The following is a 96,985-nucleotide window of genomic DNA, read 5'->3' as shown; positions in this document are numbered from 1 at the left end:
GCGGTCGGCCCCGCCGGGCCGGGCTGCGCAGGCCGGTCGCCGCCGTCGCCGTGTCCCTGCCCGCCGAGGCCGCCCCGCGCCCGGCGGGAGCCCGGCCGTCCCCGGTGCCGCGCCCCTCACCGGTGCCCCGCGACGGGTCCGGCCCGCCCCCCGCGCCGGACCTGGTGCTGGTCAGCGTCGACCGGGGCCGGGTGCTGCGGCAGATCCTGCTCGCGCCACCACTGCTGCTGCTCGTCGGCCTGGCGGCGCTGGCGCTGGTGGTGAACGCCGGGCGCACCGGCCTCGACCTGTCCGGTGGGCGCCTGCTGCCGGTCGGCGACCTCGGCCAGACCTGGTCGGAGTACGTCAGCACCTGGCACGGCGTCGCGGGCGGCACCGCCGCCCCGGCCCCCGCCGCGCTGGCCGCGCTCGGGCTGCTCGGCGCGGTCCTGGCGCCGTTCGGCGGGGTGCAGGCGGCGGTCGCCCTGCTGCTGCTGGCCGACCTCCCGCTCGCGGGCCTGAGCGCCTACCTCGCCACCCGCCGCGCGCCCGTGCGCCGCTGGGTGCGCGCGCTCATCGCCGTGGCCTACGCGCTGCTGCCCCCGGCCGCGGGCGCGGTCGCCCAGGGCAGGCTCGACGTGGTCGTGGTGCACCTGCTGCTGCCCCTGGTGACCTCCGGCGTCACCGCGCTGCTGGTGCGGCGGCGCACCGGCGCGGGCCCGTCGGCGTGGCTGTCGACGACCGCGGGCACCGCCCTCGGGCTGGCGGTCATCGGCGCGTTCTCCCCGCTGACGCACCTGCTGCTGGTCGTTGTGGCGCTGTCGGGGTTCGTGCTCGTCCCCGGCGCGGGCACCCGGCGCGGGGCGGCGCTGTTCCTGCTCGTGCTGATGCCGCTGGCGCTGCTGCTGCCGTGGCCCGCCGTGGTCATCCAGCACCCCGGCGTGCTGCTGCACGGGGTCGGCGCCCGGGTCGATGCCCCGGCCGCTTCCTGGACCGACCTGCTGTCGCTGACCGCGGGCGGGCCGGGGGCGTGGCCGGTCGTCGGGCTGGTGGTGCTGCTGGCGGTGCTGGTCGGGGTGGCCGTGCGACCGCTGCGCGGGGTGCTGCCCGGGCTCGGGTTCGCCCTCGTCGGCCTGGCCGCCCTGGTCCTGGTGCGGCTGGTGCCCGCGACCCCGCTGGGCGGGAACACCCCCACCCACGGCTGGGCGGGCGCACCGCTGCTGGTCATCGGCTGGGGTCTGCTGTGGGCGCTGACCGGGGTGTGCCGCACCGGCCGCGCGGGCCTGCGGCTGCCGTCGACCCCGGTCGTCGCGCGCACCCTCGCCGGGCTCGGCGCCGCCGGGCTGGTCGCGCTGGCCCTGAGCCCGGTCCTGGCCACCCCCGGCCCCCTCCGCGACGGCGGCGGCCCGCGCCTGGCCTCCACCCTGACCTCGGAGCTGGCCGCCACCCGCCGCTCCGTCGTGGTCATGGCCGCGAACGGCGAACCCCTGCGCCAGACCGCCGCCCGCCCGCCCCGCTTCGGCGACGACGACCTCGCCCCCACCCCGGCCGCGGCCACCCACCTGGCCACCCTGGACAGCGACCTGCGCGGCGACGACGTCGACACCGTCCGCGCCGCCCTGGCCCGCGCCGCCGCCTCGGGGGCCCTGTTCGTCGTCGCCCCCGACACCCCCACCGCCGACCGCCTGCGCGACCGCGGCGGCCAACTCCTCGCCGACGCCCCACCCACCTCCGACGGCCGCCCGGTCTTCCGCCTGCTGCTGCCCTCGGGCTCGGCCTACCTGCTCTCCCCCGACCTCGCCCGGCAGGCCCTCACCGGAACCCCACCACCCACCCTGCTGGACAACCCCGGCGTGGTGGGTGTCGAAGCCGCCCCGCCGTCGGTGGCCGTCCGCGTCTCCGACGGCCCCGAGGGCCGCCTCCTGGTCATCGCGGCCGAGGAGGAACCCGGCTGGACGGCCACCCTGGACGGCAGGCAGACCGGCATCAGCCGAGCCTGGGGCGGCCAGGTCGCCGTCACCGTCCCCACCCGGGCGACCGAGGTGCGGGTGGAACAGCCGACGGCACTGCGCGGGGTGCTGCTGCTGGTGCAGGGCGCGGTGCTGCTCTTCACGCTCCTCACCTCGATCCCCGGCCGCCGCCCCGAGGACTAGGTCCTGCCCCACACGAGCCCGGTCTTTTCGTGGGTGTGCCCGGCTGGGTGGATGTGCTTGGCCGGGGCCCCTACGGCGATCATGCGGCCCAGCGTGACAGGGTGGGGCTGAAGGGATGCCCCACCGCCCAGGCAGGCTTGCACATGATCGCCACCCCCGACCAAACACATCCACCCACCCGGGCAGGGGCGTAGCCGGGCCGCCGGTTGCGAGGGTGGCCGGTTGGCTGCCGAGCACATCCGCCCACCCGGGCAGAGGCGTAACCGGGCTGGCGGTTGCGAGGGTGGTTGCCCGCCGGGCATATCCGCCCACCCGGGCACCTGCATAGCCGGGCCTGCGGTTTTCAGGGTGGCTGGGCGGCTTTGAGAACGGGCCTGGACCGCCCCGCCGCTGCTCATCGGTGCCAGAGCAGCCCCCGAATCAATCCAAGCACCACCCACCGACGAAAACCGCCGCCCCGCCCGGAGTTGTCCACAGGCCCAGGGGGACCCCCGAAATCAAGTCAACCAGGGGCCACCGACAGAAACGGCTCCCTGGGGCGAAGTTGTCCACAGGCCCGGGGAGGCCTCGGGATCACTCCGACCGGCGGCCACCGACGGCAGGGCTGTGCGCTCCGGGACGTCCACAGGCCGGGCCGCCGGTCGGGTGCGGGGTCAGCCCTCGCCGTCGATCACGCCGGGGTCGAGGCCGAGGTAGGCGGCGACCTGCTCCACCAGCACGTCGTGCACCAGGTCGGCCAGGTCGCCGCCGTCCTTGGCCCTGGCCTCCAGCGGGCGGCGGTAGAGCACGATCCGCGCCCGGGTCGGCTGGCCGCGGCGGTCCACCCCGGCCGCCACCAGGCGGGCGAGCGGCACGCCGCTGTCGGCGAGGACCCCGTCGGGGGTGGCGGCGCCGGTCTCGGGGACCTCCGGCACGTCGTCCACCGCGACGTCGAGCTTGGTCAGCTCCGTGCGCCACCTGGCCTCGATGGGCTCCAGGGCGTCGAGCACCAGCGCGTCGAACTTCTCCGCGCGGGTGCTGGCGGCGGGCAGGGTCGAGGGGAAGAGGGGGCCGCGCAGGCCACGTCCGTGGCGGTCGCGGCTACGTCGTTCGCGGCGCCGGGATCCGCGGGCTGTCACCACGGGGAACCAGCGTACGCGGGTCGGCAGTTGCTCCGGTTGGGCGCTCCGGGGGCGTGTCGCGGGTGCACATGCGGTACCGGGCCGGGGGGAGGCGCTATCGTCACCATTTGTGCGGAGCGTGCGTCGGTGTTCACGAACCGGGTGTCTGAACCCGGCCGTCGCCACGCTGACCTACGCCTACGCCGAGTCGACCGCCGTCGTCGGGCCGCTGGCCACCTACTCCGAGCCGCACAGCTACGACCTGTGCGAGGAGCACGCCCTGCGGCTGACCGTGCCGCGCGGGTGGGACGTGGTGCGCCACGACGGGTCGTTCGCGCTGCCGGAGCCCTCCGTCGACGACCTGACCGCGCTGGCCGAGGCCGTGCGCGAGGCGGGCCGGGTCGACCGCCCGGTGGAGCAGCCGGACCCGGGCACCGGGAGCAGGCGCGGTCACCTCCGGGTCCTCCCCGACCCGGTCAACGACTGACCCGCGCCGGTAGGCTGCCGGGCGAGGACCACCGAACCCTGGGAGAACCCGTGCGCGACCTGTCCGGCGTCTTCAAGGCCTACGACATCCGCGGCGTCGTCGGCGAGCAGATCGACGCCGACCTGGTGCGGGCGGTGGGCGCCGCCTTCGCCCGGCTGGTCGGCGGGCCGACCGTCGTGGTCGGCCACGACATGCGCGAGTCCTCCCCCGGCCTGGCCGCCGCGTTCGCCGAGGGGGCCAACGGCGAGGGCGTCGACGTCGTCAACATCGGGCTGGCCAGCACCGACATGCTGTACTTCGCCTCCGGCAGCCTCGACCTGCCCGGGGCGATGTTCACCGCCAGCCACAACCCGGCCAAGTACAACGGGATCAAGCTCTGCCGCGCGGGCGCCGCCCCGGTCGGGCAGGAGTCCGGGCTGCGGACCATCCAGGCCGAGGTGGAGGCCGACACCCCCGGTTCGGGCAAGACCGGCTCGGTGGAGACCCGCGACATGCTCACCGGGTACGCCGAGTACCTGCGCGGGCTGGTCGACCTCTCCGGCATCCGCCCGCTCAAGGTCGTGGTGGACGCGGGCAACGGCATGGGCGGGCACACCGTGCCCACCGTCTTCGACGGCCTGCCGCTGGACGTCACCCCGATGTACTACGAGCTCGACGGCAACTTCCCCAACCACGAGGCCAACCCGCTGGACCCGAAGAACATCGTCGACCTGCAGGCGAAGGTCCGCGAGGTCGGCGCCGACATCGGCCTGGCCTTCGACGGCGACGCCGACCGCTGCTTCGTCGTCGACGAGAACGGCGACCCGGTGTCGCCGAGCGCGATCACCGCGCTGGTGGCGGTGCGCGAGCTGGCGAAGGACCCCGGCGGCACGGTCATCCACAACCTGATCACCTCGCACGCGGTGCCCGAGATCGTCGCCGAGCACGGCGGCGTCCCGGTGCGCACCCGGGTCGGGCACTCGTTCATCAAGCAGGAGATGGCCGAGACCGGCGCCATCTTCGGCGGCGAGCACTCCGCGCACTACTACTTCCGCGACTTCTGGAAGGCCGACACCGGGATGCTGGCCTCCATGCACGTGCTGGCCGCCCTCGGCGAGCAGCCGGGCACCCTGTCCGACCTGACCCGCGAGTACAACCGCTACGCCGCCTCCGGTGAGATCAACTCCACCGTGGACGACCAGGCCGGGCGGCTGGCCGCGATCAAGGCCGAGTACGGCGCCAGGGACGGGGTGACCCTCGACGAGCTGGACGGGCTGACCGTGCAACTGCCCGACGGCGCCTGGTTCAACCTGCGCGCCTCGAACACCGAACCCCTGCTGCGGCTCAACGTCGAGGCCGCCGACGACGACGCCGTGGCCGCGGTGCGCGACGAGGTGCTGGCGATCGTGCGGGCCTGACCGCGCCCGCCCGCCCCGCCCGCGACCCCACGAACCGGAGGAGGACCACCATGGCAGTCACCCTGGACCCGCAGCTGTTGGACATCCTCGCGTGCCCGTCCGACGACCACGCCCCGCTGACCGCGGGCACCCCGGACGACCCGGCCGCCGACGCGCTCACCTGCACCGAGTGCGGGCGGGTGTTCCGGGTCGACGACGGCGTCCCGGTGCTGCTGCTCGACGAGGCCACCGAGCCCCAGCCCGACGCGGACCACTGAGTTGACCTCCCTCCCCGACGACACCCTCCTCGACGACGCGGCGCGCATCTCCGCCGCCGACCCCGAGGGGCTGCTGCGCGCCGCAGCCGGAGCGGGCGCCCAGGTCCGCGCGACCGCCGACGCCGCCCGCGAGGCCGGTCTCGACCGGCTGACCGGGTTGCGCCCGCGCGCCCTGGTGCTGGTGACCAGCCCCGGCCTGGGTCCGGCGGTGGCCGGGCTGCTGGCGGCGCTGCTGCCCGCCTGCCCGGTGCCGGTGCTGCTCGCCGACGAGGTGCCCGGCTGGATCGGCCCGCTGGACGTGGTCGTCGCGCACACCGACGACCCCGGCGACCACCTGCTGGCCCGCGGTGTCGACCGCGCGGGCCGCCGCGGCGCCGCCGTGGTGCTCACCGCCCCCGCCGAGGGCCCGGTGGCCGCGGCCGCCGCGGGCAACGCGGTCCTGGTGGCGCCCCGGATGCCGGTGCGCCCCGGGTTCGGCTTCGCCACCGCCTACACCGCGGGCCTGCTCGCGCTGTCCACCCTCGGCCTGCTGCGGGTCGACCTGGACGCGATGGCCGACGAGCTGGACCGCGAGGCCGAGCGGGCGCACCCGAACCACGAGTCGTTCGTCAACCCGGCCAAGGCGCTGGCGCTGCGGCTGGCCGAGCACACCCCGCTGCTGTGGGGGCTCGACCCGGTGGCCACCGCGGTGGCGGGCAACGCCGCGCAGGCGCTGGCCACCCACACCGACCTGGTCTGCGACGTCGCCGACTACCAGCAGGCGATGAGCCGCACCGCCCTGCACCGGGCCGCGGTCCGGGCCACCTCCGGCGGCGACATCTTCGCCGACCCGGACGACTTCGACGGCCCGGCCACCGCGCCACCGCGGGTGCTGCTGCTGGCCGTGCGCGCCGACCCGGGCGACCCGGCCCGCAGGTTGGCCGCGGAAACCCTGCCGGGGGCCGACCTGATCGACCCGGCGGAGGAGATCACCGCCGCCGACGAGCCCACCAGGGCCGCGGTGCTGGCCCTGCGCTTCGACCTCGCCGCCCTCTACCTCGGCCTGGCCGCGGGGACGGCGGGCGGTTCCGGACGGTACGCACCCGCGACGGCCTAGCCGCGGCGCAGCCGCGGCGGGTCGGTCGGGTGCAGTGAGGGAGTTGAAGGTCTGTGGAGCTGCTGCGCAACGCCGTGCGCCCGTACGCGTGGGGATCGCGCACCACCCTCGCCGAGCTGCTGGGCAACCCCTCGCCCGCCCCGCACCCGGAGGCGGAGCTGTGGATGGGCGCGCACCCCGGCGACCCGTCGCGGGTGGTGGACCCCTCCGGTGCCGAGCGGTCGCTGCTGGAGCGCATCGACGCCGACCCGGTGACCGAGCTGGGCGCCGACACCGCCGCCCGCTGGGGCAACCGGCTGCCGTTCCTGCTCAAGATCCTCGCCGCCGAGGAACCGCTGAGCATGCAGGCGCACCCGTCGGCCGCGCAGGCCGCCGAGGGCCACGCCCGCGAGGAGGCGGCGGGCATCGCCAGGGACGCGCCCAACCGCAACTACCCCGACCCCACCGCCAAGCCGGAACTGGTGTGCGCGCTCACCGAGTTCCACGCCCTGGCGGGCTTCCGCGACCCGGTCCGCACCCTGGCGCTGCTGGAGGCGGTGCGCACCCCGGGCCTGGCGCCGTACGCGGACCTGCTCGCCGGGCAGCCCGACTCCGGTGGCCTGCGCGCGCTGTTCACCATGTGGATCACCCTGCCGCAGACCGCCCTGGGCAACCTGCTGCCGGACCTGTTCGACGCCTGCGTCCGGCACGTCAAGGACCACGGCGAGTTCGCCCTGGAGTGCCGCACCGTCCTGGAACTGGGCGAGTCCTACCCCGGTGACGCAGGCGTGCTGGCGTCCCTGCTGCTCAACCGGCTGGTCCTGGGCCCCGGCGAGGCGATCTACCTGCCCGCGGGCAACCTGCACGCCTACCTGCGCGGCACGGCGGTGGAGATCCTGGCCAACTCCGACAACATCCTGCGCGGCGGCCTGACCCCCAAGCACGTCGACGTGCCGGAACTGCTGCGGGTGCTCGACTTCACCTGCAACGACATGCCGGTCACCACCGGGGAGGACCGGGGCAGGCTGCGCGTCTACCGCACCGAGGCCCCCGAGTTCGAGCTGTCCCGGGTCACCTGGGCCGGGTCCGACCGCGACGAGGTGGCGCTGCCCGGCGGCACCCCGCGCATCCTGCTCTGCTGCGCGGGCACGGTGGTCGTCCGCGACGGCGAGCGGGAGCTGACCCTGAGCCCCGGCCGCTCCGCCTGGGTCCCGGCCGCCGACCCCGACCTCCTCGCCCGGCCGTCCGGCGACGGCGAGGCGCACCTGTTCGTCGCCACCACCGGCACCGACGCGCCCTCGCACGGCGAGCGGTGACCCCGGTGGCCTAGGCTCTCCCCGAAATCGGACATCGACGAACACCAAGGGAGCCACCGTGTCAGCAGGGGGTAGCACCAAGGCCATCCTCGCCGCACTCGCCGCGAACGCGGGCATCGCGGTGGCGAAGTTCGCCGGCTTCCTGGTCACCGGGTCGTCGTCGATGCTGGCCGAGTCGGTGCACTCGGTGGCCGACACGTCCAACCAGGGCCTGCTGCTGCTGGGGCAGAAGACCTCCCAGCGCAAGGCGACCAAGGAGCACCCGTTCGGCTTCGGCCGCGACCGGTACTTCTACTCGTTCATCGTGGCCCTGATGCTGTTCACCCTGGGCTCGGCGTTCGCGCTGTACGAGGGCATCCACAAGGTCACCCACCCGGAGCCGCTGACCTCCCCGATCGTCGCGGTGCTCATCCTGGTGGTCGCCATCGGCCTGGAGAGCTACTCCTTCGCCACGGCCATCACCGAGTCGAAGAAGGTCAAGGGCGACGCGACCTGGTGGGGCTTCATCCGCCAGTCCCGCACCCCCGAACTCCCGGTCGTGCTGCTGGAGGACGCGGGCGCCCTGCTCGGCCTGGTGCTCGCCCTCGCGGGCGTCGGCCTCGCGGTCCTCACCGGCGACCCGGTCTGGGACGGCGTCGGCACCATCTCCATCGGTGTCCTGCTCGGCATCATCGCCGTCATCCTCATCGTGGAGATGAAGTCCCTGCTCATCGGCGAGGGCTCGACCGACGCGGAACTGGCCAGGATCGAGGACGAGCTGGCCACCGGCAAGGTCGAGCGCGTCATCCACATCCGCACCCAGTACATCGGCCCCGACGAACTCCTCGTCGCCGCCAAGATCGCCCTGCGGCCCGGCCTGCACATGGACGACGTCGCCCAGGCCATCGACGACGCCGAGGCCCGCATCCGCGCGGCCATCCCCACCGCCCGGCTGATCTACCTGGAGCCGGACCTCTACCGCACGCCCGCCACCCCCTGACCCGGCCAGCCGCGAAGCGCGAGCCCCGACCATCCCGCTGGGTCGGGGCTCGCGCCTTGTCCGCCCCCGGTCCGCGGTGCCGGTCTTCAAGCGGAGCGCCCGCGGCGGCGCTAGCCTCCCTGGACCGGACAACACCGAACCAGGAGGTGGGCCTTGGCGGGGAATGGTCTGTGGCGCACGAAATCGATCGAACGGTCCATCGCCGATACCGACGACCCGGACACCAAGCTCCGCCGCAACCTCTCCACCTGGGACCTGACGGTCTTCGGGGTCGCGGTGGTCATCGGCGCGGGCATCTTCACCCTCACCGCCAGGACGGCCGGTGACTTCTCCGGCCCGTCGGTCTCCGTCGCCTTCGTCATCGCCGCGGTGGCCTGCGCCCTGGCCGCCCTCTGCTACGCGGAGTTCGCCTCGACGGTCCCCGTGGCGGGCAGCGCCTACACCTTCTCCTACGCCACGTTCGGCGAGTTCGTCGCCTGGATCATCGGCTGGGACCTCATCCTCGAACTCGCCGTCGGCTCGGCCGCCGTGGCGAAGGGCTGGTCCACCTACCTCAACACGGTCATGGGCTACCTGTTCGGCTTCGACCCGGACCGCACCAACGCCACCGTCCTCGACCTCGGCCCGATCACCGTCGACTGGGGCGCGCTGCTGCTGGTGGGCGTGATCGTGGCCCTGCTCGCGGTGGGCACCAAGCTGTCCTCGCGGGTGAGCATGGTGATCACCGGGATCAAGGTCGCCATCGTGCTGTTCGTGATCGTGCTCGGCCTCTTCTACGTCAAGGCCGCCAACTACACCCCGTTCGTCCCGCCCGCGGAACCGGCCGCGGCGGGGCAGTCGGGGGTCGAGCAGTCGCTGCTGTCGTTCCTGTTCGGCAGCGGTGGCAGCTCCTTCGGCGCCTTCGGGTTGCTGGCTGGCGCGTCGCTGGTGTTCTTCGCGTTCATCGGCTTCGACATCGTCGCCACCACCGCCGAGGAGACGAAGAACCCGCAGCGGTCGGTGCCGCGCGGCATCCTCGGTTCGCTGTCGATCGTGACCGTCCTCTACGTCGCGGTGTCGCTGGTCGTGGTGGGCATGGTCAGCTACACCCAGCTCGCCACGGTGAACCCGGACGGCAGCGAGAGCAAGAAGACGCTGGCCACCGCGTTCTCGGCCAACGGCGTCGACTGGGCGGCGCAGGTCATCTCGATCGGCGCGCTCGCGGGCCTGACCACCGTGGTCATGGTGCTGATGCTGGGGCAGATCCGGATCGTCTTCGCCATGGCCCGCGACGGGCTGCTGCCGCGCGGGCTGGCGAGCACCGGCGGCAAGGGCATCCCGATCCGGGCGACCCTGGTCGTCGGCGGGCTCATCGCCGTCGCGGCGACCTTCTTCGAGGCGGACAAGCTGGAGGAGATGGTCAACGTCGGCACGCTGTTCGCGTTCATCCTGGTGTCGGCGGGCGTGGTCGTGCTGCGCCGCACCCGCCCCGACCTGCCGCGCGCGTTCAAGGCGCCCTGGGTCCCGGTCGTGCCGGTCCTGGCGATCCTCGCCTGCGCGTGGCTGATGCTGAACCTGACCGTGCTGACCTGGCTGCGGTTCGTGGTGTGGATGGCGCTCGGCGTGGTCATCTACTTCGTCTACAGCAGGCGCCACTCGGTGCTGGGCAAGGACCCCGAGGGCGCCGGGGCGGCGGGTTCGCCCGCGCAGCCGGGGGAGTCGGGGAAGTAGCATCGCCCGCGTGCCGCTGCTCTGCCTCGACGTCGGGTCCACCTGGACCAAGGGTGCCCTGGTGTCCGGGGCTGGGGAGCTGCTCGGCACCGCGCAGCACGCCACCACCGCACCGGAGGTGCTGCGCGGTGTCGACGCCGTGGCCGCGGCCCTCGAACCGGGAACCGCCGCGCGAACGGCGGACCCCGGAGCGGGCTCGTCGCGCACCACTGGGCAGGCGGGTGGGGTGCCGGTCCTGCTCTGCTCCTCCGCCGGGGGCGGTCTGCGGCTGGCGGTCGTCGGCCAGGAGCGGCTGGTCAGCGCCGAGGCCGGGCACCGGGTGGCGCTCTCGGCGGGCGCCAAGGTCGTGCACGTGTCCGACGGCGAACTCGACGGCGCGGGCCTGCGCGCCCTCCGCGCGGCCGCCCCGGACGTCGTCCTCCTCGTCGGCGGCACCGACGGCGGCGATCAGCGCACCCTGCTGCACAACGCGTCCAGGCTCGCCGCCAACCGCGTCCGCGTCCCGATCGTCCTCGCGGGCAACACCGCCGCCCGCGCCGAGGCCCTGACCCGGCTCGCCGGTCGCACGGTCGTGGTGACCGACAACGTCCTGCCCGACATCGGCGAACTCGCCCCCGCCCCGGCGCGCGCGGCGATCCGCGAGGTCTTCCTGCGCCACGTCATCGGCGGCAAGTCCCTCTCCCGCGGTCCCCGCTTCCGGCGGCTGGTCCGCGCGGTGACCCCCGACGCGGTCCTCTCCGGGGTCTCCCTGCTGGCCTCGGCCACCGACGACACCGGCGCCGTGCTGGTCGTGGACGTCGGCGGGGCCACCACCGACGTCTACTCCGCGGTGTCCACAGTGGATGCCCCGGCGGGCGCGGTCGGGCTGCCCACCGACCGCCGCACGGTCGAGGGCGACATCGGCATGCGCTGGTCGGCTCCCGGGGTGGTGGCCGCCGCCACCGCCGACCGCCTGATCGGGGAAGCCGACGGGCTGGCCGCGGCCGCCGCCACGCGCGCCGCCGCGGTCGACTGGGTCCCGTCCACGCCAGAAGAGTCCGCTGTGGACCTGCAACTCGCCGCCCTGGCCGCCCGGATCGCCCTCCGCAGGCACATCGACGCCACCGACGGCCGGTTCGGCCCCCGGGGCATCGGGCTGCTCGTCCTCTCCGGCGGGCCCTTCCGGCACGCGGAATCCGTGGCGGACGTGGAGGCCGCCCTCCGCTCGGACCCCGCCCTGCGCCCCCACCTGCGCACGGCGGCGGTCGCGGTGGACACCGACTACGTCCTCGCCCCCGCGGGCCTGCTCGCCGAGGCGGGCCACCGGTCCGCCGCCGAACACCTGCTCACCACCCGCCTGCTCACCGCCCACCCACACTGAGCCCACGGCGCAGGCCGGTCAGGCGGGCGGGGTGGGCTCCCGCTTCGGCGGCCAGGACAGGCCGCCCGACGCCGGGGCCTCCGGGTCCAGCGCCGCCGCCATCGCCACCGCGCGGTCCCACTCGGGGTCGGCCGGGTAGTCGGTGTGCGCGAGGGTGCCCGGCGCCCAGCGGCGGCCCGCCACGGGCCCGCGCATGGGGTCCGGCAGCCAGTGGTCGCCGCCGAGCACCAGCGCCCCGTGCGGGGACACCGACGCCGCCGGGAGCGGGCCCTCGGTGCCGTCGGTGCGGAAACCGGTGCCCAGCAGCCTGCCGTCGCACACCTGGCGGTTCCACGTGGTCACCGCGCCGCCGATCGGGTCCGTGCCCCGGCACAGCGCCCGCCACCGGCCGCCCAGGCCGCCCGACAGGTGCGCCAGGCCCCGGTGCGACACCACGGCCGGGAAGGCCCTCGGGTACGCCCACTGCAACTGCGACCCCGCCGTCACGATCCCCAGCCTGGCCGCGGCGGCGGGCTCCAGCGCGCCGAGCAGCCGGGCCGCGGCCACCGCGACCAGCAGGCTCCCCTGGCTGTGCCCGGTCAGCACCACCCTGGTCGACGGGTCCCTGAGGTGCTCCGCGGCGCGCGCCGCCAGTTCCGGGACCACCTTCAGCGCGTAGCAGGGCGGCACGGCCGGGTGCGACTCGCGCGGCCAGAACGACGCCAGGTCCGCGATCACGCCCAGCCTGCGACCCGCCTCCGGCTGCCGCGCGGCGTCGTACACCGCCTTGAGCAGCGCCCCGGCCAGCGCGCCCAGCGCCAGCACCCCGAACGCCGACAGCGGGTCGGTCCACGGCGGTGGTGTGAAACCCGACACGCGCAGCGCGATCACCGCGACCGCGCCCGCCACCAGCACCGCCGACACCGCGAGCACCACCCGGTGCAGGTTGCGCCGCTGCCAGCCCGCCACCCGCCACGCCTTCAGCGCCGCCGCGGCCTCCGGGCGGCCCGCGTGCAGCAGGCCCGCCTCCGCGTAACCGGACCCGCGCAGCAGCCGCACCACCGCCACCACCAGCATCGGGACCGCCACCACCACGCCCAGCGCCGCCGCCGCGCCCCACAGCAGCGCCACCGGCTCGTAGCCCGCGGGCAGCCGGGTGCCGACGCCGATCAGCCGACCCACGGCGATCGCCAGGCCCACGCCGAAACCACCGCCGAGCAGCACGCCGAACGCCAGCACCGGCGCGGCCATCCAGCCACCCGCCCAGGGCCGCAGCTCCCTCGGCTCACCGGCCCAGGTCCGCCGGGCGATCAGCGCCGCGGGCACCAGCAGCACGCCCACCAGCACCACCACCCCGAACAGCGCCACCGCCACCAGTTCCACCGTCGGCCCGGTCCCGGTCACCGCGGCGGGCATCGGCGACATGACCGCCCCGACCGCCACCACCAGCGCGCCCGCGACGACCAGCAGCACCCGCCGCGGCCACCGCCCCAGTGCCCCGCGCAGCGCCCGGCCCACCCGGCTGTCCCCGGCCCCGCGCGGGTCGTCGAGCAGCAGCACCGCCAGCAGGCACAGGCCCAGCAGGGCCAGCGCCAGCAGCCGCAGCACCCGCGCCACCGGCCCGTCCGGCTGGTGGAAGGGGCCGCCGACGGCCAGCAGCGCCACCGACGCCAGCGCCGTCACCAGGTGCAGCGCCCGCAGCGCCGGGGTGTCCGGGTCGGCGACGAGCCTGCCGCCGGGCAGGTCGCTCTCGGTGGGCCGCACCTGCGCGCCCGGCCGCCACGACACCGTCGAGATCCGGTACAGGACCAGGACGAACAGCAGCGCGGGCAGCAACCCCACGACCTGGCGGAAGGGGTAGGCCGAACGGACGCTGCCGGGCACCCAGGTCAGGCAGTCCGCGCCCGGCGCCAGGCACTGCGTCGCCAGCAGGTCGAGGGTGACCACGGTCGACTGGGTGATCAGCAGCGCGGTCAGCAGCAGCGCCGCGAGCCGCACCAGCGAGCGGTTGACCGCGGCGAGCACCCGCCCGCCCCGGTGCCCGGAGGGGACCGGGGGCAGCATCCAGTGCGCCATGTTGGCCAGCGAGAACGGGAACAGCAGCGCCCAGGCGGCCTTCGCCCAGCCGCCGGAGGTCATGGCGCTCCACACATACCCCTCGACCACCCGGGGCACGGACCTACCCTCCGCGCGCAGCACCGGACCCGGTGCGGGACGCTGGAGCCGATCCGCCGGGCGGACCAGCCGACCGACGCCGTCACCCGCGACGTCCACCGCGGCGACGGCGCCGACCAGCGACTCCGCTCCGGTGCCCAGGACGCCGTGCACGCGGAGCTCGACCACCCGCGTGTCCGATCCGGTGAGCAGCACGTTTCTCCCCAGGTCGCCGATCCGCCGGGCGCTTGCGCCCGCATTGCGTCCATGGTCCACGCTGGTCGGGCGCGGATCACCCGTTTCGGCCGATCCCTGCCCACGGACCGCGACGGTAGTGTTCGGCAGGAAACTGAGTCTGGAGGATTTACCCGATGACCGCAGAAGACACGCGGACCACGACCGGGGAGCGCTTCGCGCAGACCCTCAACGGCGTCGACTTCGCTGTGGCGGACCTCTCCCTGGCCGAGTTCGGCCGCAAGGAGATCCGCCTCGCCGAGCACGAGATGCCCGGCCTGATGGCTCTGCGCCGCGAGTACGCCGAGGTGTACCCGCTCAAGGGGGCGCGCATCTCGGGCTCGCTGCACATGACCGTCCAGACCGCGGTCCTGATCGAGACCCTGGTCGCGCTCGGCGCCGAGGTGCGCTGGTGCTCGTGCAACATCTTCTCCACCCAGGACCACGCGGCCGCGGCCGTCGTCGTCGGCCCGCACGGCACCCCGGAGGAGCCCAAGGGCGTCCCGGTGTACGCCTGGAAGGGCGAGACGCTGCCGGAGTACTGGTGGGCCACCGAGAAGATGATGACCTGGCCCTCCGGCGGCGGCCCGAACATGATCCTCGACGACGGCGGCGACGCCACGCTGCTGGTCCACAAGGGCAAGCAGTACGAGGCCGCGGGCGTCGTCCCGAACGCCGAGGACAACGACCCGGAGGAGTGGGGCATCATCCTGGAGACGCTGCGCGCGTCCCTGGCCGCCACCCCGGACAAGTGGACCAAGATCGCCGACGGCATCCGCGGCGTCACCGAGGAGACCACCACCGGCGTGCTGCGGCTCTACCAGCTCGCCGCCGCCGGTGAGCTGCTCTTCCCGGCGATCAACGTCAACGACTCCGTCACCAAGAGCAAGTTCGACAACCGCTACGGCATCCGCCACTCGCTGGTCGACGGCATCAACCGCGGCACCGACGTGCTCATCGGCGGCAAGCTCGCCGTGGTCTGCGGCTACGGCGACGTCGGCAAGGGCTCGGCGGAGTCGCTGCGCGCCCAGGGCGGTCGCGTCGTCGTCACCGAGATCGACCCGATCTGCGCGCTGCAGGCGCTGATGGACGGCTACGAGGTCCGCGCACTCGACGAGGTCATCGAGAAGGCCGACATCGTCATCACCACGACCGGCAACAAGGACGTGGTGACCGCCGACCACATGGCCAGGATGAAGCACCAGGCCATCCTCGGCAACGTCGGCCACTTCGACAACGAGCTGGACATGGCGGGCCTGGCCCGGCACCCCGGCGTCACCCGGATCAACATCAAGCCGCAGGTCGACGAGTGGGTGTTCAAGGACGGGCACTCGATCATCGTGCTGTCCGAGGGCCGCCTGATGAACCTGGGCAACGCCACCGGCCACCCGTCGTTCGTGATGTCGAACTCCTTCTCCAACCAGGTGATCGCGCAGGTCGAGCTGTTCACCAAGCGCGAGGAGTACGACAACGAGGTCTACCGCCTCCCGAAGAAGCTGGACGAGAAGGTCGCCCGCATCCACGTGGAAGCGCTCGGCGGCACCCTCACCAAGCTGACCAAGGAGCAGGCCGAGTACATCGACGTCGACGTCGAGGGCCCGTTCAAGTCGGAGCACTACCGCTACTGATCCCAGTGGCCCAGTCTGCCCCGGCACGCAACCCGCGTGCCGGGGCAGACGTCTGTAGGGGTGCCCCCACCTGCGGGGTGTAACACCCGGGACCGTCGGAACGATCTTGGATAGTTCTGGCGCGCGCAGGGGGCGCGTCAGTGCCGGTGAGCCGCCCCGGGGGGTGGGAACTGGGGGGCGCCGGGGGCGGTGCCACCGTCAGAAGAGAGGGGAGACTCTTTTGACGGCAGCACCGCCCCCGGTTCCACTGTTCCCCCCGGCCCCGCCGAGGTGCGGCACGGCTCAGCGCGAAACGACGCCATGGGTATGGTCGCCGCGTGGGCCGACTCATCGTGATCGAGGGCTTGGACGGCGCGGGCAAGCGCACCCTGGCCGACAAGCTGACCACCGCGTTCACCCACGCGGGCGCGACGGTCACGGGCATGGCCTTCCCCAGGTACGAAACCTCCACCGAGGCCGAAGTCATCCGCGACGCCCTCTACGGCCACATGGGCGGCCTGGGTGAGGAGGTCTACGGCATGGGCATCCTCTACGCCCTGGACCGCCACCACGCCCGCGAAGACCTGATCACCGCCCTCACCACCCACGACGTCCTGCTCCTGGACCGCTACGTCGCCTCCAACGCCGCCTACGGCGCCGCGCGCGAGCACGAGGGAGCCCACGGCCCGTTCGTGGAGTGGGTGCACGCCACCGAGATCGAGCGCTTCGGCCTCCCCGTGCCCCACGCCCAACTCCTGCTCCGCGTCCCCCCGCAACTCGCCGCCCAACGCTCAACGGCCCGCGAACGCACCGACCCGGCCCGCCCCCGCGACACCTGGGAAACCGACGACGACCTGCAAACCAGGGTCGGCGAGGTCTACGAAGAACTCGCCGAAGCCAACTGGCTCTCCCCCTGGCACGTCATCGACGGCACCACCCCCACCGACATCAACACCCTGGCCGCCACCCTCCTCACCCCCTGACCCCAAACCGCAGGCCCAGCAGCCAGCCACCCAAACCCCACCGGCGCAGCCGCCAACCACCCCGCCAGCCACCAGCCTGGCGGCCAGCCGCCCAACCCCACCGACGCAGCCACTGACCACCCCGCCACCGCCGCCCCAGCGACCGGCCACCCCGAACCCCACCGCGCGCAGCCGGCAACCACCCCTCAAACCGCCGGCCCGGTGATCAAAGGCCCGGGTGGGTGGATTTGCTTGGGTGGGGGAAGCGATCATGTGCAAGCCTGCCTGGGCAGTGGGGCACTCTTTTCGCCCCACTCGGTCACACCGGGCACATGATCGCTGTAGGGGCCCCGCCCAAGCAGATCCACCCACCCGGGCACCCCGGCGAAAATCCCGGGCTTGTAAACACAGCCACGGCCCGCGCAGACCCCGCCCGCGCAGACCCCGCCCGCGCAGACCCCGCCCGCGCAGACCCCGCCCGCGCAGACCCCGCCCGCCCGGGGGCTGACCGCCCTTTTCAGCGTATCGACCCCTGACCAGCCAAAACAACCCCAGCCACCAGCCTGTGGATCACCAACGGGGGATGTGGACAACCCCACCGAACCCCCTACAGCGCCCCCACCACGTCCGCCCCCCACCGCGAGATCTCCGCCTCGATGTCCAGCGCCCGAGGCGCCCCCGGCACCGCCATCTCCGCGGTGACCCGCTCCCGCGGCACGAACCACGACACCTCGAACTCCACCCCGTCCGGGTCCTTCGCGTACAGCGACTTCGACACCCCGTGGTCCGACGCCCCGACCAGCGACCCGGCGGCGGTCAGCACCCTGGCGAACTCGGCCAGTTCCGGCAGCGTCCGCACCGACCAGGCCAGGTGGTACAGCCCGACCTGCCCGGCCACCGGTCCGACGGCGTCCGCCCCGACCCGGAACAGCCCCAGGTCGTGGTCGTTGTCGGAGTCCGCCGCGCGCAGGAACGCCGCCTGCCCGGGGAACTCGGTCACGACCCGGAAGCCGAGCAGGTCGCGGTAGAAGGCCACCGACCGGTCGACGTCGCGGACGTACAGCACGGCGTGGTTGAGCCTGCGGATGCCCATCGGGTGCTCCCCTCGAAGTGGTTCAAAATTCAACAGTACCTGATCGGGGGGACGCGCACGCACAGAGCGTGCACAGTGCGACGATGTGACCATGAAGGCACGTGTGCTGGTAGTGGACGACGACCCGGCTCTGGCCGAGATGCTGACCATCGTGCTCCGCGGCGAGGGTTTCGACACCGCCGTGGTGGCCGACGGGTCGCGCGCTCTACCCGCGCTGCGGGAGCTGAAACCCGACCTGGTGCTGCTGGACCTGATGCTGCCCGGGATGAACGGGATCGACGTCTGCAAGGCCATCCGCGGCGAGTCCGGCGTACCGATCGTCATGCTCACGGCCAAGAGCGACACCGTCGACATCGTGCTGGGCCTGGAGTCCGGCGCCGACGACTACGTGGTCAAGCCGTTCAAGCCCAAGGAACTGGTCGCCAGGGTGCGGGCCCGGCTGCGCCGCACCGAGAACGAGCCCGCCGAGACCCTCGGCATCGGCGACCTCACCATCGACGTCCCCGGGCACGAGGTGACCCGCGACGGCCGGGCCATCCAGTTGACCCCGCTGGAGTTCGACCTCCTGGTCGCCCTGGCCCGCAAGCCGCGCCAGGTGTTCACCCGCGAGGTGCTGCTCGAACAGGTCTGGGGCTACCGGCACGCGGCCGACACCCGCCTGGTCAACGTGCACGTGCAGCGCCTGCGGTCCAAGGTCGAGCGCGACCCGGAGCACCCGGAGGTCGTGCTGACCGTCCGCGGCGTCGGGTACAAGGCGGGCCCGCCGTGACCGGGGCGGGCCGGGTGGCCGCACTCCTCACCCGGCTCGCCGCCGCCCTCGGCCGCCTCGTCGCCGCGGGGCGGCGGCGATCGGTCGTGTTCAGCGAACTCTGGCGCCGCTCGCTGCAGCTACGCGTCGTCGTCAGCACCCTCGCGCTCGGTTCCGCCGTGGTGTTCGTGCTGGGCATCGTGCTGCAGAACCAGATCACCGGCCAGCTCCTGGGCACCAAGGAAGAAGCCGCGATCCAGCAGACCAGGGCCGCGGTCGGGATCGCCGAGCGCGAGCTGCTCGGCACCAGCGAGGACTCCGAGGTCCTGCGCAACCGGCTGACCAGCGCCCGCAACCGGCTGACCAGCTCGTCGCCGGACAGCTCCGCGGGCGCCTTCGAACCGGTGCTGGTCAACGACGCCCCCGGCATGTCCCGCGACCAGGTCAGCTACGCGGGCGACTACGACGCGGTGCCGCAGTCGCTGCGCGAGTTCGTGCTCCGGCCGACCCGGCCCACCGCCACCCAGATCCACACCGTGGAGCGCCCCAGCGGGCCGATCACCTACCTGATCGTCGGCACCCCGATCAACACCGCGGGCAGCGGCCGGTTGCAGATGCAGCTCTACATGCTCTACCCGCTGACCGCCGAGCAGACGACGATCAGCGCCGAGCAGAACACCCTGCTCGTCGGCGGCCTGGTGCTGTTGCTGCTGCTGGCGGGCATCACCAACCTGGTCACCCGGCAGGTGGTGCTGCCGGTGCGCCGCGCCGCCCGGGCCGCCGAGCGGTTCGCCGACGGCGAGCTGGACGAGCGGATGGTGGTCGCGGGCGAGGACGACGTGGCCCGGCTGGCCCAGTCCTACAACGAGATGGCCGAGAGCATCCAGCGCCAGATCCGGCAGCTCGAGGAGTTCGGCCAGCTCCAGCGCCGGTTCACCTCCGACGTCTCGCACGAGCTGCGCACCCCGCTGACCACCGTCCGGATGGCCGCCGACGTGCTGCACGCCTCCCGCGCGCAGTTCCCGGCCGGGCTGTCGCGCTCCACCGAGCTGCTGGTCGACGAGCTGGACCGGTTCGAGACGCTGCTCGGCGACCTGCTGGAGATCTCCCGGCTGGACGCGGGCGTGGAGGAACTGGTCTCCGAGTACGCCGACCTGCGCGCCATCGCCCGCCGCGCGGTGGAGTCGGTGCGGGTCATCGCGCGCAACGCGGGCAGCGAGATCGTGCTCGACCTGCCCGAGGAGGAGGCCACCGCGGAGGTCGAGTCGCGCCGGGTGGAGCGGATCATCCGCAACCTGCTGGCCAACGCGATCGACCACGGCGAGGGCAGGCCGGTCGAGCTGCGGATGGCGCTGGGCCCCGACGCGGTGGCGGTCACCGTCCGCGACCACGGCGTCGGGCTGCGCACGGGGGAGGCGGAGCTGGTGTTCAACCGGTTCTGGCGGGCCGACCCGTCGCGCAACCGGCACACCGGCGGCACCGGCCTCGGCCTGGCGATCAGCCTGGAGGACGCCCGGCTGCACGGCGGCGGCCTGGACGCCTGGGGCGAGCCGGGCCAGGGCGCGTGCTTCCGGCTCACGCTGCCCCGACTCCAGGACGTCGAGTATGGGGAGAGCCCGCTGCCGCTCCCGCCGGAGGACGCCCACCCGGTCGAGGAAGCGCAGCCGGAGCAGGTCCCGGAGGAGGTCCACCCGTGAACAGGTCGCCCCGACTGCTGGTGGTGCTGCTCGTGCTCGCCTGCGCGGCGGGGTGCGCGAACATCCCGGAGAGCACGCCGCCCCGCTTCGTCACGGAGCTGCCGCAGGTGGCGTCGCGGGTGGTGGACAACCCGTCGCCGGGGCTGAACCCGTACGGGCTGGTCGGCGAGTTCGTGACCAAGACCGGGTCGTCCGAGGCCGCGCGCGCCTACCTCACCCCCGAGGCGAGCGCCACCTGGTCGGGTACCCGTGAGCGGATCATCATCGAGGACGAGCCCAAGACGCTGCCGCAGTCGGTGCCCGAGGGCGACCGGGTCAACGAGCAGGTCGTCATCCTCACCGGCAGGCAGATCGGCAGGCTGGACCCGCGCCAGGCGTTCTTCGCCTCGGTGCAGCCGGTCGAGTACCAGTTCACGGTGGCCCGCCAGGCCGACGGGCAGTGGCGGATCTCCAAGGCGCCGGACTTCGCGCTGATCACCGAGGCCGCGTTCGTCGCCTCCTACCGCCGGGTGAACCTGGTGTTCTTCGACCCGGGGGAGAAGGTGCTCGTCCCGGACCTGCGCTTCATGGCCGCCGAACCGCGCGACAGCCTGGAGAGCCGGGTGGTGGACCTGCTGCTCGAAGGACCGTCCGACGGTCTCAAGGGCGCCGTGGTGAGCCAGCTCGACGGCGTCGGCCTGCGCACGAACGTGGTGACCGACTCCGACGGCGCGATCAAGGTCAACTTCGCCTCCGTCGACAAGACGGCGGAGGAGCGGGGCAAGTTGGCCGCCCAGGTGGTCACCACGCTCAGCGAGGTCACCACGAACCCGATCCGCCTGCTCAGCGACGACCGGGCGCTGGTCGCCACCAAGCAGGACTGGCGGGCCAGCGACATCAGCCCGTACGAGAACCTGACCACCTCCAAGCCCGACCTGCTCGGCCTCGCCGTCACCGGCGGCAGGCTGGTCTCCCTGCGCGACGGCAAGCCGGTCGACGGCCCCGCGGGCTCGGGCGCGTACGACGTCGTCACCGCCGCGCAGTCCCTCGACGGCAGCGCGCTGGCGGTCGTGCAGCGCACCGGCTCGGGGGTGCGGCTGCGCGTCGGCAAGGTCGACGGCGACCTCCCCGAGGTCGGCCTGTCCCAGGCCGCCACCCTGACCAGGCCCACCTGGCTGCTCAGCCCCGGCGAGGGCATCGCCCCCAACGAGGTCTGGACGGTGCAGGACGGCACCATCGTCACCAGGGTCGTGCGCACCGTCGAGGGCACGTGGGTGGGTTTCCCGGTCGAGGCCACCGAGCTGACCCGCGACGGCACCATCACCCAGTTGCGCCTGTCCCGCGACGGTGTCCGGGTCGCCGCCGTGGTCAACGGGCAGGTCCGGGTGGCGTCGGTGGTCCGCACCAACGACGCGGTGGCCATCCGCTCGCCGCTGACCCTGCAGGCGGGCGTGGTCAAGCAGGTCGTCGGCCTCGACTGGCTCGACCGGCAGACCCTCATCGCCGCCACCGAGCAGGCGTCGCTCCCGGTGGCCAGCCTCCCGATCGACGGCTTCTCGCTGACGCAGTTCAACAGCGCCAACCTCACCCTGCCGGTCACCGCCGTCACCGCCGCGCCCAGCCGCTCCACCCTGGTGATGGACAGCCTGGGCCTGTGGTCGACGCAGGAGGCGAACAAGGTCTGGCTGACCCACCAGCACGGCCAGCCCCCCGGCTCGATCCCCTTCTACCCGGGCTGAGGTCATTCCCCCAGGTCAAGGGCCTGTGGATGGTTTTCCCCGCGAATCCGCGATCCGCGCCATCCTCTTCCCATGACCTTCGACATGACCTTTGGCGCTGTCCTGGACCTGCTCCTCCCGCGCCGCTGCGCGGGCTGCTCCCGCCCCGGCACCCCGTGGTGCCCCGACTGCGCGTCCTGCTTCGCCGCGCCGTTCCCCGTCCGCCGCCCGGGGCTGCCGCCGGGTCTCCCGGTCTTCGCCGTGGGCGCCTACCGGGGCGCGGCGCGCAGAGCCGTGCTGGCGGCCAAGGAGCGGGGGAGGCGGGACCTGCTGGCGGTCCTGGCCGTCGCGCTGGCCGCGGCGCTGCACCGGCTGTTCCCCGGTCCACTGTGGTTGGTCCCGGCCCCCTCCCGCGGCGCCGCGAGCAGGCGCCGCGGCGGTCCACACATGACCGCCATCGCCGAGCGGGTGGCCCGGCTGCACCCGGCCCGGGTGGCCCACCCGCTCCGCCTCACCCGCGGTGCCCGCGACTCGGTGGGGCTCGGCGCCGCGGACCGCGCCGAGAACCTCCGCGGGCACCTGACCGTCCTCCCGGGAGCGCTGCCGCCCCCGCGCGCCCCGGTCGTCCTCCTCGACGACGTGATCACCACCGGGGCCACCGCGGCGGCGTGCACCCGGGCGCTGCGGGGGGCGGGCACCCGGGTGCGCGCGGTGCTCGCCTGCACCGCGGTCGTGTGATCGGGTTCCCGCATGGCGGGATGGCGCCTACACCGATCAGGTGAACACCGCGGGAACCCCCGGGCGTTCCGGGCCGTTGGCCAGGTATGCGGCTCAGCACGGAGCACGTCGGTCGGAGCGGTGGCGGTCCGAGCGTCCGGTTCGGACGCTGGTACACCGTCGCACGGTCACATGTGCTGAGCCATCAGGGTGAAAGCTCGCCCGCCCGATCGAGGGTCCCGTGGCGTTCAAACCTGTTTTTCATGGTTTATCCGTCGCGCCCAGTGAAATCCCCTCCCCGACAGAGGACCCCTGTCCCAGGGGCTGTTGCGAAGCGCCGCGCGGGGCTAACGTGCTGCGCTATCACCGTTTCCGGACGGCGGGAGGAGGCGAGTAGCCCATGACCCTGGCGCCGGTGGCGCGCTGACCACGCGGAGATCGTCTTCGCAGGTCGCGCCCTGTTCTGGACTTGGAATCCAGACCATCCCGGCGCTGAGAAGTTTCAGCGGAGCCAACACTCGCAAGCCGCGAGGGAGGTCGTGTATGGACATCGTGGTTAAGGGCCGTAACGTCGAGGTGCCCGAGCACTACCGGGTACACGTGGAGGACAAGCTGTCCCGTCTGGAGCGCTACGACCGCAAGGTCATCCGCTTCGACGTCGAGCTGTTCCATGAACCGAACCGCAGGCAGTCCAAGAACTGCCAGCGCGTCGAGATCACCGGCAAGGGCAAGGGCCCGGCCGTGCGCGCCGAGGCCTGCGCTGGCGACTTCTACGCCGCGCTGGACCTGGCCGTCGCCAAGCTGGAGAACCGACTCCGCCGCCTGCACGACCGCAGGCGCGTGCACCACGGGCGCCGCAGCCCCGCCTCCGTCGCCGAGGCCACCTCCGGCACGGTCGAGGCCCTCACCGAGGAGATCAACGGCAGCGGCCAGGCCAACGGCAGGCGCACCGCCGTGCTCGACGCGCCCGAGTACTCCGATGGTGTCGACCTGCCCGAGCAGCCGAACTGGGACGACGTGCCCGACAACCTGCCCGGCAGCGTCGTGCGGGAGAAGGAGCACCCCGCCAAGCCGATGAGCGTCGACCAGGCCCTCTACGAGATGGAGCTGGTCGGCCACGACTTCTACCTGTTCTCCGACGTCGACTCCGGCCTGCCCAGCGTCGTCTACCGGCGGCGGGCCTTCGACTACGGCGTGATCAGGCTCGTCTGAGCGACCCTCTCCGACCAGCGCGCCAGACCGGTGCCCCGGGCCGACCGCCCGGGGCACCGGCGTGCCCAGGAACCGATCGGGACAGCCACGCGTTGACCCCCTGATGGTGGCGGCCCGGGTACCCTGCCCCGCACCGCCGACGTGCGTCGGTGCGCGCGGGGCGGCGGGTTGCCTACGATGGCCAACAAGAGCGCCCCGCACGGGTGCACGACTATCAGCTAGCGAGGTCGACTCCGATGGTGCTGTCCCGAATTCTGCGCGCGGGCGAGGGCAAAATGCTCAAGCGACTGCGCAATATCGCAGAGCACATCGAAACCCTGGAGGACGACCTCCTCGATCTCTCCGACGATGAGCTGCGCGCCAAGACCGACGAGTTCAAGCTGCGCTACCGGGGTGAGTACGTCGACGCCGACGGGCGCGAGCACGCCGCCGAGACCCTCGACGACCTGCTGCCGGAGGCATTCGCGGTGGTCCGCGAGGCGGCCAAGCGGGTGCTCAACCAGCGCCCGTTCAAGGTCCAGCTCATGGGCGGTGCCGCCCTGCACCTCGGCCAGGTCGCCGAGATGAAGACCGGTGAGGGCAAGACCCTGACCTGCGTGCTGCCCGCCTACCTCAACGCCCTCGCGGGCGAGGGCGTGCACGTCGTCACCACCAACGACTACCTCGCCCGCCGCGACGCCGAGTGGATGGGCCGGGTGCACCGCTTCCTCGGCCTCAAGGTCGGCGCGATCCTGTCGGAGATGACCCCGGCCGAGCGCCGCGAGGCCTACCTCTGCGACATCACCTACGGCACGAACAACGAGTTCGGCTTCGACTACCTGCGCGACAACATGGCCTGGAGCCTGGACGACATGGTCCAGCGCGGGCACTTCTTCGCCATCGTCGACGAGGTCGACTCCATCCTGATCGACGAGGCCCGCACCCCGCTGATCATCTCCGGCCCGGCCGACCAGTCCTCGCGCTGGTACCAGGAGTTCGCCCGGCTGATGCCCATGATGAAGGGCATCGACACCACGACCATTAGCACGCAGGACCGCACCGCCAAGGCCGCCGAGATCGAGTCGAAGTACCACTACGAGATCGACGTGCGCAAGCGCACCGTGGCGGTCACCGACCAGGGCGTCCGGTTCGTCGAGGACCAGCTCGGCATCGACAACCTCTACGAGGCCGCGAACACCCCGCTGGTCGGCTACCTGAACAACGCGCTCAAGGCCAAGGAGCTCTACACCAAGGACAAGGACTACATCGTCCGCGACGGCGAGGTCCTCATCGTCGACGAGTTCACCGGCCGCATCCTGGCCGGGCGCCGCTACAACGAGGGCATGCACCAGGCGATCGAGGCCAAGGAGAAGGTCGAGATCAAGGCCGAGAACCAGACGCTGGCCACGATCACCCTGCAGAACTACTTCCGCCTCTACGACCGGCTCTGCGGCATGACCGGTACCGCCGAGACCGAGGCGGCGGAGTTCCACACCACCTACAAGCTCGGCGTGACCCCCATCCCGACCAACCGGGACATGATCCGCATCGACCAGCCCGACCTGATCTACAAGACCGAGCAGGCCAAGTTCCTCGCCGTCGCCGAGGACATCGCCGAGCGGCACGAGAAGGGCCAGCCGGTGCTGGTCGGCACCACCAGCGTCGAGCGGTCGGAGTACCTGTCGAAGCTGCTGGTCAAGATGGGCATCCCGCACAACGTGCTGAACGCGAAGTTCCACGAGAAGGAATCCATGATCATCGCCCAGGCCGGCCACAAGGGCGCGGTCACGGTGTCGACGAACATGGCCGGTCGCGGTACCGACATCGCCCTGGGCGGCAACCCCGAGCACATCGCCGAGGAGCGGCTGCGGGCCAAGGGCCTGGACCCGCTGGAGACCCCGGAGGAGTGGCGCGCGGCCCTGCCGGACGCGCTGGCCCAGGCCAACGACGAGGTCGCCGCGGAGAAGGACGAGGTCCGCGCCGCGGGCGGGCTCTACGTGCTGGGCACCGAGCGGCACGAGTCGCGCCGCATCGACAACCAGTTGCGCGGCCGCTCCGGCCGCCAGGGCGACCCGGGCGAGTCCCGGTTCTACCTGTCGCTGGGCGACGAGCTGATGCGCCGGTTCAACGCGGGCATGGTCGAGCGGGTCATGGACACCCTCAAGGTGCCCGAGGACCAGCCGATCGAGGCCAAGATGGTCACCCGGGCGATCAAGAGCGCGCAGACCCAGGTCGAGCAGCAGAACTTCGAGATCCGCAAGAACGTCCTCAAGTACGACGAGGTCATGAACAAGCAGCGCAAGGTGATCTACGCCGAGCGCGAGCGGGTGCTGCGCGGCGAGGACCTGCGCGAGCAGATCGAGCACATGATCGTCGACGTGGTCACCGCCTACGTCAACGGCGCCACCGCCGAGGGCTACGCCGAGGACTGGGACCACCAGAAGCTGTGGTCGGCGCTCAAGGCCCTCTACCCGGTGTCGGTCAAGTGGGACACCCTGGTCGAGCGGGCCGAGGAGGAGGGTGCCGAACTCGACCACGAGTACCTCCTGGCCGCCCTGGTCAAGGACGCCACCGACGCCTACGCCGCCCGCGAGGCCGAGATCGACGGCCGCGTCGGCGAGGGCGCCATGCGCGAACTGGAGCGCCGGGTCATGCTCTCGGTCCTCGACCGCAAGTGGCGCGAGCACCTCTACGAGATGGACTACCTCAAGGAGGGCATCGGCCTGCGCGCGATGGCCCAGCGCGACCCGCTGATCGAGTACCAGCGCGAGGGCTTCGAGATGTTCCACGTCATGCTCGACGCCCTCAAGGAGGAGTCGGTCGGCTTCCTGTTCAACCTCCAGGTCGAGCAGGCCGAACCCGAGCCCCAGCAGGTCCAGCTAGCCGCCACCCCGTCCGCCGTGCCCACCGTCGACCCGGCCGCCAAGGCCCGCCAGGCCGAACTCCAGGCCCGCCAGGCCCGCGCCGCCGAGGCCCAGGAGCGCGCCCAGGCCGAACGGGCCGCCGCGGGCACGGCCACCGAGAAACTGCCCCCCGCCCTGCGCGGAAAGGGCCTCGACGGCCCGGCCACCCAGCAGCTCAACTACTCCGGCCCCACCGAAACCGGCGGCGTCGAATCCCGCAGGGAGAACACCGACGACGAGGCGGGCGGCAGCGGCTCCCGCCGCGAGCGCCGCCAGGCCGCCCGCGACCAGGCCAAGAAGGGCCGCCGCGGCCCCCGCCGCTGAGTGATCCCCGACCCGGGAGTGGCGCGTCCGGCTGAGCCGGACGCGCCACTCCTGCTTTCCGCGGGTCCCACGGCGCGCAACCGAGCACCCGGGCAGCCCGATCGGGCGCCCGGTGGGCCTGCGAGCCGGTCTTCTCGCCTGCGGTTGGTGGGGTGGTCGGCCGGTCGAGCGCATCCACCCACCCGGGTTCGCGTGGTCGGACCGGTGGCGGGCGGGCGGCTGGGCGGCCCAGCCGATCAGCGCCGCTGGGTGCCTCGGTCGTTCGGCGTGCGGCCGGGGTGCCCGCTGATCAACCCTTCGGCTCAGTGCCGAGGACGGCCGTGCTGGTCGGCGGTGACCTCGTGGACGGCGGGCCGGTCCAGGTCCACCCGCCAGTCGTGGCAGCGGATCCTGGTGCCCGGTGGGTACTCGAAATCGCACTCACCGCGTGAGGTGAAACCGGCCGACCGGCAGACGGCGTTGGAGGCGGCGTTGCCCACCACCGGGTAGGCGTGCAGGTACCGAGGACCACCGGTCTCCCGCAACAGGGCGATGACCGCCCGCGCGGCGGCGGTGGCCACCCCGCGCCCCTGGAACCCGGGCAGCACCATCCACCCGGTCTCCCAGACGATCTCACCCCGCCACTCGGTCAGCCAGTGCCCGACACTCCCCGCCGCCCGCCCGTCCTCCAGGTCGACCCGGTACATCGCGCCCTTGCCCGACCAGGGCAGTTCCAGGTAGTTCTGGTGCCGCCGTTCGAGCGCCCCTGGTTCGACCGGCCCACCCAGGAAGGCCATCATCTCCGCCGAGTTGCACCGGTGCAGCAGCGCCAGGTCATCCTCGGCCCACGGCACCAGCCGCACACCGCTCACCCGGAGCATCCTCCCAGCGAACCCACCCCACCACCAGCCTGACCACCCCGGACCAGCCCCGGCAAGCGCTTGCTCCGGTCACCGCGGACACCACCCCCACCACCGGCTGCGCTGAACCCCATCGGCGCAGCCGCCGACCGCCCCGCCCCACCGGCCCGGTGACCGGCCACGCCGAACCCCTCGGCGCAGCGACAACCGGCCACCCCGCCGGGCGCACCAGCGAAACCCGGCTGCAAGGACGGGGTCGAGCAGACCGCACGCCAACCGGGATCCCGGCGACTGGTCCCCGCAACTCACCGCGCGGGCAGCAGCACTCGCAGCGCCACGCACCGCCACTGCCCGTCAACCGCCTCCATCCGCCCGGCGACCGCCTGCACCCGCCACTGCTCCCGCCCCGGCACCACCACCCGCACCGACGCGCTCAGCTCGATCGCCCCCGGCGCGACCCGGCAGGTGTGCAGCGACACCAGCCGGTGCCGCTGCCGCCCGGCCGCCCGCCACCTGGTCAGCAGCGCCTCGTAGACCGGGCCGACCACCGCCCCGCGTAGCTGTTCGGGGTGCCGCTTCCCGTCGAAGACCTCCAGCAGCACGGTCAGCAGCCTGCGCAGGGTGTCCCGGTCGGGTCCGGGTTCGTCGCGGGCGGGTGGGCCGTGCGGGGGGCGGGCCAGGGCCGCCACCGCCCGTTCCGGCGCTGGTGTCGGTGTGGACCACGGCTCCTCCGGTTCGCCGTACTCCGGCAGGATGCTCAGGCGCACCATGGTGTTTCCTCCCCCTAATCCGGTGATGTCGCCGGACAGAGGGGGCGGGCCCGCGCGGGGGGACCGATGTCACCTGAAAGGGGTTGCCGTGGAGTACGGGGCGCTGCTCGTGGACTACGCCGGGACGTTCACCGACGCGGGGATGGCGCGGGTGGTGGCGGACGCCAGGGCCCGGGGGCTCAAGACCGCGCTCGTGTCCAATGCGGACCGCGCGCCCGCCGGTCTGCCGGACCTGTTCGACGCGGTGGTCACCTCCGGTGAGGTGGGCACCGGCAAGCCGCACCCGGAGGTCTACCTGGTCGCCGCGGCCCGGCTCGGGGTGGCGCCGCGGCGGTGCGTGTTCGTCGACGACGTCGCCGAGTACGTCCGGGGTGCCGCCGCGGTCGGCATGACCGGTGTGCACCACCGGTCGGTGGAGTCCACAGTGGAGGAATTGGCGGTGTTGCTGGGCTGAGCCGCAGGCGGGCGGAGCGGCTACCGGGTCGAGCGGCGCACGAGTTCGAAGCACAGCACGGCCGCCGCGCTCGCCACGTTCAGCGACTCCACCCCGCCGCTCATCGGGATCGACACCCACCGGTTGACGTGCGGGCGCACCCCCTCGCCCACCCCCGCCGTCTCGCTGCCCAGCACGAACGCCACCCGTTCGGGGATCTCCGCGTCGAACACCGACCTGCGCGCCCCGGCGTCCATGGCGAACAGCGGGTACCCGGCGGAGCGCAGCTCGGCCGCGGCCTCCTCGGCGGTGTGGCAGCGCAGCACCGGAGCGGTGAACGCCACCCCGGCCGAGGCCTTGACCACCAGCGGGTCGATCGAGGCCACCCCGCGCCGGGGCACCACGATGCCGCCGATCCCGGCCGCCGTGGCCGTGCGCAGGATCATCCCGACGTTCGCGGGCGTGGTCACCCCGTCGAGCAGCAGCACCGACCGGGGCGCCGACCTCGCCGCCAGCGCGTCGGCCAGCCTGCGCATCCGCGGGGCCACCACGTCGGCCAGCACACCCTGGTCCTGCTTGCCGTTGCCCGCCAACACCTTCACCCGCTGCGCGGTCGCCCGCTGCACCGGGACCCCGCGGTCGCGGGCCGCGTCCAGGATCTCCCGGGCGGCGGCGCCGCGGGCGTTGTCGGCCAGCACGACCTTGTCCACCGACAGCCGGGGGTCGGCCAGCGCCTCCAGCACCGGCTTGCGGCCGTAGACGGTGACGAAGCGGTCTTTGGGGGAGGGCTCCTGCGACACGCCGTGCAGTCTGGCATGACCCTGCCCACGCACCGGTCACGCGTCACGTGATCGGCGGTCCGGTGTGCCAGGATCGAGGGCATGCCCGACCGACTGTCCGCCCTCGACGCGTCGTTCCTCTACCTGGAGGACCCGGTGACGCCGATGCACGTGGGCGGCGTCGCGGTGTTCCGGCGCCCCCGGTCCGGGTTCAGCTACGCGCAACTGGTCACGCTGGTCGAGCAGCGGCTGGCGCTGGTGCCGCGCTACCGGCAGAAGGTCGTCGGGGTGCCCGGGCACCTGGCCAGGCCGGTGTGGGTGGACGACCCGGACTTCGACGTCGCCTACCACGTGCGCCGCTCCGCGCTGCCCCGCCCCGGCAGCGACGAGCAGCTGTTCGACCTGGTCGGGCGGCTGCTGGCGCGGCCGCTGGACCAGAACCGGCCGCTGTGGGAGATGTACCTGGTGGAGGGGTTGGCGGGCGGGCACGTCGCGCTGGTCACCAAGACCCACCAGGCCCTGGTCGACGGGGTCCGCACGATCGACTTCGGCCAGGTCATCCTGGACGCGGCGCCGCAGGCGCCGGAGGAGCACGCCGAGGAGCCGTGGCTGCCGCGCCGCGAGCCCGGCGGCCCCCGGCTGCTGCTCGACGCCGTGTTCGAGACCGTGCGCAGGCCGCGCGAGCTGGTGGAGAACGTGCGCTCGGCGGTGACCGACGCGGTGGCCACCACGCAGAAGGTGGCCGGGGCGGTGGAGACGCTGGTGTCGGCCATCGGCATCGCCGCCCGCCCGGCGCCGTCGGGCCCGCTCAACGCCACCGTCGGCAAGGCCAGGCTGTTCGCGGTGGCCCGGGCCCGGCTGGCCGACCTGCGCGGCGTCCGCGCCGTGCACGGCGGCACGGTCAACGACGTCATCCTCACCGTGGTCGCGGGCGCGCTGCGCTCGTGGCTGCTCTCCCGCGGCGAGCAGATCACCTCCTCCACGGTGGTCCGGGCGCTGGTTCCGCTGGCGGTGCGCGACGAGGTGGGCGACGGCACGGTGCCGGGGATGCTCGGCAACCAGGTGACCGCCCAACTGGTCGACCTGCCGGTCGGCGAGCCCAACCCGTTCGTCCGGTTGCACCACGTCAGCCACGCCCTGCGCGCGCACAACGACTCGGTCCGCTCGGTGGCCGCCTCGGCGCTGCTGCGGGTCGGCGGCTTCGCCCCGCCCACCCTGCACTCGCTGGGCGCGCGGGCGGCGGCGTCGTTCTCGCAGCGGATCTTCAACCTGGTGGTGACCAACGTGCCGGGGCCGCAGATCCCGCTGTACGCGGGCACCGCGCGGATGACCGAGATGTTCCCGGTCATGCCCCTGAACAAGCACCAGGCCCTGGCCATCGGGGTCACCTCCTACGACGGCGGGGTGTACTTCGGGCTCACCGGCGACCGCAGCGCCATGTCCGACGTGGACGTGCTCGCCCGGATGCTGGAAGAGTCCGTCGAGGAACTGCTGACGACAGCGCGAGCTTGAACTGAAAGCGTGATGATCTTGAGGGTCTACCTGCCCGCGACGGTGTCCATGCTGCGCGCGCTCAACGACGGGGGCGAACTGGCCGCCATCGGCGGCACCGCGTTCGCGCTCACCCCGGCCCTGCGCGAGTCCTACGCCACCGGCGGCGACGAGGAGCTGGAGTACGCCGCCATGCTCGACGCCGCTCGCGCCTCGCTGCGCCTGCTCCAGGCCGAACTGGACGCCGACCCCGACACCCTGATGCGCCGCGCCGTGGTCTCCGCCGACGTCGACGGCGCCGTGCTGCGCCCGGACCTGGACCACTCGGTGGTGAAGCTGGCGGGGCCGGTCCCGCTCAAGGCCGTCGCCGCCGTCCACTTCGACACCGAGGACGCCGAGCCCGCGGTCCGCGCCGCCGCCGCCGTCATCGACGCCGCCGACCTGGGCGACCCCGACGCCGAGTTCACCCTCGGCGACGCCGAGGACCACGACCTGGCCTGGTACGCCGCCCAGGAGCTGCCCTTCCTGCTCGAACTGCTCTGAGCCCCCTGTGGATGGTTCCGCGCCCACCCCGCCGGGGCGTGACACCATGTCGGCGAGCGGGTCACAAACCCGGCAGCCGAGCCAGAGCAGGAGGCGAGCCACACGATGGACGCCGTCACGTCCGTGCCCACCCCGATCAACGAGCCGATCGGCACCTACGCCCCCGGCAGCCCCGAGCGCGAGTCGCTGGCGGCCAGGGTCGCGGAGCTGGAGGGGGAGCGGGCCGAGCTGACCATGACCATCGGCGGGCGGCGGCGGATGGCCGCCGGTGACCGCCTGGACGTGGTCCAACCGCACGACCACCGGCACGTCCTCGGCGTCACCGCCCAGGCCACCCACGCCGACGTGGCCGACGCGGTCACCGCGGCCAAGCAGGCCGCCCCCGACTGGCGGGCGCTGCCCTTCGACGAGCGCGCCGCCGTCCTGCTGCGCGCCGCCGACCTGCTCGCCGGGCCGTGGCGCGACACGCTGAACGCCGCGACGATCCTGGGCCAGTCCAAGTCCGTGCAGCAGGCCGAGATCGACTCCGCCTGCGAGCTGATCGACTTCTGGCGCCACAACGTGGCCTTCGCCCGGCGGATCGTCGAGGAGCAGCCGGTGTCGGCCCCCGGCACCTGGAACCGCACCGACCACCGCCCGCTGGACGGGTTCGTCACCGCGATCACCCCGTTCAACTTCACCGCCATCGCGGGCAACCTCCCCACCGCCCCCGCCCTGATGGGCAACACGGTGGTCTGGAAGCCCTCGCCCACCCAGCAGCTTGCTGCCCACTTCACGATGCGCCTGCTGGAGGCCGCGGGCCTGCCCCCCGGCGTGATCAACATGGTCACCGGCGACGGCGCGGCCCTGAGCGAGGTCGCCCTGGCCGACCCGGACTTCGCGGGCCTGCACTTCACCGGCTCCACCCCCACCTTCAAGCACCTGTGGCGCCGCATCGGCGACAACCTCGACACCTACCGCTCCTACCCGCGCATCGTCGGCGAGACGGGCGGCAAGGACTTCGTCGTCGCCCACCCCTCCGCCGACCCGGCGGCCCTGGTCAACGGCCTCGTCCGCGGCGCCTTCGAGTACCAGGGCCAGAAGTGCTCGGCGGCCTCCCGCGCCTACCTGCCCCGCTCCCTCTGGGACGGCGGGGTCCGCGACCACCTCGCCGACGTCACCGCCTCCCTCTCCTACGGCGACGTCACCGACTTCTCCCACTTCGGCGGGGCGGTCATCGACGCTCGGGCGTTCGCCAAGCACAAGCGGGCCCTGGAGGCGGCTGCCGCCAACTCCTCTCTGGAGGTCCTCGCGGGCGGCACCGCAGACGACAGCACCGGCTACTTCGTCCAGCCCACGGTCCTGGTCGGCAGCGACCCGCTCCAGGACGTCTTCACCACCGAGTACTTCGGTCCCATCCTGGCCGTGCACGTCTACTCCGACGCCGACTTCGCCAAGGTCCTCGAACTGGTCGACACCTCGTCCCCCTACGCGCTGACCGGCGCGGTCTTCGCCACCGACCGCGCCGCCGTCGAGCAGGCCCACCGGGCCCTGCGCTTCTCGGCGGGCAACTTCTACGTCAACGACAAGCCCACCGGGGCGGTCGTGGGCCAGCAGCCCTTCGGCGGTGGCCGCGCCTCGGGCACCAACGACAAGGCGGGCTCCATCCACAACCTCCAGCGCTGGGTGAGCCCCCGCTCCATCAAGGAGACCTTCGTGCCCCCGACCGACCACCGCTACCCGCACATGGGCTGACCCGGCGGCGGTCGCCGGGTGGTCGGCCGGTGCCGGGTGCGCGACCCGGCACAGCCCCTCCACGCGAAAGGGCCTCGCGGGACCGGAGTCCCGCGAGGCCCTGGTGGAACCGGCGGTCAGCCGCCCAGCGTGCCGACCTGCGAGGGGTCCGGCGCCTGGATGGTGACGTCCTTGCCCCAGTCGGTGTAGTCCGCCTGCATCTTGACCTCGCCCGCGCCCTCGACCGGCACGGTGGTGATCACGCGGACCGGGAGGTCGTCGCCGTTGACCCAGATCTCCATCGGGAGTTCCTTGACGCCCGCGGCCTGCATCTGCTTGCGGGTCTGCTCGTCGTAGCCGGACTCGGCGGTGAGCTTCGCGACGTCGACGACGATGGAGTAGTGGGTGGTCTGCTCGCCGTTGAGCTCGACCTTCTCCGACTTCGAGATCTCGCCCGCGTCGACGATCTTGGCGAGGGCCTCGCGCGGGTCCGATGCGCTGATCGAGTCCAGGGAGTCGCCCAGCGCCTTGGACATGGGGTCGTCACCACCGGGGGTGATCTTGATCCAGGGCTTGCCCGGGGCCACCTCGGTGGGCAGCTTCATGTAGAAGGTCTTGTCGGCGAAGACCATGGTCATGTCACCCTGGGGGGTGGTCATGGTCATCTGCATGGCCGTGTCCGCGCCCGCGAAGCTGAAGTCGCCCTCGCCGTCGATCGCCTGGCCGCCCGCGCTGCCGGTCATGGTGATGTGGGCGCTCTTGGCGTTGGTGCTCTTGTCCTTCACCGCGGCGGCGAGGGACTTGAGGCTGTCGAAGCCGGTGCTGGTCGGCTTGGTGTCGGAGGACGGCGCGCCCGCGGGAGCGGCGGTGCCGGACTCCTTCGCGTTGCACGCCGTCAGGGTCAGCGTGGCCAGCAGTGCCCCTGCGACCATCAGCCTGGTCTTGCCCATGGAGAAACCCTTCAGCATGTGTTCATCCGCTTTGTCACGGAGTAGACGCACGGAAACGCCGATCGGTTCTGTCCGATCGCGCCCGTCTTCGAGGGGAGTCGCCGCACCGTGGTTGTCCGTTAACCACCAACCGGTGTGATCTCAGTCCAACGGCCGCAGGACGCGGTCCAGCCACCCGGCCACGGCCCGCGCCAGCTCGGGGGACTCGCGCTTGAGCGAGTGGTCGCCCGGCAGCGACACGACCTCCCGGTGCGGGGCGGGGGCGGGCTGCCCGAACGGGTCCGCCAGACCCTGCACCACCAGGGTCGGGACCGGCACCGCGTCCAGCTCCGGCTGCCGGGTCTTCTCCGGCTTGCCCGGCGGGTGCACCGGGAACGCCAGGCACAGCACCCCCACCGCCTCGCCCTCGGCCGAGGTCCGGCAGGCGACCCTGGCCCCGGACGACCGGCCGCCGAACAGCAGCGGCAGCCCGGCGAACCACTGCTCGCCCAGGGCCGCCGCGACCGCCAGCCAGGCCGCGTCGAGCTGGCGGGCCGGGGCGGGGGCGCGTCGCCCGGCGACCCGGTACGGCTGTTCGACCAGGGCCACGTGCACCCCGGCGCCGGTGGCGCCGTGGGTGGCGGCGACCAGGTCGGGGGCGCTGATGCCGCCGCCCGCGCCGTGCCCGAGCAGCAGCGCCGCCCGGCCCTCGGCGGCGCAGTGCAGCTCGGCCCTGGCCGGGCCGTGCGGGGTGTCGACCTGCAGGGTGGTCACGAGCCGAACAGCGCCGGTTCGCCCGCCCCGGCGCCGGGGTCGACGCGGCGCAGCAGGTCGGCGCCGTTGTTGCGGACGCTGTTGACCGCCGGTGACACCGGCCGGATCTCCAGGGTGCCGACCAGCTCGGGGGTCGGCGGCACGAGCAGTTCGGACACCTCCGCCCGGTCCGGGTCGAGCCAGCCGTCCCAGTGGTCGCGGGGCAGCAGCAGCGGCATCCGGTCGTGCAGGTCGGCGAGCGGGCCGACGGCGGCCGTGGTCAGCACCGCGAAGGTGATGAGGACCCCCGAGTCGGGGTCGGCCCGGTCCCGCCAGGTCGTCCACAGGCCCGCCATGGCCAGGCTGTCGTCGTCCGGGCCGGTCGTGTAGTACGGCTGCTTGGCCTTGCCGTCGCGGCGCCACTCGTACCAGCCGTCGGCGGGGACGATGCAGCGGCGCTGGGCCAGCGACTTCTTGAACGAGGGCTTCTCGGCCGCGGTCTCGGCCCTGGCATTGATCATCTTCGCGCCGCCGGAGGCGTCCTTGGCCCAGGAGGGCACCAGGCCCCACTTCATGACCCGCAGGGTGCGCTCGGTGGTGCTGTCGTCCACGGTGCCCTCGGCGTCGCGCGGGTGCCGCTGCACCACCGCGACCACGTCCTTGGTCGGCGCCACGTTGTAGTCCGGCCGCCGGTCCGGCTCCCCGGTGGCGTCGACGGCGTCGAACTCGGCCGCCAGCGCCGCAGGGTCCTTCGAGGCCGCGTACCTGCCGCACACAGTCGTCCTCCCTCCGATCGGGGCCAGTCGAATCGTGGCACGCCCGCCGGGGCGGGTCGAGCCGGTCACCCGGTGGTGGCCGGGGTGCGGGAGGATCAGCCCATGTCGCAGTCCTGGTCAGCGCCGCTCGCCCCGGCCCCCGTGCACGCCACCGTCACCGTCCCCGGCTCCAAGTCCATCACCAACCGGGCCCTGGTGCTGGCCGCGCTGAGCCGCCGCCCGACCACCGTCACCGGGGCGCTGCGCAGCCGCGACGCCGACCTGATGATCGCCGCGCTGGTCGCCCTCGGCGTCCCGGTGGACTCCGACGGCACCACCGTGCGCACCGGCGCCCACACCGCGCTGACCGGCCCGGCCCTGGTCGACTGCGGGCTCGCGGGCACGGTCATGCGGTTCGTGCCCCCGGTCGCCGCGCTGGCCGAGGGCCGGGTCGACTTCGACGGCGACCCGCGGGCCAGGGAGCGGCCGATGGGCACCGTGCTCGACGCGCTGCGCGCCCTGGGCGCCGACGTCGACGGCGACGGGCTGCCGTTCGCCATCCGCGGCCGCGGCCACCTGCCCGGCGGCGCGGTCACCATCGACGCCTCGGCGTCCTCCCAGTTCGTCTCCGGCCTGCTGCTCTCCGGCGCCGCCTACGACGACGGGCTGACCGTGCACCACGACGGCGAACCGGTGCCGTCGCTGCCGCACATCGACATGACCGTGGAGATGCTGCGCGCCGCGGGCGTGTCCGTCGACGACTCCGAGCCGAACACCTGGCGGGTCGAGCCCGGCCCGATCGCCCCGGTCGACTGGGTCGTCGAGCCCGACCTGTCCAACGCCACCCCCTTCCTGGCCGCCGCCGCGGTCACCGGCGGGGAGGTCACCGTCACCGGCTGGCCCGCGCGCACCACCCAGCCCGGCGACGAGATCCGGCAGATCCTCAAGCTGATGGGCGCCGAGGTCGACCTGGCCGACGGCCGCCTCACCGTGCGCGGCCCGGACCGGCTCGGCGGCGTCGACATCGACCTGCACGACGTCGGCGAGCTGACCCCCACCGTGGCCGCGCTCGCCGCGCTGGCCGACGGCCCGTCGCGGCTGCGCGGCATCGCGCACCTGCGCGGCCACGAGACCGACCGGCTGGCCGCCCTGGTCGCCGAGGTCAACGGCCTCGGCGGCGACGCGGAGGAGACCGAGGACGGCCTGCTCATCCGCCCGCGCCCGCTGCGGGCGGGCCGGTGGCACGCCTACGCCGACCACCGGATGGCCACCGCGGGCGCCATCGTCGGCCTGGTCGTCGACGGCGTCACCGTCGACGACATCACCACCACCGCCAAGACCATGCCCGACTTCCCCGCGATGTGGTCGGCCATGCTCGACGGCGGGAGGGGCTGAGGTGTCCCGGCGCGGCGACTGGAGCAGGCTCGACGAGACCGACGTCCGGGTCCGCCCCGGCCGGGGCACCCGACCGCGCAGCAAGCGCCGCCCCGAGCACGCCGACGCCCTGTCGGCCATGGTCGTCGGCAAGGACCGGGGCCGCTGGACCTGCGCGGTCGAGGGCGACAAGGACCGGCTGCTGGTCGCCATGCGGGCCCGCGAGCTGGGCCGCACCCCGGTGGTCATCGGCGACCGGGTCGACGTCGTCGGCGACACCTCCGGCGGCCCGGACGCGCTGGCCAGGATCGTGCGGGTGGCCGAGCGCACCAGCGTCCTGCGCCGCACCGCCGACGACACCGACCCGTTCGAGCGCGTCGTCGTCGCCAACGCCGCCCGGCTGCTGATCGTCTGCGCCCTGGCCGACCCGCCGCCGCGCACCGGCTTCATCGACCGCTGCCTGGTGGCGGCGTTCGCGGGCGGCCTGCAACCGACCCTGTGCCTGACCAAGTCCGACCTCGCCGACCCGGCGGAGCTGCTGGGCAAGTACGCCGAGCTGGACCTCCCGGTCGTCATCACCCGCCGCGACGAGGAACCCGCCGAACTGCGCGCCCTGATCGGCGACGAGGTCTCGGCCATGGTCGGCCACTCCGGCGTCGGCAAGTCCACCCTGGTCAACCGCCTGGTGCCGAGCGCGTTCCGGGCCGTCGGCGTCGTCAGCGGCGTCGGCAAGGGCCGACACACCTCCACCTCGGCGGTGGCCCTGCCGCTGCCCGGGGGCGGCTGGATCGTGGACACGCCCGGCATCCGCTCGTTCGGCCTGGCCCACATCGAACCGAACGACATCGTCTCCGCGTTCGAGGAGTTCGTCGAGGCCGCCGAGGAGTGCCCCTCGGGCTGCGGGCACCTCGGCCCGCCCGCCGACCCGGACTGCGCGCTCGACACGGTCGTCGCCGACGGCACCGCCACCCCCGGCCGCCTCGCCTCGCTGCGCCGCCTGCTCGGTTCCAAGGCGGGCGTGGACGACACCGCCCCGGCCGCCGACTAGCGGCGGGCGCGGAACTTCACCCGAACGAGTGGACGCGGGCTCAGCGCGCGGCGATGGCCGCCGTCACCGCCCTGGTCAGCGCGACCAGGTCGGCCGAGGCCAGCTCGATCTCCAGCCCGCGCCGCCCGCCCGAGCAGAACACGGTCGGGAACGCCAGCGCCGAGGTGTCGAGAACCGTCCGCAGATGCTTCTTCTGCCCCAGCGGTGAGATCCCGCCCGCCACGTACCCGGTCGAGCGCTCGGCGGCGGCCACCTCGGCCATCCGCGCCTTCTTCCCGCCGACCGCCGCCGCCAGCGCCTTGAGGTCGAGCTGGGCGTCCACCGGCACGATCCCGACCACCAGCGCCCCGTCGACGTCGGCCAGCAGCGTCTTGAACACCCGCGACGGCTCGACGCCCAGCGCCTCGGCCGCCTCCAGCCCGTAGGACTCCGCCCTCGGGTCGTGTTCGTAGCTGTGCACCTGGTGGGTGATCCCGCGCTTGGCCAGCAGCGCGGTCGCCGGGGTTCCTCGTCCTGCCACGGGCGGCACCCTAGCGCGGAATGCGCGCCGCCCCCGCGGCGTTGTGCCAGGTGTGCAGACCGAGCTGATCAGGCAGAGCAGGAGGCCGAGTTCACGCTCCGGGCCGGGCAGGCGCGACGACAGCCGAGTAAGCTCGGTGCAGCCGTATGCGCACCTGAGCACGGGAGCGCGAGCCGCCGAAGGGAGTGCGGTGCCCCGCACCGAGACCCAGCCCCACACCGAGACACCCGCCCAGCGGGCGGAGCGGTTCGAGCGCGACGCCATGCCGCTGCTCGACCAGCTCTACTCCGCCGCCCTGCGGATGACGCGCAACCCGGCCGACGCCGAGGACCTGGTGCAGGAGACCTACCTCAAGGCCTACGCGGCCTTCGAGTCGTTCTCCGCGGGCACCAACCTCAAGGCGTGGCTGTACCGCATCCTCACCAACACCTACATCAACGGCTACCGCAAGCGGCAGCGGCAACCGCTGCAGTCGCCGACCGACGAGATCACCGACTGGCAGCTCGCCAAGGCCGAGAACCACACCTCAAGCGGGCTGCGCTCCGCCGAGGTCGAGGCGATGGACCTGCTGCCGGACGACGACGTCAAGCAGGCGCTGCAGCAGTTGCCCGAGGAGTTCCGGCTGGCGGTCTACCTCGCCGACGTCGAGGGCTTCGCCTACAAGGAGATCGCCGACATCATGGGCACGCCCATCGGCACCGTCATGTCCCGCCTGCACCGAGGCCGCCGCCAGCTTCGCGACCTGCTCGCCGGGGTGGCCAGGGAACGCGGGTTCGTGCGCTCCGGGGAGGTGGCGGGGTCGTGAACTGCGGCGGAGAGCACGAGACGAACTGCTCCGAGGTGCTGGCCGACGTCTGGGTCTTCCTCGACCGCGAGTGCGGCAGCGACAAGCGCGACCTGCTGGCCAAGCACCTCGAGGAGTGCAGGCCCTGCCTGGAGCAGTACGGCGTCGAGGAGCACCTCAAGGTCCTGCTGGCCCGCAAGTGCGGCGGCGACCAGGCTCCGGACGAGTTCCGCGCCCGGCTGCGCGCCTCGATCCGGCAGTCGGTGATCGACCACGGCGGGTCGGTCACGGTCACCAGGACCACCACGGTCGAGACGACGACCACGGTCGAGACCACCACCGAGGACTGAACCCCCGGACGTGCGAAGGCCCCCGGCGCGGTTGCGCCGGGGGCCTTCGCACGTCTGAGGCGACCGCTCAGGCGTTGGGGCGCTTACCGTGGTTCGCGCCACCCTTCTTGCGGTCGCGACGCTTGCGGGCGCGCTTCGACATGGGTGCCTCCTTGACTCGGGATTGACGCGGGACGCCTGCGACAGCAGTTCCCACGCCGCTGGCCACGATTTTGCCATGCCGCTCATCCCCGCCCCGGCTGGGCCGGTCGTGCGACGATGCGCGCGACCACACCCGCCCCGCGGCGGGCCCGTCGCCGGGGTGATGACGGTCGTCGCACCCGGGGGACAGCGCGCGGTGGCGGGTGGCACCGTGGTCGTCCTGGAGCCAGTCCCCTCGAAACCCCCGCGGAGTCGCGTGTCCACGCTCTCTGACCTGCTCGCCGAGCACACCGGCCTCTCCGGTGGCGCCGTCGACCACCTGCAACTGGTCGTCGCCGAGTGGCAACTGCTGTCCGACCTGTCCTTCGCCGACTTCCTGCTCTGGGTCAAGGTGACCGAGGAGTCCGACGGTGCCGCCGCGGCCGACCCCGAGGCCGGGGACCGCTACATCTGCGTGGCCCAGGCGCGGCCCACCACCGCCCCGACCGCCCACCCGGAGGACGTGGTGGGCAGCCACACCGACGCCAGGGAGAACCCGCAGCTGCGCCGCGCCGCCGCCGAGCGCCGAATCTGCCGCGAGGAGGACCCGCGCTGGTACCTGGGGGTGCCGGTGCGCCGCGAGGCGGTGCCGGTCAGCTTCGGCGGCGAGGTCGTGGGCATCCTGTCCCGGGAGACCAACCTCGCCGTGCCCCGGGTGCCCAGCGGCCTGGAGATCGCCTACCTGGGCATCGCGGGCGACCTGTGCCACATGGTCGGCGACGGCACCTTCCCCACCGCCGAACCCTCCCCGGACGTGCACACCAGCCCCCGCGTCGGCGACGGCCTGATCCGGCTCGACACCAGCGGCGCGGTCGTGTTCGCCAGCCCCAACGCGCTGTCGGCCTACCACCGGATGGGCCACGCCGCCGACCTGGTCGGGGTGCGGCTGGCCCCGCTGACCCGGTCGCTGATCGCCGACCCGTTCGACGCCACCGAGGTCGCCCAGCGGATCCTGATGGCCCTCGACGGGCAGCCCAGCATGCGCACCGAGGCGGAGTCGCGGCGCGGGGCGGCGGTGCTGTTCCGGGCGCTGCCGCTGCGCCCCGGCGGCAAGCCCGCGGGCGCGCTGATCCTCTGCCGCGACGTCACCGAGGTGCGCAGGCGCGACCGGGCGCTGATGTCCAAGGACGCCACGATCCGCGAGATCCACCACCGGGTGAAGAACAACCTCCAGACCGTCGCCGCGCTGCTGCGGCTGCAGTCGCGGCGGACGAACTCGCCGGAGGCCAAGGAGGCGCTGGCCGAGTCGGTCCGCCGGGTCGCCGCGATCGCCATGGTGCACGAGACCCTGTCCACCTCGGTGGACGAGCGGGTGGACCTCGACGAGCTGATCGACAAGGTCATCCCGGTCATCGGGGACGTGGCCGCGGCCGAGAGCCAGGTGAAGGTCCGCAAGAGCGGCCAGTTCGGCGTGGTCGCGGCCGAGACCGCCACCCCGCTGGTCATGATCCTGACCGAGCTGATCCAGAACGCCGTCGAGCACGCCTACCCGGCCGGGCACTCCGGCGAGGTGGTCGTGACCGCCACCCGCTCGGCCCGCTGGCTGGACGTGGTGGTCGCCGACGACGGCAGGGGCCTGCCGCGCGGCTTCTCCCTGGAGCGGGCGAACGGGCTCGGCCTGCAGATCGTGCGCACGCTGATGGAATCGGAGCTGCGCGGCACGCTGTCGCTGAGCCGCCGGGACCGCGCGGGCACCGAGGCGGTGCTGCGCGTTCCCCTTTCCCACCGCCGCGGTTAGGGATCGCATTAGGGGATCGGGCCGGTTAGGGGCTTTCCCCGATTCGGGGAAAGAGTTGGTAAAAGGCAAGAAGGTCGATCACCGATTTCTCGGTGATCGACCTTCTACGCGTTTGTGTTGTGCGGAAGCTCAGGCGTTGCTGCGTGCCCGGGTACGAGCGTTGCGGCGCTTCAGCGCACGACGCTCGTCCTCACTCATTCCGCCCCAAACGCCAGCATCCTGGCCGCTCTCGAGTGCCCAGGACAGGCAGTTGGAGGCGACGGGGCAGCGGTGGCAAACGGCCTTCGCCTCGGAGACCTGCAGAACCGCTGGACCACTCGTCCCCACGGGGAAGAACAGTTCGGGGTCCTCGTCACGGCAGGCCGCGCGGTGGCGCCAGTCCATTTCTACTTGCTCCTCGCTCAAGGCGCGCAATGGCGTGCCTCTAGTCGTCATCCGGTCGTCGGGGTGCTTGTGAATGGTTTCACGAACTCAGCGGATGTCAAGGGTTGTTCTGACCCCGGTGAGTGAACTCACCCGAAAGATCCACGTCAGCGCCCTGTGGCGACCGAGAGCAACGATTTGATCACGGCCGTAACACGGCTGTGGACCCCCGGTCGGGGCGTCTGACAACAGCGAGCATCTGGAGTTGTGGATCTGTGTACGCCCAAAGACCTACCCGGGCCCCCAGAACCTCAAACAACGACTGTCAGCGCGTCCGGAACAGCGGTGAAAACCACTCGCTTCCGCTCCCCGAGCAGGTCTCCGTCGCACTGCAACCGCACCGGCTCCGCCGAGGTGACCACGACGCCGGGGATGTCGTCGCGGCGCACCAGGCGCTTGCCGTGCTGCTTGTCGGCAGTGCTCAGCGCCCGCCGGAACGCCCCCAGCACCGTCGGCACGCTCAGCGACCGCAGCGCGAACAGCCCCAGCCCGCCCTCGAAGGTGCAGCCGGGGTTGAGCCGGATCGGGCGGCTGTTGAGGTAGGTCCACGGGTCGGTGTTCGACACGAACGCCAACCGCAACCCCTCGATCGGCGCCTCACCGGGGATCTCCAGGGTGAGCGCGGGCCGACCCCGGCCGGGGCGCACGTACCTGGCCAGCGCCGAGCGCGCGTAGAGCGAGGTGGTGGCCTTCTTGCCGCGCTTGCGGGCGACCCGCTCGACCACGTCGGCGTCCCAGCCCATGCCCGCGTTGAAGGTGAACCACCGGTGCGCGCCGCCGTCACCGTCGGCCTCCACCCGGCCCAGCCCGACCCGCCGCGTCCGCTCCCGCGCCAGCGCGCGGAGCAGCACGTGCGTCGCCTCCACCGGGTTGCGCGGCAGCCCCAGGGCGCGCGCGAACACGTTGGCGGAACCGCCGGGCACCACGCCCAGCATGGGGGTGTCCGACCGGGGACCGGCGGCCAGCAGGCCGTTGACGACCTCGTTGACCGTCCCGTCACCGCCGTGCGCGACCACCAGGTGCGCGCCGTCGACGGCGGCCTGCGCGGCGGCGGCCTGCGCGTGGCCCCGGTAGTCGGTCTCCACCACGTCGAGCTTCACCGCGCTGGCCAGCGCGCTCGCCAGCACGTCCCGGCCCGCCGGGGTGGTGGCGGTGGCCTTCGGGTTCACCACGAGAACTGCTCGCATTACCGCAGGGTAAGCCGGCATCCGCACCGTCGCGGACGTCGCCCGCCACCACGGGGTGAATCCGCCACCGAACCGGGGTCAGCCACCCGGGTCGACCGTGACGCTCAGCAGGCACCACTTCGCTCATCCGTGACCGAGTCCGACGCTCCTTCCGCTGCGGCGCCTCCCGATCCGACGAGTGCACCCAGACGACCGTCTGCTCATCGCTCCGCGAGGTGTGACACCCCTGATCTTGCCCGCCCCGCTCGCCCGGCACGACCGGCCGTCCGAGTGGCATACGATCGGCGGTGCACACGCACCGTCACGTGCGCCCCCCGACCGACCCGCCCCCGACCCCTTCGAGGCCCCTGTGCGACTGACCTCCACGGCCCCCCGCACCGTGCTCGGCGCGGGCGCGCTGATCGGCCTGCAAGCCCTCGTCGCCCTGGGCTTCACGGCGTTCATGGTGTTCCAGGCCTTCGGCGGGGACACCTCGTTCGACACCGGGACCGTGCTCGGCGAGGCGGCCTACTTCGCCGTCCTCACCGCGGGCATCGCCGCCTGCTCGGCGGGGCTGCTGCTGGGGAAGACCTGGTCGCGCAGCCCGTCGATCGTGCTCCAGGTGCTCCTGGCCGGTGCCGCCTGGTACGCCCTGGGCCCGTCCGGGCGCCCCGACATCGGCATCCCGGTCGGCCTCGGCTGCCTGATCACCCTGGTCCTGCTGTTCCACCCCGCCACCACGGCCTGGGCCGAGGGCCTCGAAGACGAGTAGTGCCCCGAACGGGTGCGGCGCGGCCACAATGGCCGCGCCGCGATCACGTCGGGAAAATCTCCGACCACCGGGCGGTCAGCCCCGCGCCCCCGCGCCCAGGGCGGCCAAGGCGGCGTCAGTCAGCCGGTGCACGGTCCACCCGTTCATCGGCACCGCCCCGATCGACCGGTAGAACCCGAGGGCGGGCTCGTTCCAGTCCAGCACCCACCACTCCAGCCGCTGGTACCCGCGGGCCACGCACTCCTCGGCCAACGCGGTCAGCAGCGCCTTGCCCAGCCCGCCACCGCGCTCGGTCGGCCGCACGTAGAGGTCCTCGAGGTAGATCCCGTGCGTCCCGCGCCACGTGGAGAAGTTCAGGAACCACAGCGCGCACCCGACCACCTCCCCACCCACCTCGGCGACGTGTCCGAACAAGGCGGGCGCGTCGCCGAACAGGGCGGCCCGCAACTGCTCGGCGGTCAGGTGGCACTCGTGGGGCGCCCGCTCGTACTCGGCCAACTCGTGCACCAACCCCACCACGGCGTCCACATCGGACTCGGACACCCGGCGGACCCTGCTGTCGGTCATGGATTCCTCACTGGCGAAGGGATGTTCATGCGCTTGATCTGCGGAACGCCGCGCTCGTCACCGAGCACCACGATCCCCGCCGCGTCAAGTCCGAAGTGGACGCCGAAGGTCGACGGCTGCCCGATCCAGGCGGCCACCAGCACCCGGCTGAAGTGCCCGTGCCCCACCAGCACCACGTCGCGGTCCAATCGCCGGACCCGGTCCAGCAGCCGCGCCGCGCGCTCGGTCACCTGCTCGGCGCTCTCCCCGTTCGGGCAGGGGTGCGTCCACACCGTCCACCCGGGCACCGCCTCCCGGATCTCGGGCGTGGTCAGCCCCTCGTAGTCGCCGTAGTCCCACTCCGCCAGCTCTTCGGTGGTCTCGTCCACGGCCAACCCGGCCAACGCGGCCGTCCGAACCGCCCGCTGCCGGGGGCTGGTGATGACCACGGCCCCCCGCTCGCCGCGCAGCCCCGCCAACACCTCCCCGGCCCGCCGCGCCCGCGCCTCCCCCTCCCCGGTCAGCGGGATGTCGGTGCGCCCGGTGTGCTTACCGGTCTCGGACCACTCGGTCTGCCCGTGCCGGAGCAGATAGACGGTGTTGCTCATGCGCTGATCCTAAGCCCCTTGTCCGTTGTGCTACCGATGAGTAACTTGGTTTTCCGTGACCGCCACCACGACCTATCGCGCCTGGCAGGCCCTCGCGGGCAAACCCCTCGGCCCCCGCCTCTTCTCCGCCGCGGCCGTGCTCCGCGTCCCCTACTTCGGCACCATCCTCCCCACGGTGGTCGACATGCGCCCCGGCCGCGCCGAGGTCCGCGCGCCCAAGTGGTGGGGCGTGCACAACCACATCGGCACCTTCCACGCCATCGCCGTGTGCAACATGGCCGAGATCGCCATGGGCATGCTCGCCGAGGCCACCGTCCCCACCACCCACCGCTGGATCCCCAAGGGCATGGTGGTCGCCTACACGGCCAAGGCCACCACCAGCCTCACCGCCGTGGCCACCGCCGAGGTCCCGCAGTTCGGCCCGGACCCGTTCGACCTCCCCGTCCCGGTCTCCATCCGCGACCGCGCGGACCAGGAGGTCGCCACGGCCACCATCACCATCCGCATCTCCCCGGCCAAGTGACCCCGCCGTACCGGTCTCACCGAACGCGCGTCAGTTGAGGACGACCACCTCGAGGAGTCTGCGAACCAACTGGTTGCGCTGCCGGGGAACTCCCCGGCTGTGTGTGGTCGACATCCCGCAGCACCGATGACGAAGGTCCACGAGAATGCGCCCCCCGGTGTATTCGGATTTCCAGGAATCGGGCTTGATGAACTGCGTGGTCGTCTTCGGGGTCGATAGCGCGTGCGTCCAGCCTCCCCGGAGTTCGTCCTCATAGGAACGGCTTGGGCCGTGTGTGGGCCGTCTGAGGAACTGGACAACGGCAAACGGCGCTGACCGGCGGAACGAAAATCCGCTGGTCAGCGCCGCTTTGGACGCGTCTAGCTCACGCCTTCTTGGTCTCCCAGAAGACCTTGTCGATCTCGCCGATCAGGTCGAGGAGGGCCTGGCCGGTGGCCGGGTCCATCGAACCCTTGGTCCCGGTGGCGCCCGCGGCCTTGGTGGCGCGGTTGAACAGGTCGTGGAGGTCCGGGTACTTCTCGAAGTGCGGGGGCTTGAAGTAGTCGGTCCACAGGACCCACAGGTGGTGCTTGACCAGTTCGCTGCGCTGCTCCGCGATCAGGATGGCGCGGGTGCGGAACTCGGGGTCCTCGTTGTCCTGGTACTTCTGCTGGATGGCCTTGACGGACTCGGCCTCGATGCGGGCCTGCGCCGGGTCGTACACGCCGCACGGGAGGTCGCAGTGTGCGGTTGCCTCCAGGCGAGGGGTGAGAAAGCGCGACACCAGTCGCATGGTTCCTCCATGGCAAAACGGGGATGCTCCGACGAAATCGACCCTACTCCGGGGGGCGCGGGGTGGCAGGTGGAGGTGGTCGGAGATGATCGCCACGCGGGGGACGGGAGCGGCCGGGGGGAGGGGCGGCATGGACGTGGTGATGGGGTGGTACCCGCTGCGCCGGGTGCGGGTCCGCGGGCCCTCGATGGCCCCGACGCTGGGGGACGGGGACACCGTGGTGGCGGTGCGCAAGAACCCCCGGCCGGGTGACGTGGTGCTGGTGACCTGGGACGACCGGCCCGGGCAGTTGTCGGTGAAGCGGGCGGTGCGGCCCGACGGCGGCGGGTGGCACGTCGAGGGGGACAACCCGCGCGGGTCCACCGACTCCCGGGGGTTGGGGCCCGCCCGGGTGCACGCCGTGGTCCTCTGGCGGCTGGCGCCCGCGCCCCGGCGGCTCGGGCGGTCGCGGCCCTGACGGTGGACCGCGCCGGGCACGGGCGGCCCTGGCAGGGGGCCTGTGAACCGCGCCGGGCTCGGGCGAGCGGCCTGGACGGGGCTCGACGGGCGCAAACCACACCGGACCTGGCGCAGGCCACACCGGACCTGTGGGCCGCGCCGGGGCTCGGGCAGCGGCTTGGGCGGGGCTCGGCTGGCACGGGCTGTACCGGAACCGTGTGCCATGCCGGAGCTGGGGCGGTCGGCCTGGACGGGCTCGGCAGGCGCGGGCTGTACCGGAACCGTGTGCCACGCCGGGGCTCGGGCAGCGGACCGGGTGATCTCGGCGGGCACGGGCCACACCGGACCAGCGGGCACACGAGGCTCGGGCGGGTCCGCGGACCGCGCGAGGAGTCAGGCGGTGGCGGTCCTGAGCTTCTCGTAGTGGGCCACGCAGTCGGCGTACTGGGGGAGCAGGCCGGTGGCCAGGGCCTCGGCCAGCGACGGCGCCGCCTCGTCCTTTTCGGACAGGACCGCGGGCAGCCCCGGTTCCCACGGCAGCGCCAGGTTCGCGTCGAGGGGGTTGATGCCGTGTTCGGCGCCGGGGTTGTAGCCGGTGGAGCACAGGTAGGAGATCACCGTGTCGTCCTCGAGGGCGACGAAGCCGTGGCCGACGCCCTCGGGGACGTAGACCGCGCGGAAGTCGACCGGGTCGAGCCGGACCGCGTCCCACTGGCCGAAGGTGGGCGAGCCGACCCGCAGGTCCACCACGAAGTCGAGCAGCGCGCCCTGCGGGCAGTACACGTACTTGGCCTGGCCGGGCGGCACGTCGGCGAAGTGCAGGCCGCGGATGGCGCCCTTGCGGGACTGGCTGTGGTTGCTCTGCGCCACCGTCAGCGGGTGCCCGACCGCCTTGGTGAACGCCTCGCCCTGGAACGGGGACACGAACACGCCGCGGGCGTCCGGGAACGTCCGGGGGGTGAACTCGAAGGCGTCGGGAACGTTCAGCTCGCGTACCTGCATGGGGTGATTCTAGAGAGCCGTTCCGGCCCGCGGCGCGCAAGAGGGGCTTGACGGCGGGCAGAGACGTGCCTCACGCGCCTGTTGCGCCATTCGGCTGTCACACGGAGAAAACACCAGGTACACCTGTGCGCGATCAACAAAACCGGACGGACGTCTTGCGAAACCGGGTCTGACCTGCGGACAAAGGTCGCCTCGATGTGACCCCCACCGCAGACACCGCCGGAAGGGAGCTGCCAGACTGGCCGGACCGCAGCGTCCGCGGCCGTCGCCCCCGCACCCCCGGGGCGGTGACCGAACCCCCGCCGGGCAACGGTCGCGGCCCACCGCGACGGACCGTACGAACCGTCGCGGCCACGCCGTCGCCGTCCCGACGACCGCTCCGTGCTTCCGCGCGCGTCGAGCGCAGTGCGATCCAGGAGGGACGCCATGACCGCTTTGAACGAGATTGAGGCAAGTGTGAGCGACGACGTGACGGCGGTGCCGATCACCGACGAGGAGATCTTCACCGCGCACGAGGGCGGCAAGCTCGGCATCGAGGTGACCAAGCCGCTGGCCGACCCGCGCGCCCTCGCCATCGCCTACACCCCGGGGGTGGCCAAGGTCAGCCTGGCGATCGCCCAGGACAAGGCGCTGGCCAAGCGCTACACCTGGACCTCGCGGCTGGTGGCGGTCGTGTCCGACGGCACCGCGGTGCTCGGCCTCGGCGACATCGGCGCGGCGGCCTCGCTGCCGGTCATGGAGGGCAAGGCGGCGCTGTTCAAGACCTTCGGCGGCCTGGACTCGATCCCGCTGGTGCTCGACACCACGAACGTCGACGAGATCATCGAGACCCTGGTGCGGCTGCGGCCCTCCTTCGGCGCGGTCAACCTGGAGGACATCTCCGCCCCGCGCTGCTTCGAGCTGGAGGACCGGCTGATCGAGGCGCTGGACTGCCCGGTCATGCACGACGACCAGCACGGCACCGCGATCGTGCTGCTGGCGGCCCTGCGCGGCGCCAACAAGGTGCTGTCGAAGGACATCCGCGACCAGCGCGTGGTCATCGCGGGCGCGGGCGCCGCGGGCGTGGCCTGCGCGAAGATCCTCATCGCCGCCGGGGTCGGCGACGTGACCCTGCTGGACTCCCGGGGCATCGTCTTCCCCGGCCGCGACGGGCTCAACCCGATCAAGGAGCGGATGGCCGAGGTCACCAACAACGCCAACCTGCGCGGCGGCGCGGCCGAGGCCATGCGCGGCGCGGACGTGTTCGTCGGCCTGTCCGCGGGCACCGTGCCCGAGGAGGTCGTGGCCTCGATGGCGCCGGACTCCATCGTCTTCGCCCTGTCGAACCCGGACCCGGAGATCCACCCCGAGGTGGCGCGGCGGCACGCGGCGATCGTCGCCACCGGCCGCAGCGACTTCCCGAACCAGATCAACAACGTGCTGGCCTTCCCCGGCATCTTCCGCGGCGCACTGGACGCGGGCGCCCGGCGGATCACCGAGCGGATGAAGCTGGCCGCGGCCGACGCGATCGTCGCCGTCGCCGAGGACGACCTGGGACCGGACCGGATCGTCCCCAGCGCCCTGGACCCGCGGGTGGCCCCCGAGGTGGCCGCGGCGGTCGCTCGGGCGGCGAAGGAGGACGGGGTAGCCTGACCCACAGCGGGATGCTCGGCAGCGGTGCCCCACCCGCTCACACGAGGGGTGGAGGTTGCGCCGTGGCCGAGCATGTCGTGCGGGCCGACCCCCACGCCCGCACCCCTGCCACCCCCGACACCCCCGGCGCCGGACCCGTACCGGGTCCGGCGCGCGGTCGATCTCCCGCCCCCGGACTGGTAGAACCGGGCGTGGCCAACTTCGACGACGACCCGGCCGCCGAGCGCGCCGTGCTGCTGGAGGCCCAGCGGATCGCGCGCATGGGGAGCTGGACCGTCGAGGCCGCCACGGGCCGCACCTACCTCTCCGCCGGGCTGCGCGGCCTCTGCGGGCTCCCGGCCGACGGCACCGTCGAGGACCTGGTCGCCCTGGTGCACCAGGAGGACCTGGCGGTGCTCGGCGAGTTCCGCGACCGGCTGTGGGCGCAGCGCAGCCCGGAGACCCTCGACCTCGACGTCCGCGACCTGACCGGGGAGCGGTCCTACCTGGTGCGCGCCCGCGCCGAGTTCGACGCCTCCGGCGCGCTGGTGACCGTGCACGGCACCGTGCAGGACGTCACCAAGATCCGCGCCCTGGAGCGCCAGCTCAGCCAGGACGGGCGGCTGTTCCGCGAAACCCAGCGGGTGGCCAGGATGGGCACCTGGGAGTGGGACACCGCGACCGGCGACTGCGTGTGGTCCTCCATGCTCTACGACTTGGCGGGCATCGCCCCCGGCACCGCGATCACCTACTCGGACTACCTCAAGATCGTGCACCCGGACGACCGCGGCTGGGTCGACCAGCGCTGGCAGGAGCTGGCGAGCGCGCGCAGGCCGGTGGAGTGCGAGCACCGGGTGGTCCGCCCCGACGGCAAGCGGCGGGTGTTCCGGGTGCGCGGCGAGGCCGCCGACCCCGACCGCGGCGTCATGATCGGCACCTGCCAGGACGTCACCGAGCAGCGCTCCACCGAGACCAGGATGCAGCGCTCCAGCAAGCGGTTCACCGACCTGGTGGCCATCACCCCGGTCGGCATCGCGCTGTTCGACGACGCCGAGCGGCTGGTCGACGCCAACGACGCGCTGTGCTCGCTGCTGGGCATGGACCTGGAGCGGCTGCGCGGCACCACCGCCGAGCAGCTCACCCACCCCGACGACCGCGAGTCCCGGCGCGGCCGCGACACCCCGGCCTTCCACAGCGGGCAGCGGGTGCTCAGCACCGCCGCGGGCAAACCGGTCTACTGCGAGCTGAACGCCACCGTGTCGGTCACCGACGACGGCAGGCGCTTCTGGCTGGTGGTCTTCGCCGACGTCACCGACCGCCGCCGCACCGCCGAGCGCCTGCGCTACCAGGCCACCCACGACGAGCTGACCGGCCTGCCCGGCCGGGCCGCGGTCAAGGAACTGCTCGCCACCCTGCTCGGCGGTCGCGACTACCAGCGCATCGCCCTGCTGTTCTGCGACGTCGACAACTTCAAGCGGGTCAACGACTCCCTGGGCCACGACGTCGGCGACGAGCTGATCACCGCCCTGGCCCGCCGCCTGGAGCGCGGGCTGCCGCCGAGCTGCACGGTGGCCAGGATGTCCGGCGACGAGTACGTCGTCATCTGCTCCGACGTGGACGAGGCGGGCGGCGTGGAGGTGCTGGCCAACCAGGTGGCGAGCCTGCTGCGCACGGCGGTGCCGGTCCGCGGTCAGCTACTGCGGGTGTCGGCGTCGATCGGCGCTGCGGTGCCCACCGGCCCGGAGACCAGTGGCGCCGACCTGCTGCGCTACGCCGACGCGGCCATGTTCGCCGCGAAGGCCCGGGGCACCGGCCGCGTCTCGATGGCCTCGGACGCGCTGATCGCCTCGGCCAACAGCCAGATGCTGCTGGAGGGCCAGCTGCGCGAGGCCATCGCCAACGACCAGTTGATCCTGCACTACCAGCCGGTCGTCGGCCCGGACGGCACGGTCCTGTCCGCCGAGGCCCTGGTCCGCTGGCCGCACCCGGAGCGCGGCCTGCTCATGCCCGGCGAGTTCCTCCCGGTCGCCGAGCAGGGCGACCTCCAAGGCGAACTGGATCGCTGGGTGCTGCGCACCGCGTTCACCGAGGCGGCCGAGTGGCCCCAGCTCTGCGGCGGCGTGCTGACCGGTGGCGTGGGCATCGCGGTCAACCTGGCGGGCCTGGTCCCCGGCGACCCGGACTTCGTCGACATCGTCACCTCCTCCGTGGCCGCCACCGGCATCAGCTGGGACCGGGTCATCCTGGAACTGGTGGAGACCAGCCTCATCGACCTGCCCTCCCGCAGCCGCGAGGCCATGGCCGAACTGGTGGAGCGCGGCGTCCGCTTCGCCGTCGACGACTTCGGCACCGGCTACTCGTCCCTGGCCCGGCTCAAGGAACTCCCGGCGCAGATCATCAAGATCGACCGCCGGTTCGTCTCCGGGGTCGCCACCGACGCCTCCGACTTCGCCGTCGCCCGCGCCCTGGTCGACATGGCCAGGGCCATGGGCCGCAGTTGCGTCGCCGAGGGCGTGGAGAACGCCACCCAGTTCCACGTCCTGCGCGGTGTGGGCGTGGACGCCTACCAGGGCTGGCTGATGTCGAGACCCATCCCGGCCAGGGAATTCCGCGAACTCCTCAAGCTCGGCCCGGTCCACATCCCCAGCGGGGCCTAACCCGCCGCCGCCAGCACGGCCCGCAGCCGGTCCAGCGGCAGGTCGATCAGCCGGGCGTCCAGGTCCGCCTCGTCCGGGGCGAGGGCGGCGACCCGCTCCCTGGCCTCCCGCTTGGTCAGCCCCGGCGCGGCCCGGATCAGCGCCTCCCGCCACACGTTGCCCAGCTTGCCGTGCACCCGCTCCAGCAGCGCCCTCCCGACGCCGGGGGCGTCCACCGGGTCGGCGGTGACGACAGCGTGCTTCCCGTCGGGGGTGCTGCGGTGGAAGGTCAGCCGGAACTTGGCCGCCACCAGGTCCTTCACCGCGTTCTGCCCCCGGGCGTCGACGATGTCCGGGTGGTTGTTCGGCACCAGCGCGCCCACCCGCACCGACGGGGCGGCGACCAGCGTGCGCGCCAGCCACGGCCCCGGGTCGGCGGCGAGGTCGTAGGCGAGCGAACCCCCGGAGCGGACCGGTTCGGCCCACCCGGGGCCGAGCAGCGCGGGCTGCCCCACCGCGTCGGCCCGGGTCAGGCGGAGCAGGGCGGCGACGGCGTCCGGGTCGGTGCCGCCGGACTCCAGGGACTGGGGCCCGTGCGTGTAGATGCCGATGCCCGACTCGGCCAGGCGCGGGGAGCGCGCGGTCGGTTGCAGCACGTACAGGTCACTCGCGCTGCCCACGGCCTGCGCGCCCCGGTAGCGGTTGAAGCCCGGCAGCACCGCCTCGAACACCAACCCCAACCGCAGGACCTCCTGCTGCGTCTTGAGCCCCAGGGTCGGGTTGCGGGAGCTGTAGCCGTAGGCCACGACCACCCGGCCGTCCGGGTCGCGCAGGCCCTCGACGCCGCGCGCGAGGAACAGGCGCATCCCCTCCGGGGTGTACGGGGGGTCGGTGAAGACCAGGTCCGCCGAGCCGACGGCCAGCGGGGGCAGGCCGAAGCGGAAGTCGGCGTGCAGGCAGCGCACGTCCAGGCCCCGGTCGCGGGCCACGCCGTCCACGTAGGACAGCAGCCGGTCGTCCAGGTCGACCACCGTCGCCCGCAGGCCCGGGCGCAGCGTGCAGGCGGCGAGCGCGGTCAGGTCGTGGTCGCCGACGCAGAGCAGGTGCGCGCCGTCGAGCCAGTAGGTGTCGTCGAGCCAGCGGGCCCGGCGCAGCACCGTGTCCGCGTCGGCCTGCACGTGGTCGAGGGCGCGCAGCGGGGCGGGCACCCCCGCCAGGTACTCCTCGACCGCCGCCGCCACCGCGCCAGGGTCGGCCGGGGGGAGGGTCGCCAGGTCGCGGAACCGCCCGGCCGCCGACCCCACCGCCCGCCACGCCGCGCCGTCGCGCTCGACGAGGTCGCCGCAGGCGGCCAGCAGCTCCTCCACCGTGCGCCGGGGCTGCGCGGAGGCGCGCACCAGCTCCTCCAGCGGGGTCCAGCCCCCGGCGAGGGTGCCGAGGAGGGCGCGCAGCGGGCGGGTGTGCGCACCGCGGGTGTCCAGGAAGGTCGTCAGCGAGTCGGCCACAACCGCGAGAGCCTACGGAAGGTGGCGCACCCGGTTGACCCGGATGGGAGATTCCCGGCACAGACCCGCCGGTCACATCCTGGAACACCCTGCCCACCCGGCGCCGCCGGACTAGGGTTTTCGAATCCACGGCCGGCAAGGAGCCGTGTCGAACGAGGGGCCCGAGTGATCGAGTTCCAGTCCGTGACCAAGCGCTACCCCGACGGCACGGTGGCGGTGGACGCGCTGGACCTGACCATCGAGGACGGCGGGATCACCGTCCTCGTCGGTCCGTCCGGCTGCGGCAAGACCACCTCGCTGCGCATGATCAACCGAATGGTCGACCCGACGGAGGGCACCGTCCTCATCGACGGGCGCGACGTCCGCGCGCAGTCGCCGTCCGCGCTGCGCCGCGGCATCGGCTACGTGATCCAGAACGCGGGCCTGTTCCCGCACCGCACCGTGCTCGACAACGTGGCCACCGTCCCGGTGCTCACCGGCACCGGCAGGGCCGCCGCGCGCAAGCGGGCCGCGGAGCTGCTGGAGACCGTGGGCCTGCCCGCCGCCCTCGCCAAGCGCTACCCGGCGCAGCTCTCCGGCGGCCAGCAGCAGCGCGTCGGCGTGGCCCGCGCGCTCGCCGCCGACCCGCCGGTGCTGCTGATGGACGAACCGTTCAGCGCCGTCGACCCGATCGTCCGCGACGACCTGCAGGAAGAGCTGCTGCGCCTGCAATCCGAGCTGGGCAAGACCATCGTCTTCGTCACCCACGACATCGACGAGGCGATCAAGCTCGGCGACAAGGTGGCGGTGCTGCGCGTCGGCGGGCGGCTGGCCCAGTTCGACACCCCCTCGGCGCTGCTGGCCGGCCCGGTGGACGACTTCGTCGCCTCCTTCGTCGGCCGCGACCGCGGCTACCGCGCCCTGGGCTTCCTGTCCGGCCACGGCGTCCCGGTCGGTCCCGTGTCCAGCGTCCCGGTCGGCACGGCGGTCGACACCGCCCGCGGTCAGCTCACCGACGGCTGGGCGGTCGTCGTCGACGACGCCAAGCGCCCGCTGGGCTGGGTCTCCGCCGACCTGCTGTCGTCCTCGGGCGAGGCGGTGAGCGCGGAGAACCTGGTGTCCGGCGGCTCCCTCTACTCCGTCGACGCCGAGTCCGGCGGCACCTCTGGTTCGCTGCGCAACGCCCTCGACGCCGCGCTCAGCTCCCCGTCCGGCGTCGGCATCGCCGTCGACAGCGGCGGCGCCGTGGTCGGCGGGGTCACCGCCGACACCGTCATCGCCGCGCTGGCCGAGGCCCGGCGGTCGGGCGAGGTCCCCACGTGACCTGGCTCCTGAACAACCTCGACGGGCTGGGCCCGATCATCCTCACCCACCTGTGGCTGGCGCTCGTACCGGTCGTGGCGGGCACCCTGGTCTCCATGCCCCTGGGCTGGGCGGCGAGCCGGTGGCCGGTGGCCAAGGCGATCCTGGTCCCGCTGTCCAGCCTGCTCTACACGATCCCGTCGCTCGCCCTGTTCGTGATCATGCCGCTGGTCCTCGGCACGCAGAGCCTCGAACCGATCAACGTGCAGGTGGCGCTGACGCTCTACACCGTGGCCCTGCTCGTGCGGTCGATCACCGACGCGCTCTCCGCCGTCCCCGAGTCGGTCACCACCGCCGCCACCGCCATGGGCTACCGCCCGATCGGCCGGTTCTTCGCCGTCGAACTGCCGCTGGCCGTGCCGGTGCTGATCGCGGGCATCCGGGTCGCGGCGGTGTCCAACATGGGCCTGGTCGCCATCGGGCAGCTCATCGGCGTCACCAGCCTCGGCCTCCTCCTGCTCCAGGGCTCGCAGACCTCGCCGCCGAACTTCGACCAGATCATCGCCGGGATCGTGATCATCGTGCTGCTCGCGCTGGTCATCGACGGCCTGCTCGCCCTGCTGGGCAGGCGCCTCACCCCGTGGGCGCGGGTCGGCCCCAAGGCGGGGGCGGCCACGTGAGCATCTTCCAGCAGATCGTCGACTGGCTCACCGACCCCGCCCACTGGCGGACCACCTACGGCGCCGCGGGCATCCCGCAGCGCGTCCTGGAACACCTGGGCTACACCGCGCTGGCCGTGCTCGCCTCCGCGGTCGTCGCGATCCCGCTCGGCGCCTGGATCGGCCACACCGGCAAGGGCGGCACGCTCGTCGTCGGCATCGTCAACTCCTTCCGCGCACTGCCCGAACTGGGCCTGGTCATCCTGCTCGTGCTGTGGTTCGGCATCCTCAACGCCGTGCCCGCGCTGACCATCGCCCTGGTGGTGCTGGGCATCCCGGTGCTGCTCGCGGGCACCTACGCGGGCATCCGCAACGTCGACCGCGCGGTGGTCGACGCGGCCCGCGGCATGGGGATGCGCGAGTGGGAAATCCTGCTCAAGGTCGAGCTGCCCAACGCGCTGCCGCTGATGTTCGGCGCGCTGCGGGCGGCCACCCTGCAGATCATCGCCACGGTCAGCATCGCCGCCCAGGTCTCCCTCGGCGGCCTCGGCCGGTACGTGATCGACGGCTTCTCCAACCGCGAGTTCGACCAGATGGCCTCCGGCGCGATCCTGATCGCCGCCCTGGCCATCGCCGTGGAACTGGTGCTCACCGGCGTGCAGTGGCTGGTGGTGTCCCCGGGACTGCGCAAGTCCGGCGCGCGCAAGGCGCGCGCCACCGGCAGAATCCACCAGATGGCGGTCCAGTCCGCACCGGAAAGCACATGAGGAGCCCCCGATGAAGCGCGTTCTCACCGCGGCGGCGGCGGCCACCGCCGCGCTGCTCACCCTGACGGCCTGCGGCGGGTCCGGCGACCCGCTCGCGGGCGGCTCCAGCGGCACGGGGACCCCCGCGCCCACGGACACCATCGCGGTCGGCTCGGCCAACTTCCCCGAGAGCACCCTGATCGCCGAGATCTACGCGGGCGCCCTGGAGGCCAAGGGCGTCAAGGTCACCCGGACGCTGAACATCGGCAGCCGCGAGACCTACTACCCGGGCCTGCAGGACGGCTCGATCGACCTGATCCCCGAGTACACCGGCGTGCTGCTCACCCACGTCAAGAAGGACGCCACCGCCTCCAAGGCCGACGAGGTCTACAGCGCCCTGCAGGCCGCGCTGCCCGGCACCCTGACCGTCCTGGACAAGTCGGCGGCCGAGGACAAGGACGCGGTGGTCGTCACCAAGGCCTTCGCCACCGAGAAGAACCTCAAGACCATCGGCGACCTGGCCAAGACCGGCCCGGTCACCTTCGGCGGTCCGCCCGAGTTCCAGAAGCGCGCCGACGGCATCCCCGGGCTCGCGGACAAGTACAAGCTGGAGCTCAAGGAGTACAAGTCCCTCGACGTCGGCGGCCCGCTGACCGTGGACGCGCTGAAGTCCGGCGCGGTCCAGGCGGCCGACCTGTTCACCACCGACCCGGCGATCACCACCAACGACTTCGTCGCCCTGGAGGACCCGGAGGCCAACTTCGCCGCCCAGAACGTGGTCCCGCTGATCAACAAGAGCAAGGCCGGCGACCTGGTCAAGTCCACGCTCAACGCCGTCTCGGCGAAGCTGACCACCGAGATCCTCATCGAGCTCAACGGCAAGCTCGCCGCGCCGAGCAAGCCCAACGCGGCCGTCGTGGCCAAGGAGTGGCTCGCCACCGCGGGCATCTGACCCACCGCACCCCACCGAGGCCCGCCCCCGACCCGGGGGCGGGCCTCGGCCTTTCCCGATCCGAGATCGGGCCCCGCCCACCCGCAGGCCCGGCCATCAGCCACCTCGAACCCCACCCGCGCAGCCGCCGACCACCCAACAAACCGACGGCCAGGCGACCCGCCACCCAAAACCCCACCGGGCGCAGCGATAGCCGACCACTCTGCCAACCGCCGGCCCGGCTACGAAAATGCCCGGGTGGGTGGATGTGCTTGGGTGGGGGTGCCGATCATGTGCGAGCCTGCTGGGGCTGTGGGGCATCTCTTCAGCCCCACTCGGTCACACTGGGCGCATGATCGGCGTAGGGGCCCCGCCCAAGCGGATCCACCCACCCGGGCGCCAGCGACAAAATCCCGGCTCTTGGACCGAAGCACACGGAGCGATCCCGGCGAAGCAGATCCACCCACGCAGATCAGTCCGCCCGGTGGCCGCCGATGCGCGCGGTCAACTCATCCGCCGCCACCCGGGTCAGCTCCGCCAACTCCGGCCAGGTGGCCCCGCACTCGGTCGGGCAACCGTGCCGGAACGTGGTGCTGATCGCGGCCACCGCCCGGCCACCGTGGTCGAACACCGCGACCGCCACCGAGGCGTACCCCTCGACCACGTACCCGTCCTCCACCGCCCACCCGCGCCTGCGCTCGGCCGCCAGCAGCGCCCGCAACTGCGGCAGGTGCCGCGGCCCCCGCCCGGTGCGGTCCACGAACGCGCGCCGCCCCGGGAACAGCACCCGCACCTGCGCGGCGGGCAGGTGCGCCAGCACCGCCCGGCCCGACGCGGGCAGGTGCCCGGGCAGCCGCACCCCGACGTCGGTGACGGTGTGCGCGTCGCCGGGGTGCTCGCGCAGCAGGTACAGGGTCTCGCCGCCGTGCAGCACGCCCAGGTGGGCGGCGTGCCCCGTGCGGGCGATGAGCCGGGCCAGCACCGGGCGGCCCAACCGCTGCAGCGGGTCGTGCCGCAGGTACGCCGAGCCGACCTCGAACGCGGCCACGCCAAGCCCGTACCGCCGCTCCTCCGGCAGGTGGGTGGCGAAACCGGCGGCGCACAGCTCGCCGAGCAGGTGGTAGGTGCTCGACCGGGGCAGCCCCAGCTCGCGGGCCACCGCGGCGGCGGTCACCGGACCGGCCTTCGCGGCCAGCAGCCGCAACACCGCCAGCCCCCGGCGCAGCCCGGGGACGTCACTGCTCGCACCCATCGGCGCAGACTACGTCTGGGATACCAGACGGTCTCACCCGATCCCCACTCGTCCCGGGCCGGGGCGGGGGCTGGAATGGGGGCATGGAGAGAGTCGTCCTCGACGGTGGTCCGCTCAGCCGCGACGAGGTGGTCGCGGTCGCCCGCGGCCTCGCCGGGGTCGAGGTGGCCGCGCCCGCGCTGGCCGGGGTCACCGCCACCCGGGCCCACGTCGAGCTCCTGGCCGAGGCCACCACCCCGACCTACGGGGTGTCCACCGGGTTCGGCGCCCTGGCCACCCGGCACATCCCGCTCGACCGCCGCGCCGCGCTCCAGCGCTCGCTGATCCGCTCGCACGCCGCGGGCGCCGGGCCCGAGGTCGAACCCGAGGTGGTGCGCGCGCTGATGCTGCTGCGGCTGCGCACCCTCACCACCGGCCGCACCGGCGTCCACCCGTCCACCGTGAACGCCCTCGCAGCCCTGCTGGACCGGGGGATCGTGCCGGTGGTGCACGAGTTCGGCTCGCTCGGCTGCTCCGGCGACCTCGCCCCGCTGTCGGCGGTCGCACTGGCGCTGATGGGGGAGGGGATGGTGCGCGACCCGGCGGGGGAACTGCGGCCCGCCGCCGACGCGCTCGCCGAGGCCGGGCTCGAACCGGTGGTGCTGGCGGAGAAGGAGGGGCTCGCGCTGATCAACGGCACCGACGGGATGCTCGGCATGCTGGCCCTGGCCGCCGCCGACCTGCGGCTGCTGCTCGACACCGCCGACCTCACCGCCGCGATGAGCGTCGAAGCGCTGCTGGGCACCGACCGCGTCTTCGCCGCCGACCTGCAGGCCCTGCGCCCGCACCCGGGCCAGGCGGTGTCGGCGGCGCGGATCGCCGCGTTCCTCGCCGGGTCGCCGATCGTGGCCAGCCACCGGGGACCGGACTGCGCCCGGGTGCAGGACGCCTACTCGCTGCGCTGCGCCCCGCAGGTGCACGGCGCCGCCCGGGACACCGTGGCGCACGCGGAAACCGTGGCCGACCGGGAACTGGCCGCCGCCATCGACAACCCGGTGGTGCTCGCGGACGGCCGGGTCGAGTCGAACGGCAACTTCCACGGCGCACCCCTGGCGTACGTGCTGGACTTCCTCGCCATCCCGGTCGCCGACGTGGCGAGCATGGCCGAGCGGCGCACCGACCGGATGCTCGACCAGGCCCGCTCGCACGGCCTGCCGCCGTTCCTCGCCGCCGACCCCGGCGTCGACTCCGGTCACATGATCGCCCAGTACACCCAGGCCGCGGTGGTCTCCGAGCTCAAGCGGCTCGCCGTCCCCGCCTCGGTCGACTCCATCCCCAGCTCGGCCATGCAGGAGGACCACGTCTCGATGGGCTGGTCCGCCGCCCGCAAGCTCCGCAGGGCCGTCGACGGGCTGACCACCGTCCTCGCCGTCGAACTCCTCACCGCCGCCCGCGCCCTCGACCTGCGCGCCCCGCTGACCTCGGGGCCGGCCACGGCCGCCGCCGTCGCCGCCCTGCGCGCCCACGTCCCCGGCCCGGGCCCCGACCGGCACCTCGCCCCCGAGATCGCCACCGCCGAGGCGCTCGTCCGCTCCGGCGCCGTGCTCGCCGCCGCGCACACCGCCACCAGGAGGACCCCGTGACCACCCCCGGACCCCGCCCCGTCCGCGCCGCGCGCGGCACCGCGCTCACCGCCAAGAGCTGGGAGACCGAGGCCGCGCTGCGGATGTTCCACAACAACCTCGACCCCGAGGTCGCCGAGCGCCCCGACGACCTCGTCGTCTACGGCGGCACCGGCAAGGCAGCCCGCGACTGGGGCAGCTTCGAGGCCATCACCCGCGAGCTGACCACCCTCGACGAGGACGAGACGCTGCTCGTGCAGTCGGGCAAACCGGTCGGGGTCATGCGCACCCACGAGTGGGCGCCGCGGGTGCTCATCGCCAACTCCAACCTTGTCGGCGACTGGGCCACCTGGCCGGAGTTCCGCAGGCTGGAAGCCCAGGGGCTGACCATGTACGGGCAGATGACCGCCGGTTCGTGGATCTACATCGGCACCCAGGGCATCCTCCAGGGCACCTACGAGACCTTCGCCGCCGTCGCCGCCAAGCGCTTCGGCGGCACCCTGCGCGGCACCCTCACCCTCACCGCGGGCCTGGGCGGCATGGGCGGCGCGCAACCGCTCGCGGTCACCATGAACGACGGCGTCGCCCTGTGCGTCGAGGTCGACCCCGACCGCGCCCGCCGCCGCGTGCAGACCCGCTACCTCGACGAACTCGCCGACGACCTCGACGGCGCCGTCAGCAGCGCCCTGGCCGCCAAGGCCGCCGGTCGGCCGCTGTCGGTCGGGGTCATCGGCAACGCCGCCGAGGTCCTGCCCGAACTGCTCCGCCGCGGCGTCGAGGTCGACGTCGTCACCGACCAGACCTCCGCGCACGACCCGCTGGCCTACCTGCCCCGCGGCGTCGACCTCGCCGACTGGGCCGCCTACGCCGCCGACAAGCCCGACGAGTTCACCGCCCGCGCCCGCGAGTCCATGGCCGAGCACGTCGGTGCCATGGTCGGCTTCCTCGACGCGGGCGCCGAGGTCTTCGACTACGGCAACTCCATCCGCGGCGAGGCCCAACTCGGCGGCTGCGACCGGGCGTTCGACTTCCCCGGCTTCGTCCCCGCCTACATCCGCCCCCTGTTCTGCGAGGGCCGCGGCCCGTTCCGCTGGGCGGCGCTCTCCGGCGACCCGGCCGACATCGCCGCCACCGACCGGGCCGTGCTGGACCTGTTCCCCGACAACGAACCCCTGGCCCGCTGGATCCGCCTGGCGGGCGAGCGCGTCGCCTTCCAGGGCCTGCCCGCCCGCATCTGCTGGCTCGGCCACGGCGAACGCCACCTGGCGGGCCTGCGCTTCAACGAGATGGTCGCGAGCGGCGAACTGGGCGCCCCGGTCGTCATCGGCCGCGACCACCTCGACTGCGGCTCGGTCGCCAGCCCCTACCGCGAAACCGAGTCCATGGCCGACGGCTCCGACGCCATCGCCGACTGGCCCCTGCTCAACGCCCTGGTCAACACCGCCTCCGGCGCCACCTGGGTCTCCCTCCACCACGGCGGCGGCGTCGGCATCGGCCGCTCGATCCACGCGGGCCAGGTCACCGTCGCCGACGGCACCCCCCTCGCCGCCGCCAAGCTCGAACGAGTCCTCACCAACGACCCCGCCACCGGCGTCCTCCGCCACGTCGACGCGGGCTACGACCGCGCCACCGAGGTCGCCACCGCCCACGGCATCCCCGTCCCGATGGCCCGCCCGTGACCACTGTGGACAACTCTTCCCCGACCCCCCGGTTTCGTCGTACCCCCGCGGTAGCGTTGAAACCGGGGGTCCCCCGGGCCGCCTGTGGATGGATGCGCGCGAACCCTGCTTTCCCTGCAGTAGAATGGAATTCGGGGGCTCCCAGGGCGGCCTGTGGACAACTGGATGCGCGTTCCGCCGCTCCTCGGGTAGCGTTGAAATCAGGGGTCCCCTGGGGCGCCTGTGGATGGGTGCGAGCGGATTCCGGCTTTCCTGCGGTAGCGTGGGAGTTGAGGACTGCCTTTGTGGCCTGGGGACGGTTGCGCCCGGGTTTCGGCTTTTCTTCGACAGCCTGGGATTCGGGGGCTGCCTCGGCGGGCTGTGGATGGATCGCGGCGGGGTGTCGTACCCCTGCGGTAGCGTGGAAATCGGGGGGACCCCCGGGGTTGTGGATGGATTCGGTGCGGGGCAAGGGGATCGCGGTAGCCTGGCGGGTTGGGGGTGCTCGGTGACTTCGCTCGACGACCTGGCCGGGGTGGGGGTGGACCGGCGCGGGGGGTTCGCGCGGCACGGGTTCACGGGGGTCGACCTGGAGTTGCGGGCGTGGTTCACCGGAGAGGCGGAGCGGCGGGGGCTCGGGGTCGAGACCGATCGCAACGGCAACGCCTGGGCGTGGTGGGGTGAGCCGGGGGAGGGGGCCGTCGTGACCGGCAGCCACCTCGACTCGGTGCCCGGGGGTGGTGCGTTCGACGGGCCGCTCGGGGTGGTCGCCGCGCTGAACGCCGTGGACCTGTTGCGCACAAAGCAATTCACACCTGCCAAGCCGCTGGCCGTCGTGGTGTTCGTGGAGGAGGAGGGTGGGCGGTTCGGCAGCGCCTGCCTGGGGTCGCGGTTGATGACCGGGGCCATCGCGCCGGAGAAGGCGTTGGCGCTCAAGGACCTCGACGGGACCACGCTCGCCGAGGCCGCGCGCGCCTGCGGGGTCGACCCGGGCAGGGTCGGGCGCGACGAGGAGGCGCTGCGGCGGATCGGCACCTTCGTCGAACTGCACGTCGAGCAGGGGCGCGGGCTGGTCGACCTGGGGGCGGCGGTCGGGGTGGCGTCGTCGATCCTGGCGCACGGGCGGTGGCGGTTCCGGTTCCGGGGCGAGGGCAACCACGCGGGCGCCACCCCGATGGCCGACCGGCGCGACCCGATGCTCGCCGCCGCCGCGACCGTGCTCGCCGCACGGACCGCCGCCACCGGCGGGGCCCGGGCCACCGTGGGGCGGCTGCTGCCGGTACCCGGTGGCACCAACGTCATCGCCGCGGCGGTGGACCTGTGGCTCGACGCCCGCGCCCACGACACCGCCCGCACCCGCGCGGTCGTGCACGCCGTCACCGAGGCGGCGAGCAGGGCCGCGCGGGACGAGGGGTGCACCGTCGAGGTCACCGAGGAGTCCTACGGCGACACCGTGCACTTCGACCCCGCCCTCCGCGACGACCTGGCCGCCACCCTCGGCGGCGTCCCCGCCCTGCCCACCGGCGCGGGCCACGACGCGGGTGTCCTCGCCGCGCACACCCGCACCGCGATGCTGTTCGTGCGCAACCCCACCGGCGTCAGCCACGCGCCAGAGGAGTTCGCCGAGGCCGCCGACTGCGCCGCGGGAACCGAGGCCCTCGCCGACGTGCTCGCCCACCTCGCCCGATGACCGCCCACTGGGCCGCGCACGCCTGGCTCCCCACCGGCCCGGCCACCGGCGTCCGCATCGACACCGACGGCGCCACCATCACCCGGGTCACCACCGGGCAACCCCGGGGCGACGCGCACCCGCTCCCCGGCATGGTCTTCCCCGGCTTCGCCAACCCCCACTCCCACGCCTTCCACCGGGCCCTGCGCGGGCGCACCCACGGCGACGGCGGCACCTTCTGGACCTGGCGCGACCGCATGTACGCCCTCGCCGACCGCCTGGACCCCGACTCCTACCTCCGCCTCGCCCGCGCCGCCTACGCCGAGATGGCCCTGGCGGGCGTCACCGCCGTCGGCGAGTTCCACTACCTGCACCACGCCCCCGGCGGCACCCGCTACGCCGACCCCAACGCCATGGGCCACGCCCTCCTCCAGGCCGCCGCCGAGGCGGGCATCCGCATCACCCTCCTCGACACCTGCTACCTCGCGGGCGGCATCGACGAACCCCTGTCCCGGACCCAGCGGCGCTTCTCCGACGGCACCGCCGCCGCCTGGGCCGACCGGGTCGCCGCCCTCCGCCCGCCTCCCACCGACGTGGGCTTCCCCCCGGCACCCGCAGCCACTCCCACGCGCGGCGCGGGCGCACCCCCGCCGCCACAGGCCGCCGCACCCGACCCGACCAAGATCATCAGCCCCGGGGGACCCCCGAGTTCAACGTTACCGTCCACAGCCGACAGTTCGGAACCCTTGGCGGGCGGCCTGTGGACAACTCCTGGGGTGGCTGACCGCACCGCCGCCGCCCAGGGCGCAGCGCACCCCCGGCCGAGTTCGATGGCGGTGGTCGGTGCGGCGATCCACTCCGTGCGGGCCGTGCCGCGCGACCAACTCCCCGAGGTGGCCGCGTTCGACGGGCCGCTGCACGTGCACCTGTCCGAGCAGCCCGCCGAGAACGCGGCCTGCCTCGCCGCCCACGGGTGCACCCCCACCCGGCTCCTCGCCGAGGCCGGTGCCCTCGGGCCGCGCACCACCGCCGTCCACGCCACCCACCTCACCCCGGACGACATCCGCCTCCTCGCGGGCTCCCACGTCTGCTTCTGCCCCACCACCGAGGGCGACCTCGCCGACGGCCACGGGCCCGCCCGCGAACTCCTCGACGCGGGCGCCCGCCTCTCCCTGGGCAGTGACCAGCACGCCGTCGTCGACCCGCTGGCGGAGGCCCGGGCGCTGGAGCACGGAGAGCGCCACCGCACCGGGCAGCGCGGGCGCATCAGCCCGCACGAGTTGGTCACCGCCCTGACCGGTGCGGGGTACGACAGCCTCGGGCACGCGGGTGGCCGCATCGAAGCCGGTGCGCCCGCCGACCTGGTCGCCCTCCGCCTCGACTCGGTCCGGACCGCCGGGAGCCTGCCCGAGCAGGTGGTGCTGGCCGCGTCCGCGTCCGATGTGGACACGGTCATCGTGGGCGGTCGGGAGGTCGTGCGCGGGGGGCGGCACGTCCTCGGTGACGTCGGCGCCCTCCTCGCCGAAGCGATCGCGGAGCTGTGGACATGAGCACCCTCATCACCGGCATCGCCGAACTCCGCACCCAGGACGACGACCTCGGCACCCTGCACGGCGCCGCCCTGGTCGTCGACGGCGACCGCGTCGCCTGGGTCGGGTCCGCCGACCGTGCCCCCGCCGCCGACAGCCGCGTCGACGTCGGGGGGCGGGCCGTGCTCCCCGGGTGGGTCGACAGCCACACCCACCTGCTCTTCGCGGGGGACCGCACGGCCGAGTTCGCCGCCCGCATGGCCGGGGAGCCCTACACCGCGGGCGGGATCGCCACCACCGTCGCCGCCACCCGGGCCGCCACCGACGACGAACTCCGCGCCAACCTCCGCCGCCACGTCGCCGAGGCCCTGGCGCAGGGCACCACCTGCCTGGAGACCAAGACCGGCTACGGCCTGACCGTCGACGACGAGGTCCGCCTGGCCCGCCTCGCCGCCGAGGAGGTCGACGAGGTCACCTACCTCGGCGCCCACCTCGTCCCACCCGGCGCCGACGCGGGCGCCTACGCGGCCCTGGCCGCGGGCGACATGCTCACCGCCGTGGCCCCGCACGTGCGCTGGGCCGACGTCTTCTGCGAGACCGGTGCCTTCGACGAGGCCCAGTCCCGCGCCGTCCTCACCGCCGCGGCGGCCCGAGGCCTGGGACTGCGGGTCCACGGCAACCAACTGGGCCCCGGCCCGGGCGTGCGGCTGGCGGTGGAACTCGGCGCCGCCAGCGTCGACCACTGCACCCACCTCGCCCCGGCGGACGTCGACGCCCTGGCGGGCTCGACGACGGTGGCCACCCTGCTCCCGGCCTGCGACCTGTCCACCCGCCAACCCCTGCCCGACGCCCGCGCCCTCCTCGACGCGGGTGCCGCGGTCGCCCTGGCCACCAACTGCAACCCGGGCAGCTCCTACACCTCGTCCATGGCCTTCTGCGTGGCCACCGCGGTGCTCCAGATGCGCATGACCGTCGACGAAGCGATCACCGCCGCCACCAGGACCCCGGCCCGGAGCCTCGACCGGCACGACGTGGGGCACTTGGCCCCGGGGGCGCGAGCCGACGTCCACGTCCTCGACGCCCCCAGCGCCACCCACCTCGCCTACCGCCCCGGTGTCCCCCTGACGCACTCGGTGTGGCGGCGGGGGACCCGGGTCGTCTCACCCTGAGCCGGGGCGGCGGGTCAGTCGTCGAACTCGTCGTCGTCGCGGGCCAGGAAGGTGGCCAGGCGTTCGACGGCGGTTTCGAACTCGGGGTTGGTGTCGACGAAGGCGCGCATCCGGTCGGCCAGCCAGGCGAGGGTGACCTCGTCCTCGCCGCGCCGGGTCTCCAGTTCCTCGATACCGCGATCGGTGAAGTACACAGCGAAACTCCTCGAAACGGCGGGACCGCCGGGGGTGGTGCGTTCCCCGGCGGTCCCGACAACAGCGGTCAACTCAGTCGAAGGCCTTGGCGATCAGGGCGCGCTGCTCCAGCTCGTGCACCTTGCTCGACCCGGCCGACGGGGCCGACATCGGCCGCCGCGAGACGCGGGTGATGCGGGTGATGCGGTCCGGGAACAGCTCCGGCAGGATCAGGCCGTAGAACGGCCACGAACCCTGGTTCGCGGGCTCCTCCTGGACCCAGCGGATGTCCTGGGCGCCCGAGTAGCGCTCGAACACCGCGCCGAACTTCTTCTCCGGCACCGGGTAGAGCTGCTCCACCCGGACGATCGCGGTGTCGGTGGCGCCGCGCTTCTCCCGCTCGGCCACCAGCTCGTAGTAGAGCTTGCCGGACACGAACAGGATCTTCTTGATCGAGCCCGGGTCCTCCACCCCCGCGTCGTCGATGATCGACTCGAACCGGGTGCCCTCCAGGAAGTCCTCCACCGGGCTGGTGGCGGCCTTGTTCCGGAGCATCGACTTCGGGGTGAACACGACCATCGGCCGCTGCACGCCGTCGAGGGCGTGGCGGCGCAGCAGGTGGAAGTAGTTCGCCGGGGTCGACGGCACGGCCACGGTCATCGAACCCTCGGCGCACAGTTGCAACCAGCGCTCGATGCGGCCCGAGGTGTGGTCGGGGCCTTGGCCCTCGTGCCCGTGCGGCAGCAGCACCACCACGTCGGAGAGCTGGCCCCACTTGGCCTCCGACGAGGAGATGTACTCGTCGATGACCGACTGGGCGCCGTTGACGAAGTCGCCGAACTGCGCCTCCCACAGCACCAGCGCGTCCGGGTTCGCCACCGAGTAGCCGTACTCGAAGCCGAGCGCGGCGTACTCCGACAGCGCCGAGTCGTAGACCATGAAGCGGCCCTGGTCCTCGGACAGGTTCTGCAGCGGCAGGTACTCCTTGCCGGTCTTGCGGTCGATCACCGCGGCGTGCCGCTGGGTGAACGTGCCGCGCCGGGAGTCCTGGCCCGCCAGCCGCACCATCCGGCCCTCAAGGTTCAGCGACCCGAACGCCAGCAGCTCGCCGAACGCCCAGTCGATGCCGCCCTCGCGGGCCATCTTCACCCGGCGCTCCAATACCGGCTTGACCCTGGGGTGCGGGTTGAAGCCCTCCGGCACCGCCACGTGCGCGTCGGCGATGTGTTCCAGGACCTCCCGGGCCACGCCGGTGGCCAGCTTCGCCGGGACCTGCTGCTCGGACTCCACCGACGGGCTCGGCGAGATCGGGTGCTTCTCCAGCTCCCGCACCTCGTTGAACACGTGCTCGAGCTGCGAGGAGAAGTCGCGCAGCGCCTTCTCGGCCTCCTCGACGGAGATGTCGCCGCGGCCGATCAGCGCCTCGGTGTAGCCCTTCCGGACCGAGCGCTTGGTGTCGATGATGTCGTACATGCCGGGCTGGGTCATCGAGGGGTCGTCACCCTCGTTGTGCCCGCGGCGGCGGTAGCAGACCAGGTCGATGACGACGTCCTTGTTGAACGTCTGCCGGTAGTCCATGGCCAGCCGGGCCACCCAGTAGCAGGCCTCCGGGTCGTCGCCGTTCACGTGGAACACCGGCGCCTGGATCATCTTCGCCACGTCGGTCGCGTACTCCGAGGAGCGCGAGTGCTCCGGCGCGGTGGTGAAGCCGACCTGGTTGTTGATGATCACGTGCACGGTGCCGCCGGTGCGGTAGCCGCGCAGCAGCGACAGGTTCAGCGTCTCGGCCACCACGCCCTGGCCCGCGAACGCGGCGTCGCCGTGCAGGGCGACGGGCAGGACGGTGAAGCCCTCGCCGCCCTTGTCGAGCAGGTCCTGCTTGGCCCGGACGATGCCCTCGAGCACCGGGTCGACGGTCTCCAGGTGCGACGGGTTCGCCGTCAGCGACACCCTGGTCTCGCCGTCGCCGAACATCCGGAAGTACTTGCCCTCGGCGCCCAGGTGGTACTTGACGTCACCGGAGCCGTGCGCCTGCCCGGGGTCGAGGTTGCCCTCGAACTCCTGGAAGATCTGCGAGATGGGCTTGCCGACGATGTTGGCCAGCACGTTCAGCCTGCCGCGGTGCGGCATCCCGATGACGACCTCGTCGAGCTCGTACTCTGCGGCCTTGTCCAGCACGGTGTCCAGCAGCGGGATGACCGACTCGCCGCCCTCCAGCGAGAACCGCTTCTGCCCGACGTACTTGGTCTGCAGGAACGTCTCGAACGCCTCGGCCGCGTTCAGCTTCGACAGCACGTACTTCTGCACGGCCGCGGGCGGCTTCTCGTGCGCGACCTCCACCCGGTCCTGGATCCAGCGCCGCTCGGCGGGGTCGAGGATGTAGGTGTACTCCACGCCGACGGTGCGGCAGTAGGAGTCGCGCAGGACGCCGAGGACGTCGCGCAGCTTCATCCGCTCCTTGCCCGCGAAGCCGCCGACGGGGAACTCGCGGTCGAGGTCCCAGAGGGTCAGCCCGTGCGAGAGCACGTCGAGGTCGTCGTGCTTGCGCTGGCGGTAGTTCAGCGGGTCGGTGTCGGCCATCAGGTGCCCGCGGGTGCGGTACGCGTCGATCAGCGCGATGACCCTGGCGGTCTTGTCGACGCCCTCGGTGGCGAGGTCCTCGGTCCAGCGGATCGGCTCGTAGGGGATCCGCAGCGAGGTGAAGATGTCGTCGTAGAACCCGTCCTCGCCCAGCAGCAGGCGGTGGATCTCGCGCAGGAACTCGCCGGACTCCGCGCCCTGGATGATCCGGTGGTCGTAGGTGGACGTCAGCGTGATGATCTTGCTGATGCCCATCTCGACCAGCGTCTTCTCGCTGGCGCCCTGGAACGGCGCGGGGTACTCCATCGCCCCGACGCCCAGGATCGTGCCCTGCCCGACCGACAGCCGCGGCACCGAGTGGTTGGTGCCGATGCCGCCGGGGTTGGTCAGCGAGATCGTGGTGCCCGCGAAGTCGTCCGCGGTCAGCGCGCCGTTGCGGGCCTTGCGGATGACGTCCTCGTAGGCCTGCCAGAACTGGCTGAAGGTCATCGCCTCGCAGCCCTTGATGGAGGCGACGACCAGGTTGCGGGCGCCGTCCTTGCCCGCGAGGTCGATGGCGAGACCGAAGTTCACGTGCTCCGGCGTGACCGCGAAGGCCTTGCCGTCGGCCTCGGCGTAGTGCCGGTTCATGTTCGGGTACGCCGCGAGCGCGCGCAGCATGGCGTAGCCGATGAGGTGGGTGAAGGAGACCTTCCCGCCCCGGCTGCGCTTGAGGTGGTTGTTGATCACGATGCGGTTGTCCGCCAGCAGCTTCGCCGGAACCGCGCGCACGCTGGTCGCGGTCGGCAGCGACAGCGAGGCGTTCATGTTCTTGGCGATCGCCGCGGCCGGACCGCGCAGCGGCTTGCGCTCCTCGGCGCCGGGCCCGGCGGGCTTGGCCGGGGGCTTCGCGGGCGGCGGGGTGGCCGACTTCGCGGGTGCCGCGGGCTTGGTCGCCGGGGTCGTGGTGGGGGTCACCGCCGCCGGGGGCTTCGCGGCCGGGGGGGTGGCCGGGGCGGCGGCCTTGGGCGCGCTGCCGTTCGTGGCGGCCTTGGTGGGGGCGGGCCGGGTGGCGGTGGCCGTGGCGGACGCGCTGTTCGCGCTCGCCGTGTCACTCCCCGCCTCGGCCTGCGCGGCACCGGCGCGCGGGGTGGGCTTGTAGTCCGCGAAGAAATCGTGCCACGCGGAGTCTACCGACTGGGGGTCGGCGAGGAACTGTTCGTACATCTCCTCGACGAGCCACTCGTTGGCACCGAACTGTGACGCGGGACTGCTGCTGGACACGGCTGGCTCTCGCCTCTATCCATACTCGATCTGGTAATGAGCACAACTCTTCGCCAGGCTAGTCCTCCCCGTTGGCGAGATGGCAGCCAACCGGGGGGCCGTGAGGCACCTCATGCACTGGATCGTTCGAGAGACCGATCCCGTGCGCCATCCGGCCGACGAGCGGCCGATCGTGAGCGCCGGACGGTTGTTCCCGGACAGATGCGGTGGTGCGGCGCGGCTGACCAGCCGACACCCGGGGCGCCACCGCTTCCCGAGGAGGCCGCGCCGCATTGATCGTCCTGGGCCGTTCGGTCCAACGGGCATACGCTGTTCAGGCGTATTGGACCGGGATGAGCGCCCGGATTACGTTTCCGTTTCGTCCGTTTCATTCCACCGGTCACCCCCGTCCATCGGCGAGCGGCACCATCTGTTCGGCGTCCGGTCGGCGCTGCCCGGACAGGCCGTGCGCGGGCTCGGCCGTCCCCAGCTCCCACAGCCGCGCGTAGTACCCGCCCCGGGCCAGCAGCTCCGCGTGCCCGCCCTGCTCCACGACCCGCCCGCCGTCGAGCACGACGATGGTGTCGGCCTTGGCCGCGGTCGCCAGCCGGTGCGCCACCACGAACGTCGTCCGCCGCCGCGCCAGCCGCTCACTGGCCGCCAGCACCTGCCCCTCGGTGGCCGGGTCGAGCGCGGCGGTGGCCTCGTCGAGCAGCAGGATGTCCGGTCGCACCAGCTCCGCCCTGGCCAGCGCCACCAACTGCCGCTGCCCGGCGGACAGGCCCTGCCCGCGCTCGCCCACCGGCTGGCGGAACCCGGCGGGCAGCGTGGCGACCATGTCCAGCGCCCCCACCGCGCGCACCGCCGCCTCCACCCGCGCGGGCGGCGCCCCGGGGTCGCCGTAGCCGACGTTGCGGGCGACGTCGCCGGTGAACAGGTGCGCCTCCTGCGGCACCACCCCCAGCCGCTGGTGGTAGCCGGACAGGTCGTACTCGCGCAGGTCGACCCCGTCGACCAGCACGCTGCCCCCGGTCGGGTCGTAGAACCGGGCGATCAGCTTCACCACGGTCGACTTCCCCGCGCCGGTCGCGCCCACCAGCGCCACCGTCTCACCGGGCCGAACCACCAGGTCGATGTCGGAGACCGCGGGCGTGTCGGTACCCGGGTAGCGGAAGCTCACCCCGCGCAGCTCGACCGCGCCGTCCAGCCGCTCCGGCACCGGCACCGGGTCGGCGGGCGGGGCCACCGACGTCGGCGTGCGCAGCAGCTCGGAGATCCGCCGCAACCCGACCCTGGCCTGCTGGTACCCGTCGAACACACCGGAGAGCTGCTGCACCGGCGCGAAGAACAGCCCCAGGTACAGCAGGAACGCCAGCAGCACACCCGGGGTCAGCGACCCGTCGGCCACCGCGTGCGCGCCCACCACCAGCACCGCCGCCTGCGCCAGCCCGGACAGCATGGTCACGAACGGGAAGTACGTGGCGATGTAGCGCTGCGCCCGCAGCCTGCTCCGCCGGTAGGCGTCGCTGCGCTCGGCGAACACCTCCGCGGACCGGCCCTCGCGGGTGAACGCCTGCGCCACCCGCAGCCCGGACACGTTCTCCTGCATGTCGGCGTTGACCACGCTGACCCGCTCGCGGGCCTCCGCGTACGCCCGCGACGACAGCCGCTGGAACACCACCGTCGCCGCGATCACCACCGGCAGCACCGCCAGTGCCACCCAGGCCAGCTCCAGGTCGGTCACCAGCAGCGCCCCCGTCACCGCCACCACCGTCAGCAGGCCCGCCGCGGCCGAGGTGAGCCCGGTCTGCAGGAACGTCGACAGCGCGTCCACGTCGGTGGTCATCCGGGTCATGATCCGCCCGGCCATCTCGCGCTCGTAGTAGTCCAGCCCCAGCCGTTGCAGGTGCGCGAAGCTGCGCACCCGCAGCAGGTACAGCAGCCGCTCACCGACCCGGGCGGTGAGCACGGTGGTCGCGGCCGTGTTCAGCCACATCACGACCACCAGCACCGCCGCCACCGCGGTCGCCACCCACAGCGCGCCCGCCGTCCCGGTGAGCACCCCGGAGTCGACCCCGGTGCGGATCAGCGCGGGCAGGGCGATCGCCGTCACCGAGTCCAGGACCACCAGGCCCAGCACCACCAGCAGCGCCGCCCGCGCGGGCCGCAGCAACCGCCGCAGCCGGAACCCCGGGTCCGGCGCGGCCGGGTCCTCGCCCCCCAGGTCTGGCTGCTCCGTGGCCGGGGGCAGCGCCTCGACCTGGGCCAGCAGCTCCTCCGTCGGCGGCATCCCGCCCAGCGCGGCCCCGCCGGGGCCCATGCCGCCCATCCGCCCGCCGACGTCGGCGGCCGCGCGGGCGCCGCCCGCGCCCACCGCGTCGGCCACCGGCTCCGGCCACAGCGACGGGGTGGTCCCGTCCGGCCCGGCCACCAGCTCGCGCCGGTCGCGCCGGGTCGGGTCCTCGATCGCGTCGTCCGGCCCGGCCAGCAGCGCCCGGTACAGCTCGCAGCGGGCGGTCAGCTCCGCGTGCGTGCCCACGTCGACCACCCGGCCCGCGTCCAGCACGGCGATCCGGTCGGCCAGCGACAGCGTGGAGCGCCGGTGCGCGATCAGCAGCGTCGTGCGCTGCTCGGTGACCTCCCGCAGCGTGTCGTGGATGGCGGCCTCGGTGGCCGTGTCCACCGCCGAGGTGGCGTCGTCGAGCACCAGCACCCTGGGGTCCGACAGCAGCGCCCGCGCCAGCGCGACCCGCTGCCGCTGCCCGCCGGAGAGGGTCAGCCCGCGCTCGCCGACGACCGTGTCGTAGCCCTCGGGCAGGGCGGTGACGAAGTCGTGCGCCTGCGCCGCCTTCGCCGCGGCCTCGATGTCGGCGTCGGTGGCGTCCGGCCTGCCGTAGGCGATGTTGGCCCGGATGCTGTCGGAGAACAGGAACGCCTCCTCGAACACCACCCCGACCGCGTGCCGCAGCGACGACAGCCGCAGGTCGCACACGTCCACCCCGCCGACCCGGATGGCACCCGCCTGCACGTCGTAGAACCGGGGCAGCAGCAGCGACACCGTCGACTTGCCCGACCCGGCCGTGCCCACCAGCGCCAGCGTCTCCCCGGGCGACACGCGCAGCGACACCCCGTCGAGCACCGGCTCGCTGCGGGTGTAGCCGAAGGAGATGCCGTCCAGTTCGACCCCCACCGGCCCCTCCGGCACGTCGACCGCGCCCGGCTTGTCCACCACGTCCGGCTGCGAGTCGATCAGCTCGTACACCCGCTCCACCCCGGCCCTGGCCAACTGCGCGTTGACCAGCAGCCCGGCCAGCAGCCGGGTCGGGCCGACCAGGTTCGCCACGTAGCTGGCGAACGCCAGAAACGTGCCCAGCGTGACCTGCCCGTTCAGCGCCAGGTACCCGCCGAGGGCCAGCACCGCCACCTGCCCGGCCGACGGCATCGCCACCAGGGTCGCCGCGGGCCGCGAGGTCAGCCGCGCCGACCGCATCCGCTCACCGAAGAGCACCCTGGCCGCCTTCTCCAGCCGGGCGACCTCCCGCGCCTCCTGCCCGAAGCCCTTGACCACCCGGACCCCGGTGACGCTCTCCTCCACGTGCTGGGCCAGGTCCGCCGCCCGCTGCTGCGCCGACCACGTGGCCGGGAACAGCGTCTTGCGGCTGCGCGCCGCCACGTAGGCCACCACCGGCGTCACCACCAGCGCCACCACCGTGAGCAGCGGCGACAGGTAGAGCATCGCCCCCAGCGCGGCCAGCGCGAACACCACGGTGCCCACCGACAGCGGCACCATCATCAGCAGCCCCTGCACCAGTTGCAGGTCGGTGATCGACCGGGACACCACCTGCCCGGTGCGCAGCGCGTCCTGCTTGCCGCCGTCGAGCCGCTGCACCGCGCCGAACACCGCCTGGCGCAGGTCGTGCTGCACGTCCAGGGCCAGCCTGCCGCCCAGGTACCGGCGCAGGAACGCGCTGCCGAAGGACAGCACCTCCATCCCCACCATGGCCGCCACCAGCCAGGCCAGCCGCGCCGTCTCACCCGCCACCGCGTCGTCGACGACGAACTTCACCAGCAGCGGACCGGCGGCCTGGAAGCCGACGCCGACGACGGACGCGGCCATCGACAGCAGCACCAGCCTGCGGTGCCGCCAACAGGCGGTCCAGAGCTTGCGGATCCAACCGGGGGCGTTGTTCTCGGGCACGCCAACAACAGTAGGCGCGGACAGCTCCCCGTGGTGAGGAGCTGCCCGCGCCTGTGGACAACTGGTGGAACGGTGCCGGACCGCCCTGTGGACAACCCGGGCACCGGCGGTGGATCAGGTGATGTCGCGGCTCTTGTTCCGCAGCATCCCGGTCCCGAAGAAGATCGCGGTCCACCCGAGGAAGACCAGGCCGCTGACCCACAGCGAGTACGCGCCCGGCGCCCCCGCGGCCAACCGCATCACCTCGTCGAAGTTCTCCTTGACGTCCGCGGAGGCGGGCACCCCGCCCTGGTCCAGCACGAGCGTCTGGATCTGGTCGAACAGCAGCGCCGCCGCCGTCGAACTCGTCAGGCCGTTGGCCGAGCCGTTGGGCATCAGGCCCGCGAGGCCCTCCAGGCCCGCCGTGCCCGACCCCGCCAGGAACACCTCCAGCACCGGCCCGATGATCAGCGCGTAGACCAGCAGCGACACCAGCGCGCCGACCGGGCTGCCCACCAGGGCGCCGAACCCGAGGCCCACCAGCGTCCACAGCACGCACATCAGCACGCCCGCGACCAGCGTCAGCATCCAGTCCGCGGCGTTGGGCAGGTAGTTGGAGTCCGAGCCGAACAGCGTGCCCAGGCTCACCCCGACGCTGATCACCACACCGAAGACCACACCCCACACCAGGTAGGTGACCGCCTTCGCGCCCAGCACCGACACCCGCGACGGCGCGGTCAGGAACGTGGTGGTGATCGTGCGGCGGCTCAGCTCGCTGGCCATCCCCAGCGCGCCGAACACCATCGGGAACACCGAGGAGATGTTCATGCCCCGGGCCAGCGCGATCACCGACCAGGACACCTCCTCGAAGCTGATGTCGGCCTGCTGGAACAGCGTCGACCGGTTGACCTGGTCGGCGATCTCGCTGGTCAGCGCGGACGCCGCCCACGCCCACAGCAGCGACAGCACCAGCGCCGGGATCAACAGCGCCCACCACAGCTTCGTGGTGAAGATCTTGCGGAACTCCGCGTTGATCAGCTTGACCATCAGTTGCCGCCCCCCTGGCCGCTCGGGTCCTGCTTCGGGTCGGCCGACGAGCCCGTCGGACCGGCGGTCGGGTCCGACACCGCCTGGGTCACGTCGGCGTCGCCACCGAAGTCGGGCGCGGGCGGTGCCTGCTCCCCGGGGGCGTCCGGCGCGGGCGGCACCACGACCGGCTGGACCTGCTGCTGCTGCGGCGGCTGGTACGGCGACGGGGCCTGGTAGGGCGAGGGCGCCTGCGGCTGCTGGTACGGCGCCTGCTGGTACGGCTGCTGCTGGTACTGCGGCGGTTGCTGGTACTGCGGTGGTTGCTGCTGGTAGACGGGCTGGGCGAACCCGCCGGGGGGCTGGTGGCCGCCCGGCTGCTGGTACGGCCCGCCCGGCGGGGCGAAGCCGGGGGCCGAGTACTGGCCGTTGGTCAGCCGGAAGAACAACTGCTCCAGGTCGACCCGCTCCTCCTGCACGCCGTAGAGCGCCACCCCGGCCTTCGCCGCCGCGTCGCCCACCTGCTGCACGCTCGCGCCCACCACCGCGATCCGGCCGTCGGGCAGCGGCGACAGGTTCGCCATCCCCGCCGCCTGCAACGCGGTCACCAGCGCACCCGGGTCCGCCGGGGTCACCAGCACCCGCGCCTGCTGGGAGGCGCGCAGGTCGTCGAGGCGCCCGTAGAACATGGTCTGGCCGCGGCTGACGATCACCACCTGGTCGATCGTCTGCTCCACCTCGGCCAACTGGTGGCTGGAGATCAGCACGGTGCGCCCGGCCGCCGCGTACGCCTTGAGGAACTGCCGCAGCCAGGCGATGCCCTCCGGGTCCAACCCGTTCGCGGGCTCGTCGAGCACCAGCACCTGCGGGTCGCCCAGCAGGGCGGTCGCCAGCGCCAGGCGCTGCTTCATGCCGAGGGAGAACGCCCCGGCCGCGCGGTTCGCGGCGGCGCCAAGGCCCACGAGGTTCAGCACCTCCGTGGCGCGGGAATCCCCGATGCCCATGGCGGCGGTGTAGATCCGGAGGTGGTTGAGCGCGGTGCGCCCCGGGTGGAAGCCCTGGGCCTCCAGCACCGCGCCCACGATCCGGCCCGGGTTGCCCAGCCGCGCGAACGGCTCGCCGTTGATCGTCGCGGTCCCCGCGGTCGGTGTCACCAACCCGAGGATCATCCGCAGGGTGGTGGTCTTGCCCGCGCCGTTGGGACCGAGGAACCCGGTCACCGACCCGGGTTCCACCTGGAAACTGAGGTTCTGCACCGCTGGTACCGGCCCGAAGTTCTTGCTCAGGTTCTGCACCACGATGCGGCCACTGCCGTCCTGCACGGACCCCTCCAGCTCGCCTGGCATGTCGTGGCGGCCATCTTGCCCCATGCGGGTGGTCCCGCGCCGGGCACATGGGCAAACCCGTGCCGGATCAGTCCGGATCAGCCCGGGTGCGCGCGGGGAGCCGGGTACAGCCGGGCCACCACCTCGCCGCCCGCGCCGCGCACCACGCCGTCCACCGGCAGCTCCGCCCGGCGGCGCCTGCCGCGGCGCAGCACCATGCCCTCGCCGATCAGGTGGTCGTGGGCCATCCGCCACACCGGGCACGGCCAGCTCCGCCCCCGGTTGCCGCGCCAGGCCACCGCCGGGCACGCCGGGCAGCGGCCGCCCTCGTCCGGCTGGTGCACCGTCAGCAGCAACCGCCACCCCTGCGCGAGCCGGGTGATCTCGCTGCGCGCCAACGGCAGCAGGGTCGAGGCGTCCGCGGTGCCCGCCGCCTCGTCCAGCAGCGCCAGCCTGCGCAGCACCGCCGACCGCAACGCGTCGTCGGAGTCGCGGGCGTCGAGGCCGCCGCCGTCGAGGCCCGCCGGATCGGACGGGTCGGGGCCGATCGGGGGCGGGCCGTCCGAGAACGGGTCGCCGAAGCCGGTCACGGCGCACCCACCCGCTCGGCGACCTCCGCCAACACCACACCCAACGACCGGGTCTGCTGCGCCGACAGGACCGCCGACGCGCCCGGCGGCGGCACCAACAGCACCAGGTCGTCCTCCACCAGCACCGTCAGCGCCCGATCCCGGCCGAACGGATCATGACAACCGACACACCACCGAGGCTCCATCACCCACCCGACATCGGCGCCACACCCCCGGCCCCACAGGTCCCCGACCCGCCCATCACCCCATTGCCAGGTTTCTCACTCGAAAGTGTCGGTGGTCGGTGAACAAGTAATCACGACTCACCGGCACCCCCGCGTAGGCACAGCCGGGGTTCTATGCCTAAGCTGTAGGTGGCGGCCCGCTCCCAGTGACCCCCAGGCTGGTTGAGCGGGCCGCCCTCGACCCTGAGACCCCCCTGCTCGCGCTTTGCGCTTCGCCGGGGGGTCTCGTCATTTCCCCCCGGGGGGCGACCCCCCGGACCCCCACGGTGCGGTTGGTTCCTGAACCAGCGTGGTTTGGTTCCCGGGGTGACCCCTGGAGTCTCACGGTGCGGTTGGTTTCTGGACCAGCGTGGCTTGGTCTCCGGGGTGGCCCCGGAGTCCTGTGGCTTGGTTCTCGGGGTGACTCCGGATTTGTGCGGTGCGGTTGGTTTGGGTCAGCTTGGGTTGGTGGGCCTTGGTGGCCTTGGTGGGTAAGGGAAGTGGGGGTGGTCGTCCGGTGGTTGGATGAATTTGGGGGTGGGGTGGGGTGGTTAGTTTTCTAGGAGGGTTTTTAGGGGGGTGTGGGGGAGGTTGTGGGCTTGGGATACGGGGGGGTTTGTGAGGTGGCCTGCGTGGGTGTTCAGGCCGGGGGTGAGGGTGGGGTTGGTGGTCAGGGCCTTGTGCCAGCCTTGGTCTGCCAGGGAGATGGCGTGGGGGAGGGTTACGTTCGTGAGGGCGTAGGTGCTGGTCCGGGGGACTGCGCCGGGCATGTTCGCCACGCAGTAGAAGAGGGAGTTGTGGACGGGGTAGGTGGGGTTGTCGTGGGTTGTGGGGTGGGAGTCCTCGAAGCAGCCGCCCTGGTCGATGGCGATGTCGACGAGGACTGAGCCGGGGCGCATGTGCGCCACCAGGTTGTTGGTGATGAGTTTGGGGGCCTTGGCGCCGGGGACCAGGACCGCGCCGATGACGAGATCGGCTTCCCTTGCCGCCTCTTCCACCGCGTAGCGGTTGGAGGTGAGGGTGCGCACCCGGCCGTTGAACTGGGCGTCGATCTGGCGGAGGCGGTCGACGTTGGTGTCCAGTACCTGGACCTCGGCGCCCATGCCCAGTGCGATCGTCGCCGCGTTGACGCCCGCGACGCCGCCGCCGATGACCACGACCCGGGCGGGGAGCACGCCGGGGACGCCGCCGGGGAGCACGCCCCGGCCGCCGGAGGGGCGCATCAGGGCGAACGCGCCCACCTGCGGGGCCAGCCTGCCCGCCACCTCCGACATCGGCGCCAGCAGGGGCAGCGCGCCGGAGGGGGTCTGGACGGTCTCGTAGGCGATGGCGGTGGTGCCCGCCGCCAGCAGTGCCCTCGTCAGCGGCTCGTCGGCGGCCAGGTGGAGGTAGGTGAACAGCACCTGGTCCGCGCGCAGCCTCGGGTACTCCTCGGCGATCGGCTCCTTGACCTTGAGCACCAGCTCGCCCTCGGCCCACACCTCCTCCGCCGACGGCAGCACCTTCGCGCCCGCGCCGGTGTACTCGGCGTCGGTGATCGCCGACCCCTCGCCCGCGCCCGCCTCGACGAACACGTCGTGGCCGCGGGCGGTCAACTCGTGCGCGCCCGCCGGGGTCAGCGCCACGCGGTACTCGTGGTTCTTGATCTCACGGGGAACAGCGATCTTCACCGGGGTGGTCCTCTCGCTCGTGGCTCGGGGGTGTCCTGTACCACGGTCTCCCCGCCGACCCCGGTTGTCATCGTGCGACGGGCACGAGAATCAGCCGGGTGGGTGGTGCTGCCACGACAACGGCACAGCGCGACAACGGCACCACGACAACGGCACGGCGCGACAACGGCCGGGCTCAGTGCCAGCGCTCGGCCACCAGTTGGCACAGCAGGGCGACCCGGGTGTCCGGGTCGGTGAGGTCGACCGCGAGCAGCGCGGCCACCCGGGACATCCGGTACCGCAGGGTGTTCGGGTGGATCCGCAGCGCCGCGGACGCCGCCCTCGGGTCGCCGGGGTGGCGCAGCCACTCGTAGAGGGTGTCGCGGTACCAGTCGTCGCTGCCGTCCAACCGGGCCAGTGGGCCGATGCCCGCCACCGCGCCCGAGATCGCCGTCGCCGCCCGGTGCAGCACCAGCACCACCCACACGTCGTCGTGCGCGGCGACCCGACCGCCGACCAGCCCGGCGCGCAGCAGCGCCAGCGCCTCGTCCGCCTCCGCCCGACCCCGGGCCAGGTCCCCTGCGCCCACCGCGGTCCCGGCGGCGGCCTGCGGACCGGCCGGGTCGCCCAGCGCGGACCGCAGCGCGGGCCACCCCTCGTCCGGCACGATCGCGTACAGCACACCGTGCAGCTCGCCCATCGCCGTGCGCCTCCCGATACCCGCGCCGAGCCGGGCGGCCAGGGCGAGCCTGCCGCCCTCGTCGTGCGCGTCGATGGCCACCACCCGGTGCGGGCCGGGACCCAGGTCCAGCTCGGCCGCGGCCAGCCGACCGCTGCCCTCGCCGAGCAGCGCAGCGCGCACCAGGTCCGCCGACCGGCCCCGCGCACCGTCCTCCCTGGCCCGGCGGCGCAGCAGGTGCAGCGCCACGACCGGTGCGGTGTCGGCGAACGCGGCGGCGCGCTCGTCGGGCACCGGCCCGGACACCACCGCCCACATGGAACCCAGCAGCTCCCCGCCCATCCGGATCGGCACGACCAGCCGCGGCAGCGTGCCGTCGGGCTGCGCGGGCACGAACACCACCGTGCGCCCCTTGACCAGCTCCCGGAACACCCCGTGCGAGCGGAACCGGGCGAGCACGTCGTGCGGCACCCGCCTGCCCATGATCGTCGACACCCTGGCCGGGTCGGTGCCGTCCTGCCGCGCCGAGTACGCCAGCACCCGCGAGTTCGCGTCCTCGATGGTCACCGGCGCGTCCACCACCGCCGCCGCCGCGTCCGCCAGCCCGAACAGGTCGCCGAACGGGTCCGCTGGCCCGGACTCGTCGGCCGCCGCGTCGAGCACCGACCGCAGCAGCCACACCAGTTGCGCCCACGACGTGTCCGCCCGCACCTCCACGACCGCCACCGCGGCGCGCTCCGCCGCGGCCAGCACCGCGGGGTCCTCGGCCAGCGGCGGCTTCACCAGCACCGCCGCCGCGCCCCGCCGCCCGCACTCGCCCACCAGCCCCACCGCGCCCGCCGCGTCGACCCCGACGCCCAGCACCAGGTCCCCGGCCGCCACCACGCCCCCGTCGGCGATCACCACGTCGCCCACCGCGCCGTCCCCGCCCGCGGCCACCAGCCGCAGCAGCGTCGGCCCGACCCGGTCCACCACGTCCCGCACGCCGACCATCGCCCGACCTCCGCTCACCCGCCCCAGTAAAGGTCAGCGGCGCGCGGCCAACCACGCCAGGGCCGCCACCGCGGCCATCCCGCGCGCGTTGGGGTGCACCGCCGCGGCCGGGCTCGCGGGCAGCAGCGGCTCCACCCACCGCCGCTCCGGGGCGGCGCACGCGTCGTGCCCGGTCCCGTACCGGTACGGGTCGACGTGGTCGGAGCCGGTCGCCGCGGCCGCGGCGGCGAGGGAGTCGTCGAGCCGCCGCTCGACCGAGTCGAAGTAGGCGGTGTCCCCGGCGGCGAACGGCATCAGCGGCCAGCAGCCCGGGCCCTCGGGCAGGATGCGCGCGTAGCCGACCACGACCACCCTCGCCCTCGGCGCCAGCTCGTGGACCCGGCGCAGCAGGGCGGTGATCCGCCGCCCGGCCGCGGCGACGTCCGCGGCCGGGACGTCGGTGCCCGATCGGGTGAAGTACGCCCGGCAGCGGTCGCCCCCCGGATCCGCCCGGCCCTCGCGCGCGCAGGTCTCGAGGATGCGGCCGAACCCCATGTCGTTGCCGCCGATGGTCAGCGTGACCAGGTCGGTGTCCGGGGTCAGCGCGGTGAACTGCGCCGGGTTCACCCCACCGGGGACCGCCTGCGGGCCGGTCAGGTGCGCGGTCGTGGCGCCGCTGCACGTCACGTCCACGAACGTGGGAACCCGCAGCCAGGCGGCCAGCAGCGCCGGGTAGTTCGCCGTCGACCGGCCGCACCCGGGGACCGACCCCGGCACCGGTCCGGGGATCTGCGGGCCCGCCGCGTAGGAGTCGCCCAGCGCCACGTAGCGCTGGTAGCCGGGCTCCGCGGCGGCTTGCGGAGCGGCGGAGGCGGGTGCGGCGGCGGCGACGGCCACCGCGCAGGCGAGCAGGGCGCGCAGGCGCATGTGCCCGATGTTTCACGCGGAAGAGGGAACGGTCAATTCGGGATTTCCCAGGGTGTGGACAACCGGGGACCCGGTGGCACCGATCCCACTACCGTGCTGGGCATGGCCGTTCTCACCGTTCGGCGCCACGTCGACCTGCTGCGGGTCACCAGCGCCGCCTGTCGCTGACCGGCCGCGCGAAACCCCTCCCCCAGCGACGAAGGAGTACCACCGCCATGACCGAATCCGCAGCCTGGTCGTTCGAGACCAAGCAGGTGCACGCGGGCGCCGCCCCCGACCCCGCCACCGGTGCCCGGGCCACCCCGATCTACCAAACCACCTCGTACGTGTTCCGCGACAGCCAGCACGGGCAGGACCTGTTCAGCCTCGCCGAGCCGGGCAACATCTACACCCGCATCAACAACCCCACCCAGGAGGTCCTGGAGGGCCGGGTCGCCGCCCTGGAGGGCGGTGTCGCGGCACTGGCGTTCGCCTCCGGCAGCGCGGCCACCACCGCCGCCATCCTCAACCTGGCCAACTCCGGCGACCACTTCGTCTCCAGCCCGTCGCTCTACGGCGGCACGTACAACCTGTTCCACTACACGCTGCCCAAGCTGGGCATCGAGGTCACCTTCGTCGACGACCAGGACGACGCCGAGGCATGGCGGGCCGCGGTCCGCCCGAACACCAAGCTGTTCTTCGCCGAGACCCTGGCCAACCCGGGCAGCAACGTCCTCGACATCCGCAAGGTCGCCGACGTCGCGCACGAGGCGGGCGTCCCGCTGGTCGTGGACAACACCGTGCCCACCCCGTACCTGCTGCGCCCGATCGAGCACGGCGCCGACGTCGTCGTGCACTCGGCCACCAAGTACCTCGGCGGCCACGGCACCACCATCGCCGGTGTCCTCGTCGACGGCGGCACCTTCGACTTCGGCAAGGACCCGGCCCGCTACCCCGGCTTCAACGAGCCGGACCCCAGCTACAACGGCCTCAAGTTCTGGGAGGCCCTCGGCCCCGGCGCGTTCGCCGCCAAGGCCCGCGTGCAGCTCCTGCGCGACACCGGCGCGGCGGTCTCCCCGTTCAACGCCTTCCTGATCCTGCAGGGCATCGAGACCCTGTCGCTGCGGCTGGAGCGCCACGTCGCCAACGCCCAGGCCCTCGCCGAGTGGCTGGAGCAGCGCGACGAGGTGGAGAAGGTCTACTACGCGGGCCTGCCGTCCTCGCCGTACCACGCGGCGGCGCAGAAGTACCTGCCCCGCGGCGCGGGCGCCATCGTCTCCTTCGATCTGCGCGGCGGCGTCGAGGCGGGCCGCCGGTTCGTCGACGGCACCGAGCTGCACAGCCAACTGGTCAACATCGGCGACGTGCGCAGCCTGATCGTGCACCCGGCCAGCACCACCCACAGCCAGCTCACCCCCGAGGAGCAGCTCGCCAGCGGCGTCACCGCCGGGCTGGTGCGCCTCGCGGTCGGCATCGAGAACGTCGAGGACCTCAAGGCCGACCTGGAGGCGGGCTTCCGGGCGGCCAAGGCAGAACTGTGAGTGCCGCTCCCCCTCCCGCCACCGCCGCGTGGCGGGAGGGGGATCCCCCCGGCCGCCGCCGGTTCCGCGCGCTCGGCGCGCTGGACCTGGCGGCGGGCGGGGTCCTGCCCGCCGTCACCGTCGCGTACGAGACGTGGGGGACGCTCAACCCCGGGCGCGACAACGCGATCCTGGTCGAGCACGCGCTCACCGGCGACGCGCACGCGGGCCCGGACGGCGGGTGGTGGGACGGCCTGATCGGACCCGGCCGGGCCGTCGACACCGACCGGTGGTTCGTGGTGTGCGCGAACGTCCTCGGCGGGTGCCAGGGGACCACCGGGCCCGCCTCACCCGCCCCGGACAGGGCCGCCTGGGGCAGCCGCTTCCCCCGGGTCGGCATCCGCGACCAGGTGGCGGTCGAGGCGCTGCTGGCCGACGCGCTGGGCATCCCGGTGTGGGCCGCGGTCCTGGGCGGGTCGATGGGCGGCATGCGGGCCCTGGAGTGGGCCGCGGGCCTGCCGTCGCGGGTCTCGGCCGTGCTGCTGCTGGCCTGCCCGGCCGCGGCCTCGGCCGACCAGATCGCCTGGGCCGCACCGCAACTGGCGGCGATCCGCGCCGATCCGATGTGGAACGGCGGCGACTACTACGGCTCGGAGACCGGACCACACGTGGGGTTGGGGGTCGCGCGGCGGATCGCGCACACCACCTACCGCAGCGGTGCCGAGTTGCAGGACCGGTTCGGGCGCGCGCGGGCAGCCGACGGCCGGTTCGCCGTCGAGTCCTACCTGGACCACCACGCCGACAAGCTGTCCCGGCGCTTCGACGCCGGGAGCTACGTGGTGCTGACCGAGGCCATGAACGACCACGACGTGGGCGAGGGGCGCGGCGGTGTCGCCGCCGCGCTGTCGTCGGTGACCGCGCGGGCGGTGGTGGCGGGGGTGGACAGCGACCGGCTGTACCCGCTGGCGCAGCAGGAGGAACTGGCCGCGGGCATCGCCGGGGCGGACGGGCTCCGGGTGATCACCTCGTCCTCCGGGCACGACGGGTTCCTCACCGAGATCCCGCAGCTTGCCGGGCTGGTCAAGGAACTGCTGGGGTAGACCCCCTGCTCACGCGGTCCCGTCGGCGAGCCACGGCGGGACGGGCAGGTCGCGGGCCGCGCACTCCTCCGACAGGCGCAGCGTCCAGCGCAGCGCCTGGACCATCAGCGTGGTCATCTCCTCCGGGGCCGCGTCGTGCAGCGCGATGTCAAGCTGGGCCTTCGCCGCCTCGGTGTCCCCGTGCACCTCGGCGAGCAGGGTGCGGACCGCCGTGCGGACTGGGGGATCGGCCTCGTCGATCGGGACTTCCTCGCCGTTGTCGTCGTAGACCTGCATCTTCACCGGGGCGGTGCCGCCCGAGCCGAGGGCGGCGACCATGGTGCCGCACTCCCCGAACAGGATCAGCATCAGCTCCCTGGCCTCGGTGTGGCTGTCGCGGGTGTCCCGCACGGCCGCGGCGACCTGGTCGAGGGCGCCGTCGTCCGCCCCCGCCCGCATGGCGGCGATGGCTTGGGCGGCGGCCTCGGTGAGGCGGCGCCTGCGGTCGGGGTCGGCGTCCACGGACCCCATCCTGCAACAGGGCCCGCCCGCGCGGGGAGGTCAGGTCGGGGCGATTCGCTCACTTGGCGGCGGGCTCCCGCCGCGCACGGCGCGCGCCACGTCCGCCACCCCCACCGGGCCGCCGAACGCGGGCCCCTCGCCCGTGCTCGCGCCCCTGGCCGCCCACCAGGACGCCTCGGCCTGGTCGCGGACACCGACCACGCCGACCTCGGCGCCCACCGAACCCACCGCGGCGATCAGCTCGGCGGTGGCCCGCACCGCCACCGCGTCCCCTGGCAGCCAGTCGGGGCGCCAGCCGTCGAACGGGTCGGCCAGCAGCACCGCGCCCACGCCGAACCGCTCCACCAGCTCCACCAGGGCCGGGCCGCCGGTGAAGCCGTGCAGGCCGCGGCCGACCCCCAGGTCGCCCAGGGTGCGCAGGTTGTCCCGGGCGTCGCCGTGGGCGTCGCGGACGGCGGTGGTGTCCAGCACCACCTCCAGCAGGTGCGCGGGCAGCGCCGCCTGCGCCAGGGCCCGGCTGACCGCGCCCACCAGGTCCGCGTCCGCCGTCTGCGTCCTGGTCAGGGTCACCCGCAGCACCGGTCCGCCACCCGGGAACAGCTCCCGCCACACCGGGAGCTGCCCGGCGGCCTCCCGCAGCAGCCACGGCGCCAGCGCCACCGACAGACCGGTCTGCTCGGCCAGCTCCGCGGGCGGCGGCAGCGCGCCCCGGGTGCCCGGCAGGTGCGGCACCGCGCTCACCCGCACCACCGCCCGGTCCGCCAACCGCGCCACCGGCTGGTAGGCCACCACCAGCTCACCCAGCTCCCACGCCGACGGCAGGGACGTGGCGGCGGCACCGACGCGGCGGGCCCGGCGGTCGACGTGCGGGTCGTGCACCGCCCACTGGTCCCGGCCCGCGGCCTTCGCCCGGTGCAGCGCGGCGTCGGCGGTGCGGAACAGCTCCGCGCTGCCCACCTCGGCCGCCGCGCACCGCACCACCCCGATCGACGCCGTCGCCGCCAGGCCGATCTTCCCGTCGTAGTCCGGTTCGGTCAGCTCCGCGCGCACCAGCGCCACCAGACCGGGGATGTCCGGGGTCGACGGCCCGTCCACGACGAACACCGCGAACTCGTCCCCGCCGACCCGCGCCACCAGCGCCGCGGGCTCGTCCTCGACCAGGGCGGCGAGCCGGTGCGCGACCGCGCGCAGCAACCGGTCACCCGCCGCGTGCCCGTGGGTGGTGTTGACCAGCCCGAACGCGTCCAGGTCCAGGCACAGCAGGGTGACCTGGGCCGCCGGGTGGGCCTGCCCGAGCATCACCTCCAGCCGGGACTGGAAGTGCAGCCGGTTCGGCAACCCGGTCAGCGCGTCGTGCAGGCTCTGGTGGGTGAGCCGGGTGCCGAGCAGCTCCAGCTCGCTGAGGTCCTGCACCATCGACACCCGGTACACCGGTTCGCCGCTGTCGTCGCGGACGACGGAGTCGTTCACCAGCACCCACGCGGTGTCACCGTCGGGGCGCACCACCCGCTTGCGGTCCGGCGCGCTCGACGCCGGGTCGGGCTGGTCCTCCTGGCCGACGAGGTACTCGCTGAGCAGGTGCCCGCGCAGGTCCTCCGGCTCGCGGTCCAGGATCGCCGCCAGCGCCGGGTTCGTCTCCAGGAACCGGCCGTCCACCCCGGTGATGGCGATGCCGATGGCGGAGGCGGTGAACACCTCGCGGAACCGGTGCTCGGTGTCCTTGCGGCCCTGCTCGGCCAACCGGGCGGCGCTGAGCATCGCCCGCTTCATGTCCTCCTGCTGCTCCAGCGTCCTGGCGCGCAGCGCGGCGGCGTACCCGGAGGACACCGCGGCCAGCAGCACCACCACCCGTTCGGGGTGGTGGCCCGCGGCGAGCAGCCCACCCGCCAGCACACCCAGTGACCGGGACAGGGTCTCCTCGCCGGTCAGCGCCCCGGTGACCATCCGCGCGCCCACCTCGGCCCCCGGCCCGGTGTCGAACGGCTCCGCCACCAGCGCCGCGGTCAGCGCCGCCAGCATCGAGGCCAGCAGCGCTGCCACGTCCTGCGCGGACCGGGGCACGTACGCCGTCGAGGCGACCACCCGCAGCCACGACCGGACCAGGGTCTCCTGGTCCCCGTCGGGGGCGACCGGTCGGGTCGACATGTGCGCGGGCCTCAGGCCTTGCGGCCGACGCCCGCGTAGATGCCCGCCCGGTCGGGGTCGTCCCCGTCGTCCAGGGTCGCGTCCGGGCGCCACAGGGCCGTCGGCACGATGCCCGGCTCGAGGACCTCGTAGCCGTCGAACAGGGCGGTGATCTCCGCGTGCGACCGGGGGAACATCGGGTCGCGGCTGGTCTTCATCACCTCCACCACCCGGTCCATCGCCGAGGGCATCAGGTCTCGGGTGAACTGGGAGAAGGCGAGGTAGCTGCCCGCCACCATCGGGTTCCGGTACCGGGCGACGATCCCCGCCGGGTCCTTGTCGTCGGGGACGAAGTGGAACACCCCGGCCATCAGCAGCCCGATCGGCCGGTCGAAGTCCAGCAGCTCCCGCGTCTCCGGGGCGTCGAGCACCTGCTCCGGCCGGGTCAGGTCGGCCTGCACGATCGTGGCCAGCGGGTTGTCGCGCAGCATCAGCATGCTGTGCGCGTACGCCACCTCCTCGTAGTCCACGTAGACCACGCGCGAACCGGGGTCGGCGTCCTGGGCGATCTCGTGCACGTTGCCCACGGTCGGGATGCCGGAGCCGAGGTCGAGGAACTGGCGGACCCCCTGCTCGACCATCAGCAGCACGGAGCGGCGCAGGAAGGCGCGGTTGTGCCGGGCGATCTCCCTGGCGTTGGGCTGGGCCTGGAGGAACCGGTGGGCCAGCTCGCGGTCGTGCCGGAAGTTGTGCCCACCGCCGAGCAGGTAGTCGTAGAGCCGCGCGGCACTCGGCCGCTCCAGGTCGATCCCCTCGGGCACCCAGCCTGCCAACTCCGCCACGGCCAACCCCTCTTCCGACTCGGCAGCGTGACGGACACGTTACTCGCCGCCGCCATCACCCGGACGAGACCTCGATTTCACACCCACGGTCACCCCGGGGCGACCACCTGAGTGGCCGGGAGTCGCCCACACCCCACTTGCCTGTGAATTCTGCGAATCGAGTACGCGCACTTCGGTGCCCGCGGCGGCTCGCTCCGTCGGCGGTACCGGCGGTCGACATCCGTGCCATTGTCGGAGGTGGACCATTCCCCAGGGGGAGGACAAAAGTGAAACGTTCCTTGACGGCTCTGGTTTTCGCGTTGCTCGGCTTCCTCGGCATCGGCTTGTCGGCAGGGGTGGCAGGCGCGGACCCGCTGACTCCCGCGTTCGCCGAGATCTGCAACGGGACCAGCGGTTGTGTCACCGCGAACATCTCATTCTCGAACCGCTCGGCAACGGTCGTGGGAAACGTGTTCGACGACCGGAATTCCGGCTCGACGACCGCGGTGTTCGACTTCTACACCGCGAACGGCTATTACAGCACGCAGACCCGGACCGCTGCCAATGAAAGGAGGTCGTTCAACTTCACCGAGCCGGGCCCGGTCGGTGGAATCAACCTCGTCCGTGTCTGGCTGGTCGCCAATGCCACCGGCGCATACACTTTCGTCGCCGACGTCCACAAGCCCTAGGCAGCTCGAACCTGCTCACGCTCGTCGCGGGACAGCTCGGTCGGAGCTGTCCCGCCTGCGTTTCCGCGATCCCGCGACGCGGCCGGTCGGCGTGGGCCGTCGTCCGCTGGGAACCGGTGCGCTAACGGCCGCTTAAGCGCGGCTGAAGACTCGGCTGGGCGGCAGGGGTGTGCACCAGGGCGGAGAGGGCCATGCCGGTCAGCAGGTCCGCCATCTGGTCGCGGTCGAGGTGCCTGCTGTGCGGGGTTGAGTTGATCAACCCGAAGACCGCGTGCGCCGCCGCGCGGGCGGTGGGTTCGGTGACCTCGGGGACGGCCGCCACGATCACCTCGACCCAGGTCTCCACGTACCGCCGCTGCAGGGCGCGGACCTTGCGCCGGTCGGGGTCGGTGAGGTTGCCCAGGTTGCGCTCCTGCACGGTGATCAGCGCCGGGTTGTCCAGGGCGAAGTCGACGTGGAAGCGGACCAGTTCTCCCAGCGTGACGTCGGGGTCGGCCACCGGGGACACCCGCGCCTGGCCCCCGGTGAGCAGCACCTCGCTGATGGAGGTGAGCATCTCGCCGAGCATCGCGTCCTTGGACCGGAAGTGCCGGTACAGGGCGGGCCCGGAGATGCCCACCGCGGAGCCGATGTCGTCGATCCCGACCCCGTGGAAGCCGTGCCGGGCGAACAGCTCGGCGGCGGCGGCCAGGATCTGCTCGCGGCGGGACGGCTTGGCGCCTGCGGGGTCGGCTGCGGGGGGCACGGGCACATCGTACGGAGGTCCGGTTAGCGCCCGCTAACCGGACGCCCACCCCCTAAAGTGGCAAGTGTTAACACATTGTCGGGAGGTACCGTGAGCGCTTTTCCGCTGGTAGTGATGTGAACCGTCGGGAATTCCTCCAGATTCGGAGGCTAGAAATGCGCATCACTCGCTCCTGGGCCGTGGCTGTGCTCACGGCCCTGTCGATCCTCGGGCTGGCGTCCCCCGCGCTCGCCGCCCCCGCCGCCGCGGGCGGGTACGTCGCCCTCGGCGACTCCTACTCCTCCGGGCTCGGCGCGGGCAGCTACGGCAGCAGCGGCGACTGCAAGCGCAGCAGCAACTCCTACGCCCAGCTGTGGGCCAACGCGCACGCGCCGTCGTCGTTCGCGTTCGTCGCCTGCTCCGGCGCCGTCACCTCGGACGTCACCAACAACCAGCTCTCCGCGCTCACCTCCTCCACCGCCCTGGTCACCATCTCCGTCGGCGGCAACGACGCGGGCTTCGCCAACGTCATGACCGACTGCAACCTCGGGTCGGACTCCACCTGCGTCGCGGGCAACACCGCCGCGCAGAACTTCGCCCGCACCACCCTGCCCGGGCGGCTGAACACCGTGTACTCCCAGATCCGCACCCGCGCCCCCTCGGCCAGGGTGGTCGTCATGGGCTACCCGCGCATCTACAAGCTCGGCGGTTCCTGCGCCATCGGGCTCAGCGAGACCAAGCGCGCGGCCATCAACCAGTCCTCCGACGTGCTCGCGGGCGTCATCTCCTCGGCCGCCTCCGCGCACGGCTTCACCTTCGTCGACGCCCGCAACTCCTTCTCCGGGCACGAGATCTGCGCTTCCGGCACCCGCTGGATCAACAGCGTCACCTTCCCGATCGCCGAGTCCTACCACCCCAACAGCGCGGGCCAGAACGGCGGCTACTACGCCGCGCTCCGCGCCGTCACGGGCTGAGCCGCGACACCCGGAGGCCACCCCCACCCCCGGTGGAGGTGGCCTCCGACCTGTCCGAGGTCGGCTGGACGGAATTGTTAGTCAGCGCTAACATCGAGGCTGTAGTTAACGGTGACTAACGGCGGGATGTGCGATGGACGCGCCTGTGCTGCGCAGCGGGGTCGACGAGGGTTCCGCGGGGTTCGCCGACAACGTCGAACAGCACTCGGCCCTGGTCGACGACCTGCGGCGGCGCCTCGACACCGCGGCACTCGGCGGCCCCGAGCGGGCCAGGGACAAGCACGTCGCCAGGGGGAAGCTGCTGCCCCGGGACCGGGTCGACTCGCTCCTCGACCCCGGTTCCCCCTTCCTGGAACTCTCCCCCCTCGCCGCCACCGGCCTCTACGGCGACGAGGCACCCGCCGCCGGGGTGATCACCGGGGTGGGGCGGGTGTCCGGGCGCGAGGTGGTCGTGGTGGCCAACGACGCCACCGTCAAGGGCGGCACCTACTACCCGATGACCGTCAAGAAGCACCTGCGCGCCCAAGAGGTCGCCCTCCAGAACAACCTGCCGTGCCTCTACCTGGTCGACTCCGGCGGCGCGTTCCTGCCCGCCCAGGACGACGTCTTCCCCGACCGCGAGCACTTCGGTCGCATCTTCTACAACCAGGCCACCATGTCCGCCCGCGGCATCCCGCAGATCGCCGCCGTCCTCGGCTCCTGCACCGCGGGCGGCGCCTACGTCCCGGCCATGAGCGACGAGGCCGTGATCGTCCGCAACCAGGGCACCATCTTCCTCGGCGGACCGCCCCTGGTGAAGGCCGCCACCGGCGAGGTCGTCACCGCGGAGGAACTCGGCGGCGGCGACGTGCACGCGCGCACCTCCGGCGTCACCGACCACCTCGCCGACGACGACGCGCACGCCCTGCGCATCGTCCGCTCCATCGTCAGCACCCTCGGCCCGCGCGCGCCCAAGCCGTGGGACGTGCTGCCCACCGAGGAACCCGCCGTCGACCCGGCCACCCTCTACGGCGCCGTGCCCATCGACTCGCGCACCCCCTACGACGTGCGCGAGGTCATCGCCCGCGTCGTCGACGGCAGCCGGTTCCGCGAGTTCAAGAAGGAGTACGGCGCCACCCTCGTCACCGGCTTCGCCCGCGTCCACGGGCACCCGGTGGGCATCGTGGCCAACAACGGCGTGCTCTTCGCCGAGTCCGCCATGAAGGGCGCGCACTTCATCGAACTCTGCGACCAGCGCAGCATCCCCCTGGTCTACCTGCAGAACATCACCGGCTTCATGGTCGGCCGCGACTACGAGGCGGGCGGCATCGCCAAGCACGGCGCCAAGATGGTCACCGCCACCGCCTGCGCCCGCGTGCCCAAGTTCACCGTCGTCATCGGCGGCAGCTTCGGCGCGGGCAACTACTCGATGTGCGGGCGGGCGTACTCACCCCGCTTCCTGTGGATGTGGCCCAACGCCCGCATCTCCGTCATGGGCGGCGAGCAGGCCGCGGCCGTGCTGTCCACCGTCCGCCGCGACGGCATCGAGGCCCGCGGCGGCGAGTGGTCCGCGGCCGAGGAGGAGGCGTTCCGCGACCCCATCCGCCGCCAGTACGAGGAGCAGGGCAACCCCTACTACTCCACCGCCCGGCTCTGGGACGACGGCGTCATCGACCCCGCCGACACCCGCCAGGTCCTCGGCCTGGCCCTCTCCGCCGCGGCCAACGCGCCGCTCGAACCCGTCCGCTACGGCGTCTTCCGGATGTGATCGCAGTGTTCAGCACGGTCCTCATCGCCAACCGCGGCGAGATCGCGGTCCGGGTGATCGCCACCCTCCGCCGCCTCGGCATCCGCTCGGTCGCGGTGTACAGCGACGCCGACGCGTCCGCCCGGCACGTCCGCGAAGCCGACGAAGCCGTCCACATCGGACCGGCCGCCGCCCGCGACAGCTACCTGTCCACCGAGAGGGTCATCGCCGCCGCCCGGCTGAGCGGCGCCGAGGCCATCCACCCCGGCTACGGCTTCCTCGCCGAGAACGCCGCCTTCGCCCGCGCCTGCGCCGACGCCGGACTGGTCTTCATCGGACCGCCCCCCGGCGCCATCGAGGCCATGGGCGACAAGATCCGCGCCAAGCTCACCGTCACCGCCGCGGGCGTCCCGGTCGTGCCCGGCCGCACCGAACCCGGCATGACCGACGACGACCTGGTCGCCGCCGCGGCCGAGGTCGGCTACCCGGTGCTGCTCAAGCCGTCCGCGGGCGGCGGCGGCAAGGGGATGCGGCTCGTCGAGTCCGCCGACGGGCTCACCGCGGCCATCGAGTCGGCCCGGCGCGAGGCCCGCGGCTCCTTCGGCGACGACACGCTCCTGGTCGAGCGGTTCGTGCAGCGCCCCCGGCACATCGAGATCCAGGTCCTCGCCGACGCCCACGGCGGCGCCATCCACCTCGGCGAACGCGAGTGCAGCCTCCAGCGGCGGCACCAGAAGATCATCGAAGAGGCGCCCTCGCCGCTGCTCGACCCCGAGACCCGCGCCCGGATGGGCCGGGCCGCCGTCGACGCCGCCAGGGCCGTCGACTACACCGGCGCGGGCACCGTCGAGTTCATCGTCTCCGCCGACCGGCCCGACGAGTTCTTCTTCATGGAGATGAACACCCGCCTGCAGGTCGAACACCCCGTCACCGAACTGGTCACCGGCCTGGACCTGGTCGAACAGCAACTCCGCGTCGCCGCAGGGCAACCGCTTACCCTCACCCAGGACGAGGTCGAACTCCACGGCCACGCCGTCGAGGCCCGCGTCTACGCCGAAGACCCCGCCGCCGGGTTCCTCCCCACCGGCGGCACCGTCCTGCACCTGCGCGAACCCACCGCCGAGTGGGCCAGGGTCGACTCCGGCCTGCGCGTCGGCTCCGTCGTCGGCTCCGACTACGACCCCATGCTCGCCAAGGTCATCGCCTACGGCGCCGACCGCGCCGAAGCCCTCACCAGGCTCTCCGCGGCCCTGGCCGACACGGTGGTCCTCGGCGTCGGCACCAACACCACCTTCCTGCGCGCCCTCCTCGCCGACGAGGACGTGCGCGCGGGCAGGCTCGACACCCAACTCGTCGAGCGCTCACTCGACCGGCTCACCGGCACCGCCGAAGCCCCCGACGAGGTCTTCGCCGCGGCGGCGCTCGACCGACTGCTCTCCCTGCAACCGGTCGGCGCCGCGATCGACCCGTGGGACGTCCCCAACGGCTGGCGCCTCGGCCGCCCCGCCCCGCTCACCCTGCGCCTGACCTGCGGCGACCGCACCGAAACCGTGCACGTGACCGGCACCCCGACCACCGCGGAGGTCACGGTCGGCGACGGCGGACCGGTGCGCGCCTCGGCGTCCCACGCCGACGGCTCGCTGCGGGTCACCCTGGGCGGCAGGGCCACCCGCCACACCCGCGCCCAGTCCGGGGACACCCTGTGGCTGGCCTCCGCCGGGCACACCTGGGCCGTCACCGAGCACTCCGCGCTCGACGGCGACCGGGGGACCGCCGCCGCGGGCGGCCCGGTCACCAGCCCCATGCCCGGCACCGTGCTCGTGGTCAAGGTCGCGGCGGGCGAGCGCGTGGTGGCCGGACAGCCCCTGCTCGTCGTCGAGGCCATGAAGATGGAGCACACCGTCACCGCCGAGGTCGACGGCGTCGTCTCCGAACTGCCCGTCCGGCCCGGCCAACAGGTCGCGCTGGACCAAACCCTGGCCGTGGTCACCCCACCGGAGGACGAGCGATGATCGACCTGAGCGTTGACGAGGAGCACGACGCCCTGCGCAAGACCGTGCGCGAGTTCGCCCGCGAGGAGGTCGCCCCGGTCATCGGCGACCTCTACGAGCGCGAGGAGTTCCCGTACGCGCTCGTGGCCAAGATGGGGCAGATGGGCCTGTTCGGCCTCCCCATCCCCGAGGAGCACGGCGGCATGGGCGGCGACTACTTCGCCCTGTGCCTGACCCTGGAGGAACTCGCCCGCATCGACTCGTCGGTGGCGATCACCCTGGAGGCGGGGGTGTCACTGGGCGCCATGCCGCTGTACCGCTTCGGCACCGCCGAGCAGAAGGAGCGCTGGCTGCCCCCACTGGCAGCGGGAACCGCCCTCGGCGCGTTCGGCCTCACCGAACCGGGCGGCGGCTCCGACGCGGGCGCCACCAAGACCCGCGCCGCCCGCGACGGGGACTCGTGGGTGGTCAACGGGTCCAAGTCGTTCATCACCAACTCCGGCACCGACATCACCAGCCTGGTCACCGTCACCGCCGTCACCGGCACGGACGACAACGGCCGCAAGCGCATCTCGGCGATCATCATCCCCTCCGGCACCCCCGGGTTCGAGGTCTCGCGCAAGTACTCCAAGGTCGGCTGGAACGCCTCCGACACCCGCGGCCTGTCCTTCACCGACGTCCGCGTCCCCGCGGAGAACCTCCTCGGCACCGAAGGCCGCGGCTACGCCCAATTCCTGTCCACACTGGACGAGGGCAGGGTCGCCATCGCCGCCCTCTCCGTCGGCCTCGCCCAGGGCTGCGTCGACGAGTCGCTGACCTACGCCGCCGAGCGCTCCGCGTTCGGCCACAACATCGGCTCCTACCAGGCCATCCAGTTCAAGATCGCCGACATGGAAGTCCGCACCCACACCGCCCGCCTCGCCTACTACGCCGCGGCCGCGAAGATGCTGCGCGGCCAACGGTTCAAGAAGGAAGCGGCCATCGCCAAGCTGGTCGCCTCCAACGCGGCCATGGACAACGCCCGCGACGCCACGCAGATCTTCGGCGGCTACGGGTTCATGAACGAGTACCCGGTGGGGCGGTTCTACCGGGACGCGAAGATCCTGGAAATCGGGGAGGGCACGAGCGAGGTGCAGCGGATGCTGATCGCCCGCGAACTCGGACTGGCGGGCTGACCGCCCGCCTGTCCACCCCGACCGGGCGATCTGCGCGCGGCTCGGTCGGTCGGGGCGGACTGGCGCGGCACACCGCGCCTCGGCGAACTCGTGCGCCAGTCGGTCGAAGACCTCCCGCCGTGCCTGATCACCGAATCTGCCGACCGGGTCTGGACCGACCTCAGGCTGTCCCTCGAGACAGGTCGGGACCGGTCCCGACCGGTCGTCGGTAGGTTCCCGGCATGGCCCGACTGGCAGTGGCGGTGATCGCCGCGGCGTGCTGCACGTCCGTCGCGTGTGCCTCGCCCGCGCAGGCTCCGCCACCGGCCGCGCCGACCTCCCCGCCACCCACCAGCCCCGCCCCGGCCCTCGCGGACTGGGCGGACGGGTACTGCAAGGCGGTCAAGGACCTCACGACCGAGGTGTACACGCTGCCGAAACCCTTCGACATCAAGACCGCGGCGGACCTGCCACGGGTCGAGACCGCGCTGAGCACCCTGGACGCCAAGCTGAGCAACGCGATCACCGGACTCGAGAACCTCCCGGACCTGGCGCCTCCCGCCCAGGAAGCGAACGCCGTCGTGTCCGACAGGCTCGCCCACTATCGCGACCTGCGCGGCCAGGTCGTCGAATACCTCGTCGTGCTGCACCGCGGTGGCGTGGATTATGCCCAGTCCGCACTCACCGTCCTCGGCATCGACATGGTGGCCTACAAGCCCGCCGCCTACGCCTCCGACGTCCCCGGGATGCGCGAGGTGATGAAAGCCAACGACAACTGCAAACTGGTCAGCTGAGGCGGGTCGGGGCGGGTGTTCCTCCCGATTGTCCACTGTGGCCAAGCGGGGAACATGGCGTCGACGGTGGACTCGGCACCGGCAGGTCAGCACCGGGGCCGCTGATCTCATGGCGGGCCGGAACCCGAAAATCGCCAGTCGCCCCAGCCGCCAGTCGCCGGTGCGCCTGGCGGGTCTCCGCCGTCGCCGTGCGGCGCGGCCGGCGGTCACGCCGCCGAGGCGGGGTCAGTGCGGGCGGGTCCACGCGTAGTCGCGGCGGGTGGCGAATTCGCGGTAGCCCGCGCGGGCGAAGGCCGCGCGCATGGGGTGGTTGGCCTGGTCGGTGTCGGAGTGGATGCGGGTGGCTCCGGCGGTGGTCAGGGCTCGGGTGCCGGTGGTCAGCAGGTGGTCGACGTGGCCCTGGCCGCGGAAGGGTTGGGCCACGCCGATTTCGGCGAGGACGGGGTGGTCGCCGTCGATGAGGGCGGGGACGACGTAGCCCGCGGGGTGGCCGTCGGGGGTGAAGGCGATGGTGAACCAGGCGGGGTCGCCGGGGTAGGCGAAGCACTTGTGCAGGCGGTCGGCGGCTTCGGCGGTGCGGCCGCGGGTGGCTCGGGCGCGGCTGGAGTGGTGGTCCAGGGTGCCGTCGCCGACCTGGGCGAACAGGGTCATCAGGGTGTCCTCGTCCACGTGGCGGGCCTGGCGGAGTTCCAGGGGGGTCCGGGGCCGCGTTCTCCTCTTCGATACGGG

81 protein-coding genes and 1 pseudogene are annotated in these 96,985 nt (G+C 73.2%); 48 read left to right on the top strand and 34 right to left on the bottom strand.

Going from position 1 to position 96,985, the window contains the following annotated elements:
* A pseudogene (locus L6E12_RS10150) lies at positions 1-2,132 on the top strand (glycosyltransferase); the annotation flags it as partial.
* Positions 2,133-2,785: 653 nt separating this feature from the next.
* On the opposite strand, the gene L6E12_RS10145 reads toward L6E12_RS10150, so the two are convergent.
* Entirely contained in the window at positions 2,786-3,253 is a 468-nt protein-coding gene (locus tag L6E12_RS10145; RefSeq protein ID WP_236227643.1) for a metallopeptidase family protein, read from the bottom strand.
* A 109-nt stretch (positions 3,254-3,362) separates the two neighbouring features.
* Between L6E12_RS10145 and L6E12_RS10140 the strand changes: the two genes are divergently transcribed.
* From L6E12_RS10140 to L6E12_RS10105, 8 genes are all read left to right on the top strand, one after another.
* On the top strand, positions 3,363-3,719 hold the full coding sequence (locus L6E12_RS10140; protein ID WP_181399910.1) for a DUF3499 domain-containing protein: 357 nt from the start codon (positions 3,363-3,365) through the stop codon (positions 3,717-3,719).
* Positions 3,720-3,769: 50 nt separating this feature from the next.
* On the top strand, positions 3,770-5,116 hold the full coding sequence (locus tag L6E12_RS10135) for a phosphomannomutase/phosphoglucomutase (protein ID WP_236227642.1): 1,347 nt from the start codon (positions 3,770-3,772) through the stop codon (positions 5,114-5,116).
* 50 nt (positions 5,117-5,166) lie between these two features.
* On the top strand, positions 5,167-5,373 hold the full coding sequence (locus L6E12_RS10130) for a Trm112 family protein (protein WP_236227641.1): 207 nt from the start codon (positions 5,167-5,169) through the stop codon (positions 5,371-5,373).
* Between the two features lies 1 nt (position 5,374).
* Entirely contained in the window at positions 5,375-6,469 is a 1,095-nt protein-coding gene (locus L6E12_RS10125) for an SIS domain-containing protein (RefSeq protein WP_236227640.1), read from the top strand.
* Between the two features lie 53 nt (positions 6,470-6,522).
* On the top strand, positions 6,523-7,764 hold the full coding sequence (manA, locus tag L6E12_RS10120) for a mannose-6-phosphate isomerase, class I (protein ID WP_236227639.1): 1,242 nt from the start codon (positions 6,523-6,525) through the stop codon (positions 7,762-7,764).
* 58 nt (positions 7,765-7,822) lie between these two features.
* Positions 7,823-8,743, top strand: coding sequence for a cation diffusion facilitator family transporter (locus tag L6E12_RS10115; protein WP_236227638.1), 921 nt, complete (start codon positions 7,823-7,825; stop codon positions 8,741-8,743).
* Positions 8,744-8,896: 153 nt separating this feature from the next.
* A complete protein-coding gene (locus L6E12_RS10110) occupies positions 8,897-10,453 on the top strand; it encodes an amino acid permease (protein ID WP_236227637.1) in 1,557 nt (518 codons plus the stop codon).
* 10 nt (positions 10,454-10,463) lie between these two features.
* Complete coding sequence (locus tag L6E12_RS10105; protein WP_236227636.1) at positions 10,464-11,813, top strand: glutamate mutase L; 1,350 nt, start codon at positions 10,464-10,466, stop codon at positions 11,811-11,813.
* Between the two features lie 18 nt (positions 11,814-11,831).
* Here L6E12_RS10105 and L6E12_RS10100 read toward each other — a convergent pair whose 3' ends face one another.
* Positions 11,832-14,162, bottom strand: coding sequence for a hypothetical protein (locus tag L6E12_RS10100; RefSeq protein WP_236227635.1), 2,331 nt, complete (start codon positions 14,160-14,162; stop codon positions 11,832-11,834).
* Between the two features lie 155 nt (positions 14,163-14,317).
* Here L6E12_RS10100 and ahcY point away from each other — a divergent pair, with 155 nt between their 5' ends.
* Positions 14,318-15,808: an adenosylhomocysteinase gene (gene ahcY, locus L6E12_RS10095; protein WP_236227634.1), complete on the top strand. Its 1,491-nt coding sequence runs from the start codon at positions 14,318-14,320 to the stop codon at positions 15,806-15,808.
* 317 nt (positions 15,809-16,125) lie between these two features.
* A complete protein-coding gene (locus L6E12_RS10090; protein ID WP_236227633.1) occupies positions 16,126-16,770 on the top strand; it encodes a dTMP kinase in 645 nt (214 codons plus the stop codon).
* Positions 16,771-17,356: 586 nt separating this feature from the next.
* On the opposite strand, the gene L6E12_RS10085 is transcribed toward L6E12_RS10090, so the two are convergent.
* Positions 17,357-17,842 (bottom strand): VOC family protein, encoded by a 486-nt coding sequence (locus L6E12_RS10085; protein WP_236227632.1) that lies wholly within the window; start codon positions 17,840-17,842, stop codon positions 17,357-17,359.
* A gap of 91 nt (positions 17,843-17,933) precedes the next feature.
* Here L6E12_RS10085 and mtrA point away from each other — a divergent pair, with 91 nt between their 5' ends.
* The 6 genes from mtrA (at position 17,934) to secA (ending at position 27,119) form a co-directional block, all read left to right on the top strand.
* Positions 17,934-18,611: an MtrAB system response regulator MtrA gene (mtrA, locus tag L6E12_RS10080; protein ID WP_035282349.1), complete on the top strand. Its 678-nt coding sequence runs from the start codon at positions 17,934-17,936 to the stop codon at positions 18,609-18,611.
* Positions 18,608-20,287 (top strand): MtrAB system histidine kinase MtrB, encoded by a 1,680-nt coding sequence (mtrB, locus tag L6E12_RS10075; protein ID WP_236227631.1) that lies wholly within the window; start codon positions 18,608-18,610, stop codon positions 20,285-20,287. The genes mtrA and mtrB overlap by 4 nt, the downstream gene beginning before the upstream one ends.
* The gene (locus tag L6E12_RS10070) at positions 20,284-22,005 is read left to right on the top strand and encodes an LpqB family beta-propeller domain-containing protein (protein ID WP_236227630.1); all 1,722 of its coding nucleotides are present in this window, start codon (positions 20,284-20,286) and stop codon (positions 22,003-22,005) included. Before mtrB ends, L6E12_RS10070 begins: the two co-directional genes overlap by 4 nt.
* Positions 22,006-22,077: 72 nt before the next feature.
* Complete coding sequence (locus L6E12_RS10065) at positions 22,078-22,722, top strand: ComF family protein (protein WP_236227629.1); 645 nt, start codon at positions 22,078-22,080, stop codon at positions 22,720-22,722.
* A gap of 522 nt (positions 22,723-23,244) precedes the next feature.
* Positions 23,245-23,913: a ribosome hibernation-promoting factor, HPF/YfiA family gene (gene hpf, locus L6E12_RS10060; protein WP_236227628.1), complete on the top strand. Its 669-nt coding sequence runs from the start codon at positions 23,245-23,247 to the stop codon at positions 23,911-23,913.
* Positions 23,914-24,149: 236 nt separating this feature from the next.
* Positions 24,150-27,119, top strand: coding sequence for a preprotein translocase subunit SecA (gene secA / locus L6E12_RS10055; protein WP_236227627.1), 2,970 nt, complete (start codon positions 24,150-24,152; stop codon positions 27,117-27,119).
* Positions 27,120-27,421: 302 nt separating this feature from the next.
* Here secA and L6E12_RS10050 read toward each other — a convergent pair whose 3' ends face one another.
* Positions 27,422-27,970 (bottom strand): GNAT family N-acetyltransferase, encoded by a 549-nt coding sequence (locus L6E12_RS10050; protein WP_236227626.1) that lies wholly within the window; start codon positions 27,968-27,970, stop codon positions 27,422-27,424.
* 293 nt (positions 27,971-28,263) lie between these two features.
* Positions 28,264-28,728 carry an Rv3235 family protein gene (locus L6E12_RS10045; protein ID WP_236227625.1) on the bottom strand — a complete coding sequence of 155 codons (465 nt, stop codon included), beginning with the start codon at positions 28,726-28,728 and terminating at the stop codon, positions 28,264-28,266.
* Positions 28,729-28,816: 88 nt separating this feature from the next.
* Here L6E12_RS10045 and L6E12_RS10040 point away from each other — a divergent pair, with 88 nt between their 5' ends.
* Positions 28,817-29,182: an HAD-IA family hydrolase gene (locus tag L6E12_RS10040; RefSeq protein ID WP_236227624.1), complete on the top strand. Its 366-nt coding sequence runs from the start codon at positions 28,817-28,819 to the stop codon at positions 29,180-29,182.
* Positions 29,183-29,202: 20 nt separating this feature from the next.
* Here L6E12_RS10040 and L6E12_RS10035 read toward each other — a convergent pair whose 3' ends face one another.
* A complete protein-coding gene (locus tag L6E12_RS10035) occupies positions 29,203-29,961 on the bottom strand; it encodes a TrmH family RNA methyltransferase (RefSeq protein WP_374201857.1) in 759 nt (252 codons plus the stop codon).
* An 81-nt stretch (positions 29,962-30,042) separates the two neighbouring features.
* Here L6E12_RS10035 and L6E12_RS10030 point away from each other — a divergent pair, with 81 nt between their 5' ends.
* The 3 genes from L6E12_RS10030 to pruA all read left to right on the top strand — a co-directional run bounded on the left by L6E12_RS10030 (position 30,043) and on the right by pruA (position 33,708).
* A complete protein-coding gene (locus tag L6E12_RS10030; protein ID WP_236227623.1) occupies positions 30,043-31,452 on the top strand; it encodes a wax ester/triacylglycerol synthase family O-acyltransferase in 1,410 nt (469 codons plus the stop codon).
* 18 nt (positions 31,453-31,470) lie between these two features.
* On the top strand, positions 31,471-31,974 hold the full coding sequence (locus tag L6E12_RS10025) for a hypothetical protein (protein WP_236227650.1): 504 nt from the start codon (positions 31,471-31,473) through the stop codon (positions 31,972-31,974).
* Between the two features lie 105 nt (positions 31,975-32,079).
* A complete protein-coding gene (gene pruA / locus L6E12_RS10020) occupies positions 32,080-33,708 on the top strand; it encodes an L-glutamate gamma-semialdehyde dehydrogenase (protein ID WP_236227622.1) in 1,629 nt (542 codons plus the stop codon).
* 116 nt (positions 33,709-33,824) lie between these two features.
* Here pruA and L6E12_RS10015 read toward each other — a convergent pair whose 3' ends face one another.
* From L6E12_RS10015 to L6E12_RS10005, 3 genes are all read right to left on the bottom strand, one after another.
* Positions 33,825-34,655 carry a hypothetical protein gene (locus L6E12_RS10015; RefSeq protein WP_236227621.1) on the bottom strand — a complete coding sequence of 277 codons (831 nt, stop codon included), beginning with the start codon at positions 34,653-34,655 and terminating at the stop codon, positions 33,825-33,827.
* Positions 34,656-34,778: 123 nt separating this feature from the next.
* Entirely contained in the window at positions 34,779-35,390 is a 612-nt protein-coding gene (locus L6E12_RS10010) for an alpha/beta family hydrolase (RefSeq protein ID WP_236227620.1), read from the bottom strand.
* Positions 35,387-36,145, bottom strand: a complete 759-nt coding sequence (locus L6E12_RS10005) for an SOS response-associated peptidase (protein WP_236227619.1) — start codon at positions 36,143-36,145, stop codon at positions 35,387-35,389. The genes L6E12_RS10010 and L6E12_RS10005 overlap by 4 nt, the downstream gene beginning before the upstream one ends.
* A gap of 102 nt (positions 36,146-36,247) precedes the next feature.
* Between L6E12_RS10005 and aroA the strand changes: the two genes are divergently transcribed.
* On the top strand, positions 36,248-37,519 hold the full coding sequence (aroA, locus tag L6E12_RS10000) for a 3-phosphoshikimate 1-carboxyvinyltransferase (protein WP_236227618.1): 1,272 nt from the start codon (positions 36,248-36,250) through the stop codon (positions 37,517-37,519).
* Position 37,520: 1 nt separating this feature from the next.
* Positions 37,521-38,546, top strand: a complete 1,026-nt coding sequence (gene rsgA / locus L6E12_RS09995) for a ribosome small subunit-dependent GTPase A (RefSeq protein ID WP_236227617.1) — start codon at positions 37,521-37,523, stop codon at positions 38,544-38,546.
* A gap of 40 nt (positions 38,547-38,586) precedes the next feature.
* Here rsgA and ybaK read toward each other — a convergent pair whose 3' ends face one another.
* Positions 38,587-39,066 (bottom strand): Cys-tRNA(Pro) deacylase, encoded by a 480-nt coding sequence (gene ybaK, locus L6E12_RS09990; protein ID WP_236227616.1) that lies wholly within the window; start codon positions 39,064-39,066, stop codon positions 38,587-38,589.
* Between the two features lie 190 nt (positions 39,067-39,256).
* On the opposite strand from ybaK, the gene L6E12_RS09985 reads away from it, so the two are divergent.
* Positions 39,257-39,871, top strand: coding sequence for a sigma-70 family RNA polymerase sigma factor (locus L6E12_RS09985; RefSeq protein ID WP_035282134.1), 615 nt, complete (start codon positions 39,257-39,259; stop codon positions 39,869-39,871).
* Complete coding sequence (rsrA, locus tag L6E12_RS09980) at positions 39,868-40,200, top strand: mycothiol system anti-sigma-R factor (RefSeq protein ID WP_035282136.1); 333 nt, start codon at positions 39,868-39,870, stop codon at positions 40,198-40,200. Before L6E12_RS09985 ends, rsrA begins: the two co-directional genes overlap by 4 nt.
* A gap of 67 nt (positions 40,201-40,267) precedes the next feature.
* On the opposite strand, the gene L6E12_RS35675 is transcribed toward rsrA, so the two are convergent.
* Positions 40,268-40,342: a 50S ribosomal protein bL37 gene (locus L6E12_RS35675; RefSeq protein WP_096498094.1), complete on the bottom strand. Its 75-nt coding sequence runs from the start codon at positions 40,340-40,342 to the stop codon at positions 40,268-40,270.
* 255 nt (positions 40,343-40,597) lie between these two features.
* Here L6E12_RS35675 and L6E12_RS09975 point away from each other — a divergent pair, with 255 nt between their 5' ends.
* A complete protein-coding gene (locus L6E12_RS09975; RefSeq protein WP_236227615.1) occupies positions 40,598-42,118 on the top strand; it encodes a PAS domain-containing sensor histidine kinase in 1,521 nt (506 codons plus the stop codon).
* A 129-nt stretch (positions 42,119-42,247) separates the two neighbouring features.
* On the opposite strand, the gene L6E12_RS09970 is transcribed toward L6E12_RS09975, so the two are convergent.
* Entirely contained in the window at positions 42,248-42,502 is a 255-nt protein-coding gene (locus tag L6E12_RS09970) for a WhiB family transcriptional regulator (protein ID WP_035282140.1), read from the bottom strand.
* Positions 42,503-42,792: 290 nt separating this feature from the next.
* The gene (locus L6E12_RS09965) at positions 42,793-43,728 is read right to left on the bottom strand and encodes a diacylglycerol kinase family protein (protein ID WP_236227614.1); all 936 of its coding nucleotides are present in this window, start codon (positions 43,726-43,728) and stop codon (positions 42,793-42,795) included.
* 349 nt (positions 43,729-44,077) lie between these two features.
* Here L6E12_RS09965 and L6E12_RS09960 point away from each other — a divergent pair, with 349 nt between their 5' ends.
* On the top strand, positions 44,078-44,479 hold the full coding sequence (locus L6E12_RS09960) for a hypothetical protein (RefSeq protein ID WP_236227613.1): 402 nt from the start codon (positions 44,078-44,080) through the stop codon (positions 44,477-44,479).
* Between the two features lie 75 nt (positions 44,480-44,554).
* On the opposite strand, the gene L6E12_RS09955 is transcribed toward L6E12_RS09960, so the two are convergent.
* Both L6E12_RS09955 and L6E12_RS09950 read right to left on the bottom strand, forming a co-directional pair.
* Positions 44,555-45,046 (bottom strand): GNAT family N-acetyltransferase, encoded by a 492-nt coding sequence (locus L6E12_RS09955; protein ID WP_236227612.1) that lies wholly within the window; start codon positions 45,044-45,046, stop codon positions 44,555-44,557.
* A complete protein-coding gene (locus tag L6E12_RS09950) occupies positions 45,043-45,633 on the bottom strand; it encodes an acid phosphatase (RefSeq protein WP_236227611.1) in 591 nt (196 codons plus the stop codon). Before L6E12_RS09950 ends, L6E12_RS09955 begins: the two co-directional genes overlap by 4 nt.
* Positions 45,634-45,688: 55 nt before the next feature.
* Here L6E12_RS09950 and L6E12_RS09945 point away from each other — a divergent pair, with 55 nt between their 5' ends.
* Positions 45,689-46,156 carry a hotdog fold domain-containing protein gene (locus L6E12_RS09945; protein ID WP_236227610.1) on the top strand — a complete coding sequence of 156 codons (468 nt, stop codon included), beginning with the start codon at positions 45,689-45,691 and terminating at the stop codon, positions 46,154-46,156.
* Positions 46,157-46,520: 364 nt separating this feature from the next.
* Here L6E12_RS09945 and sodN read toward each other — a convergent pair whose 3' ends face one another.
* A complete protein-coding gene (sodN, locus tag L6E12_RS09940) occupies positions 46,521-46,922 on the bottom strand; it encodes a superoxide dismutase, Ni (RefSeq protein ID WP_200873371.1) in 402 nt (133 codons plus the stop codon).
* A gap of 91 nt (positions 46,923-47,013) precedes the next feature.
* Here sodN and L6E12_RS09935 point away from each other — a divergent pair, with 91 nt between their 5' ends.
* Complete coding sequence (locus tag L6E12_RS09935) at positions 47,014-47,385, top strand: S24/S26 family peptidase (RefSeq protein ID WP_236227609.1); 372 nt, start codon at positions 47,014-47,016, stop codon at positions 47,383-47,385.
* A 374-nt stretch (positions 47,386-47,759) separates the two neighbouring features.
* On the opposite strand, the gene L6E12_RS09930 is transcribed toward L6E12_RS09935, so the two are convergent.
* On the bottom strand, positions 47,760-48,368 hold the full coding sequence (locus L6E12_RS09930; RefSeq protein WP_236227608.1) for a dTDP-4-dehydrorhamnose 3,5-epimerase family protein: 609 nt from the start codon (positions 48,366-48,368) through the stop codon (positions 47,760-47,762).
* A 426-nt stretch (positions 48,369-48,794) separates the two neighbouring features.
* On the opposite strand from L6E12_RS09930, the gene L6E12_RS09925 reads away from it, so the two are divergent.
* Both L6E12_RS09925 and L6E12_RS09920 read left to right on the top strand, forming a co-directional pair.
* Entirely contained in the window at positions 48,795-50,000 is a 1,206-nt protein-coding gene (locus L6E12_RS09925; protein WP_236227607.1) for an NADP-dependent malic enzyme, read from the top strand.
* A gap of 191 nt (positions 50,001-50,191) precedes the next feature.
* Entirely contained in the window at positions 50,192-52,636 is a 2,445-nt protein-coding gene (locus tag L6E12_RS09920; protein ID WP_308074544.1) for an EAL domain-containing protein, read from the top strand.
* Here the strand turns inward: L6E12_RS09920 and L6E12_RS09915 are convergent.
* Positions 52,633-54,120, bottom strand: coding sequence for a bis-aminopropyl spermidine synthase family protein (locus tag L6E12_RS09915; RefSeq protein WP_236227606.1), 1,488 nt, complete (start codon positions 54,118-54,120; stop codon positions 52,633-52,635). The two genes, L6E12_RS09920 and L6E12_RS09915, sit on opposite strands and share 4 nt — an antisense overlap.
* A gap of 165 nt (positions 54,121-54,285) precedes the next feature.
* Between L6E12_RS09915 and L6E12_RS09910 the strand changes: the two genes are divergently transcribed.
* The 4 genes from L6E12_RS09910 to L6E12_RS09895 are packed head-to-tail and all read left to right on the top strand — an operon-like array spanning position 54,286 to position 57,758.
* Positions 54,286-55,422: an ABC transporter ATP-binding protein gene (locus L6E12_RS09910; protein ID WP_236227605.1), complete on the top strand. Its 1,137-nt coding sequence runs from the start codon at positions 54,286-54,288 to the stop codon at positions 55,420-55,422.
* Positions 55,419-56,081, top strand: a complete 663-nt coding sequence (locus L6E12_RS09905; RefSeq protein ID WP_236227604.1) for an ABC transporter permease — start codon at positions 55,419-55,421, stop codon at positions 56,079-56,081. The genes L6E12_RS09910 and L6E12_RS09905 overlap by 4 nt, the downstream gene beginning before the upstream one ends.
* Positions 56,078-56,827 carry an ABC transporter permease gene (locus L6E12_RS09900; protein ID WP_308074541.1) on the top strand — a complete coding sequence of 250 codons (750 nt, stop codon included), beginning with the start codon at positions 56,078-56,080 and terminating at the stop codon, positions 56,825-56,827. Before L6E12_RS09905 ends, L6E12_RS09900 begins: the two co-directional genes overlap by 4 nt.
* A gap of 10 nt (positions 56,828-56,837) precedes the next feature.
* Entirely contained in the window at positions 56,838-57,758 is a 921-nt protein-coding gene (locus L6E12_RS09895) for an ABC transporter substrate-binding protein (RefSeq protein ID WP_236227603.1), read from the top strand.
* A 451-nt stretch (positions 57,759-58,209) separates the two neighbouring features.
* Here L6E12_RS09895 and L6E12_RS09890 read toward each other — a convergent pair whose 3' ends face one another.
* Positions 58,210-58,989 (bottom strand): IclR family transcriptional regulator, encoded by a 780-nt coding sequence (locus L6E12_RS09890; protein WP_236227602.1) that lies wholly within the window; start codon positions 58,987-58,989, stop codon positions 58,210-58,212.
* An 83-nt stretch (positions 58,990-59,072) separates the two neighbouring features.
* Between L6E12_RS09890 and hutH the strand changes: the two genes are divergently transcribed.
* From hutH to hutI, 5 genes are all read left to right on the top strand, one after another.
* Positions 59,073-60,611: a histidine ammonia-lyase gene (gene hutH, locus L6E12_RS09885; protein WP_236227601.1), complete on the top strand. Its 1,539-nt coding sequence runs from the start codon at positions 59,073-59,075 to the stop codon at positions 60,609-60,611.
* Positions 60,608-62,269 (top strand): urocanate hydratase, encoded by a 1,662-nt coding sequence (gene hutU / locus L6E12_RS09880; RefSeq protein WP_236227600.1) that lies wholly within the window; start codon positions 60,608-60,610, stop codon positions 62,267-62,269. The genes hutH and hutU overlap by 4 nt, the downstream gene beginning before the upstream one ends.
* Before the next feature lie 487 nt (positions 62,270-62,756).
* On the top strand, positions 62,757-63,938 hold the full coding sequence (locus L6E12_RS09875) for an allantoate amidohydrolase (RefSeq protein ID WP_236227599.1): 1,182 nt from the start codon (positions 62,757-62,759) through the stop codon (positions 63,936-63,938).
* Entirely contained in the window at positions 63,935-65,467 is a 1,533-nt protein-coding gene (locus L6E12_RS09870) for a formimidoylglutamate deiminase (protein WP_236227598.1), read from the top strand. Before L6E12_RS09875 ends, L6E12_RS09870 begins: the two co-directional genes overlap by 4 nt.
* Positions 65,464-66,615 carry an imidazolonepropionase gene (gene hutI / locus L6E12_RS09865; RefSeq protein ID WP_236227597.1) on the top strand — a complete coding sequence of 384 codons (1,152 nt, stop codon included), beginning with the start codon at positions 65,464-65,466 and terminating at the stop codon, positions 66,613-66,615. The genes L6E12_RS09870 and hutI overlap by 4 nt, the downstream gene beginning before the upstream one ends.
* Positions 66,616-66,629: 14 nt before the next feature.
* Here hutI and L6E12_RS09860 read toward each other — a convergent pair whose 3' ends face one another.
* From L6E12_RS09860 to L6E12_RS09820, 10 genes are all read right to left on the bottom strand, one after another.
* Positions 66,630-66,809 carry a DUF6104 family protein gene (locus L6E12_RS09860; RefSeq protein ID WP_236227596.1) on the bottom strand — a complete coding sequence of 60 codons (180 nt, stop codon included), beginning with the start codon at positions 66,807-66,809 and terminating at the stop codon, positions 66,630-66,632.
* A gap of 73 nt (positions 66,810-66,882) precedes the next feature.
* Positions 66,883-70,632, bottom strand: coding sequence for a multifunctional oxoglutarate decarboxylase/oxoglutarate dehydrogenase thiamine pyrophosphate-binding subunit/dihydrolipoyllysine-residue succinyltransferase subunit (locus tag L6E12_RS09855; RefSeq protein ID WP_236227595.1), 3,750 nt, complete (start codon positions 70,630-70,632; stop codon positions 66,883-66,885).
* A 379-nt stretch (positions 70,633-71,011) separates the two neighbouring features.
* Positions 71,012-74,809: an ABC transporter ATP-binding protein gene (locus L6E12_RS09850; RefSeq protein ID WP_374201856.1), complete on the bottom strand. Its 3,798-nt coding sequence runs from the start codon at positions 74,807-74,809 to the stop codon at positions 71,012-71,014.
* 114 nt (positions 74,810-74,923) lie between these two features.
* A complete protein-coding gene (locus L6E12_RS09845; RefSeq protein WP_236227594.1) occupies positions 74,924-75,835 on the bottom strand; it encodes a hypothetical protein in 912 nt (303 codons plus the stop codon).
* The gene (locus L6E12_RS09840; RefSeq protein ID WP_236227646.1) at positions 75,835-77,136 is read right to left on the bottom strand and encodes an ABC transporter ATP-binding protein; all 1,302 of its coding nucleotides are present in this window, start codon (positions 77,134-77,136) and stop codon (positions 75,835-75,837) included. Before L6E12_RS09840 ends, L6E12_RS09845 begins: the two co-directional genes overlap by 1 nt.
* A 101-nt stretch (positions 77,137-77,237) precedes the next feature.
* Entirely contained in the window at positions 77,238-77,729 is a 492-nt protein-coding gene (locus L6E12_RS09835; protein WP_236227593.1) for a hypothetical protein, read from the bottom strand.
* Entirely contained in the window at positions 77,726-77,854 is a 129-nt protein-coding gene (locus L6E12_RS34730) for a hypothetical protein (RefSeq protein ID WP_255683120.1), read from the bottom strand. The genes L6E12_RS09835 and L6E12_RS34730 overlap by 4 nt, the downstream gene beginning before the upstream one ends.
* A gap of 629 nt (positions 77,855-78,483) precedes the next feature.
* A complete protein-coding gene (gene ald, locus L6E12_RS09830) occupies positions 78,484-79,602 on the bottom strand; it encodes an alanine dehydrogenase (RefSeq protein WP_236227592.1) in 1,119 nt (372 codons plus the stop codon).
* 175 nt (positions 79,603-79,777) lie between these two features.
* On the bottom strand, positions 79,778-81,253 hold the full coding sequence (locus tag L6E12_RS09825; RefSeq protein ID WP_236227645.1) for a CdaR family transcriptional regulator: 1,476 nt from the start codon (positions 81,251-81,253) through the stop codon (positions 79,778-79,780).
* Positions 81,254-81,286: 33 nt separating this feature from the next.
* Positions 81,287-82,159, bottom strand: coding sequence for an SGNH/GDSL hydrolase family protein (locus tag L6E12_RS09820; RefSeq protein WP_236227591.1), 873 nt, complete (start codon positions 82,157-82,159; stop codon positions 81,287-81,289).
* 215 nt (positions 82,160-82,374) lie between these two features.
* Here L6E12_RS09820 and L6E12_RS09815 point away from each other — a divergent pair, with 215 nt between their 5' ends.
* Together L6E12_RS09815 and L6E12_RS09810 are read left to right on the top strand one after the other, a co-directional pair.
* The gene (locus L6E12_RS09815) at positions 82,375-83,679 is read left to right on the top strand and encodes a bifunctional o-acetylhomoserine/o-acetylserine sulfhydrylase (RefSeq protein ID WP_236227590.1); all 1,305 of its coding nucleotides are present in this window, start codon (positions 82,375-82,377) and stop codon (positions 83,677-83,679) included.
* The gene (locus L6E12_RS09810) at positions 83,676-84,758 is read left to right on the top strand and encodes a homoserine O-acetyltransferase (RefSeq protein ID WP_236227589.1); all 1,083 of its coding nucleotides are present in this window, start codon (positions 83,676-83,678) and stop codon (positions 84,756-84,758) included. Before L6E12_RS09815 ends, L6E12_RS09810 begins: the two co-directional genes overlap by 4 nt.
* A 9-nt stretch (positions 84,759-84,767) precedes the next feature.
* Here L6E12_RS09810 and L6E12_RS09805 read toward each other — a convergent pair whose 3' ends face one another.
* Genes L6E12_RS09805 through L6E12_RS09795 form a run of 3 tightly spaced genes read right to left on the bottom strand, consistent with a single transcriptional unit; the run spans position 84,768 to position 88,225 of the window.
* A complete protein-coding gene (locus tag L6E12_RS09805) occupies positions 84,768-85,268 on the bottom strand; it encodes a hypothetical protein (RefSeq protein WP_236227588.1) in 501 nt (166 codons plus the stop codon).
* 30 nt (positions 85,269-85,298) lie between these two features.
* The gene (locus tag L6E12_RS09800) at positions 85,299-87,404 is read right to left on the bottom strand and encodes a diguanylate cyclase domain-containing protein (protein ID WP_236227587.1); all 2,106 of its coding nucleotides are present in this window, start codon (positions 87,402-87,404) and stop codon (positions 85,299-85,301) included.
* Between the two features lie 11 nt (positions 87,405-87,415).
* Positions 87,416-88,225 (bottom strand): SAM-dependent methyltransferase, encoded by an 810-nt coding sequence (locus tag L6E12_RS09795; protein ID WP_236227586.1) that lies wholly within the window; start codon positions 88,223-88,225, stop codon positions 87,416-87,418.
* Between the two features lie 266 nt (positions 88,226-88,491).
* On the opposite strand from L6E12_RS09795, the gene L6E12_RS09790 reads away from it, so the two are divergent.
* Positions 88,492-88,893, top strand: a complete 402-nt coding sequence (locus tag L6E12_RS09790; protein ID WP_236227585.1) for a hypothetical protein — start codon at positions 88,492-88,494, stop codon at positions 88,891-88,893.
* Between the two features lie 121 nt (positions 88,894-89,014).
* Here L6E12_RS09790 and L6E12_RS09785 read toward each other — a convergent pair whose 3' ends face one another.
* The gene (locus L6E12_RS09785) at positions 89,015-89,638 is read right to left on the bottom strand and encodes a TetR/AcrR family transcriptional regulator (RefSeq protein WP_236227584.1); all 624 of its coding nucleotides are present in this window, start codon (positions 89,636-89,638) and stop codon (positions 89,015-89,017) included.
* A 155-nt stretch (positions 89,639-89,793) separates the two neighbouring features.
* Here L6E12_RS09785 and L6E12_RS09780 point away from each other — a divergent pair, with 155 nt between their 5' ends.
* The 5 genes from L6E12_RS09780 to L6E12_RS09760 all read left to right on the top strand — a co-directional run bounded on the left by L6E12_RS09780 (position 89,794) and on the right by L6E12_RS09760 (position 96,256).
* A complete protein-coding gene (locus L6E12_RS09780) occupies positions 89,794-90,591 on the top strand; it encodes an SGNH/GDSL hydrolase family protein (RefSeq protein WP_236227583.1) in 798 nt (265 codons plus the stop codon).
* A gap of 133 nt (positions 90,592-90,724) precedes the next feature.
* A complete protein-coding gene (locus tag L6E12_RS09775) occupies positions 90,725-92,338 on the top strand; it encodes a carboxyl transferase domain-containing protein (RefSeq protein WP_236227582.1) in 1,614 nt (537 codons plus the stop codon).
* A gap of 5 nt (positions 92,339-92,343) precedes the next feature.
* Positions 92,344-94,329, top strand: coding sequence for an acetyl/propionyl/methylcrotonyl-CoA carboxylase subunit alpha (locus L6E12_RS09770; RefSeq protein ID WP_308074531.1), 1,986 nt, complete (start codon positions 92,344-92,346; stop codon positions 94,327-94,329).
* Complete coding sequence (locus L6E12_RS09765) at positions 94,326-95,483, top strand: acyl-CoA dehydrogenase family protein (protein ID WP_236227581.1); 1,158 nt, start codon at positions 94,326-94,328, stop codon at positions 95,481-95,483. Before L6E12_RS09770 ends, L6E12_RS09765 begins: the two co-directional genes overlap by 4 nt.
* 221 nt (positions 95,484-95,704) lie before the next feature.
* Positions 95,705-96,256, top strand: a complete 552-nt coding sequence (locus L6E12_RS09760) for a hypothetical protein (RefSeq protein ID WP_236227580.1) — start codon at positions 95,705-95,707, stop codon at positions 96,254-96,256.
* Between the two features lie 225 nt (positions 96,257-96,481).
* On the opposite strand, the gene L6E12_RS09755 is transcribed toward L6E12_RS09760, so the two are convergent.
* The coding region (locus L6E12_RS09755; protein WP_236227579.1) for a GNAT family N-acetyltransferase at positions 96,482-96,985 on the bottom strand (504 nt) is incomplete at its 5' end.

It is taken from the genome of Actinokineospora sp. PR83 (genome assembly GCF_021056305.1).
GTDB lineage: Bacteria > Actinomycetota > Actinomycetes > Mycobacteriales > Pseudonocardiaceae > Actinokineospora > Actinokineospora spheciospongiae.
The sequence above is the reverse complement of the archived record's forward strand: the minus strand, read 5'-3'. Positions and strand labels throughout refer to the sequence as shown.

Bases quoted from the DNA above. Each gene is read 5' to 3' on its own strand.
- L6E12_RS09845 (WP_236227594.1), bottom strand. From the start codon at position 75,835: ATGGTCAAGCTGATCAACGCGGAGTTCCGCAAGATCTTCACCACGAAG.
- hpf (WP_236227628.1), top strand. From the start codon at position 23,245: ATGGACATCGTGGTTAAGGGCCGTAACGTCGAGGTGCCCGAGCACTAC.
- L6E12_RS09820 (WP_236227591.1), bottom strand. From the start codon at position 82,159: ATGCGCCTGCGCGCCCTGCTCGCCTGCGCGGTGGCCGTCGCCGCCGCC.
- aroA (WP_236227618.1), top strand. From the start codon at position 36,248: ATGTCGCAGTCCTGGTCAGCGCCGCTCGCCCCGGCCCCCGTGCACGCC.
- L6E12_RS10015 (WP_236227621.1), bottom strand. From the start codon at position 34,655: ATGCTGAAGGGTTTCTCCATGGGCAAGACCAGGCTGATGGTCGCAGGG.
- L6E12_RS09765 (WP_236227581.1), top strand. From the start codon at position 94,326: ATGATCGACCTGAGCGTTGACGAGGAGCACGACGCCCTGCGCAAGACC.
- L6E12_RS09825 (WP_236227645.1), bottom strand. From the start codon at position 81,253: ATGGTCGGCGTGCGGGACGTGGTGGACCGGGTCGGGCCGACGCTGCTG.
- L6E12_RS10130 (WP_236227641.1), top strand. From the start codon at position 5,167: ATGGCAGTCACCCTGGACCCGCAGCTGTTGGACATCCTCGCGTGCCCG.
- L6E12_RS09800 (WP_236227587.1), bottom strand. From the start codon at position 87,404: ATGTCGACCCGACCGGTCGCCCCCGACGGGGACCAGGAGACCCTGGTC.
- L6E12_RS09970 (WP_035282140.1), bottom strand. From the start codon at position 42,502: ATGGACTGGCGCCACCGCGCGGCCTGCCGTGACGAGGACCCCGAACTG.
- mtrA (WP_035282349.1), top strand. From the start codon at position 17,934: ATGAAGGCACGTGTGCTGGTAGTGGACGACGACCCGGCTCTGGCCGAG.
- L6E12_RS09895 (WP_236227603.1), top strand. From the start codon at position 56,838: ATGAAGCGCGTTCTCACCGCGGCGGCGGCGGCCACCGCCGCGCTGCTC.
- L6E12_RS09780 (WP_236227583.1), top strand. From the start codon at position 89,794: ATGCGCATCACTCGCTCCTGGGCCGTGGCTGTGCTCACGGCCCTGTCG.
- ahcY (WP_236227634.1), top strand. From the start codon at position 14,318: ATGACCGCAGAAGACACGCGGACCACGACCGGGGAGCGCTTCGCGCAG.
- L6E12_RS09965 (WP_236227614.1), bottom strand. From the start codon at position 43,728: ATGCGAGCAGTTCTCGTGGTGAACCCGAAGGCCACCGCCACCACCCCG.
- L6E12_RS09890 (WP_236227602.1), bottom strand. From the start codon at position 58,989: ATGGGTGCGAGCAGTGACGTCCCCGGGCTGCGCCGGGGGCTGGCGGTG.
- L6E12_RS09935 (WP_236227609.1), top strand. From the start codon at position 47,014: ATGATCGCCACGCGGGGGACGGGAGCGGCCGGGGGGAGGGGCGGCATG.
- L6E12_RS09955 (WP_236227612.1), bottom strand. From the start codon at position 45,046: ATGACCGACAGCAGGGTCCGCCGGGTGTCCGAGTCCGATGTGGACGCC.
- L6E12_RS10030 (WP_236227623.1), top strand. From the start codon at position 30,043: ATGCCCGACCGACTGTCCGCCCTCGACGCGTCGTTCCTCTACCTGGAG.
- pruA (WP_236227622.1), top strand. From the start codon at position 32,080: ATGGACGCCGTCACGTCCGTGCCCACCCCGATCAACGAGCCGATCGGC.
- secA (WP_236227627.1), top strand. From the start codon at position 24,150: ATGGTGCTGTCCCGAATTCTGCGCGCGGGCGAGGGCAAAATGCTCAAG.
- L6E12_RS10085 (WP_236227632.1), bottom strand. From the start codon at position 17,842: ATGGGCATCCGCAGGCTCAACCACGCCGTGCTGTACGTCCGCGACGTC.
- L6E12_RS10045 (WP_236227625.1), bottom strand. From the start codon at position 28,728: ATGGTGCGCCTGAGCATCCTGCCGGAGTACGGCGAACCGGAGGAGCCG.
- L6E12_RS09760 (WP_236227580.1), top strand. From the start codon at position 95,705: ATGGCCCGACTGGCAGTGGCGGTGATCGCCGCGGCGTGCTGCACGTCC.
- L6E12_RS09950 (WP_236227611.1), bottom strand. From the start codon at position 45,633: ATGAGCAACACCGTCTATCTGCTCCGGCACGGGCAGACCGAGTGGTCC.
- L6E12_RS09775 (WP_236227582.1), top strand. From the start codon at position 90,725: ATGGACGCGCCTGTGCTGCGCAGCGGGGTCGACGAGGGTTCCGCGGGG.
- hutH (WP_236227601.1), top strand. From the start codon at position 59,073: ATGGAGAGAGTCGTCCTCGACGGTGGTCCGCTCAGCCGCGACGAGGTG.
- L6E12_RS09870 (WP_236227598.1), top strand. From the start codon at position 63,935: ATGACCGCCCACTGGGCCGCGCACGCCTGGCTCCCCACCGGCCCGGCC.
- L6E12_RS10065 (WP_236227629.1), top strand. From the start codon at position 22,078: ATGACCTTCGACATGACCTTTGGCGCTGTCCTGGACCTGCTCCTCCCG.
- L6E12_RS09930 (WP_236227608.1), bottom strand. From the start codon at position 48,368: ATGCAGGTACGCGAGCTGAACGTTCCCGACGCCTTCGAGTTCACCCCC.
- L6E12_RS09805 (WP_236227588.1), bottom strand. From the start codon at position 85,268: ATGGGGTCCGTGGACGCCGACCCCGACCGCAGGCGCCGCCTCACCGAG.
- L6E12_RS09815 (WP_236227590.1), top strand. From the start codon at position 82,375: ATGACCGAATCCGCAGCCTGGTCGTTCGAGACCAAGCAGGTGCACGCG.
- hutI (WP_236227597.1), top strand. From the start codon at position 65,464: ATGAGCACCCTCATCACCGGCATCGCCGAACTCCGCACCCAGGACGAC.
- L6E12_RS09925 (WP_236227607.1), top strand. From the start codon at position 48,795: ATGACCGCTTTGAACGAGATTGAGGCAAGTGTGAGCGACGACGTGACG.